Below are 99,930 nucleotides of genomic sequence, written 5' to 3'. Positions count from 1 at the left end.
TGATGCTCGTCTACCTGCAGAACGCCTGGAAACAGCATCTGGCCGCAGGCGAGCCGGACAATGAAGAGACGCTACTGGCCGCCATTCGCGAGGGCGCCGTCATGCGCGTGCGGCCGAAGGCCATGACCGTGGCCGTGGTCATGGCGGGTCTGCTTCCCATTCTGGTTGGGCACGGCACCGGCTCGGAGGTCATGACCCGCATCGCGGCTCCCATGGTCGGCGGCATGGTCACAGCCCCGCTATTGAGCATGCTGGTCATCCCCGCAGCCTGGTACTTGATCCATCGCCGGCGCCCAGCAGATGGGCGCTACGCCAAAAACCACAACCCCACCGCAATCGAAGCCTCCTAACCGTTCTCTAGAAAGACAGACCCATGAAAGCAAATCACACCCTTGCCGTAGCTCTCACTCTGGCAGCGCTCACGGCAGTCCACGCCCAGGACATGAAAATGCCAATGAAGCCTGCAGCAGGTGCATCTGCTGCCACCATGCCCCTCGTGGATGGCGAAGTCCGCAAGATCGACACCCAAAAGAACCTCATCGTCCTGCGTCACGGAGATATTCCGAATCTGGATATGCCCGCCATGACCATGGGCTTTGAGGTGGCCGACAAGAAGATGCTCGACGGCCTGAAGGTTGGCGACAAGGTGAAGTTTCAAGCCGAGGCCATCAAAGGTAAGGCCATCGTGACGGAAATAAAACCAGGCCGCTAATTAAAAAATAGACTGCCCTACCCATGACAGTCTATTTTTTTAAAAAAGCCTCGTTTAAACCACAAGACATAGCAGCTACAAAGCACTGCTACAAATTGGAAGAATGGCGCAATACTGGCTGATTTGCTGGCTGTCCAGCGGGTAGTGCTTGTGCCAAGGGCCCAACGAATTTCGAAAGCTCAATCGCCTAGAAAGTGCAACGATGCTAACAACTCAGCCTCGACGCTACAAAACTACCAACGCACGTATCGCTCGTATTTCGAGCTGCGTGGATGATGCTGATCCGCCATGGCCCGAATATCCTCGTGCAAGATAGAGACATAGTGAGCAGTCGTCTCTTGACGCTCATGACCCAGCAGTAACTGGATAGTGTGCAGAGTCGCTTTTCCCTGGTACAGATGTGACGCAAAGGCGTGTCGCAATGCGTGGGGTGTCAACCGAAGGCCGCATTCGCGACCGTAACGGCTGACCATTCTGCGCAACTGGTAGTAGCGGTAGTCTGGATAGCGTCCGCTACTAACAAACAGTTTGGATGTGGATCTTTTGCCATGGCCTCCGGCTGCGAGGATCACTTGTCGGGCCGTTTTGTATTGTGCAATCCAATACATGGCATGTTCTCCAACGACAACCAAGCGCTCTTTGCTCCCCTTCCCCCATATCTGCATGGGCTTGCCGCTGGCGGGGACCTGATCGAGCGTAATGTTCAGCAGCTCTCCTGCACGAAGCCCAGATCCATAAAGGAGCTCCAAAGCTGCGCGATCTCGCATGCCTTTGGCAGTTTTCGTGTCCGGTAGCTCCATCAGCTTAGCGATCGCGTTACTGGATGGTGGGCGACGTGGGCGACGCAAGCCCCCGCGTAGTGGTAGCAGTGCGCGGTGAACGCCAAGGTCCACGATGCCGGACTCTTTCGCCCAGCGGTACAACCGCTGCAGCATCCATTGTTTGAGACGCAGTGCCGAAACAGATCTGGTGTCTTTCCAGCTAAGTAGGAATACCTGCAGGTCGTCGACCGAAGCATGTTCCCACGAGCGACCGGTCGCTTCCAACAGCCATGCGTTGAAAGCTCGCAACTGGATCTGGAGGACCTGAAGAGTGCTTTCTGCAAGGCCCTCTTGAAAAAATAGATCGGTTAAAAAATCTCCAAAACGGAAATCCCAGCCGGCGGGAACATCCATCGTGCCGGCAACAAGCAAATTATTCATTCATCTACCCGTGTGAATGCCCGCACGAAGAAGCCGCCTCATCGGCGCCTTCTTTGGCTGGCGAGACACACACCTCGACAGTTAACAATATAGATCAATTCGGAATTGATGTGTCAAGCGGAAACCGTGATGTATGTAACGCACGGTTTCCACTGGAGGCAACGCCGACCGCTCCCTAAAGTGCGGTCCATGCAAAAGCAATCACATATCAAAGCAATGCCTCGCGTAGTGAGAGGCAGGCTTGCCGCAGCCGCGGCTTTGTTCGTTGGCCTGACCGCTGGAGCAATAGCTGCAGACGTATCAGAGAAGGTTGCGGCGCAGATCAAGGCAGGCGTCAACGCAAACACGAACGGAGCGGTGCGTGTAGAGCAAATCAATACAACGCCGCTCACCAACATTTATGAGGTGATTTCCGAAGGGGAGATATTCTATGTTAATGAAACTGGTCGTTACAGTTTTGTGGGCGGCTCGTTGATGGATTTGAAGAGCAAAACAGACCTGACCGCCTTGCAACAAGACAAGAGGATGGTCATTCCATTCAACAAGCTTCCCCTGCAGCACGCGATTAAGGAAGTGCACGGAGATGGAAGCCGTGTGATGGCGCTCTTCGAAGACCCGTTCTGCCCCATCTGCCGAGTCTTCACAAAGTTCGTCGACCAGATCGACGACGTGACGATCTATCGCTTCATCTTCCCTATCACTGATCGGCGAAGTCAATCTCTTGCACGGATGGCCTGGTGCTCACGCGACCGTGCCGGCGTGTGGAAAGCAATCATGGACGGCGCACGGCCGCAATTGCCCGAGTCGTGCAACACCGATGGTTTGGTCGAGATCCTCAAGCTCGGTGAGCGCTATGGCATGAACAACACGCCCACCGTGGTGCTGGCAAGCGGCAAGCGCTTGGTTGGCGCCACACCGCCCGAGCAATTCATGGAGGAGTTGGAGCGTGGCGGTCGTTTGAAGGCGGACCAACGATGATCGCGCCCGCCTCCGTTCGCCCCCTCATTTCTGCCTTATTCCCTGCGCTTGCCATTGCCATGGCGACAAGCTCTCACGCTCAGTCCTGGGAGACCATGCGAGAAGTCGTCTTCGACAGCTCGGTGTTTTCGTCCACGGGTACAGCGGAGGACCGGGAGATCCTCAAGACTGTTTGGGCAACAGAGCTTTCCGCTCCACGACCGGGCAGCGCAGGAAAGCGCATGCCTGCGTTCGCGCTGCTGGGTGACACCGCAACCGCTGAGGGCAAAGTCATCTTCAGCATGTTCGCCGCTGCGGGCAACACACTTTGCCTGGATGCACCAAATGGCGCGGCAGCCATGGACATCTACAGCGTCTGCACCATGCGTGTCATCGCTTGGCCGCCTCGGCCTGGACTGCGCGCCTTTGAACTCCCAGGCTACTGCATGTTGTACGCCAATACCGACCGATCGCAGAACCGCGTTGAGTACCGCATAGAGCAGACCCAGCCAGCCCTGACGATTCGATTCCGGGCATGGCAGTTCGGCAAAGTCATTCCTGCATGCAATCGCGCTATGCGCCTGAGCTAGACATGAGCAGCCGCTTTTTCCCGCGACTATCCAAGCTAGTGTGGCTATTGCCTGCCGTGGCATTGGCAGCCATCGTCAGCTCTGCAGACATTACCCAAGCCATTCAAAACTCGCCAAATGCGAGTGCCTGGCTAAAGCAGAACGCGCAGGCTGTGGCCAACCTTGCGATCAACGTTGAATCGGGCGGCAACACCAGCGCGTTCAACGGCAGCTGCTGCTATGGCGTCCTGCAGATGAATAGGACAAACATCGCCAAGTATGCAGGAGTGACACCTGAACAGTATCGCCAACTGCCCCTGCAGGCCCAGATCGATGCTTGGTCCCAACTGACCGCCGACGCCATGCGTTCCGGCGTGGTCCGCCAATTGATCGGCTTGGGCACTTTTGATGGGCGCGCCGTCGACGGGAATCTGGTGCTCGCTTGCGTGCAGCTTGGGATCGGCAACTGCCAGCGAATGATTAACTCAGGGTCTTGCCGTGGCTTTGCTGACAGCAATGGCACATCTATATGCGACATGGCCGACAGGATGGCCAATGGACGACCTACCAACCCAGGCAACACCCACCCGCCCGGAAACGGCTCTGGAAGCACGGGTGGCAACGGTGGCACCGGGTTGGGGGGTAACAGCTGCCCGCGAGACGCCACCGGTGCATGCATGGAAGTCTCGGCAGCAATGCAGCAAGGCTTCCTGCAGGGCTCCGGGATGCAGATGCCCAGCCTCAAGCAAATGCTGCTTGCAGGAAGCGGCGCGTTTTTCTTTCTTGTCACAGCCAGTGCCTTCAGCGGCCTTTACGGTCGCTACACCTCGGGACGCATTGCCACGAGCGAGCTTGTGCACTATCTCGTGAAAGGCACAACAACCCTGCTCATTGGGCTGTTGGCCCTCTCGATGCTGTGAGGCGCGGATGTTTAGCCTAGCCCACATCACCCGCAATCTGCTATTAGCAGCGCTCGTCGCCGCACCTGGCCTGTCCCTGGCCCAGGTGCCGCCGAAAAAGCTCCCGACCTACGACTGCCTTCGCGGAAATTCCAGGTCTGCCCACTGTGAGCAACTGCTCCGCAACTATTGGCAGCACGAGCCGGCCATTCGCGCGATCGCTGTTCATTACGGACTGGAACCTGCGCTGCTAATGGCTCTCGTGGCTATCGAGAGCCAATTCAACTCGCGTGCGAGATCGCCTGCAGGTGCGCTCGGTCTCACTCAGGTCATGCCAGATACGGCCCATGGCGAAGGCTTGCAGGACCCAAAGGTGAACTTGTATCAGCCCGAGCTTGGGCTGGCCACCGGCGCAGCTTACCTGCGAAAGATGTGGTTCGAGTTTAGAGACTGGGAGCTGGCACTCGCCGCATACAACGCCGGCCCTGGCGCCGTGCGTAAGCACAAAGGCATTCCGCCGTACCGCGAAACACAAGCCTACGTCCCCATGGTTCTCGCTTTGTACCGCGAGTTTGCCTGGGCTGACGCCATGGCCCGAGCAAGCAAATGAGGAACGCAATGAAATTTCATCACCTAGGACGATGCGTGGCAGCTGTCGCTGTTGCGCTTACTGCCTGGCCGACCATGGCACAGGAAGCTGAAGGCACCAGCGCCAAATCAACGCTCCTGCAATCAGAAATCGAAGTCACATGGCAGGACAAGGCGCAAGGCCTGGCTCAACTCTTGGCAGATCGGCTGGGCGTTCCCTTCAGCAGCCCAGTACCACTGGACACTCAGGTGTCCGTCAAACAGGCAGGTGGCTCCACGGTCGCCAATCTGATCTCGACGGTCAACAGCCAACTCCCTCCAGGGATCAAGCTTCAGCTCACCGAAACTGCTGCCGGCACCAAGCTGGAAGCAGTAGCAGCGAGCGCACCGACTACAGCGGTGGCCACTGCAGTGGTGCAGGGAAGCGCACCATCGCGCGCGCAGATTGAGGGACTGTTCACAACCAGCGCAGTTCCAGGCTCGGGCTCGTGGGTGGACCAGGCGCGCCAACACTGGAAAGCCTCCTTCACTGATGGCTCTGGACAGCCTGCACGTCGCTGGGAGCTCAAGCTCCAGGACGTAACGCTGAACAAGGCCTTCACACGCTGGGCCGCAGAAGCCGGCTATCGCGTGCGCTGGGATGCGCGCAAGCATGTCGTGATCGGAAGCCCTGAGACCTATGAAATGCCATTCGAGCAGGCCGTGACCGCCGCCCTGTCGTCACCAGGCATTCAAGCGAGCGAATACCCGCTCGATGTCTGCTTCTACCCAAACAACCCGCCCTTGGCCCGAATCACTCGCCGTGGCGAGCAAGACAAGGAATGCACCCAATGATTCTGGCCAACCTAAAGCACAGCGCCGTACCCTCTGCCCTCGTTTCTGCCCTGCTGCTCGCAGGATGTGTCTCGCCTGCAGTCACCCAGCAAGTTCGTGGCCACATTGACAGCTCCGTGCAGGCCGCAAGTGTCATGAATCGGAGCCTGCGCGTAGAAGAGTCCACACAGGGTCACAAGGCTGCCACAAACGCAGCAGCCGCCCGTCAGCTCTCGCCCATCGTTGCGCGCCGCGCGTCGCGTCCATGGATCGGCTCCGAGATGATCGAGATCAGTTCCGAAGACTCCCTTCCCGCCATCTTCGATGAAACCTTCAAGCTCATCAGCTTTGAAGACAAAAGCACTGGCGGCAAGGTCAGCCTTGCGGTTTGGGCCGAACGCATGTCTCGCATAACTGGCGTTCCGTTTCGCATCAAGCAGGACGTATTCAGCGCCGCGTCATCAGCAGTCGCCTCTAGCCCAAGCGCCGCCCAGCCGGCCAAGCCCACGACCGCGACAGTTGCAGGGATGAGCATGCCTGCACCTCTGGCCGCTGCTGGCCAGCCCAGCGTCGAGGTCATACGCCCTGGTCCAAACCTCATGCTCGACACGTTCGAGATGGACTGGAAGAACAACACGCCGCGCGGCATCACTGAGTTCGTGACAGCCAGGCTGGGACTGTCCTATGCGTATCGCGATGGCGTGATCATTATTGAGCGCTACGTCACAGAAACCTTCGAGATCGCCGCTCTTGAAGGAAGCAAGGACTTTGCTATGAATTTGCAAGGTGGCTCAACCTCGGGCGCAAGCAGCACCACCGGCGCCACCGGCAATTCCCAATCAAATTTCCGCATCGACGAAGCTGGATCACTGGACATCTTCAATTCATTCATGAATAGCCTGCAGCAGATGGTGGCTGCAGTCCCCGGATCATCCATCGCTATCAACCAGGGTACCGGTAGGTTCGCGGTGACGACGACCAAGGAAGCCATGCAGCGCATCCGCCAAGTGGTCAAGTCCGAGAACGAGTCGCTGACACGCCAAGTCCGCATACAGATGGATATCTACTCCATCACGACAAAGGACGGAGACGAGAAGGGAGTGAACTGGGGCGTGGTGCTCAATTCGCTTACCTCCAAGTGGGGCGCGACCATTGACTCGCCCACTTCGCTAGTCGGCGATACGGCTGGCCAGATCGGGTTGACGATCCTGTCTCTGGCGAACGGAGGCAGCCCAAGCAGCGGCACGGTGGGCCGCTGGGGTGGCACACAAGCTGCGATCCAGGCGCTGAACGAGTACGGCACCAACATCCAGCATCGCCCCATAGAGATGCAGGCGATGAACCGCCAATGGGCACGCAAGACCAACCTCAACGACCGCTCTTACGTGTCTGAGACGCTGCCATCGACATCTACTGCAGCCGGATCGGGCTCGGTGGGCATGAAGACTGCCAATGTCACTACGGGCGATCGCTTCATGATCCAACCCGCGATCTTGGACAACGGCTCAGTGCAGTTGAGATTCGGCATCAGCATGACCAACCTGGTGGCGATGACTGAGACGACCTCGGGCCAGGGTACTTCGATCTCAAGGGTTCAAAACCCCGAAAGGTCAGGCATCGACGATCAATCGACGGTCATGCTCAAAGCTGGCCAAGTCATGGTCCTCACCGGCATGGCCCGCTACAAAGCCAAAGACAACCGCCGCCGTCTGGCTGAAGGTTGGAGTTTGCTCGCTGGCGGCTCTGACGCGCAAAGCCTGGAACGTGAGGAATTCCTCGTTGTGGTTCGTCCTGTGCTCATGAACTGAGGCAACCATGAGTGCATACCTCATCGAACGGCGCTATGTGATCGGCGTGACTTGGCAGCAGACTGTCCAAGCCGTGAATCTCAAGAAGCACGCACAACAACTTGCCCGCAAGGGGAAGGCGGACTACTACTGCACGGTAGCTCCAGCCACCGTGGGCACCGCGAAACTCAAAGTCTCCAACCAGGGGGAAAAGCTCATCGCCTTGGCAACCGGCGTGGCCGCCTTCGCCAATGGCCATGTGTTTGCAGCCATCAGGCTCCCACAAGGGATCTGGATTTGCGCCGCAATCGACGGAGCACCAGCGACAGGCTTCGATGCGCTGGTGACGGACGAAGAAGCGGCTCGCGCGCGGCTGGCTGCATTTGAGCGCTTGGCCACCTCGTCCATCTCACTGTTCACGAGTGAGCCAGATTTACTTTACCCTGCCCCACAGGTTCAACCCGTAACGCTGAGCCAGGTCATCAGCGCAGCAGCCAGTAATGAGGCCAGCGAGCCCTTGGCCAAGGTCGGCACCAGCATCCCTCCAGCTGTGCTCTACACCGTCGCCGGCGCGATCCTTTTGCTCGGGGGAATACGTGCTTGGGACTATTGGCAACTGGAGCAAAGACGCCAAGCAGAGCTCTTGGCCAACGCCAATGAGCTGGACCCCAAGACAGCATGGACTCAAGCCTTCCAAGCATATGCACAGGAGAAGTCTACCTATGGGCATGAAGCGCTACGCGCACTGCGCGAAGCCACCGAAAAACTACCCACCAGCATCGCCGGGTGGCGCCTAAAGGAGACGGACTGTAAACCAAGCGCTGGAAGCACTTGGGGTTGCACCCTGAAATTCGACCGCACCGCAGATGTGGGTCTAGACCCTACCAACGAAGACTTCGAGCGTTTGCGCCCCCGCGAGTGGACCGTCCGCTATTCCACAGTGGATGAAATAGAGGCTGTCATGCAAGTGTCAGCGCCTGCACGTCACCTCAACTTCGATGAGCTGACCCCGCTGGCCATCCAGCAAGTACGTGGACTCAGTTCCTTGCAACTGATCTTGCGCGCTTTCAGCGGAAAAACCATCGGGCAATTCCAGCCTGAAGCAGTTCCAGCACCGCTCAACAAGGTAGGAGAGCCTGTGTCCATGCCTTCAGAGCTAGGGCTGGCCATCTACAAAGCTGCGTTGACCAACCTTAGCGGCCCCCTGCTCAGTGTGGACCTGCTGATCGCTCCAGAGGTTCCGGTGGCGTGGACCTCTTTCAAGGTTGACTTTGCCCGACTGCCCAACGACTGGCAGGCCAACGGCGAAGCGTCTCTCAAGAAAAGCCTCATGACGGCCACATTGGCCGGAGAAATCTATGCAAAGAACTAAGCCCGCCGTTGCAGCCGCGCTGATTGGCTTCGCTATGCAAGCTGCCGCCCAGGATCTCGCTGCGGCCGCATCGCAGCCACAGCCAGGCTATGGCTTTGCTCCAACCGTGAAGAAGCTCATGCAACTCGAAGCCGATAAAGCCGTTGAGGCTGCGCTCGGCCAAACGGGCGGCTCCGCTCCATCGGCCGCGGCTCCACAAGCAGCCGCACCAACTGTGCAGCCAACCGTAGAAACACCGCCGGAGCCTCGCCCACTTCTTACCCTCAATGGCATCTATGGACGCATAGGCCGCTGGACGGCCGAGGTCACTATCGACGGTCGCATCTACGCATTTACGCCTGCTGAGATGAAGGCCGGCTACACAGCGAAGCGCATTGATGCACGGTGCATCGAACTGCAGCACAGCAAGTTCCCGCAAAAGCTCTGCAGCGACCGCTGAGGAACCAAAGATGCAGTGGCCATTCTTCTCACGTCAACGTTCAACAGTCCCAGCTCCGCCGACTGCGACCACTTTCGTCCTCAGTCAACGTGTCATAAAGACCGAGACCGAGCTGCTCAAGGAAGTGAGCTTCCATCGCCCACTTGGGAAGGACAAGGACATCAACCTGGCGGGAAGTCTGGCCCAGCACATCTGTCCTCTCGAAACACGAAAAGACAGCAAGCAGTTCATTCTGCTCGTGAGCAACCGCCACCGAAGCTCGCAAGAACTACGGGCTACGACCGAGCTCCTCCTGTCCAAAAACTACCGTCTCGCACCAGGTGCCAACGTCTATTTGGTCGAGAGCGAGACCATCATCCATGCCGTCTCGCGTGGCCACATCGACGGGACCCAGGGGGAGCGCCTTCGCAATATTCTGGGCGACAGAGCAAAAGCGGGCTACTACCAGTCGTTCGAGGAACTGGTGCGTTACGGCGTAACCAACCGCGCCTCTGACATTCACCTAAACATCTTCACTGCCCAAACACGCAGCGAGGTCCGGTTCACGATCGAGGGCAAGTACGTGGCCCCACCACGCTTCCACTTGCCAACTGCAACGCTTCTGTCCATCGCTGGAGTCGCGTACCAAACTGCCAAGGGCGTCAAAGACCCCGTTTTCAATGGCACTGTCGAATCCCAGTGCCGGATCTTCATCGACCTGGCCGAGCTCGGACAGTTCATGCTGCGCTGGGCGTCGATGGCCTGTGACGAAGGCCCGCAGATCACCATGCGGATCACGCCAATCAATGCCAAGAAAGAACCGCTGACGCTGGAGCAACTTGGCTATCTCCCCACACAGATCGCCATGCTGATGCGGGCCATGCGATCCGAGGGCGGTGCAATCGTCCTTTCGGGGGTCGTTGACTCGGGCAAATCGACAACGATATCGACACTACTTAGTGGAGTTCCAAGCACGCGCAAAGTGATGACAGTGGAAGACCCGCGAGAAAACATCTTGCCTGGCAGTCACTTCCACCAGAACACAGTGAGTCGCGACCTTGAAAGCGATGAAGACCCTTTCAAGCCAAAGAAGAGAACACTAAAGCGAACCGCTCTTAACGAGCTATTCATCGGTGAGATTCGTGACCAGCAAACTGCTGCCCTGCTCCAAGATGCTATCGAATCGGGCACGAACTGCTATACGACTGTCCACGCTCGTAATTGCATGGGTATACCAGCACGCTTGATATCGCCAGGTATTGGCATTGACATCGATGTCGTTTCCACCCCTGGAAACCTCAAGCTATTGGGATATCAGGCACTACTTCCGAAAAACTGCCCTGGCTGCAAGCTAAAGGCCACAAAGCTCCTACAAGGTGAAGACGCAATAGAGTGGGAGGATTACTTCTCACGCATCAAACGTCTTTACGACATCGATCCAGAAAAGATATATGTCAGAAACCCCGATGGATGCGATAAATGCCGGCGTGATGGCTTGCCTGAACTGAATGGCCTACTTGGCCGCACCGTCGTCACTGAGTTGGTTGAGCCTGACGACTATTTCCTGGAATGTATCCGCGACTCCAAAACAATTGAACTGAGCCGGTATCTGGCGTCATTGCGCACCTCACGATATGACGATCCAGATATGACAGGAAAATCTGCAATGGACTGCGCCATATACAAAATGAGCAAAGGTGAAATAGACCCTAGAGAGATCGAGCCTCGATTTATGTCATTCGTCACCGTAGAAAGACGCCGTGAAATGGCTGCAGCTCACACAAAGAATATTCAATCAATTAAGAAGCTGCAGGCTGTGTGATGCGATCCATAATTGTTTTTTTCTCGCCACTGAAACGCGCAGCACGCCAATTTAGAAAGCATCGGGCCGACTACTATGAGTATCTCGCTGACGTGCTTTCAGATTCCAATGGGCGAATCCTTATGCACGATATATTCGTAAAGGATGCTCAACGCTACGCACCAAAGAACCGTTGGCAGAAGCTCCGCCCCCATCCACGAGCAGTGCTTTCCGAATACTGGGCAAGCAAGTTTCTGGACACTGGCGCAGACATCGGCGCAACTTGGCGAGGCACGCTTCCCGAAGCAGACATGCTGATTATTGCTTCAGCAGCTAACCACGGAGGCACTGGATCAGTACCGGACGCATTGAAAGAGGCTGCGCGCTTGGTCAGAGTGGTTGATGAGGCGCGAAGCCTGTTTCTCTCCATCATTGCTGTAGCAATATTCGCAATTATTGTTGTCCTTGCAACTCTCACAAGCGTGCCAGCTTTTGTGTGGCCGCAAATCAAGGCCACCTTCGACTTTGTACCTGAAACACTTTATGGTCCGCATGCATTAGATCTGGATCATTTTTCCAAGGTCTTTGCCTCATATATCATTCCACTAGCAATAGGAATACTAATACTTTGCATAGCATTTAGTTGGTCTTTGACACGTTGGAGCGGTCGCTCTCGTCAATGGGCGGAAAAAATAATTATCTACCGTGTCTACAGGAACTATCGCGGTGCGATGTTTCTTTCGACCCTATCCACTCTGGTGAAGCGCGGCTCTGGTCTAAACCTACGAGAAGGCATAAAGGCAATCTCATTGCAGGCGGAGCCATGGCTGCAATGGTACTGCCAACGCATTCAAGAAAATATCGAACTCGGCTTTGTGGACGGTAGGCTTTTCGATGTAGGTCTAATGGAGCCGGATGCTCTATATTACTTGTTCGATATTTCTGAAGCAAAGTCTTTAGAAGCCGGCCTTCAATTAACCGGTCGTCGCACAGAACGCGATATGGGAAAGAGCATCAAAAAGCGTGCATTCATCCTCAGATGGGGCATTCTTTTTGTATCGTTAGCAATAGTCGGTTGGGTTGTTTTCAACACATTTTCTGCCATTCAAGAAATGACAGATGCCGCAAAAATGGTTTTCCTGTAAGTCTATTTCAACCTGCTTTATCAAGGAGCAAAAAACTATGCAAAGCTTTATTAATCAATCTCGTCGCCTGCGCAAGTCATTTCGACGTAAAGGAAAAGAAGACGGCTTCACGCTGATCGAATTGATGGTCGTTGCCGGCATTATCGTGATCCTCGCAGTGCTGGCGTTTCCCGCACTGCAAGGCCTATATCGAGAATACCGTGCGCCGTACTTTGCGCGAGACCTTGCCAAGGCCGTGGCGTCGATCCAGGGTGCAGCAAACACCGTGGCCACCGCGACGCCATATACAGGCGTGACAACGGCCACGCTGGCCAGCGCACTGAAAGACTCTGCCTTCAGCGTTTCCGGCGCTACTGCCACCCACTCCATACAAGCAACCGGATTGAACCCCCAGGCAATTGCCGTAACCGGCACGCCTGGCGCCAACCTGCTGGTCACGGTCTCAAAGGTTCATGAGAAGGCCTGCATGCCGATGATTACGCAGATGGTGCGAGCAGCAGAGAGCATCAAGGTCGGAACAGTCGTCGTAAAGGCCGCTGGTGGCCAACCTGCTATCGCGACGCTGCAAAGCAGCTGCGCGGTGCCGGCGGGCGTCGACATTGAATACACCTTCCAATAACTTCCCCGCACGCCGTGCCGCATCTGGCACGGCCAAAGGACACTATGCTGCGCAAGCGCCCTCATCGTAAACAGCAGGCTGGCTTCCTCCTGCTTGAGCTCATCGCTGTGCTTGGCTTGACCGCTGTTCTCGGCGTCTATGCATCCAAGGAGGCAATCGACAAGATCAACAGCGGCCGCGCAGAAGCTACTGGCGTCTACCTCTCGACGCTCAAGGATGGAATGGACAAGTTCCTGAACCTCAATGCCCAGGCCCTTGCCATGGGATCGGTTGTGGCCGGCTTCTCCGATCCGCTCGCTCCCACGATCGACGAGCTGCGCACTGCCAAGTATTTGCCTGCCTCATTTCCTCTCATCGACCCAATGAGACGCCGGCAACTTCTCACGGTAGATCGATCTGGCTGCCCCGGATCGGCATGCTCGCTGACCGCATATTCGTATAGCCACCTACCACTGACCGCCAGTTGCAATGGATATGCAGCCGATGGGGGCTGCGCGGCCGCCACGGGCTCCGTTTGGCATGTGCAAGCTGAAGAGATCAGATCCGCTAGCCAGGGGTATGGCACTACGGTGACCTTGCTTGCGCCGAGCCGCCTGCGTGGGAGCAGCTGTGACTATCCGGCTCCAGTGGGCGCAGGCCCAGCCACTTATGGCGTTTGCACGACCAGGACCGCAGCGATCTATTCTCAATTTGTACGCATCCGAGACGACCGAGATCCCGATCTGCAAGGCGACTTGAGTGTGGTGGGGAAAGTGAAGGCAGGTTCGCTCGTGTCTCAGTCGTTGTCAATCAGCAATGGGCCAACCGAGAGCACCAACATCAACAGCAGCGGCGACCTGACGGTTAAGAACGGCTCTGGCATCCCTACAGCTGGCATATCGATGAGCGACGGTTCTGGTCGAACGTACGGCCAAGTCATCAAGCCAACAAGCATTCAAATCAAGGGCAACTGGTGCGCAGGAACAAACCAGCAAGGCGATATTGCTCAGGATTCGACCGGCCAGGGACTTGTCATGTGCATCGGAGGCTATTGGAAAGGAATCTCCCCACAAAAAGATGCTGTAGCTGGAGGATGGTGTCCGCAGAATGGAGGAGTTGCATGGAATGCACAGGATATTGCCCTCTATTGCTCTGGAAACCAATGGGTACCGCTAGCAGATCGATTTGGAAAGAAGATATTTGTTGACTCTTACTCCGCGAGCAATGGGACCTGGGTATCTAAGCCAGCCTGCGTTTCTGGAACTGCGGGATCGATGGTTATCCTCACTCCCAAGAATCAAAGCACTGATGCCGTCAAGTTGAATCACTATGCCACTGACTACGGCTGGGCGTGGTTAATCTCGGTAGTAGATAACCTTGGTTCGCCAGCTACCGGCGAAGCAATTGCTCAGACTTATTGTATTTACTAAAGAGGCGCACATGAAACGCATACTCGTCGCGTTGGTCACTTTGGCGGCTTATTCGTCAAGCGTGATCGCCCAAAACTACGATTCCACCGGGACAAACCGCCTTTACGTTCCAACCCCTCCAACACCTCAAACAGTCGTCCCTGTCCCTGTCCCTGGCTATGGCGGCGCTCCTGAGGGGGCAGTGGTTACCATACATTCCTCAAAGACAGGCGCTGTCACAACCTTCTATGCTTGCGTGGTCAGGGCTGGGGCTAGCGGTGGACGCCCGCCGCTAACTAATGGCACCTCATGTCCTACCAACACCATTCCGATAGTTACGGCATCAGGCGTTTATCACGATGGCGGTGGCAACGATGGGGGCTGAGCCGCAGGAATAAAAAAAGGCCTGAAATTCAGGCCTTTTTTGCTTTAATACTGAGTACCAGTTCTGTAGCTAAACGACTTAGCGAAGTGCTTGCCGTTCACTGTCCCGGTGATTTCAACCTGGTAGGCGGTATTACTTTGCAGAGGCGCGTCCGGGACGATGAACACCTCATTCTCTTTAACCAAGCGCTGCGGGTCGTTGGAGCTCGTCAAGGTTTGCGCCTGGACAGAGCTACCGCTGCTGGTCACCTTATAGCTGCTAAGTGCAATCTTTTGCTGGGCTGGAGCTGCGACATAGATCGGCATGCCCATGGGCGCTGCGTTGAAGTCTCGGGCCGGGAATGGGCTAGGAGACTCGCCAATGAAAGCCGGCGCAACATCAGCTACGCCCTCGCAAGGGAACGTGCGAACGTCAGAGCCTGCGTATGCCACAGGCTGAGAACCCTGCGGCGTTCCAAAATTCACAACGGCAGCAGAGTAAAAGTTCGTCGTTCCAGGCACGGCTGAGATGTTTTCGCTAATCGAGAATCCTATGCCCATGTCGCTGTGCTCTCCCAAAGCTCCCTGCAGGTGGTAGACCGTCGCAAAAAGCTGTTTGATGTTGTCCAGGCCAGAGGGCTCGTCAGCGCTAAACCCGCCCGCCCCGGCAAACAAAGTTCCACCGCTGACAGCAGAAGCTATCTCAATCGCTCCCATGGTTTCAAATCCCGCCTTCGCGATGCGCTCGCTAAGAGTCGCAGCATAGTAATCCGGATTTCCAGCGTATTCAACATGGCCTAGCGTCTTATTTACTTGAAGATATTTGGCATGCCGCCCGGCTGACTCGTCCAGTTCCGCACGCTGCTTTACCGAGTTGAAGCCGCACATCGTACGATTCTTGTTAGTGAAGTCGTAAATGTCGGCCCGGTTCTTGTCTGCATAGCTGCTTGGCACGATGTTTACAGGGAAGTTCTCCTTCGGAGTCTCCGGGACGCTTCCACCGTTAGATGGTGTGTCATTACCACCGCCACCACCACCGCCGCAAGCAACTAGCGCGCAGGCAATTGCAACAATCGAGAGAGTGCTGGAAATCTTCATCTGGAACCTCTATTTCAAATATGAAAGCTGCGCTCGATCGACTGAAAAATCGAGTGCGAAAAATTGAATGGAAATTTGGAAGAGACGCGACAGTCTGTATGGACTGTGCTTGGTAACGATATGGCGTTATTTCATTGGTACTCCGCGTGGGACATATCTTGTGGGCTTCTCACAAGGGGTGACGCGAAGATTTCCAACGAAGCCTTGTGTAACTTTGCGTTACAATTGTATGTCTGTCAAGTGCCTCCAAAATAAAAAAAATGACCACAAGCTGTGAAAACAGCTTGTGGTCAAAATGGGCTACATCGTCAAAAGGTCTCTCGCGAGAGCCATCTCAATGCTTTCGCCCTCGTTGTCGTTGAGAACGTCCAGTCCACTTTCAGGCATATCGCCAGAGGTGGACTGCGATACCGCGATTTTCTTGGCCATGAGTCGCAGGCATTCCATTTGTGAAGTGCCGGCGTAGCCAAGGAAGATCACGCGAACATCATGCTTCTGACCAATGCGCCAGGAGCGCCTGGCAGCCTGAAGCATCGTGTAGACGTTGAATCCCGATTGCATGAAAGCGATCGTTGGGAACTCAAGCAAATCCAGGCCAGTCTTCACCAGCTCGGGATTGGTGATGAGCACATCGATGCCTCGCTCTACCTGGTCCGCAACCCAGTCTTCCCGCTTGGCCGCATCTACGCTGGCACGCAGCACAGCTACCTTGAACCCCCTGGCTTCGAGCAGCATGCGCAACCGGGCCGTGGTGTCGCGGGTGCCTGAATAGATTGAATAGACCAGGACCTTGCGGCCGAGGGCTTTCTCATCCATGCAGAGCTCAATGAGCTTGGCCTCTTTCGGAGTGCATTCAACATCATCGAACAGAGCCGGCTGCATGTGCAGCAGCTCCTTGCTTCTTGGATGCCTCACCGTTTCCGAACGAAAGCAGCATTCTGGCCATGCAAGCAACACGTTCATGACCACACCCAACAGCGTGCTGTCCTTCATGGCCAAGGCCTGCTTCAGGATCTGCACCAGTTTCCTCGACATATCGGCGTATGCCTCAGCTTGGTCATCGCGCATTTGCACGTCAACAAAGGACTCGTCATACGCCGGCAGCACCTTCTGCCCAATGTCCCGCAGCTTTAGGAATACCGTAATGGGAAGCACGTAACGCAAGATACCCACGGGGCCGAACCCTGGAGCCTTGCTTGTGCGAACAGTCACGCCTTTCCCCTTGGCCGTGCGGTGGGAAGTAGTTGAGGTCTCTTTGTAGATGTCCTTGAGCACTCCATGCACGCGCATGAAGCCCATGGTCGCAGCAGCCATGGAGCCGGTCTTGGATGGCTTGAAGCCGTCCTCGATCAACACCCTGGGATTGACGCGCCAGAGCAGGTGAAAAAGATCATCCGCATAGCCGCCCATGAGTGTGCCCGTCAGCAGCAGCACTTTTTCGCACTGGCTGGCCAACACGCCCATTGCCTGCCCCTGGGCCGAGCCCTCGTTTTTGTACTCGTGTCCTTCATCGACCACCAGCAAACCAAAGTAGTTGGTCGGCAGATAGCGCTTGATGAACTCCGTGGGCTGATAGCCGCCCTGCCCGATTGAAAACTCGAACGTGGCCAGGCTTCGCTCCATGCGCTTTGCCTGCTTGTCGCTGAATACCAGCTCCCCGTTCTCGTCCATCAAGTTCAAGAACTCGTAGACGTTGTCCTCCAGCATCGCAGCCAGTGTTTTCTCTCCAAACTTGCTGAGCAGCCGCTTCGCAGAAACCGGGCCGATGGTTGGCATCTGCTGAAGTGCGTTGAGCACCAGGTCGGACATGGAGTCGATGGGCCGCCCATTTCGAATCAGCGTCCACAGAGTCGAGTTGCAGTGTTCGCACTTTCGCCGGCGGTCACTGAGGACCTGCTTGGCCAAGGGCACGGACATGGGCAAGGTCACGTCGTCATCGCCCTTCGATTCGAGCGGCCGCATGCAGCAAGGGCAGCATGCAGCCACGAAGCGCTGGCCACCAACGAGGATGGTGCGCTCGATAAAGGACGGACGCCAATGAAACCCCATACGCATCCGCACACGGCCCAGCACGAAGAACTCCGGCTGGCTCGTTGTGATGCCCAAGCGGGCACGCATCTGCAGCAGCTTGCGCAGTGTGTCCGGGCCATTCAAGATCCAGACCCGAGCGCCGGGTACCGTGTCAAGAATCTCGCGCCGCCACTTGTAGACAAGGTGCGGAGGTGAGATCACAAGCGTGCGCGGATTGCGTCGCTGCAACTGCTGAAGCAGCACAGACACGCAGATGGCCATCATGGTCTTGCCCGTGCCCATCTCCGCGTTCAAGACCGCAGCTGGCTCGCCTCGATCAGCCAGAAGCTTTACGATGGCCTGAACCGCTTCGGCTTGCTCTTTGAATGGCTTACGCTTCAAATGGTCGAGGATCTGCTGGCGGGCCAGCCAGGCCTCGGACAGTTGATCGCGCTGCGGTAGATAGACAGGCGGGTTCTGTGACCGAACCTGATCGAGCAGCCCTTGGCCAAACTCGCGTATGAAATCTCCAAGGGGCAGGGTTTCATCAATCACTTCGGCCAGAAAATCTGCGCCCTCGATCTTGCCGAGTTCATCAGAGACTTCCTGTACGGCCGGCGCGGCCTCGGCCGCAGTAGTGGATGCCTCTGTCACAGCGTGCTCAGCAATTGCGAAATCGTTCATTGTTTGCTCCAAAAAAATGAGCGCACACCCCACAAAGGAGTGCGCGCTCAACGGTTAGGTGAATGAAGGTACGAAAGGCCTCTTGCGAGGCCTTGACGGATTTAAGGAAGGAGAACGCGGTTGCGTACGCCCTCGCTCACATGCCGAATGAAGTGATCAGAAATACTTACACGCAGCGCGCGAAGATTTCCGATCCGAGGATAGAGGCCACCCCCGAGCTCGTGGACAGCGCCCTTCTCTCGACACCAGGCAATCAAGGGTGCTTGCCAGTGATCGAGCAGCGCAATGGGAGCCAAGTTTTTCACCAGGGCCCACACCTTCTCCTCGATGCCGGCGTCGACGTTGGACACGACCCAGCCAATGCGGTTGGGCTTGTCGATCTCCTGTAAGCGTTTGTCGTAGACGAACAGATGGTTCAAAGGTCCAAAGAGGTTCTGACGCGGCAGACGGCCAGTGAACTTTCCCAGGCGCTCCGCAGATCCAGCCTGGACATGGTTTCGCGTTCCTTCAGGGCTCACCAACGTGAAATCCGTGATTCCGTGCTCAGTCCTGCCCAGCTCCATAGCCGCGATGAACTGCATGGCAGAAGCATCGCGCCCATAGAGCGAGAGAAACATGAGCTCGCCCTCATCGTTACGCAGGCAAGCGTCTGCCCATAGATCCGCGAAGCCCTCAATTCGGTGAAGCGCTCTTTGCATGAAATGCTCCTTTTATGGAGCAGCCCACAAGGGGCGTGCCCCGTGTGGGTGGATGAAAGACTATGGATTCGGTATCCAGAGCCAGGCGGCGACGTAGGTACCGTCTTCCGCCGGCGCTACCAGCGGCAAGGGATCGATGACGCATTGGTCATCGGCGTGGATCTCCCTGGCACGGGCGATCGCATCGGCGCACTCAGCGCGATTCAGGTCCTGGTTGTTGAGAAGCCTGCCGAGCTGCGTGACAGCACCGGCAAGGTCGCCCGACTCCCAGCAGTCAACGACATCCCGCGCTGTTTCTTCCAGCTCATGCATGGGCAGCGGCCTTTCGTTTTTCCAAGGCGTCGTAGTGCATTTCGACCTGCAGTTTGAGGTCCTCGATCTGCGTCAACGCCTGCGTATGCTGTTCGCGGACAACCTTCTCAGTCACACGCTTAGGCTTTGAAGCCACGAGCGTCTTGCTGAAATCGCCATCGCCGCCGAAACCCATTACAAAGCGCTTGAAGCCTCCCTCCACCAATGACACAGAGGCCGATGTGACGAGGGAGCTATTTAACTTACGTGTTAAGACAGTGAGCACACGCCGGTCGCCGAGATCAATCTCAGTGTTCCCGCGGTGGCCATCACGGATGTTGTTAGAGAAAGATGTGTTCATGGATCGCTCCTGGTTGAAGTGGATAGAGCGAGCCCCTCCCCTGCGGGAAAGGCCCGCACGGGTGGTTGAAGAAATGCCAAGGCCTCTCGACCTGGTGCGCTTTCGTGGCTCAGCGCGCCTTAAAACCGTTTCTGATAGGTCAAACGGCTTTCCGCAGCTCACCCTATAGGTAGGCTGGGGAAAACCGGCTGTAGCCGGTTCTCATGGGTTTAATGGGTCCTATCAGAATCCATCACTGATGCATGGCTTGCTGCTGGAAGCAAGCAGGCCAAGCGCCAGTGACAGATCGAAGGCAACCAGGTTGCGAAAAGTCCGGTCAGATTCCGTCATGCGCTCCCCGAGATGGAGCATGACGTTCTCAAGACTTGCAGATGCATCACACGCCTTGTTGAGCGCATCCAAGATCAGGGGGATCTTGGCGGGCAGCTCTGCGAGTGCGGTGGCCATAGGCGCGTCCAGCAATGTCAGCCCCTGTTGATCGAGGCTGAGGATGTGTTCCAGTAGCTGGACGGTATTCATTGAGCTCGCCATTCGGATGGAAGCATCAACTTTGTCACCGACCAGTCAGCACTTGTCAGGACCCATACATACTCGCTGTTGACGAGGAATGCAGATAGTCGCTGGCCACGCGCCGCTTCCAAGTCGCGCGCAAGCATGACCATCTTCGTGTTGGCCAGCTCGCCTGGATCGCCACAGATGTGCCGCTGCAGGAGCTCGTGGGGATTGATGGTCCCCTGGCAAATTAGGTTGTCTATGCCCAGCGTTGCTACGCATCGGCCCGGTCGAAACAGCGGTGTGTCATAGCGCTGCGATGGTTGTGCTGGCTTCACAGCATTTCTCAAGATCATCTCCAATCAAGTGAATGAACGAGGACGACCTTCTCTGGGAAAGTGTCCCCAGGGGGTTGCGGTTCGCTGACCGAGGCCAGCAGTGGTTAAGGAAAAACTATGCGATGTTGACGATCCGACCCAGCCGGTGGTCGGCTGTGAACTCGATGGCATTGATGACGGGGACGAATCGGTCCAGCATCACCGTGGTTTGCGACGCTTGACCTTTCTCGTCAAAGTCAACGGACACCTTGCGATCCTTGCGTTTGTAGGTATCCCCCTTTATCAAGAGCGTTCTGCCGCCGGCACCGTGGATCATTCCGACCACCTGGCCAGCCGCAAGGGCAAGCGCAAGGTGCCATGGCGTCAGATCGCGCAACGGCGGTCGACAAGCGCCGCCGACCTGGCTGAACTGCGATGAAAGCCCGCTCCATAGCAGACTCGATTCATACTTGTCCAGCTCGTCGCCGAGCTGCTCGGCATCGATCTGCACAGCGTGGAAGTCGAACTCCTGATCGACCTGCAGCGCAGGAATGACATATGGCTCCAACTCCCAGGAGTCTGGAATGACAGGGGCGCCCTCTTCCGAGGCCTGGGCCTCAGTCAGTGGCTGCAGGCCCGCCTTGGTGGCATGGGTTGCCCGGCAGCGCTTGCCAATCACAATGCATTGTCGAAACTGCTGCACTGGCGCCATGAAGATCCGCAGATCCTCAAAGTTGCGCACCAGGTAGCTGCGTATTTCGTCGTCGAGCGCGTAGTGCGGAATGATGTAGACAAGCACTCCGCCATAGGCGAGATATGACACGGTTTTGCGAAGAAAGGTTCGCTCCAGGCGCTCGGCCTTATCAGCCTCCGCCAACAGCGAGCGCTGGGCTGATTGATCCGCTACGCCGAAGCCATAAGGCGGATTTAGAAACAGCAGGCCCATGCTTCTCGGCTTGAGCACGACATCGTGCACGTCCGAATGAATCACACGGTCGAGGATTCCCTTTGCATGACGCGCTCTGTCACGGTCGAGCTCGATGCCGAAGGCCTCGGCACCGCCGATTCGCCCTCGATCGACGGTCAGTAGCTGTCGTAAATCGGCGAGCGCGCTGCCCTCGCCGCAGCAAGGGTCAAACATGCGTATGCCCCCCTTGTCGGGCATCTGCAGCAGGTTTGAGATCCGGCGTATGGATTCCTCGTCCGTGGGGTAGTAGCCGTTTTTGACATAGTTGTGCGCCAGGCGCGAGAACATTAAGGCCATGGGCAGCTCCAGAAATAGAAAAGCCAGTCTCCTTCTGGAGAGCTGGCTTGGTTAAAGAGGTGGTACTTCAGTACCGCTTAGAACGGGATCTCGTCTGGATCAAGCCCCACGCCGGTAAGCTCTTGAACCTTTCCGTAGATGTCGAGGCGCGGCAAAGCGCGCTTCAGGGCTTCTCGGTAGAGAGGGTTAGAGCGTGCATGCACCGCGATGACGGACGCTGCCGACTGCTGAGCGGGTAAGTCTTGAATGCGACGAAATGCCACGGTATCGGCAAGCGCCATTACGTCTTCTACGTCTGGCGACTGCAGCTCGTCAATCTCAGCACGCATCTCTAGGCGACGCATGATATGAAAGAGCGCCTCATGATCGAACAGCCTCTGCACGGTCGACAGCATGCTGCCGCCTTCATGCATCCATATGCCATTGACATACCGGATCTGCTCCACGGTGCGGTCCATGAGACGACACTGGAAGGCTGTCAAGCCCAGCTCAGTTGCCTTCGCAATAGCGTCCTTCGCGATATAGAGCCGGTAATTGACCTCCATATGCGTGTCGTAGACCTCGTAGCGATGCGCGGGCTCATTCTGAGTCCACAGGAGAAGCTCTTTGAACGCAGCTTCATTTGCACTAATGGACATAGAGTCCTCCAAACAAGGCTCAGGGAACTCCAGCCCATAGGGACCAAAGCCCCATAGGGAAAGAAAATGCCAGCCCTGATTTCTCAGGGACTGGCACGGGTTTAAAGGTGGTCCTTCTGGGACCAGTGACCCTTCGCCCAGGCCTTTTCAGCCTTGGCTTGGGTATTCCAAGTCTCCAGAGATTCACGGGTGAACGGGCCACGATCGGTACAAGTACCGAGGTAGAAGCCGCCTCCACTACGCAGAACCTGCATCGGCAGAACCTCGCCACATTGAGCAGCGAGAACGCCGTAAGTCACACCAGTAGTTGCTTGCGATTGAACGATTTGCGTCATGTCTTTTCTCCTGATAAGGGGGGAAAGGACGAGCGCGCCCGAATGGGACACGGCCCATCCGGCGTTGAGAGAGGTTGAAAACGTGAGACACTTTCCAGATGACTGAAAAGCGTCCCCAGTTGAGAGTGATAACAGGGACTCCTCGTCATGAGGAGCCTCTGGACCTAGTGCATCTTTTCGAGGAAATGGATGCGCGTGATGCGCTACCTATTCTTAGAAAGAGGATGCGTCAGCAGACGGCGGCGGCAAATTCCGCTCTTTCAATAGTTGAACCAAGCTCGACGGCATGCCGTCAAGCAGCTCCGGCTTTTGATAGCAGGAACTGATCAGCGTCACGATCGAACAAACCTGCCCTGGTGCAACCTGCTCGCGCAGTCGCATCAGTGCTTCGTAGTCCTGCTCGGTACACATCGCCACGAACTTGCGATAGGCGTCATGCATTTGCATGCGCTGGTCCTCAGACCAAGCAATGAGCTTAAGGCTGGAAGGTGTGCCCATGGAGACTCCTCCCGATAAGGAGCGGGCACGCCGGCCCTTGCGGACAGTTGTGCCCGCGAGGGTTATAGAAAAATGATGCCCAGGGCATTGCTGCCTGCACTTTTCAAGGGCTCAAAGTGCGCGAAACCATATTGATGGTCAGATGGTTTCCCAGAGAATCCGCGATTGCTGCAGACACTCTGGGAACCCATCGGGCTCCCGGCATTGCCAGATTACAGTACCCAGGCCGCCTATAGGCTGGCCGGCTGTCACAACGGGCTCAGACAGCCAAGGAACGGCGCGGTCACGAGGCCGGCTTGGCTTTCACCGGACACGCACTATCGCAAAGCCGCTGCGCATCAGGTCGCAGCCACCCTAATTCCACCTTCCCGCTGCCTGGCTACCAGGCAGTAGGCTGATCCATAGACGCGCGTTCACGCATATGGATCAGCCCGCTGATGCGGGCGATGGGCTTTACTTTGGATGCCAAGTTTGATCTTGGAATACAAATTTATAGGAGCCCAGTTGGCCGATGGCCTTGGTCTGCTCTCGCAACATCGAGCGATCGACAGTGGGATCGAGCTTCACTGGTTGAAGACCGCGGATCTGTTCCCAATATTCTCGGAGCACTTCAGGAAGATCGGGCGTATCGACCTGACCTACATCTTCAACTGAGGACGTTTGTGCAATTGCTTGGGTTGGTTGCCCAGTGTTCCGCTTTAATCTCTCAATGCGCTCTCGCATCTGGTCACCCAACCGTGTGGACCCCTCGGTCTTCGACTCGGTACTCGGCGCGGGCAACTGAGCTGACCACACGGGCGTTTGAGACGCCAGGGATGGCGATTCAAGTAGTGGGTCGGGCTCGGCCAATTCTGTCTCGACAGGAGCGTCGGAGGCGCTATCGAGCTGCATGTCATGCAGCGTTGCTCTCATCTCCGTCACTGCTTTTCCATACGCGATGTACTGGTGCAGGAAGATTCGGCTGATCCAAACAGTACCGTGATACTCGCCTTCTTCGAACTGATCCAGGAGTGAATCCTTGACCTTGAGTTCGCAGCACTCGTGGAATAGCTCCCCGACGCAGAAATCGCCGTAGCGGCCCCCTCGAATTTGTTTGACACGCAACGTCACGTTTTCGAGCTTTATCAAGCTTTTGCTCCATCAGATTGCGGAGCACCAGTCCAACGCGGGGCCAGGCCCGCGTGGGTGAAAGAAAAACACTCCACACGCATATGCCTGTGGAGTGCTGTTTGGAATCTCCAAAGGACTTCCGATCCTTTGGGAATGAGACAGAACACACCGGTTCGAGGTGTGCGTCAACGAGTGAAGTGTGTACGGTCTATAAGTGCCTCGGCCCGTAGGGCGCGCAAGTTTCAGAGGCTCACCTGCTTCGCTAGTTGCCTAGCATCCGGTTTGAGTGATACCGGCAAACACTTGGAAAGGCTGAGAGCATAGCGCAATTCCAGGGTATTCGGGCCACAAATCACGCCCTGAATTGCTTTCGCAATTCAGGGGTGGGTGGCTACTGCTGATTACGCGTAATCATGTTCGCGTCGATCAGCATATCCGCCTTGCCGTTGATGGCCAGGCATACTGCCGTACCCGCCTGAGCGAGCTGGCTGGCGCGTAGGCGCCGAAGGTGTATGGCCCTGCGGAGCAGGAGCACGATACTGAGGTTGCTGACGTGGAGCTGGAGCCGGTGCACGTTCCTGCGATGCAGGTCCGTGCGGTTGCTCATCCTGGCCACCCTGTTCAGAGTTACCAGCACGATCATCGTGGAACGCCTCATCGCCTTGCGGTTGACTGCCCAGATGACCAGCCTCCACATTCGACTCGGCACGTTGATACACGAGCTGACCATCAACCTTCACCGAGTTGATAAGAATCAGACGGCCTTTGATGAGGCCGGCGTGTTCCTTCTGCCCGGTGGGGCGTCCGCCTTGATCTCGCACATCTCGCTCGTAAGAGTGAGCGTAGAGGTCAGCAATACGGAAAGAGATCAGCACCTTGCGGCGCTCATCAACTTCCTTTTGCAGACTATCGATCAGGTCAATGGCCTCGGCAGAGGACACGCGCAGATCGAAATATGTGTAGTCGGGAGAATCCGTTGCCCCACGCAGCGCACTGATGGCGCAAGCGAGAAACGGTTCAGCCTTACGACCACGACCAGTGGGCGTTACCCAACGAACACGGTTCAAATACCCAATGCCGTTAGCGTGCAGGTTGAAAAACTCACGTTGAGCAGGTGCTTGTTGTTGCTGCATGATGACTCCAAATTTCCAATGTTTGGACGGAGCACAGCCGCACCTGACCGCAAGGTCTGGATGGGGCGATGATCCCCATCCGGGTTGCGAGGTAATGCTTTGACCAATCCTTGGGGGATCGGCTGACGACTCTCAAAAGCTCAGTCGTCTATGTGTGCCAAAAGGCGTTCACGGGCAGGAGAATAAACGGTAGATTTCTGCCCGTCAAACAGTGTTGACAGTTGGCGCGGCGAGTTTGCGGGTGGTGGCCTTAATTGACCATCATTCCGATAGGTGATGACCGGCCTGCTTGTACTGACCACCGGCAGCAATCGACCCGCAGCGGTCGTTCATACGTATGAAAAGCGGACGCTCAACTGAGGATTCACATTTTTAGTCGATTGCACATTGCTCATAAGTTGGCGGCGAACCACGGGCCACAGCCATTCACATGTCGTTGGAGAACTTGGCACCTAGACGTACAAGTGATGATCGCTCTTTGAGCATTGCTGGGACGACTCTACATAGGGTCGGTGTTTGGTAGAGCCCGATGGTGCCTTAGATATTGAGATACTTGTGTAGGGAGTCCATGATTTGCTCAGAATCAGGGCCAACACCGCGGAGGGTTGCTGAAGCGAAGTTTCGCTGCTTCGGCAAACCCACGAAGAAGATGCCAGGGTTTGAAGTAGAAACCCCTTGATGTTGCTTGACGCCTTGCTGTGGGTCCAGGATATCCAGTGGCTCGAACGGCTTGATATTTGGACGAAAACCTGTCGCGAAGATGATGCTGTCAATTTGATCTTCTGCTCCACTTGGCCAGACTACGCCGCTGGACGTTACTCGCTCAAACATTGAATTGTGCGCAAACAGACCAGACTTGAGCGCATTTCGGTAAGTGCCGTCATCAAGTACCGGTGTACTTTGATCATTGAGCCAGCGTGTTCTTTCTAGGCCCGTCCATTTGAGCCAAGAATGGAAGTCGACTCCCAGAATCCGTTGTGGAAAGAACCGAACCTTTTCACGCGTGGCCAATGTTACTTTGGCTACTTGCGCAAGTTCGTAGGCGATTTGCAGCGCAGAGTTTGCGGCTCCAACGACTACAACCTTCTTCCCGACAAAAGGCTTCACATTTCGATAGGACGAACTGTGAATCTTCGTTCCCTCAAAGTTGTGTAGACCGGCAATGTTGGGAATGAAGGGGCGACTAAATGCCCCAGTCGCCACAACAATTGCTCTCGAAGAAAACTCCATTCCATTTTCTGAGAGAAGTCTAAATCCACCGTTGTCCCGGTACACACGCACGATGCGAATGTTCGGCTGCACAGGCAGTTCGAAATGCTTGCTGTATTGCTCCAAGTACTTCACTACTTCGTCACGTCGAGGGTACGCTGAGGGTGCCCCAGGAAAAGACATTCCAGGAAGAGACGAGTACGAAGCAGGAGAAAACAGGGTGAGACTGTCGTAGTAGTGGCGCCAGTTTCCCCCTGGTTTATCCTGCTCGTCCAATATCGTAAAGTCCAAGCCCCGTTGCTTCAGGTGCCAGCCGCATGCAAGGCCTGCTTGGCCACCTCCAACGACGATTACATCGCGCCTTTTACTTAAATTGTTCATTTGTGCGCACATATACACATTTCATTGAAAAAAAATGGACACGGTCTACAGTGAGTTGGCGGGACAGCACTGCGCCGCTATGCCTTGAGTATGTTTAAGAATGCCTTCCAGGCGCGCAATGATGGCTGGACCATCCACCTCATAGAACATTTGGCGACCAACTTTAGTGGCACGCACGATCCGTGCATCCAGCAAGACTTGCAGGTGGCGAGACACAACGGATCGCTCTTGAGGAAGGTCAGCTGCAATCGCGGTCACATCCGCTCTGCCCAATTGCATGACACGCTTGAGCACAGCGACTCGTGCAGGTTCACACAACGCACGAAAAAAGTTGCTGTCTAGCGAGGCAATTGCGGCCTCAATCGCCTGGGTACGAATTGAAACTTCGGAGGACATAGTGGCAATCATATGTGCATAGGTTTGCACATGTAAAGGTTGCCCCCACCCGAGTATGTCCCCAGAGAGCATGGACAAACAACCTTCTACGAGAGGTACTGCTCAACTTCCACGGCGGTGCTACGTGCCGTTCGCATGACACCAATGAGCGTGGCCGACGCAGGCCCGGTCCACTCCCCGTAGCCCACCAGCCATAAACCTGGGACGCCACGCACCTGGGTGCCGTCTACCGCGACTCTGGATTCGTTGACAACGCCAAGAGTCTCCAGAGGCTGCAACGCAGGCCTGAAGCCGGTACACCAGATGATCGCGTCGAAGGGCTTGGTGCTTCCGTCGCCCCATTGAGCCCCGTCCGCCGTGAGCTTCTCAAATGAGCCGACAGAATGCAGCACGCCGCGCTGGCGTGCGTCAAGGACGGGGGGAACCATCACGATATCGCCAAAGCCACCTGGCAGGTTCTCTGGATCTTTACCCTCCTGCAGAGCCTGCCAGCGTGCAGTGGCCCTCTCGAAGAGTACTCGCCCATCGACCTCGTCCGGTAAAAAGGCTGGTGGCTCCAGCGTGACCCAGGTCGTGGACTGCGCAACAAGCGAGACCTCTGCCAGTATCTGTGCGCCGGAGTTTCCTCCGCCGACCACCATCACCCTCTTACCTTTAAAGGGCTCAGGTGATACGTACTGAGCTGAGTGCAACTGTTGCCCCTTGAAGGACGTCAAACCCTCAACGTTGGGAACAAATGGGTTGCGCCATGTTCCCGTGGCAAATACAACGGCACGCGACTGCCAGCTTCTTGCTCCAGCATTGACCTGGAAGCCTTGCTCAGTGGATTCAATGCCTGTGACGCGAACTGGCCTCTCGATCTTGAGTTCGTAGCGTTCTTCGTACTTGCGAAGATAGTCGACCACATGGTCACGGCTTGGATACTGCTCACCTGAAGCAGGCATCGGCCATCCCGCAATGGAACTCCACGAGGCGGGAGAAAAAAGCCTCAACGAGTCCCATCCATGCTGCCAAGCCCCGCCTCCGGCTTCTTCGGCATCCAGCAGCAGGACCGACAGATTGGTGCGACGCAAGAAATACGCCACCGATAGGCCTGCTTGACCTGCCCCAACGATGATCACATCGTGAAACGACATTGTTGACCTCCTTTTTGCCTTTATTACTGTGGACTCACACGCATGGACCACAGAGCCGCAAATGCACTGATTGCCAGCAGAGAGGACAGCCACAGAGCCTGGCTGCCCCAGCTTGCGACAGCCAGCCCGAAAAGAAACGGTGACCCGGCTTGCACGATGCGTGCAGGCACCATGAGCCAGCCTTGACGCTGGCCATATCCTTGAGAGCCAAACACCTTGAGTGGCAGCGTGCCTATGGCAATCGTCAAGATGCCGTTACCCAGACCATGCAGGATGGCAAAAATGCTGGCTGCTGGTGCACCGGCAAGGCCCAGACAGACGGCAGCCAGCGGATGGGCAAGGATGGCCAAGCGAGCAGAAAGCAACGGGTGTGCTTTCTTGAGAAAGCTGTATTCCACCAGCCGACCTGCAACCTGGGCAGGCCCGACCAATGCAGCGGCAGCAATCGAAGCAGCCAAAGTTGCACCGCTGGCCTGAAGAATCTGAGGCAGGTGAGAAGCCATGGCAGTGCTGATGAACCAGGACGCCGCAAAAACGTAGGCCATCAGATAGGCCGTGCGCTTAAGACTGATGACCACGTTGTTTCCGCCCTGGGACACAGCTCCAAGCGGCTTTTGCTCTTCGATCACTTCCCTCGGGGTGGGCTTGGCACGCGACAACAAGGCATTGAGTGGAAGGCCCAGCAGCAGGTGCAAGGCGGCCCAGAACATGCATACGACGCGCCAGTCGTACAGGCCTTCCAGATAGCTGGAAAGCGGCCAGCCTACGGTGCTGGCAAAGCCAGCAAAAAGCGTGATTCCGGTAATGGCTGGGCGTGCATCCTGACCATACAGGTGCACCACACTGGCAAACGCGGCTTCGTAGAGGCCGCTACCCATTGCCACGCCCATGAACGCCCACGCCACGAAGATATGCAGTGTCTGCGTGGCCTGGCTCAACATCAGCAAGCCACAGGCAAAAACCAGATTGCTGGCGAGAAGCACCGACCTTCCGCCAAAGCGATCAATCAACCGGCCCGCGATGGGTCCTACCGCTGCAGCCACAAGCAAGGCTGCCGAGAACGCGCCGAACACCAGAGAGTACGAGGTGCTTGTCGACTGACTGATTGGCGTGGCCAGCACCGCAAGCAAGTAGTACGACGAGGCCCAGGACAGGGTCTGGGCAATCCCGAGCATGACTGTGACTTGCGTGCGGTTCAGTGCCATCTGTATCGATTAAATGCTGCGTTGATTGACCCGTTTAGACAGTTCTTCAGCGCTTTCACGGCGCTCGCTGTAGCGATCCACCAGGTAGTCCGAACAGTCTCGCGTCAACAGCGTGAACTTGACCAGCTCTTCCATCACATCCACCACTCGCTCGTAGTATGAAGAAGGCTTCATCCGGCCAGCCTCATCGAATTCGGCAAATGCCTTGGCCACGGAGGACTGATTGGGGATGGTGATCATGCGCATCCAGCGACCCAGCACACGCATCTGGTTGACCGCATTGAAGGACTGCGAGCCCCCCGAGACTTGCATCACTGCCAGTGTCTTGCCCTGCGTCGGTCGCACGGCACCAGCGGACAAAGGAATCCAGTCTATCTGCGCTTTGAGGATGCTAGTCATCGCACCATGACGCTCAGGAGACGTCCAGACCATACCCTCGGACCATACAGCCAGCTCACGCAGTTCCTTGACCTTCGGGTGATCGTCGGGGGCACCATCGGGCTGCGGCAGGCCACGCGGATCGAAAATCCTGGTCTCGGCACCCATCTTGCGCAGCAGGCGCGCCGCCTCTTCGGTCAGCAGTCGGCTGTAGGAGCGGTCACGAACCGAGCCATACAGCAGCAGAATGCGCGGCGCGTGCGCAGCACGTTGTGCGGGCAACAGGCCTTCCAGGCTGGGCTTTTCAAAAACTTGTTCGTCGAGGTTCGGTAGATCAGAGCTTGCCAATTCGATTTCCTTTCGAGTCAATGACGGCTTCCCCGTCTTCTTTGGAGAATGCAGCCTGTTGCGGCTGCGGCAGGATGTCCAGCACGGCCTCCGAGGGTCGGCACAAGCGGGTCCCCAGAGGGGTGACCACTATCGGACGATTGATCAGAATGGGGTGCTGGAGCATGAAATCAATCAATTGCTCATCCGTCCATTTGGGCTCGCCCAAGCCGAGCTCGTCATACGGCGTGCCTTTTTGGCGCAACACATCGCGCACTGGCATGCCCATGGCTTGGATCAGGCCCACCAGGGTGGCGCGATCAGGGGGTGTCTTGAGGTACTCAATGATCTTGGGCTCTTCCCCGCTGTTGCGGATCAGGGCGAGAACATTGCGGGAGGTACCGCAAGCAGGGTTGTGGTAGATCGTGATGTCGCTCATAGCGCTAGATTCCCGTTGCAAAGGTTCATGACGCCACGCTGAGCCGCAAAGCCAGCGCTGCGAGGGTAATGAGCAGCACGGGCATGGTCAGCACCGCACCGACTTTGAAGTAGTAGCCCCAGCCAATCGTTGTGCCTTTCTTGGCGAGCACATGCAGCCACAAGAGCGTGGCCAGGCTGCCAATCGGCGTGATCTTGGGACCCAGATCGCAGCCAATCACATTGGCGTACACCATGGCTTCCTTGACTGCCCCTGTGGCCGTGGATGCATCGATGGACAAGGCTCCGATCAAGACTGTGGGCATGTTGTTCATGATGGAAGACAGCACCGCAGACAGCACGCCTGTGCCCAGTGAAGCGGTCCACACGCCACCGGCTGCAAACTGGTTCAGCAACATGGCGATGTAATCCGTAAGGCCCGCGTTGCGCAGCCCATAGACCACCAGGTACATCCCCAGTGAGAACACCACGATCTGCCACGGAGCACCATGAAGTACTTTCCTGGTGCTGATGACATGACCACGCGCAGCCACAGCCAGCAAGATCGCAGCCCCCACGGCAGCCACGGCGCTGACAGGGACGCCCAGGGGCTCCAGCGCGAAGAAGCCGACCAGCAGCAAGACCAGCACTACCCAGCCAGCCTGGAAGGTGGCCAGATCCTTGATCGCAGCCGATGGCGACTTGAGCTGGGCCACGTCGTAAGTGGCAGGAATATCGCGTCGGAAAAACAGCAGCAATACACCCAAGCTAGCCAGGACCGAGGCAATGTTGACGGGAACCATCACCGATGCGTAGTCATTGAAGCCGATCTTGAAGAAGTCGGCGGAGACGATATTCACCAGGTTGGAGACGATCAGCGGCAGGCTCGCCGTGTCGGCAATAAACCCGGCGGCCATGACAAACGCCAGTGTTGCAGCTGGAGAGAAGCCCAGCGCCACCAACATGGCCATCACGATGGGCGTGAGAATCAGCGCCGCTCCGTCATTCGCAAACAGGGCCGAAACGGCGGCACCCAGCAGCACGATGAAAGCAAACAGTTTGACTCCGCTGCCGCCACCCCAGCGGGCAAAGTGCAATGCAGCCCACTCGAAGAAACCAGCCTCATCGAGCAAAAGGCTGATGATGATGACGGCGACAAAGGTAGCCGTGGCATTCCAGACGATATGCCAGACCACTGGAATATCAGCTAAGTGCACGACTCCCAGCAGCAGCGCGATACCGGCCCCAATAGAGGCGCTCCAGCCAATGCCAAGGCCGCGCGGCTGCCAGATAACCAGCGTCAGAGTGAAGATGAAAATCAGGATGGCCGTCAACATGACGTATAGGTCCTAGAAAAAGCTATAAGTCGGCATCAGTCGCCCACCGCGTGCGGGCGTCAGTGAAGCCTGGTGCTGCAATCCAGACTCTGGGTCTGGATCGCAATTGCAGTAACGGGATTTAGTGCGAAGAGAGTTCACGCGCCGTGGACTGCAGTACTGCCTGCTCCAGCTTTTGCGCTGGCAGGTTCACCAATAGCTCCAGGCGACGACGAATCATGTGCATCGTCTGCCGGAAGGCTTCCAGCTTTGCTTCGTCAGAGGCCTCGCCTTCCGAGGGGTCCGGGTAGCCCCAATGTGCTGTGGCGGGATGACCAGGCCAAAACGGACACACTTCACCAGCGGCGTTGTCGCATACGGTGATGATCAGATCCATGTGCGGCGCACCAGGCACAGCAAATTCGTCCCAGCTCTTGCTGCGCAAGCCATCGACCGAGACACCGGCCTTTCGCAGCACCTGCAGCCCAAGCGGATTGGGTTGCTGATTCTCGCGGGGGCTGCTGCCCGCCGAATAGGCTTTAAAACGGCCTTGGCCCATATCGTTGAGCAAGGCCTCGGCCAAGATGCTGCGTGCCGAATTGTGAGTGCACAGGAACAGGACGTTCAGGGGAGCTTTGTTGTCAGACATGGTTTTAGCAGCGGGACTTAGGGATGGGAAAAGGTTGCAGCGACGCTCAGCACTCGCACGACGCAACGGCGTCATCGGTACAAACCGCGCCCTGGCAGCAGTTCTCTGTGAGATATGCCAACAGATCGTTCATCACGGGAAAGGCCGCGCGATAGAGCACGTTTCGGCCCTGCCGCTCCTGGGTGACCAGGTCGGCATGAAACAGCTCTTTCAAATGAAAGGACAGGGCGTTCGGCGCGATGCCGAGCTGCTCAGCTAAGGCACTAGGTGTCAGGCCTTCAGGTCCAGCCACAACAAGGGCGCGAAATACGCGCAATCGGGCCTCGTGGGCCAGTGCGGATAGTGAGCGGATGACGTTTGCTTCTTGCATAACTAGATAATACATCAAGTGTTGAATCAATGAATAAACATACGCAGATTGTGTTCACTGTTTTACGACAGCAGTCCGCAAATGACCGCTTATGGAGTACAACACCAAGTGACCGCTTCTGGCCGATCTGCGACTGTCGCTGAACTACCCTGAGCAGTCCTTCAGTGAAATAGCGAAAACAAAGCGTAGATTCCCGCCAGAAACCAGTTGAGTTGCTTCGCTGCGGCCGCACTCTCGGGCGGAATCGGGACAAGTTCCACCCGTCTCCACATCGCGATGTTAATGGGCACAGTGAGCGCAACTACGGCCACCAGCCCGACAGCCAGCGGGAGGTTCAGCAGGGCGGCAACCACAGAGAGCCCTGCGATTGAGAGAAGCGTTCCCATCCAGATGCCATTGGATGTACTGGAGAGGGCGTGGCTTAAGGCGCCGCACTGATCACATTTTGCGGGCCACCCTCGGCTTGACCATCGCTTTGCCATTTCCGAGATGCCCCGTGTTTGGCAGGTGGGACAAAGCATTTTCATCATGTTGAACGTCCATTTCTGACCGGTTGCACAGGCTCAGCTCGACCCAAAGCGGACGTTGTGGGACTTAGGCAGCGCGTCCCAAAGGGCTTCTTACGATAGGTGCCTCACGTACTGGGAGATTCAGGACTGCTGCAAGCAACCCTAGAGCGATGGACATGTACCACACGATGTCATAGCTGCCCGTTCGGTCATAAAGCAAACCGCCCAGCCATACCCCAAGAAACGATCCCACCTGGTGGCTGAAGAAAACAAATCCGCTGAGCATAGAGAGGTGGGCCACGCCGAAAATCTGTGCCACAGCGGCATTTGTCACGGGCACGGTCGATAACCAGAGCAGTCCCATCAGCGCAGAGAACAAGTAGACGGATGCGGGTGAAATAGGCGCCATCAAGAAGACCGAGATGCCTACGGCGCGGGCCAGATAAATGAAAGCCAGGATTTTTCGCTTGGATAGGTGTTGTCCCAAGGTGCCCGCAACGTAGGTGCCCACGATGTTGAACAGGCCGATCAAGGCTAATGCATAGCTGGCAACCTGAGGGGCGAGGCCGTGGTCCTTGAGGTAGGCCGGCATGTGCACACCGATAAATACCACTTGAAAGCCGCAGACAAAATACCCCGCCATCAGCAGCAAAAAGCTGGGATAGGAGAGTGCCTCGCTCATAGCCTGACCCAAGGATTGAGTCTTTTTGACAGGGCTGCCTTCAAAACCCGGCTCACGTAGACCTAATGACAATGGGATTATCAGCAGAGAGAGGGCAGCCAGAACCCACAGTGCTTGTTGCCATCCCATGCTCGAGATCAAGAAGCCCTCGATCGGCACCATGAGGAACTGGCCAAACGACCCCGCGGCTGCGGCCATGCCCATTGCCCATGAGCGCTTGCTGGGCTCTACCTGTCGGCCGATGACCCCGAAGACAACGGCATAGGTCGTACCAGCCTGGGCTGCTCCGATCAGCACGCCAGTGGTCAGTGCAAACAGCATGGGGGTAGGAGCCCAGGCCATGCCGGCCAAGCCCAGAGCGTACAAAGCGCTGCCCACGAACAGTACGCGCATAGAGCCAAAACGATCTGCTGCAATACCTGCAACGACGCCTATCACGCCCCAGGCGATGTTCTGCACCGCGATGGCAAACGCAAAGGTCTCGCGAGTCCATCCATGCTCCTGGGTGATAGGTTGAAGCCACAGGCCAAAACCATGTCGTATCCCCATGGAAAGAGTCACCACGAAGCCGCCGCACAAAAGGATTTGCAGCAGCGATAGCTGAGTACCGGAAGTATTCTTCATGGACATTTACGTGTGTTTATTGTTCATTGAAGCCAAGGCTGCGGTGGCGATCACTGCGTCTTCGATGTCCTTGATCCAGTCTGCATTACCCACAGCTTGATTCAACACCCGTGCGCCGACCATGGCAGCAAACAGCACCATGGCGTCGCGAGATGGCGATGTGGGGAGCGCATCATCTTCCTGAGGTGCTCCTTCTAGGAACTTGTCGAACAGCTCATGGATGCCTGCCTTATAGGCCTGAGTCGGGCCAGTAACTTCTGTGCTGGCGGTGGCCTGAGGGGCGAACGCCAGGATGGGACAGCGCCGCTCTGGATTGCGGTTGTTGAGGTAGCCGCGCACCAGCTCCAGATTTCGCCCCTTGGCGCTGGCATCTGCGTTCTTGTAGACCTTGTCCCATTTTGTCAGCGCTTGATCGAATGCCAGGTCACAGACCTCGGCAACCAAGGCATCCTTGGACTCGAAGTGCTTATAGAACCCTCCCACGGTCATACCGCAGGCCCCCATCACTTCTGACACAGAGACGTTTTCGACGCCATGTTGACGAAACAGCAGGTTGGCGTTTTCGACAATCTTTGCACGGTTCTCTAAGGCTTTCTCTTGCGTAGAGCGGCCCATGATTACTCCTCCCTCCTGAATACAACCACCTTGCTGACCAGTTTTTGCAGTGGCGCATCGTGCTGGTTCTTGGTGACGCTCTCCACCACAGCGATGGCACGGTCAGGCTTGGATCGCGAGATCACGATGTCTTTGATGGTGCTGGTCACATGTAGCACATCGCCAGGCCTTGTGGGCTGCGACCAACTTAGCTCGGCACCGGCACCGATCACTCCTTTGCCAAGCGGCAAGCTTTGAACAATCAGCCGCATAGTGATGGCCACTGTGTGCCAGCCGCTTGCAGCCAGGCCTTGGAAAAAGGAGTCTTTCGCAGCTTGCTCATCGAGGTGAAAGGGCTGCGGATCGAACTGGGTGGCAAAGTTCAAAATCTGCTGGGTATCCAGCGCGTGCTCGGAGCTCTCAAAAACATCGCCTACGGCCAAGTCTTCCAGGTACAGCAACTTTGCTGGCTGCGCGTCTTTCATCTGTCATCCTCCAAAAGTGATTCGGTGGTTGGTGCCTTATCAATTAGATTACAATCATTATCTTATTTACTCAACATAGCGTGTTCCCTAGTCCGTAGAAGTTCGTGCCTCAAGGCTGATGGCATCACTAGCTGGGCTGGATCAGCTCGACAAGGAGTGTTATGAGCACCAAAAGCGATGACTGGATTGAAGTGAAGCGTGACGCAGAGACTGGCATTGAAAGCATCCACGCCCACTTTCAAGGGCATGCCTACGATGCCCATGCTCATGATGAGCTTCTGGTTGGGATCACCCAACAAGGGGTGCAGCGGTTCCGGTGCAATCGATCCCTGCATACCAGCGTGCCAGGCAATGCCATGCTGATCGAGCCAGGGGCCGTGCACGATGGTCATGCTCCCGATGACATTGGTTTCACCTACGTAATGCTGTATCTGCCCACGCAATGCATTGGCACGCTGTTGAACAGACGCGGGTTGAATGGGCTCGCGGGTATCGAGCCAGTCTTCAAAAATACGCTCGAAGGTGATCCGCAATTACGGGATGCCATACAGCAAGCATTTGTCGCAGTGCATGGATCAGAGGGGCGACTGGCGCGAGACCAAGCCCTAGAGCAACTGCTGGATGTGTTGTCCGCTCACCTGCAAACAGACAAGTCCGTCGTATCCAATGAAAGCAGGACACGCATGGAGCGGGTGCGGGAGCATATGCACGCCAGTCTGGGGGAGGATCTCGGATTGGATGAGCTTGCCGAGTATGCAGGCGTAGACCGCTTCCGGCTGACGCGCCAGTTCAAGTATGCCTACGGGCAGTCGCCTCACGCGTATCTGGTGAATCTTAGGCTGCGCTCGGCGCGCGCCCTGCTGGCTGCCGGGCAAAGACCTGCGCAAGTGGCAATGCAGCTCGGGTTTGCCGACCAAAGCCATCTGGGCCGCTGGTTCCAGCGGGCGTATCGAATGTCCCCGGCGTCTTATCAGCACCAGTGCACAAACGTTCTATCTTGAGGCCGGGCGTTCTTGGATTATCGGCATCTTTCACCTGGAACTGTGTTGATGTTTGATACCAAAGTAGCTCTGATTGTCCGAAATGACCTCGCCGTCTGGCAGCGCTTGAATGTGGTGGCATTCTTAGCGAGCGGCATCGCAGCAGCGGCCCCGGAGGTTATGGGTGAGCCCTATGTCGATGCTAAAGGCCGTCGCTATGGCAACATGCTGGGGCAGCCCATGATGGTGTTTGAAGGCGATGTGACCGAATTGCAGGCAGCGCATCGCAAAGGCCTTGAGCGTGAGCTGACGATCATTCCTTTCGTCCATGCGATGTTTTCAACCGGAAACGATGAGGCAAATCGCCGAGTGTTTATGGAAGAAGATGCGGACAGCCTGAACTTAGTTGGCTTGGCTGTTCGAGGTTCTAAGAAAGCCGTTGATAAAGCCATCAAGGGGCTATCCTTGCACGCTTAAAGATTGGGTACACGAACCCAAATGGTGTTGCTAAGGCAGCCCTCAATGCAGCTGTCGCCATTCAATACCCAGAGTCCGCTTTTGGCCGAACTCAGTCGGTCACGACCACCAGCCCGGTCAGCCACAACCAGCACAGGCGGTCAGTTCGACCGGAATACGCAGCATATCGAGGTAACGCACCTTCTGCGCATCTTTCCGTGATCGAGGGACGGCCAAGGAAACTAGGACAGCAGGCCAGGCGCCACCAATGAAAAAAGCCCAGTCACAAGAACTTGTGAGCTGGGCTTGTTGGGTGTGGCAACTACATGCCAGGACTCAGAGAGTCGTTAGTGACTTGCTTAAGCAATTGCTCGTGACGCAGGGTCACGAAGTGTGGGCATGTCAATGTAACGATGTTGGTTTCAGCCTCGACGCCATCCCAACTATCGTTACACCAGGCACTGCTGTCGAAGTCCGACGCAAGATCTGGGGAGTAGATGCCATTGGTTTCATTGTAGAAAAAAACGACCTCTGGTTTTCCGTTGAACTCCGCTTTCAGGATCACATAGAGGCTATGTTTCTCCTCAATGCCGGTCATCAAAGGCGCATCAGCGAGTAATGATGACGCGGCTGCTATCCACCCCTTAAAGGTGCGGAGGTCGTGGCCAGCGATGGCAAGGGCGACCTGTTCAGCAGTCAGTGCGTAGCTCTGACGATCCGCAGCTGTGCACAGCTGCTGATTGTTAGTTGCGTTCATTTCCAACTCTCTAAATTGGAAAGGCGCGGCCCGACTGGGCGACAACGCCCGTCCGGGTTAAGAAATCGCAGGCCCTTGGCCAGCGCGAGGTTCAACTAGCTTGAGCTTTAGATGGCGATATCGGACGCAAAGCACACCTTCAGATACCCATCGGAATCCTGGTATCCCGGCCAGTCTTTACTGCAACTGCTCATATCACCTGGACGATAGTTGCAGTGGCCGCAAGATGCGCAAAGATCATCGTCGGCGATGCTTTTGACGCCAAATGACTGGACCTTGAGCAATGCACCGCTCGCCAAGGCATATGCCTGGTGAATAGGGATGCAGTTCTCGCCCTCCTCTGCTGTCACTTCACACGGCCCGAACACCTTCGCCGCGGAAAAGCCAGCCCAACTATCTCCAGCCCAAAAGCCCGTCTTATCTTGTACGAATTCGTGATCCGAGAAGACAACGAACAACTTGGATTCGAGCTGCAGAATTGGCGGCACAAAGCCCAGAATGCGGTTCAGAACCGATCCTATGCCTTCGCCAGGATGCTTTTGGAAAGCGCCCTTCAAGAGCCGCGCATGCATCGTGTCAAGACGCTTGAGCACATCCTGTTCATCGAGTACCGGCCATTCACCTTCTTGTGGCAAGACATCACAGAGCAGAGATGGCACATAGGCTTGATAGTCCTTGGATTGCAGCAAAGCATATGTGCCAAGATCTTCCTCGCTGTCAGTGAACCAAGCCCACACAGGGTTATCGGTTGGCAGCACGGACGGCATCTGTTGGCGAAAGCCCAGCTGTAGCAGTCGTCTGTCGGATTCCGTTTGCGTGTAAGGCTCGTGCTGGATGAAATCATTACTCCCATCGAACATTGCTTCGATAGCCAGGCGATCCATCATTTGGCGAGGGACTACCAAGCCATGCTCTGCAGTCACGGTGAGCAACCAGCCAGAGTCCTTCGACCCGAGCTCCACCAGTGAGGTGTAGTAAATGTCGCCTTCGGAATGAATATTGGCAAAGAATGAGCCTGTTGGGCGGTCGTAGCCGCATTCCAGAACCATTTCAATTCCGTTCACGTTCGTTTGATTAATTAAGTGCTTGGACATAGGATTCCTTTCGTTGAAAGCAGAAAGGGCACCGTCCCCCCCAGGGGCATGACGGTGCCCCAAGGGTAAAAAGAGAGTTAGAAGAAGATCACCCAGCGAATACGGGACAAATTACAGAACCCTGTCTTTCGCTGTGAGCGCTTTCTGGAGCATCGTGCGAAGATGATCCTGTTCCAGTACAACACGAGCCTTATATTTCTCTTTAGCAGATGGTTCCAAGGCATCGTTTGAAGCTAATGTCCAAATTGATGCAATCACCATTACCTGGTCCATCAACAATTCAATGCTCGGGTTTTTCTCTGTATGCACCATGGATTTGTAATTCCTTGGACGTTCAAAGGTGTTTTTGAGGCTCATATTCATCTCCAGTAGATAAGGAAGATGGACACTTGCCCCAGGGCATCTAGTGCCCATCAGGGATTTATAGGTTGAGACCCAACTTGCTCATTGCCGCAGACGCCGAAGCCTGCACATTTGCTTTTCGGTATGCCAGGTACGCATCAATGTCTTTGGTACCCACGTACACGGACTTTTGATTGCCCATCAACTCAGAATGGTCCCTGCGACAAGCGGAGGCGTAAACAAATGAATAGGCTACTGCCCGCATCCGTTCCTTCACGCTTTGTTTCTCATGAAAGGTCAGATATAGCGACAGGATAAATTCATTCGCTGGTACGTTGAGATACCGCTTATTCAAATGAAACCAATCACCAACGCAACTGCGCGTTTTGAAGTTGTCAGCCTCAAGCAATAACTCAAGCTCTAGCTGAAACTCCACTTCATCGCCATGCCAGCGTGCTTGCGCAAACGCATCGCATTCTTCATTCTGATCGGCAAGAACCGTCTTATCGTAGAACTCCTTATAGCTCTTAGCCCAATTTTCTAGCGGAACCAGCGACTCGGCGAGATCGCGCATCATCGTTGAGGCATCCTTCAATTGCTTCAATTGAGTTGGATTGAGGTTCTCGAAATTACTCTGAGCTTTCACCAATGAGGTGGCGGTTCGCTTCGCATGGGCAATCTGATGTTTGATCTTCGCAACGCCTCGGAGCTGAATTTCAAAGTACCAACGTTCAATGAGCTCCATATCCAATGACGCGCCACGCCTTGAAGCCTTCAATGGATGCAATTCGAGATAGCGTTCAAGGATTGATTTCTTATTCATACGGCCTCCAAATATTCGAACAAAGAAAAACCCACTACCCGACGAATTTCGGGTAATGGGTTGGTTAGAGCCTCTGCTTAGTTATCTGTGCCAGTTGCCTTGCGAGACAACGGGAGCATGATGACGTTGGCAGAAGGAGCCGGTGGCTTAGGCGATTTATGGGACTTTTGCAGCTTGTACTCATTGAGAGCCACACGGGTCCAACGAGCAAAGCAAACGCTAAGCGACCAAAGGGCACGAAGCAACTCCAAACACTTTCGCTTGATTCGCGCAGTAGCCTGACCCACGTCATGAGCCTTTGCATATCGAATCTGCGAGCGCTTGACCGTCTCTTCCGCCATCAGATAGGCACCTAGGAACTGAAGTTTCAGATCCGGGTACATATCCAACGTGTTGAGAAATATGCGTGCTACGACAGGGTCGTTGACGCGAGAGATCATCTTCACCAGCAGCTGGCGATCCACGTCAAAAGGCGAGGATGCCGGCTTCTTGGCAGAACGTTGAGATTGATGCATGTGTTGCTCCTAGATGTTGGGCAACACGGTCCCCGACGGGATTGTGTTATCCCGTGGGGTTGAAGAATGTCCTCGCCAGCGTGAGCTGATGCGCATCTCTCAAGGACTCAGATGCTACAAAGCTCCGAAGAGCCAATGTGCGTCGATTTTAGCGCCGAAACTGAGTGCAACGCAATCCTTGCTTCCAGCAAAGCAACCATCATTTCTTAAAATGCCTCATAATATGTTCTGTCATTTTAATGGAGCATATTGATGTCTAACTCTGCGGTGTCGTACAAGGATCTGCTGGCCCAACGCGCAACACTCGAAGCCCAGATTGAAGCAGCACGTAAAAGCGAAATCGGCACAGCCGTGCAACAGATTAAGGGTTTGATCGCGACATATGGATTGACCCAAGACGATATATTCCCCCAAGCGAAAGCAAAAGCAACTCGCGGCTCTGTTGACCCCAAGTATCGTGACCCTGAGACTGGTCAAACTTGGACAGGCCGTGGCAAGCCTCCTGTCTGGATCAAAGATAAGGATCGCTCGCAATTCGAAATCAAATGATTGCAGCAGGTTTGATATTAGATGGCCACTAAGTGGCCATTTTTTATGAGCACTTAAAATAGATCAGGCATATTCAAGTGCCAGCACTTCCTCGCGAGCTTCATCTGGCACAGTTTCTACAGCCGCTCGTTGTTGGACAGGCAATGCTTTCTTGGCTGCCTCCACCACTTCTATTTCTGTGGTGTGCTTGTTCTCCTGCAGCTGCAGCACGCCCTCATCGATAGTGCCCTGGATGATGGGCACCAGGACCAGCACATCGCGGATCTGACCCAAGCGGTAGGCCCGGTCCTCTGCCTGGCGCATCAAGGCTGGCGTCCACGGCATGGAGGCAAATGCCACGATGTTGGCAGCCGTCAGCGTGATGCCCACGCCCGCAGCCATGGTGGTGCCAATGAATACCTTGATGCTTGCGTCCCTCTGGAACGCATCTACCGCAGCCTGCCGACGCTTCAAGCTATCTGAGCCGACCAGCGAGACACAGCCTACGCCAAGGCTGGCCAGGGCCTGTTTAAGGGCCTCCACGGTGCTCATGTACTCGCAGAAGATGATGAGCTTGTCGTCCTCTCCCATTGCCTGCACGGTTTCGACCAGGTACGGAACCTTCAGACCTTCAAGGCATTTACGCAGGCGAACGATCTTGGGCATGGCCTGCAGGGTCATGTCGCCATAGATCTCCTTGTAGACATCGAGCCCCTCTGGCGACAGAGGCACAAACTGCCTCGCCTTGTCACCCAGATCCTTGAGCACGTCCTTGCTGCGACGGATCATCCAGCCCTGGATCGCTGCAGCCAGTGCTGCTCGCTTCTCAGGGCTACCCGCGTAGCTCTTGCGGAACTCAGCCAGCGTGAGACTACCGAGGCGATGGCCCGTGATGCGCAGCAGCGTATGCATCTCAATCTCGCGATTGAGCAACGGCGTGCCGGTGACGACAAAGCATCGCTCTATCCGTGCTGCCAGCAGGAACACATTGCGCGTGCGGCCGCTCTTGTATTCCTTCAGGTAGTGGGCTTCATCCACGGCCATCACCGCGAACTCCAGCTCACTCTCGCGCACTAGGCCGCCCATGCGTTCGTAGTTGCCGATCACCCAGTCACAGCCAGCCAGCGTCGAAATCCGGTCCTCACCGATCATCCCGACGCGAGCGTCTGGGTAGACCATCTTGATCTCTCGCTCCCAGTTCAAACGTAGGGATGCAGGGCATACGATCAGGACCCGGCCGCTGCCAGCAGCCATCCGGGATGCCACGACCGTCTGGCGGCTTTTGCCCAGGCCCATGTCATCGCCCATGCAGGCGCCCGATTGGCGCAGCATATGTGCGACGCCTTCGGCCTGGTAGTCGCGCAGCACGCCACAGGCGACCATGCTGGCCAGGGCCACCCGGTCATACGGCATGTCATCGACGTGGCCATGCTCAGTCGACAGGAAACCGGTGCCCTCTTCTTCACCAGGCCCGCCGCCCCCGCCCAGCGGTGGCGATGCAGCGGGCACGCTGATAGGCGAGCCTTCGTTGCCACTTGTGGTCAACTCTTCGATGACCACCGGCTGCTCATGGACGAATACGAACTCCGACGACACGCCGGCAATGCTGGCCAGCCGCTCCATGATGAGCTCAGGATCGGCTCTGACTTGCCACGCTGACGCATGCTTGTGGAAGTAGCCGCCCAACGAACGCATCGCCTTCACGCATAGCGGGTCGTAGGTAAAGCTAACCGCCCATGAACCGCGTGTTAGGTCTCCCTTCACCAGCGGGAAGATCTGAACATCGAGCAACTGCGAGAAGTAGTCGGGATCAGGAGCTGCGACAGCGGCGCGCAGTTGCACATCGAGCTGCTCTATATCCACGAAGTGCCCAGCAAACGCATGCTTAATCACATCGTCGGCATAACTGGAGTCGGTAGTTTGAAGCAGCCACATGCGCCGAGCTCCACTCCACCAAGCATCGTAGTTTGCAAGTGGACGGCTCACACCTGGAACTGCCAGGAGCTGCAGGCCGAGCCTGCGTCCATCCGAGACGGCTTTGATAAGGAGATCCGGCGGGCGGATCGTGACGGGCCTAGGCAACATCAAAGCCCCTCGCGAACAACTCTTGTTGCTGGTGACTCATAACCCCAACCTTCGGCCATCCATAGCGCCCATGTGAGCGTTGAATCAGAAACCTGCAGCCCCGATATAAGCGGATCAAAATCGCTGGAACACTTCAAGATAAAAGTGTCGTAGGACTTCCCGATCAGAGCGATATTTTTATTGAACACATCCTGGCAAGTATTGGCCCATGCCACAGGATCGAAATTCGTATCGACTGGATCGGGAACAACGAGCCCCAAAAATTGATATTTTTCTTGCACCATATTCTCCTGTGGACTCAATTGGCGACTGAGCATGCGCCACAGGAAAACCGATATTTATTCTGTCATCTGGTAGCTGAAGTTATGACGGACAAGCCATAACCGCACCACCGCATCAACGCGACTATCAAAGTCGCCAATCAACATAGAGTCCGACTGCGACGACTCATCGTATGTGACCGTGAGACGCGTGTGCCAGGTAGCATCAAACTGGAGCTTGCAATATCCCACGCATACATCCTTGCCATTGGAATCTCGCACGACTAAGAATGCGGGTGCATTTTCTTCATTCACCTTTTGCGATGGCGCAACCACCATGGTGAATCGACCATCGACAAGCAATGTGATGTCGTCCGAGGCCTGTTGATCGGGATGTAAAGTCAAGATGTGCTCCTTGGTTAAAAACGGTCTTTAAGCAGGCTGGCCTGCGTGGTAGGGTTCCTGCACTTCGCCTGAGGAGCCATCCGACTGCTCCGTGGACGAGCGGCGTGAAGCCTCGAACTCAATGGTCTTCACACGCGACAGCAGAAGTGCGACATCCTGGGCCTCGATCTTGAACACCATCACTTGGCCGCCAGTAGCCTCATCGCGCGCCATGTACTCAAGCTCTTCCCCCATCACTAGCACTCTGGCTCCCTTGCGCAGGAGCCGCGCGGCATCGCGAGCCTTCGCGCCGTAGATTTCCACCTCGCGCCAAAAACCGCCGACCTCTTCGATTCCGCCCTCCTCGGTGCGGCCGTATCGGCTGAACCGAACACGCATACTGGCGACATCAAACTCGCCGTTAGGCCCACCCTTGAGCGTCCTGAGACTAGGAGAGCTACCCAGGTTTCCCTTGCCGATAAACAATTGCGACATATCCAATTTCCTTGCAGTGCTGATTGAATGCCCGAGCTGCTGCACCAGGTCAGCCCAGGCACGGACTTAGAGGGTCGAAATCGGGGAGCGTGGATAAAGAAAGACAGGAGCCTTGTCCACGCTCACACGAATACGCTTGATATCGCCACGCGTCTGCTGGTGCTCCTCATTCAAGGCCACAGCGCGCTGGGACGCTGCCATGCACCATTGACGGAGTTCACTGGGCAGGCCTGACGCAAGCTCCTCCACCTCTTCAAAGCTCAAATGGCGGTTAGAGCCCATGCGTTGGCGCCAGCGCAGAAAGACATAGCCCGTTGTGCTTTTCTGGTGCACGACCAGATAGAAGCTCAGTCCTGGAACAGATTTCGACTTCTCGGACAAATCGCGCATCTGCTTCAGGATTGCGTCAATGCCGTCAAGCTTCTGGCGCAATCTGGACAGGGTGCCCCTACCCGTAAGGGCCTTTACGTCAGCTCGATCTTGACAGTCCTGATCCGCCAGGGCTTGACGACCCCAGAGCACGTTGTTGACGACTCGGCCACGACCGGTGTGCTGCGAAGCCCCTTTTATTTCCAGATCCCTTTTCACACCAATCCCTTTCAATATCAGTTCCAAACGACTGCGCGCGGTCTTAATCAGCGGTGGCTGTAGCTTCTGGGCCAGTAGATGCGGATGCATCGGAGCCACGCTCTTGCGCCTGCTGCAATTGGTCGCCAACTTGCTGCAGCAACGCACGTTCGGCTTCGCTGATGTTGATGAGTCGGCGCGAATGCGAAGGCTTCACCTCGGCCTTGTAAATCTGAGCTGGCACTGCACCAAACGTGCTCACCACAAACTGAATGCGCTTCGCCGCTTCCGGGTCTGCACTGAACCAGTCAGAACGGCTCAGCTCACGAATCTCTGGACGACCGAGCCATTTGTCGAATCGGGCGGTGCCGTAGAACACGCCAAGGATGGCGCGGCTCATTGCGCTCAGCACAGCACGCGCCTGCTCATCACTCAGCAAGTTCTTGCGCTGCAGCGTCTTCTGGATACGAACAAAGTAGTCGTAGTCCACGATCAACATGGAGATCGCATAGCCGTAAGGGCTGCGGAATCCGAGGTTCAGGGTCATAGGGCGAGCGGACTGAACGATGCTCAGGCTCAGGCCGCGCTTGCGCTGGCTCTCCAGCAGCTCCTCGGCTTTAGCGATTTGGGCGCGCAACGACTCTTGAACTCGCGAGATGCCGTACTCATGGCGTACCAGTGCCCAATCTGCATATGGGTTGTCACGGCTCGTCAGTACCCAAAGATTCCGCAGAGAGGAAGCAACGCGCTTGCCGCCAATGATCGCGTTCAAGCGCTTTTCAGGCTCCCCAGATCGCCCCTGAAAAAGTCGGTGGGCCTCGATGGTGTGAATCGTCATCTGGTCCACGCCTTCGTTCGTCAGCGGCCCGAGATCATCAATGCCTTGCGCTTCGGAGTTCGTCACCACCGCGTCCGCACCACGACGATCGCGTCGCTCCGCTTGCATCTTCTGGAATTGCTCTTTGCGATCTTCCAGCTCTACATAGCGATCAAACAAAGGATCGTCTTCAGACGCGCCAGCCTGGATGAATGCCGCCAAAGCAGCTTCTTCACCAGCAATTGAGTAGCCGTCACGAAATGGCGAATTCGGGTCGGTGGCGAATTTAATGCCTGGTGCACCTGCACCCAATACACCGGCCAGCATTACTGGCTGAAAGCCGGGGTCTGTTTTGATTCGATCAGTAGCCAAGGTCTTCTCCTTAAATTAAATACTTCGTCTATCCAGCGTCCGGGACTTCTCCCGACTTGCCGCCCTCGTCGGCACTGGCGTTCTCTATTGCCACTTGCGCAGCTTCTTTAGCGATGTCTTCATTCCAACCGTCGATAAATGGAAAGTGCTTCTTACTAACTGATGGCAGCCGCTCGGCAATGGGCTGTCTTAGCAAATCGAGTACCGCATCGCGATTCACGGTCACCAGCGTTTTCGTGTTCTTCTGCACGCGGACATTAATAAATCCGGTCTCTTGCAACCGCTGGAGAGTTCGTTTTACGGTGGGTAATGGAATGGTTCTGCACAGTTCGACTTCAGTGATCGACCCAGACGTAATGGCAATCTCTCCAATATCCCCCCGCTCTTTGAGTAAGACCCAAAGAACCGCAGCATCCGTGTAGCTTCTGAATTGCTGAACGAGCTGAATAAATAGATCGTTCCCTGATTTCTGATAGCTCATATTGCTTCTCTTGAAAATTGCTGTGGCTCATTTCGAGCTACATGGCACTAAGTGCCGCGTGGCTCATTTCGAGCTACATGGCACTAAGTGCCGTGTGGTTCATTTCGAGCTACTTGGCACTGAGTGCCATATGGCCCATCTCGGGTTATTCGGAAGTCAGCTCATTTCTTCGCCATTCCGACCTTCGCTGCCCGCTCATTGCGAAGAGCAAGCAACTTGGCACGCGCCGCTTCTTTGCCCAAAGGCCCATTGCCTTCGACCGCCACTCGCACTGGATTGGCGACGGCGTTGGCCGATCCTTCGTGAAAAGCTTTCAGCGATGCTTCTTTCTGGGCCTGTTGAGCATCGGCCTGTTTGGCTAACTCAATGCGCTCTGCAGCGATGACGGGGGCATACGCCCAGATGCATTCGCCGGCTCTATATTTCTTCACCACACTGTTTAGCCAGGCCACTGGCGACTTCACTTTATGAAATCGCCGGTTCGCACCTTCCATCTCGTCCAACGCTTGCTGTTGTTGCTCAAGGGGAAACTTGGCCAGCACCTTGGAGAGGGACGCGTGCAGTGACTTCTCAATCCAGGTGGGGAAGATGAGGCCAGAGGCAAGTCCGGCATTCAGCTTGTCCGAACTCGAAGACTTACCACCCTCACCTGCCTGAACGTCAGCCGTGCTGCTGGTGTTCACCGGCGAAGTAGTAGTGGATTGAATAGAAGTCCTTTGAATATTGATTGCGGGAAACGGCAGATCAAGCCTGCAGGTTTCGTCCAAAGAGTCAGGCTCTTGTTTGCAGGAAACGGCAAACGATTCCTTCGCTCCACCCTCGCTACCCTTATCACTAAAGCTCTTCGCTAACTCCTTGCTGGCATTGGAGATTTGCTCCGACTTGGCGGGCTGCTCACTGATCGAAGAAGTAGCTCCAGCTTGTCGGATTTCGACAGGTTTGTGAGGCACCAGATCGTCGTTCAAAAAAGACAGCAAGAGATCGCGCGGGCGGGGAGCAGGAGGGGTCGCGGATAGTCCGAGCGTCGCTTGCGAGAACGCGAATGAAAGCCCGGACAGGTCCAGCGTCTGGTTCGTGGCTGGAGCGCTATTTGACGGTGCAGCCTTCGTTGACGCCGCAGGAGTAGCCTTGTCCGCGTCAGCCTTGCGAGGCAAAGGCTTGATGCTTTGCCCACGCAGGCACAGCAGAATGGCGTCGAAGTTAATGCGGACCAAAGCTCCGCCGATGCCGACCTCGTTAATGAGTCCAGCCTTCTTCAGCCGCTCCCGAGCATTGCGCTGGACCTTCGGACCGAGCACAAGCGCTGTTGAGATTTCATCCTGGCTGACCGGGATAGCGCCATCGGTAAGCTGGGCTAGCTTCAGACACTCCCGGTGCCGCTGCAGCAGATAGGCCAAGTACAGCCCGCCTGCGATGCTTCCAGCCACATCAGCCAGGGGCTTGTAGTAGACCTTGCAGCCCTTGAACCAGCTACTTGCCAAGTCCCACGTAAGTTTCTGCCCCTTGCCGCGCATGGCCAATGCCTTGGCGAGTGCAGGTACGTTCAGGCGGTAGTTCAGCACCGCAGGACGCCCAACGAGCATCTCTTCGAGAACGCCCTCGCCCATCAGCAGCTCGCGCACACTGGCTTGCTCGGTGCGGGTCAGCCCAATGGCCGACTTCCACTGCTGCAAGGACATAAAGAACCAGCCACCGCGCTCGGGATGGTTGCGGAGACTGTGGCGCGTCCAGTAGAGCGCCATGCCCACGAAGATGGCGGCTTTGTGGCCGAATTTTTCAGCCAGCACCGGATGAAATGGAACGAAACCTCGATCGTCCAGATGCAGAAAAATTTGCTCGGCACCCTGGTGGATCGGCGCATCCTCCGGCAGTTCATAACGAACTGTTGGAATTGCTGCGAGTGAAAGAGAGCCGCGCACTGACAAGCTCCATCAGTGCGCAGCTGCGGCTACGGAGGTTGTCGCTGCACTGCGCATTGCGCTGGCCAAGGGCATGGCTTGCTGCTGCAAAAGCTCAAGCAAGCGCCGCTTCGAGATCCGATAGGTAATGATGCGGCCCTGACCTGCTTGCTCATGCAGGATGCCCAAGTCCACGAGGGTCTTGCGGCAGGTTTGCTGCTGTGCCCTCGTTATGCCGGTGTCCTTGGTGCAGCATGACGATGACATAAGGATTTCGAAAAAATCCTCCGACTCGCTGCGACGTTCCCGCTCCATCGCATAGGTAAGCCAGAGTGCGCTCAAGACGTTACCAGTGAGATCCACGAATGCGCGGTTGATGGTGATGGGCTCTTGGCCGATGAGTTCCAGAAACAGTGCGGACTTCAGAAATTCACTATCACTATTCGACAGCTGGGCGGATAAATTCTTGGTGTTCTTCATGTTCAAGCTATATCGATAATGGTTGTAAATAGAACGTCCTACGGCTGATTTATTTTCCAACCGGGAAAGCATTTCTCCTGGGAAGAGCCAGGCTATCCTCGTCTTCAAACTCTTTGAGTGTTGAATAAAGCGAGTCGATGGTGTACTCCGCAAAACGAGAATGCAGCTCGAAAATCCAATCACGTAGAGATTTCCCAGGCGCCGATTGGCTGGTAATTTCGGCCCAAGCTTGATGAATCTGATCCCGAACATCAAACTTCTTGGGTAATTTGGCCCTACCGCCGGTGACGCTTCCACCAACCAATTCACGCATCCTACGAATATCGTCTGCGGAGCGCTTAAAAAGCCGGGTAATCAGTGCACGCGATGCGCCATTACGCACAAAATATTCGCAAAGTGCATCGTCTTGCCGTTGTCGGTCCAGGCCTTCCAATTGCTGCCGGAGTTCGCCAGGAGAAAATACGAGTTTAACCCTCGTTAACTTAGTAGAAATATCCAGAATATCGCGAGTCTTGCGATGCCGAAGTTGGTCAATCAGTTCGGCATCGCAACCCATCTGCAATAACTGATCTATTCCAACCTCGGTTTCGATAGCACGAATTACCTCCGTCAGCAGCAGAAAATTTAACTGCGGATTCGTGTGAATATCGACGGGAACAATATGATCTGTCATTGCTTAACTAACGTGTTTATTCCGTAAATAACGGTTTATAGGCTTCGCGGCTATCCTCTTGCACGGCGATATTAAATTCAGCGAGTGTTTGCATCAGTGCAGACAAGCATCTAGCAACCGCCGCATTGCCGAAGAGATACCCATAATGGTCAGAAGTGACATAAAGCTGCCCGTTCTTCCCGCACAGAATTGCTCTATCTGTGCACTCCTGACGGAACGTATCAACGCCAGCCTGAATAGCCTTTACCCAGCGGCTTTCTGGGTCGCATTTCGAGAGTAGGTTTGCGTTGCACTGCCCGGTTTGCGTTGCAAGAAATGGCCAGAGATACACACGCAGAGTTTCGAGTTCTTCGGAGAGCTTTTGATCACCCAAATACGACATACGTTCTGGAATATCCACCAAGAACCCGTATGGCAATGCCGGCATTGGCTTCACGAAGTCCGACAACGGTACGACAGCATTCAGATCCACAAGATTCTGCGATAGCCGTGCGGAAAACGCTGCCAGCTTGTCTGCTGGGCCAGCACCCGCCCCTTGCCGATCGGCCTTTGTGGTGGCTCTTTTACTGCTAGGCGATGCAGCCGCCGACACGCCGCCAAGCATTCCCGACAGTGGCGCCTGCTTGGCTTGCTGTTGCACCTTCTTGTTCTCGCTCTCTATCGAGCGCATGTCCTCAACAGAAAGCTTCGGGTCCTGGAGATAGGACTGGACGACTGACTCGATATGGTCGGCGGCAATGCCAAAGTGCTTCGAGGATACAGACTGGATCTGGGTGAGCAGCGATTGAACATCCAACTTGACCTCTGTCCGGCTTGCAGGATCGGCCTCGGAGTTCGCTTGCTCCATGGCCTCAAGATCGGTCGCGTGCATCAAGAAGATTTCCTCGATGGAGTTTTTGACCTCATCACGCTTATCAAACTTAGATGCCATTTCGTGAAGTGCTGAAACGGTAGGACGAATATTTATATTCACGTCAGACGTTTGAAGCCAATTACCAATCAACGCGAGATTTTCGACAGCGAAGATGAAGTTTTGAACCATCCTCACGCCATAGCTCAATCCAACCTCTTTAAGTGCTTTATTAAGTTCGGTGGCGGAGAATGATTTAGCAGTCTCCTTCTCAATTTCACGCTTGTAATTCATCACGCCCTGAGCTCGCTCCCAGAACGAAATATCACTTCGATTGTCGTTTTCGCTCAAGTGCGCGGCAATGACAGCAGCCTCGCCAGGCCACTTTCGAGTAACGACATGGATGCGCCGCAGTTTCTCGACGCCTTCATTCACCAGCTCTTTTGCGATCTCCACACGAGTATTTCCGCCACCATATGGAAAATACTTCTCCGTAGGGTTTCGACGCGTAACCGAGAACATGTTGGTGATGCCATCGACCTTCATACTCGCTTTGATTTCCGCCCGCTGGGAATTAGCTTTCTTGCGAGGATTCAGCGAATATTCATCAATATCAAAAACATCCAAGACGATGATGGAGCCATCAATCTCATCCATCGGATCAAAACTGGTAGTTGATCTTTCAGAGTCTCGTTGAAGAGCTGCTTTAGCCGCCTCAAGACGTGCTTGATTTGGAGTGAGCTTTGGTTTATCTGGTGCAGTCATAGCTGACGTCCCTTGCTTATTTCCAGGGGACGTAGTTAGGTTTAGCGAGGCTGCCCGTTCGCGAGCAGTCATGGTTTCAGGTGTACGCATGCTTTCCTCCTAAAATTAATTGGAGGGTGCGTTCAGATCGAGATATTGGGGGTGGTTAGATGCGTACATCTCCGACACGCTGGGCACAATTTCCCAAAGAAGGGAATGAAGCGTGTTGGACGCTTTCACTGGATCAACCCAATGCACTGGAACTCCGGCACTGGCTGCTTTTTTCCAAGCCGTTGCATCGGGAACATCGGTATCCAGCATCGTGATTTTTCCGCTCAGCTCAATAAAGCTTTCGCGAATCATTGCGGACATTTCCTTGCTATCGCTTGTCTTCTGGCTTTTATTGAGAAATGCCTTCATCTGAGGCATCTTCAAGCCCATGCTAGACACGCTATCGTGGCGCTCAATGAGTGCCTTCACATTTGCGATGAACTCGCGAGCAGAGATCATGTCTGGCGTTGCAGGCACAAGAAGCAGATCAGCAGCAACCACAGCAGCATCTTGCAGATGACCCACAGCACCTTGGGTATCAATAATCACCACGTCATATGCGCTAGCGATTGCAGGGTGCTTCAAGGGGTTCTTGAAGCTGAACTGCATGCTCACTGGATTGCGATTGGCCATCCAGACCTGCAAAGACGAGTCCTTGGCGTCAGAGCGAACGATATGCAGGCAACCGCCCTCGCTCTTAGGTGCCTTCTCAAGCTTGCCTTGATAGGAAGTCGGTGGCAGTTGGCAATGCGAGATGCAGTCCGGGGTCAGTGCACCAGACTGCACCAACTGCGTGAGCCCAAAAGGTGCCGCATAGCGCAACTGGTAATAGCGTGAGAGCGACGGCTGAATATCGCCGTCGATCAGCAGCGTCCTAAAGCCGATGTCGTGCAGCAGGCCGCCCAGATTCGCAGCTGTAGTTGTCTTGCCGACTCCGCCCTTAGAGGCCAGAACAGTGATGATGAACATTGAAAGTCCTCGTTGAATGGTTGTTGATCCATTCAACGGGAGCTGAAGTTCGCTCGCGCATTGGTAGGCCGTTGCGACCCAAACTTAGGCCGCAGTGGCCCTCAGAAGCCACCCTCGATCGATGGTTATTTCGTAACTTTTTGTTGAATATCAGGCAAAAAGCCTTGACTTCCATCTAAAAAAAGTGTCAGAAAATATACATCGTATCTAATATAAAGAAGAAGCTCGGACTGAGGTGTCACGACCGTGATACCCGCCCCCAGTTTGCTCAGAACTTTCGTGCCATGTACCGAAGCATCGGCATGGATCTGCACGCTTGTGCGCAGTTTCTTCATGTGTCGACCAAGACTGTAGATAACTGGGAATCCGGCAAGCACGACATCCCAACCTACAGACTGCTGCGCCTGCTCAGTCGTATGAAGCGGTTGGCGCGTTATAGCGGCCAGGATGTTGGGCTGTCGCACTGCCTCTGCTTTATTCAGGGGTAATGCCTGCTGCCTTGATGACCTGCCCCCACTTGGTGGTTTCGGCGGCTTGGAATTGTGCCAACTCCGAGGCTGAGGTGGTCCAGGCTTCAGAGCCGGACATATTGAAGAAGGACTTGGCCGCAGCGCTGTTCACTGCCTTGGTCAGCAGTTGATTGAGCCTGGTCGCGACAGGTGCTGGTGTATTGGCAGGCGTGTAGGCTGCGAACCAGTAGCCCATGTCATAACCTTTGACACCGGCTTCCGCGATGGTCGGAACATCAGGCAACTGTGCGCTGCGCTTCTGGGTGGAATATCCCAATGGGCGCAACTTACCCGCCTTGATCTGAGGAACGCCCGTCGAGACGTCTGTAATCATCAGATTTATTTGTCCTCCAAGAAGGTCCGTGAGAGCAAGCGGATTGCTCTTGTAGGGAACGTGAAGGATATCGACGCCAGCGAGCTGCTTCAGCATTTCGCCAGCGACTCTGCTTGAAGAGCTGCCGCTGCCGAAACTCAGCTTGCCGGGATTGGCTTTGGCGTAGCCCAGCAGATCGCCTACGGACTGATAAGGCGAAGTCGCGGGAACGACCAGAACCTGCCCACCTTTGCCCAGACCTGTGATGGGGGTGAAATCCTTGACAGGGTCATAGGAGAGTTTCTTGTACAAATGCTCGTTGGCAGCATGCGTCGTATTGGTCGTGATGAGCACGGTGTAGCCATCAGGCGCGGCCTTGGCCACCGCTTGAGCCGCAATCATGCCACTGGCGCCGCCTTTGTTTTCCACCACGACCGGCTGCTTGGTTTGCTCGGAAACGGCTTGTCCCAAGGCGCGTGCAAGCTGGTCTGTGGCACTGCCAGCGGCAAACGGAACAACAAAGGTAATAGGCTTGTTTGGAAATTCGCCCTGTGCAAAGGCCAAGGGGCTGAGCGCCAGGCTTGCACCGCATGCAAGAACAGTGCGTCGTGTCGGAAATTTCATGGTTTGTCTCCTAGTGGTTGTTGTAGAGAATTCAGGCGCTCGGGCCGACGAGCAATGACTCGAGATGGCATGGAACCACGACAGGCATTTCAAGCACCCTGAAGCACAGCGTTTTTCCATGGCTGTCCAGGTTCAGCGAGTCATTGACTCCCCCATCCAGCACGTTGTCGAGCACCAAATTCATGGCGTGGAGCTTGGGTAGCAGGTATCGCCGGATATGGCTTGGCTTGCGGTCTGCAAACAGACGAATCACGGCTTGTTCGGTGACTTGTTCGCAGACCACTTCCCACAAATCCGGATGCCATGCAATGACGCTGATGTTGGAGCGGTTCCCTTTGTCACCCGTGCGTCCATGCGCAACTCGGTAAAGGGGAACGGTAAGGGTTGAGTTCATGGCTTACTCCTGATGAGGCTTGGTCCAGTGGAAGCCAGTCGTAATCTGTTGCTGGGGCACCAGGCACGACACCATTCCCAGGCGCTGGCGCATATGGGTGCGAACGCCCCCTCCTCCCGCCGGGCCGCAGCAATACAAGGCGTTTATTTCGCGTGGCAGACGCGCAGCGACTGCATGGTCGGCATGCTGCCAGGCCATGCGAAGCCGAACATCCCGGGATTCGCCGGCAATGCTTGTTTCAGTCAGCCAGTCGCTGCTGTCGTTTCCCCAGACGCTGGTTACGCCGATCAGGTCTGTTCTAAGGGGCGCAATATTCGCTAGGCGCCTGGATATGGTCTGGGCGGCCAAACGCGCACGTTCAGCAGCTCTTGGACCTGCGTAGGAGATCTCTCCCTCAGCAAACCACCCTGACTCAAAGCAGACATTGACTTTGAGCATCTCAGGCCTCGGGTGGCCGATGACACCTTCCAGGCGCACCCGGTCAGGTCCGACCGAAATCACTTCTGCCTGGGTGATGTCGGCAACAACGTCTGGCGTGAGGTAGCAGGCAGGGTCATGGATTTCGTAGAGCAGTTGCTCTTTGACCGTGGCTGCAGTGATGCAGCCCCCGGTCAGAGATGGCTTGAAGATCGTGCTGTTGCCCGCGCTGTCGATTTCGGCAATGGGATACCCCAGGCGGTCCATGTCCGGTACATCTTTGTACCCGGGGTCTGCGAAATAGCCGCCAGAGACCTGGGTTCCACATTCCAGCAGATGACCGGTCATCGTGGCTCGGGCCAGGCGATTCCAGTCATCCCAGGCCCAGCCGAAGTGGGCCATGGCAGGTCCCACAACAAGTGAGGGGTCGGAAACGCGGCCGCACACAACGATGTCTGCACCTGCCAGCAAGGCCTCGGCAATGGGTCGTGCACCTATATAGGCATTGGCGCTCACCAGTTGCTGTTCTGGCATGTCCGAGCCCAGAGCTTTTTCGAGCAGCTGGTAATGCGCGGGGCCGCTGAGGTCATCCCCATGAACCACCGCTATTTGGGGTGGGCGCGTTCCGAGTTCCTTGGCCAATACAGCGATGGCCCGGGCTGCGCCTTGTGGGTTGGCCGCACCAAAGTTGCTGACGATTCGAATGCCATGCGCGAGGCAGTCGGCGAGCACGGGCCGGAGAAACTCCACCATGAGAGGCTCATAGCCTGCATCGGGATTCTGACGACGAGCAAGCTGTGCCAGTGCCAGAGTGCGCTCGGCAAGCGTTTCAAAGATCAGAAAGGCAGGCTTGCTTTGCCGAACCAGCTCCTGCACGACGGGTTTCGCTGCATCAACTCGATCGCCGGAAAAGCCTGCCGCACATCCGATGAGCAATGACGTCGTTTCGTTTTGCACTCTTGTCATGAAACCTCCTGTTGCCCACTATAGAAAAACCGCTATAAGCTGTGAAATCGATTATTGAGATTAATTAATCGGCATTTCAAATGAATCTATCGTCGCGCGATGTGCAGGCATTCCTTGTACTCGCCAAACAAAAGAACTTCACCCAGGCCGCCAGCATGTGCCACCTGTCACAACCGGCTTTCAGTGCACTCATCCGCTCCTTGGAGCAAACGGTAGGGCTCAAGCTTTTCGACCGCAGCACAAGACACGTGGTGCTTACCCGTGAAGGGGAACGATTTCTGCAGTCTGCGGAGCGCCTCGCCGCAGAGTTCGCTGCCTGCGAAAGAGCGATGCGTGATACAGCACAACTGGCCCAGGGACATGTCTCAGTTGCATTGCTGCCATCCCTTGCCGCAGGCTGGCTTCCTGAAGTGCTGAAGGTGTACACGGCCCGGTATCCGGGAGTTCAGCTGGGTGTATTGGACGTGCTGTCCGAGCCATGCATTGCTGCCGTGGCCAATGGAGAGGCGGATTTTGCGCTGGCCGCCATACGCGTGGATACCCCCGACCTGAAGGCAGAGCCGTTTTGCAGTGACGGCTTCTATATGGTGTGCCCTAGCGACCATCCATTGGCGGACAGGGACGCGCTGTCGCTGGAGGATCTGACGCCCTGGCCGTTCATCCACCTGGCACGCCACAGCAGCGTTCGTCAGTATCTGGATGCCGCTTTTTTCCCTCGAAAGATGCAGACTTTCGTTGAAGTTGAGCAATTGGCCACCGTGATGGGGCTGGTGCAAGCCGGACTAGGCATCACCGTAGCCCCCGCGCTGAGTCTATTTCACTTTGATAAGCCCGGGCTGGTGGCGCGGCACCTGCCGCTGCCGGGTATGGACCGGCAGATCTATATGGTCCGGAAGCGAGAGCGCAGCCTTTCATTGGTTGCTGAAGCGCTCTATCAATTGATGCAGGACATGCCTCCTTCAAACACTTGACTTGGTGCTCTCCGTGAATCAGTCACCCAGCAGCTCTGTGCCTGTACATGCCCCCTCCCCATCTACCGTGACAGGGTTTTATCGAGCCAGTAGCCAACCCTGCAGCCAGTCCTTTGTCGAGGCCAAATACCCGGGCAATAACCACCACCGTGATCAAGCCGGACAAGGCCACCACGACGGCCATCATGATTTCCTTGACCGAATGACGCCCCAAAGAATTGAAGAACTGCGGGCCGCTTTCAAAGCCTACGGCGTATATGAACAAGGCGAAAAGCACAGCCTTGATGCCTGAATCGATCTGAATGCCGATCTGGCTGATCAAGACCACTGCCAATAACGAACCAGCCACACCACCTAATTGGAATGACCCGAAGCGGAACTTGCCGACCCAGTACCCCAGAGCCAGAGACGCGAAAAGTGCGGCCTCTGGTGATCGGTGAAAGATGCTTTTGAGTAAGTCCACGGCCACCTCTACTTCCGGATAAAAGGATCAAGCAACGGAAAGCCCGTCCAGACCCCTAAATGCAGGGGCTTGGAAATGCTTGAACTCAGGAGAAAGCGGTTTGCTATTAGGAAGCGTGGATCGAGATCGCCTATCTCAAAACTGATGCCACGTCCATTGGCTGGGTAGTTTCTTGTCTTCTTCTATTTCTATCCACTATTAAAGACAAAAGCGTGCCGAAATGTAGGACGTTACCGATTATTCTTTTCACAATACCCATGGCTCTCCAGTTACGGCTTGGCATTGACCGCCAATATTGACAAGCCACCGGCATCAACCGGCGGTCAAGCCTTTGGCGCCGAGACTGGATTGAGCTGGATCGCAGCCTGGGCGCCGGCTACCGGTTAGCGCAAGGTTCGTCGGTTTATGGAGCGCCGGGTTGCCGCCAGATTGCTTCGACGCGTCAAGGGTTGGGCCACATTGGGATCCGCTGCATTGGCTGCTGCCGCCAGTCTTTGTTGTGCCTCCAGCAGGCTCTTGAGATCGGCTGCACGCTCCTGCGCCAATGCTGCCGTGTTCTGGGTGGTCTGCAACTGGGCATGGAGATTCAGGATCTCCTGCTCGGATTGTTCAAAGCGAGTCTGCAGCTCTTGATAGCGGGACTCTGCCTTGCGTTCCTGATCCTGCAGGCTTTTTCGCGCTGCGGTGAGTTCCTGCCGCGCACGATCGACCTCGTTGAGCATATGGCGCTCGTTGCCCGCGTACTGTTCGGCCATGCGCTGGCGCTCGGCGGCGGCCGACTGAATTTCCTCGCTGTGCTTTTGCTGCTGCAATTCACGCTGGCGTACGGCATTGCTCAGCTCATCACGTAGCTCTTCCAGGCGCTGATCGCGCTCCTGTAGCGTCTGCTGCATTTCGTCAAGACGCCGGGCCAAGTCTTGGGCGTGATTTTGAGCTGCCTGCAGGGCTTGATTCAGCGCATCTTTTTGCGCTTCCATGGTGGCCTGGCGCTGCGCGAGTTGCTCCTGTTGCGCCACAAATGCCTGCTCTGCAGCTTTCAAAGCCTGTTCGCGAAGATCCAAAGCCTTGCTGGCTGCGGCTTTCGCCTCTTCCTGTGCCGCATTCCAGAGCTCCTCCGCTAGACGCTGAACAGGGTCCGGCACCGATTGCAACACGGAAGGATCCTGCTCTCCCGCCACGCCCAGACGACGGCCCAGCGTTGCAAACCAAGTCTCCAGCATGGGGCTGACCGTATTGGGAGAGCCTCGCCCTATCTGCTGACGCACCCGCTCTATGGTCGGACGCAGCCCCTGGGCTATCAAAGCATCCGCTGCAGCCCAGACATCGGACTCCTGAACACCTCTTGACGTAGTTTTGCTTGTATTCATATCTATTCTTCAAATAACTAACGATAAGTGATTGTTATCGCGATCTATATTTTATATACGTAATACACAATACATCTTATGTATTAAATATTACGTATGAAATTTTCATACAGATGACAACATACATTACCGCGTTTTCAGCATCTGAATTTGTGGATAGGAGGGCGTTTTCCATTGAGGGAGAGAAATTTCTTTGATTCGTCTACACACTCGCCGCCGTGTCACTGGTGCAGCTGCTTGCGACGATCCCGCGTCTCACCTTCGGCATGCCGTGCCAGGTCTTGTAAGCCGCTCTCGGAACTTGCCGCTCAAAGCCGCCCGGCTTCTACAGACTTCTTGACTGGCGCCAATCGACAGCGGTTGGAAGATGAAGTCAGGGCGAAAATAGCGCCATGGATTCAAGCAAGCCCTCGCCCTTCCCTGCTCCCGTGACTTTTGATGCCAACCGCCTGCAGATACAGGATGTCCCTGAGTCCGCTCTTGCCCCCAAAGCGCATGAAGCCATCAAGGAACTGATGCATGAAGGCGAATCCCGCAATACGCGCAGCAGCTATCAAAGCGCCATGCGTTACTGGGCGGCCTGGCATCTGCTGCGTCTGGGCCAGCCCATGCAACTGCCGCTGCAGGTTTCCACGGTGCTGCAATTCATCATCGACCATGCCCAGAGGCAGACCGGCGCGGGCTTGATCCATGAAATGCCGCCCGAAATCGATGAGGCCCTGGTTGCAGCCGGTTACAAGGGCAAAAAAGGGGCGCCTTCACACAGCACGCTGGTGCATCGCATGGCCGTGATGTCCAAGGCCCATCAGGTGCATGCCATGCCCAATCCCTGTCAGGACGGAGCGGTGAAGGAGCTGATGTCACGCACGCGCAAGGCCTATGCAAGGCGCGGCGAGTTGCCGCAGAAAAAAGAGGCGCTGACGCGCGATGTGCTGGAGGAGTTGCTGGCCAGCTGCGACGACAGCTTGCGCGGGCTGCGCGACCGGGCGCTGCTGCTGTTTGCCTGGGCCAGTGGCGGGCGTCGCCGCTCCGAAGTGGCTGGCGCCGATATACGTTTCCTGCGCACCGTAGCTAATGGGGAGTTCATCTACACCCTGAGCCATAGCAAGACCAACCAGAGCGGCACCGATACCCCCGAGAATCACAAGCCCGTTACCGGCCGTGCAGCCATTGCCTTGAGAGCATGGCTGGATGCGGCCGGCATAATCGAAGGTCCTATCTTCAGGCGCATCCGCAAGGGAGGCCATGTGGCAGAGCCACTGACTCCCGCTGCCGTGCGCAACATCGTCAAAGAACGCTGTGCGCTGGCCGGTGTGGAAGGAGACTTTTCGGCACACTCGCTGCGTTCGGGATTTGTGACCGAGGCCGGCAGACGCAATCTGCCGCTGGCTGACACCATGGCATTGACCGGGCACCATAGCGTGAACACCGTACTCGGTTACTTCCGTGCCGACTCGGCACTCAACAATCAGGCCGCGCGCATGCTGGACGAGGACTGATCAAGCCCCATCAGCTGCAGCGCTGTCTGATGAATGGCGGATTGCGGATCGGCCAGTTGCAGCGGCAAATCAAAGTGGTTGGTTGCCGGCGCCTCAACCCAATGCCCCGGCAGACAACGCGCCTGCCAGGCAGCCAGATATTCGCGCGACTGACGCTTGAATTCATGGCTTTCAAACTCGCCACAACTCACGCGCAGCTGGCACTGAGCATACGTACTCGCATCGGGAAGCAGAAAGCGCGGGCTGTTGCGTATGGCTGCAGCATCGTCCAGCTGCATCCAGTCGTTGATATGGGTTGTCAGCAGCGGCTGCAGGTCGAACAGACCGCTCAAGGTCAATACCGATCGAGGCACGGCCTGCGCTGGCAGGTCATAGTCTTGCAGCCACCCCTTGGCCAGCAACATGCCTGCCAGATGCCCTCCAGCCGAGCTTCCGCAGACACAGATATTGCGGGCATCACCGCCGTAGATGGCGATATTGCGCACCACCCAGGCATAGGCCTGGCGCATCTGATCGACGATATGGTCCAGTGTGACGGAGGGGGCCAGATCATAGTCAGGCACAACGACGATAGCTCCGTCTCGCGTCAGCGCGGGTGCCATGAATGCCGAATCATTCTTGCTCAAGGCCTTCCAGTAGCCGCCGTGGATGAAGATGAAAACAGGCGCAGCTTGTGCTTTCGCTGCCTGAGTTGCAGGCAGATAGATATCCAGAACATCCGTAGCCCTGGGGCTGTAGCGCTGATTGCGAACTGCGCCAGGCAATGCAAACGCAGCCTGGCTTTCCTGCGTGTAGCGCGCCAGATACGCAAGCGGGTCCTGCACGCTGGCGCGGGCGTTGTATTGGCGGTCGTAGTAAGCAGTCGTGAGGACGGTCGAGATGGAGGGCATTTTTCTGCGCGGCTTTGGGCTTCGGGCGGCGATCATTCGCAGCGCACAGCATAAGCCACGCTGGTAGCTCTCTGGAGCCTCGAAAGCGCCAGTTCTGCGAGTCTGCATCCTCCAATTAGACCTATGCGCCTGTCACTGAGACACATTAAATTACATTCATGCAACTGGAATCAGAGCGTTGGAGCAGGTGTTGAGAAAAGCAAAAATGGGGGCTGGCTGCGCAGCCATGATGTGGGGCCTCTGCGCCCAGGCCGGCGGCCTTGATAGAACGGGCCAGGACCTTGGACCTTTGTTTGAAAACGGTCGCTATCTTTCTGTCGAAACTTATAGGGTCCAGCCTCGAATTCAGGGCATGGATGCCCTGGGAAAGTCCACCGGTCAGGTCGCCGACGATTACACCCAATGGGGCTTTGCATACAAGCAGGATGTGAATCCACGCATCTCGGTGCTGCTCATGTTGAGCAAGCCTTTTGGCCTTGACATTGCTTACAGCCCTCTGCAATCGCCTCTTTTTGGCGGCACTCAGGCCCGCGTGAGCAGCCATGAGCTCATGGGGGCCATGCGCTACCGCTTGGATGAGCACTGGGCTGTTCATGGTGGGCTGCGCCTGCAGCGCACCGAAGGACATGTCGCTCTGGGGGGGATGGTGTTTGGAGCGCTCAATGGATACCGAGTGGATTTCAGACCCAGCACCGAGCCTGGCTACTTGCTGGGCATGAGCTATGAGCGCCCGGATATGGCCTTGCGCGTTGCTGCGACCTATTACTCAGCCATCAAGCACAAGATCGCTACCCGTGAAAACCTATGGCCGGGCGAAACAAGGACGGCATCGACTGCACCGCAAAGTTTCAACCTGGATATCCAGACAGGCATCGCGCCAGGTACCCTGCTCTTTGGACAGATTCGCTGGACCAACTGGTCGCAATTCAGGCTGTATCCGCAGACCCTGGCGGCGGTACTCCCAGGCCACAGCCTGGCAGACATGGAGGACACCACCACCTACACGCTGGGTCTTGGGCAGAGGCTGGCTGCGAACTGGTCAGGCTTTGTCGCCATAGCTTATGACAAGCGCAGCGACAAGGCCGCGCTGTCGCCATTGCGCCCCACCAATGGCCGTCTTGGCTACACGGTGGGGGTGAGCTATCAGCAAGGGCAGTTCAAGCTCACGCCCTGGCTGAGCTACCAGCGCCTGGGCTCGGTAGACATCTCCAGCGGCGGCACCACTCTGGCAAATTTTGATGCCGAGTCCGCCACGGCGTTCGGGATCAGGCTCGGCTATCAGTTCTAAGAACAATCGCAGCTATCACGCTGCTGCAATCTGGCAGCCGGCGCCCGGAACACTCAGCCCAGCGCTGCGATCACGTCGGCCGGAGCCTGCACCAGCTCGATCAGCACGCCCTCACCTGCAATCGGAAATTCGTCATTGCTCTTGGGATGCAGAAAAGTGATGTCATAGCCTGCCGCGCCCTTGCGGATACCGCCGGGAGCAAATCGCACGCCATTGGCCGTCAGCCATTCCACGGCCTTGGGCAGATCGTCGATCCACAGGCCGATATGGTTCAGCGGCGTGGCGTGCACGGCGGGCTTTTTCTCGATATCCATGGGCTGCATGATGTCCACTTCCACCTTCATCGCGCCCCGCCCCATGGCCAGGATGTCCTCGTCCACGTTTTCGCGCTCGCTCTGGAAGGTGCCGGTCTGCTCCAGACCCAGCATGTCCACCCACAGCTTTTTCATGCGCTGCTTGTCGGTGCCGCCGATGGCGACTTGCTGAATGCCCAGAACCTTGAAAGGACGATTGCTCATGAATGACTCCTTGATTGATAGCTTAAAGCGCAATACTGGTAAGCGCTAGAGCCGGTTTTTATTGAAATATCAGACCTCGCCCAGCAACCAGCTGCTGGCCATGGCAAAGTATTCGCGCAGCCAGGCATTGAAACGCGTGGCCAGAGGGGTTGGAGCCGCCACGGGATACACCTGAGGCAGATCCTGGCGCTTTGCAATGTCCATGGCGCGCATCAGATGAAAGTCGCTGCTTACCATGGCCATGGGTGCATCCGCAGCCACGCCGCGCTCGGCCAGCAAGGGCCGGCTGAGCTTGAGGTTCAGCTCGGTGCTGGTGCTGAGCTTTTCCAGCACCAGCCGCTGCGCAGCAATACCGTGATGCTGCTGCAGATAGCGGGCCATGACCTCGGCCTCCGACTCTTTTTCACCCCAATCGACACCGCCGCAAACGGCGACGAAGGCCTGGGGCTGCAGCTTGGCCAGTTGCGCCGCCTGTTCCAGTCGCGCGGCCAGCACCGGCCTTGGGTGGCCGTCGAGCGTGCCGCTGCCCAGCACCACGATGGATTGCACGGGCGGCACCTGCTGCGGCGCAAGGCCAAGGCCGGACAGGCGGCTCCAGAACCAGAAAAGACTGATCAGCCACAGCGCCAGAACGACCCAGCCCAGTGACCACAACCTTTGATTCAAGGGCCTGGACGCACGCCAATGCTGCACTGAGCGCCATTTCCAGCTCAGCCACAAGGCCGCGGCACCCAGCATGGCGGGCAACACCACGCCGACATTGAAGTGCCCCATGCCCATCAGTACCAGAGCATCGACAAGCAGCAGCATCCCCAACAGAGCCAGCAGCGCACGCGCCAATCTGGCAGGGCGGGAAATCGTTGCATCTGCTTTCAATGTCATAGCTGCTAGCTGAGTCTGGATAAAGGATAGAGCCGATCTTATTGAAAATTGGAAAGCCCGCAGAGCCAAAGCCGTGCGGGCTTTTGCTTCGGGGCCCTACGCTCAGACCATATCGGTTCCGAACAGAGGCCCCGAAAAGCTCTCATCACTCGAATTCCAGAATGATGTCATCCACCGCCAGCGAGTCGCCCTTGGCGGCGCTGATCTTGCTGACCACACCATCCTGGGCTGCGAACAGGATGTTCTCCATCTTCATGGCTTCGATGACGGCCAGCTTCTCGCCGGCTTGCACCTTCTGGCCGGGCTGCACTGCCACGTCGACCAGCAGGCCGGGCATGGGCGAGAGCAGGAATTTGGACAGGTCGGGCGGGGCCTTGTAAGGCATGAGCTTGTGCATCTCGGCGCCCTTTGGCGAGAGCACCAGCACATCGGCTTGCGTGCCGTTGTGGATGACACGCAGAGCCAGCGGGTTCTTGCCGTTGCCGCGCTCGATCTGGCAGGTGAACGCCTTGCCGTTGCAGACGCCGCGCACCACCAGATCGCGAATATCGGCATTGCTGCGGAATTCGTAGGTCTTGTCGTCGATCACGACCTTGCAGACGCGAGCCTGGGCATCGAAGTCGGTCACCTCGCCAGTCACATACTGGTTCTTGCCTTCAGCGCCCAGAACTACGGCGGTGTACTTCTCGCCCACCTGAACCTGGTGGCCCTGCATCTGGCCGGAGATGGTCGATGCACGCGCACGGTAGCGGCGATTGCGGAAAAGGGCCAGAGCCACCAGGAAGTCGGGGTCATCGTGGGGCACGTCCTCGGCATGGAAGCCGTCGGCATAGTGCTGGGCGATGAAGCCGGTGTTGAACTTGCCCGAGACAAAGTCCGGGTGTGCCAGCAGAGCTGCCTGGAACGGGATGTTGGAGCTGATGCCGCGGATGGCAAAGCCGTTGAGCGCTTCGCGGGCTTTGGCGATGGCGTCGTTGCGATCCTTGCCGTGCACGATGAGCTTGGCGATCATCGAGTCGTAGTACATGGGGATCTCGCCGCCGTCATAGACGCCGGTGTCCACACGCACGCCGTTCAGATGCTCGGTATCGGACTGCCACATGGTCTGCTCGGGCGGTGCAAAGCGCACCAGACGACCGGTCGAAGGCAGGAAATTGCGGAACGGGTCTTCGGCGTTGATACGGCACTCGATGGCCCAGCCGTCGCGCTTCACATCGGCCTGGGCAAAGGACAGTTTTTCACCGGCGGCCACACGAATCATCTGCTCGACGAGATCGAGGCCAGTGATGCATTCGGTCACCGGGTGCTCCACCTGCAGACGGGTATTCATCTCCAGGAAGTAGAAGTCCTGGTCCTTGCCGACCACGAACTCCACGGTGCCGGCGCTCTGGTACTTGACAGCCTTGGCCAGGGCCACGGCTTGCTCGCCCATGGCCTTGCGGGTTTCGTCACTGATGAAGGGCGAAGGCGCTTCCTCGATCACCTTCTGGTGACGACGCTGGATCGAGCATTCGCGCTCGTTCAGGTAAACCACATTGCCGTGGCTGTCGCCCAGAATCTGGATTTCGATATGGCGGGGCTCCTGCACGAACTTCTCGATGAAGATGCGGTCGTCGCCAAAGCTGTTGCGCGCTTCGTTCTGGCAAGAGGCAAAGCCTTCAAAAGCTTCCTTGTCGTTGAAGGCCACGCGCAAACCCTTGCCGCCACCACCGGCCGAGGCCTTGATCATCACCGGGTAGCCAATGCCCTTGGCGATTTCCACGGCCTGCTCGGGGCCCGCGATGGCGTCGTTGTAGCCGGGGATGGTGTTGACCTGGGCTTCGCCGGCCAGCTTCTTGGAAGCGATCTTGTCGCCCATGGCAGCAATGGAATGCGACTTGGGGCCGATGAAGGCAATGCCCTCTTCTTCGCAGCGCTTGGCAAAGCCCTCGTTTTCCGACAGGAAACCGTAGCCGGGGTGCACTGCCTGTGCGCCGGTCTGCTTGCAGGCTTCAATGATTTTCTCGCCCAGAAGATAGGACTCGCGGCTGGGTGCGGGGCCCAGGCGAACGGCCTCGTCGGCCAGCTTGACATGGCGCGCGTCCTTGTCGGCGTCGGAATAGACCGCCACGGTCTGGATGCCCATCTTGCGCGCGGTGGCGATGACTCGGCACGCGATCTCGCCACGGTTGGCGATCAGAATCTTGGTAAACATGGATATATCTCCTGGTTCTTCTTGTTCTTACAGAGGGATGTTCCCGTGCTTGCGCCAGGGGTTGTCCAGCTGCTTGTTCTTGAGCATCTCCAGCGAGCGGCAGATGCGCTTGCGTGTTTCATGCGGCTGGATCACATCGTCGATAAAGCCACGGGCGCCAGCCACAAAGGGGTTGGCGAAACGCTCCTTGTACTCCGCTTCGCGTGCAGCCAGCTTGACGGGATCGTTCTTGTCTTCGCGGAAGATGATCTCCACTGCGCCCTTGGCGCCCATCACGGCGATTTCGGCATGGGGCCAGGCCAGGTTCACGTCGCCGCGCAAATGCTTGGAGGCCATCACGTCGTAGGCGCCGCCATAGGCCTTGCGCGTGATGACGGTGATCTTCGGCACCGTGGCTTCGGCATACGCATACAGCAGCTTGGCGCCGTGCTTGATGATGCCGCCGTACTCCTGGGAAGTGCCGGGCATGAAACCGGGCACGTCCACAAAGGTGACGACGGGGATGTTGAAGGCATCGCAAAAGCGCACGAAGCGCGCGGCCTTGATGGAGGATTTGATGTCCAGACAGCCAGCCAGCACCAGGGGCTGATTGGCCACGACGCCCACGGTCTGGCCGGCCATGCGGGCAAAACCGATGATGATGTTCTTGGCGTACTCGGGCTGCAGCTCGAAGAAATCGCCATCGTCCACGGTCTTGAGAATCAGCTCCTTCATGTCGTAGGGCTTGTTGGCGTTTTCAGGCACCAGCGTATCCAGCGACATGTCGGCGCGGCCCACAGGGTCTGTGGTTTCGCGCACGGGAGCCTTTTCCTTGTTGTTCAAGGGCAGGTAGTTATAGAGGCGACGCAGCATCATCAGTGCTTCCACGTCGTTGTCGAAAGCCATGTCGGCTACGCCGCTCTTGGTGGTGTGGGTGATGGCTCCGCCCAGCTCTTCGGCCGTGACTTCCTCGTGGGTCACGGTCTTCACGACTTCGGGCCCGGTCACGAACATATAGGAGCTGTCCTTGACCATGAAGATGAAGTCGGTCATGGCCGGCGAGTACACGGCGCCGCCGGCGCTGGGGCCCATGATCATGGAGATCTGGGGCACCACGCCCGAGGCCAGCACATTCTTCTGGAACACATCGGCATAGCCGCCCAGAGAGGCAACGCCTTCCTGGATACGCGCACCACCCGAGTCGTTGAGGCCGATGACGGGAGCGCCGACCTTCATGGCCTGGTCCATCACCTTGCAGATCTTCTCGGCATGGGTTTCGGACAGCGCGCCGCCGAACACCGTGAAGTCCTGGCTGAACACAAAGACCAGACGACCGTTGATCATGCCGTAGCCGGTGACCACGCCGTCGCCGGGGATCTTGGTGTTTTCCATGCCGAAGTCCGTGCAGCGGTGCTCCACGAACATGTCCCATTCTTCAAAAGTGCCGTCGTCCAGCAGCAGCTCGATACGCTCGCGCGCCGTCAGCTTGCCTTTCTTGTGCTGCGCATCGATGCGCTTTTGTCCCCCACCCAACCGAGCGAGTTCTCGCTTGGCTTCCAGCTGCTTCAGGATATCGTCTTGCATGCTTGTCCTCTAACGTGATTTGGGTTGCTTGTCTCGCAATGGTGATGCTGCGATGCTATGGTAATAAGAGCTGCTAGCGCCTACTGCGTTTGGGCTAGAAGCAGATTTCTTGCTGCGGTACTGGCGGCGATGCGACCCGAGGCCACATCGTCCTGAAGGACAGGGAGCATGGCCTTGACCTGCGGATGCTGGCGAAACGCCTGCTTGAGGCCGAAATCGATGCGCTCCCACATCCATGCCAGGGCCTGCTTCTCGCGGCGCAGGGCCAGGCGGCCGTTGGCGGTTTGCAGCTCCCTGAAGCTGCTGACTGCAGCCCAGAAGCCCTCCACCCCCTGCCCCAGCAAGGCACTGATCTGCAGCACCCGCGGCTGCCACAGCGCGCCGGTGTTGGCGTGATCGGGGTTGCCGTGCATGCCCAGCAGGCGCAGGCTCGATGTGATCTGGGCCTGAGCACGTGTGGCGGCATGGGGGTCGATGTCGGCCTTGTTGATGACCACCAGGTCGGCCAGCTCCATCACGCCCTTTTTGATGGCCTGCAGGTCGTCACCCGCATTGGGCAGTTGCAGCACGCAGAACATGTCCGTCATGCCGTGCACGGCGATCTCGCTCTGGCCCACGCCCACGGTCTCGACGATGACCACGTCGTAACCGGCGGCTTCGCAGACCAGCATGGCCTCGCGCGTCTTTTCGGCCACACCGCCCAGCGTGCCGCTGCTGGGGCTGGGACGGATATAGGCCTCCAGCCGCATGGACAGTTGCTCCATGCGGGTCTTGTCGCCGAGGATGGAGCCGCCCGAGACGGTGCTGGACGGATCGATCGCCAGCACGGCCACACGCAGCCCCTTCTCTATCAGGAACAGGCCCAGGGCTTCGATGAAGGTGGATTTGCCGACGCCCGGCACGCCACTGATGCCAAGGCGAAATGCCTTGCCCGTGTGCGGCAACAGAGCGGTGAGCAGACCGTCAGCCTGTTCACGGTGGTCGGCCCGGGAGGATTCAAGCAAGGTAATGGCCTTGGCCATGGCCCGGCGCTGCACGGCGGGATTGCCGTGCAGGATGCCGTCTTGCATTTGCTCAGGGGTCACGTTGCGATCGCCTTTGCTATCGATGCTTGCCGGCCGATCAGAGACCGTTGGCCTTCTTGATCTGCTCCAGCACATCCTTGGCGCTGGCAGGAATGGGGGTGCCGGGGCCGTATACGCCCTTGACGCCCGCGTTGTAGAGGAAATCATAGTCCTGAGCGGGAATAACGCCGCCCACGAAGACGATGATGTCGTCCGCACCCTGCTTCTTGAGCTCGGCAATGATGGCCGGCACCAAGGTCTTGTGCCCGGCGGCCAGAGTGGAGACACCCACGGCGTGCACATCGTTCTCGATGGCCTGGCGAGCGCATTCTTCGGGTGTCTGGAACAGCGGCCCCATGTCCACGTCGAAACCCAGGTCGGCAAAAGCGGTTGCGACCACCTTGGCCCCGCGGTCGTGACCGTCCTGACCCAGCTTGGCAATCATCACGCGGGGACGGCGCCCCATGGCCTGCGAAGCGGTGTTGATTTCTTCCTTGAGCTTGTCCCAGCCTTCGGCCGAGTCATAAGCGGCAGCATACACACCGGTCACCTTCTGGGTATCGGCGCGGTGGCGGCCAAACGCCTTTTCCATCGCGTCGGAAACTTCACCTACAGTGGCACGCAGGCGCACGGCCTTGATGGACAGATCCAGCAGATTGCCCTCGCCGGACTCTGCCGCTGCCGTGATGGCGGCCAGCGCAGCTTCCACTTGGGCAGCATCGCGCTTAGTCTTGATATTCTTGAGCCGCGCAATCTGGCTGTCACGCACCTTGACATTGTCCACTTCCAGAATGTCGACCGGGTCTTCCTTGGCCAGCTTGTACTTGTTGACGCCGACGATGACTTCCTTGCCCGAGTCGATACGCGCCTGCTTCTCGGCGGCGGCAGCCTCGATCTTGAGCTTGGCCCAGCCGCTATCCACCGCTGCAGTCATGCCGCCCATGGCATCGACCTCCTCGATGATGGCCCAGGCCTTGTCGGCCATTTCCTGGGTCAGTTTTTCCATCATGTAGGAGCCGGCCCAGGGGTCGATCACATTGGTGATATGGGTCTCTTCCTGAATGATCAGCTGCGTGTTGCGGGCAATACGGGCAGAGAACTCCGTGGGCAGAGCAATGGCCTCGTCCAGCGCATTGGTGTGCAGGGACTGGGTGCCGCCAAACACGGCCGCCATGGCTTCGATGGTGGTGCGAACCACGTTGTTGTAAGGGTCCTGCTCGGTCAGCGACCAGCCCGAAGTCTGGCTATGGGTGCGCAGCATCAGGCTCTTGGGGTTCTTGGCGTCAAAGCCCTTCATGATGCGGCACCACAGCAGGCGCGCGGCACGCATTTTGGCCACTTCCAGGTAGAAATTCATGCCCACGGCCCAGAAGAAGGACAGACGGCCCGCAAAAGCGTCCACGTCCATGCCCTTGGCAATGGCTGTCTTCACATATTCCTTGCCGTCGGCCAGCGTGAAAGCCATTTCCAGCGCCTGGTTGGCGCCGGCTTCCTGCATGTGGTAGCCCGAGATCGAGATCGAGTTGAACTTTGGCATGTTCTGGCTCGTGTACTCGATGATGTCGCCAATGATCTTCATCGACGGCTTGGGCGGATAGATATAGGTGTTGCGCACCATGAACTCTTTCAGAATATCGTTCTGAATCGTTCCGGCGAGTTGATCCTGCGAGACACCCTGCTCTTCGGCGGCTACCACATAGCCGGCCAGCACGGGCAGCACGGCGCCGTTCATGGTCATGGAAACGGACACCTTGTCCAGGGGGATCTCGTTGAAGAGGATCTTCATGTCCTCGACGGAGTCAATCGCCACACCGGCCTTGCCCACATCCCCCGTCACGCGTGGATGGTCAGAGTCGTAGCCACGGTGCGTAGCCAGGTCAAAAGCGACGGAGACGCCTTGACCGCCGGCAGCCAGGGCCTTGCGATAGAAGGCATTGGATTCTTCGGCGGTGGAGAATCCGGCGTACTGGCGAATGGTCCAGGGCCGGCCTGCATACATGGTGGCCTGGGGGCCGCGGATATAAGGTGCAAATCCCGGCAGCGTGTTGGTAAAAGGCAGATCGGCAGTGTCTTCGGCCGTATAAAGCGGCTTGACGGTAATGCCGTCCGGCGTGACCCAGTTCAGGTTGTTGATGTCGCCACCGGGGGCCGCCTTGTTGGCGGCCTTGTTCCAGGCTTGCAGATCAGCGGGTGCAAATTCTTGTGGGTCCTGTGCCGGATTCTCTTGGCTCATGTTGTCTCTCGTATGCGGTGCGCGCAGTGAAGTTTGGAATTGCGGTGAACTACCTAGATGCGTCTAGTGTACATGATTCATAATTATGAATTCAAAATACTTGCAGCATATAATCTCGCGTAATGACAAGCAAAACACTTACTCCTCTTGCGCTATATGAGCAGGTCGCCGAGCAGTTGCGTCAACGCATCTTCCGGCGAGAGCTTGAGCCAGGAGCCTGGATCGACGAACTCAAGATTGCCGAGGAATACGGCATCAGCCGCACTCCCCTGCGCGAGGCACTGAAAGTACTGGCCGCTGAAGGCCTGGTGACGATGAAGCTGCGTCGAGGCGCTTACGTGACCGAGGTATCGCGCAAGGACATCTCCGACGTCTATCGATTGCTGAGTCTGCTGGAGGCAGATGCTGCGGCCGAGGTTGCCGGCAAGGCCACGGACGAGCAATTGCAGCGTCTGCAGCAAACCCACGAGGAGTTGAAGCGGAACACAGCCGACGCCGAGCGGTTTTTTGCGCTCAACGAGAGCTTTCACATGCAGATTCTCGATATTGCCGATAACCGCTGGCGTAACCAGCTTGTGGCCGATTTGCGCAAGGTCATGAAGCTGAACCGTCACAAATCGCTGTTCAAACAAGGCCGTATTGAAGACTCCCTGGCAGAGCACGAAGCCATCATGCAAGCACTGCTGAAGCGCGATCCGAAAATTGCCATGAGCGCAGTGCAGCAGCATTTCTCAAATGGACTCGACGCTGCGATCTAAAAGATCCATGTTCGATCCGTTCTAGTATTTATCCTACAAATTTGAAATATTGGATTACCCATTTCATGCGATGCTTGCCAGGTAACTGAATGTGCTTTCAGTGTTACAGGACCATGATTCATGCTGGCGCAATTTTTCTGGAGCCCGTCTGCCGACGCTCACGTGCTAAAGGGTGAATATGACCCCTTCCTTGTGACCTTATCACTGGCAGTTTGCTGGATTGCCTCTGGTCAAGCTTTGCGCCATGCTGCTTTTGCCAGACTGGCCACATCAAGGCAGTTGCGCAACTGGTCCATTGTGAGCGGGTCGCTGGCACTGGGCATAGGCATCTGGGCCATGCATTTCATCGGCATGCTTGCTTATTCGATGCATGCTGCAGTTCAGTATGATTTGCCGGTCACCGTCTTCTCCATCATTCCAGGTATCGCGGCATCAGCAGTGGCCCTTGCCTTGCTGGCTCACAATGAACTCAATCTCAGGCAATTGGCATTAGGTGGCTTGACGGTTGGTATCGGCATTGCTGCAATGCATTACAGCGGCATGGCAGCAATGCGCATGCCTGCCACGCACCAGTATTCACCACTCTGGTTTGCCATTTCTCTCATTGTTGGCGTAGCGCTGGCCACTTTGGCGCTCTGGATTCGTTTCGGGCTGGCACGCTTCAACCTCAAACAAGACCACTGGCGCAAAACACTGGCGGCCATCATCATGGGCGCCGCGATCTCAGGCATGCATTACACAGCCATGCTGGCGCTGCGAGTCACGGCCGAGCATGAAACGTATGACGCGGCATCATCGAACGATCGTTTGATTCTGGCGCTGACCATTGCCGTGATTACTCTGCTATTTGGCGGACTGATTGCACAGGCCAATGCCTTGATTCAGTACCGCAGTCGCTGGCAGAAAGTGGATATGAATGAAGCCCGACTGCAAGCTTTGGTGAATATGGCAGCAGATGGAATTATCTGCATCGATAATCGGGGATGCGTAACGGATTACAACCCAGCAGCTGAGGTCATATTCGGCTGGAGTCCAGATGAAGTATTGGGCCAGAACGTGAAAATGCTCATGCCCGCAGCGCTGTTCAACCAGCATGATCATTATCTGGAGCAGCATGAAGCCGGCCAGCGAAACAACGCGCCACCTCTGAAGAACAAAATTTCAGAGGTGCTTGGCCAGCACAAGGACGGTACGCTGATTCCCATGCGCCTGGCCTTGAGCCAAGCCGAGGCCCGGGGTCAGCGCATGTATATAGGCCTTCTGACCGATCTCTCAGACCGCAAGCGAACCGAACGACAACTACATATAGCTGCCACGGTATTCAATCATTCCTTCGAAGGCATGGTGGTCCTTGATGCGAACCGGAAAATTGTAGACATCAACCCGGCCTTTGCACGTATCAGCGGCTTGAACCGCCAGGCAGCGAAGAACAAGGAGTTCTCCAGTCTTTTCATTCACGACGATGACAACACGGTGGTCCAGTGGTCGCAGATCTGGACGGAAATCGGTAAAAAAGGGCACTGGCAAGGCCTTCGCGTGATGCACCATGACGGGAACCGCCATCAGATTTCCCTGACGGCAGTACGCGACGAGCAGCAGCGCCTGCACCATTACATCGCCGTCTGCTATCAAAGCATCGATATCCCGCTCGGAGCCACAATCTGAGTCCTATACCGGCCTGAATCTCTCTAGCGCTATCATTCACGTAGCGGGAAATTTCCCGCTTCCTGAAGGCAAGCGCATGAACCAAGCAAGTGAAACCGATGTACTGGGCCTCCAAGCAGAGAAACAGCATTTGACTATCGAGCAAGTGCAAACCTTGCCAGAGCTTCTGGCCATGCGCGTTCGCTGCACGCCATCGGCCGAGGCTTACAGAGAGTTTGATGAGAGCACAAATGCCTGGAAAAGCCTGAGCTGGGCCGAAACTGCCAAACGTGTCGCTCTGTGGAGCCGCGCCCTGTGCGCCTCGAATCTTCCTGTCGGTGCAAGGGTTGCAATCTTGCTGCCCAATGGCTTTGATGCAATGACCATCGACCAGGCCTGTCTGCGTTGTGGTTACGTGCCAGTTCCTCTGCATGCCATCGACAATGCCGGAAGCATTGCATACATCCTGGCCGACTCGGGTGCTTCCTTGCTGGTCGTGGCCGACGCCAAGGCCTGGCAGAGAATCTGTGCTACAGGTCAGGACCTGCCGGGACTCCAGGCCGTTATTCACGCACAGCAAGGCCGTCCGATCGATTCGTCGAACGCTTACGTCGTACCTGTCGAGCAAGCAGAGCAGGACTCAGTCAAGGTCTTGCAGCGTAAGCCGGTCATTGTTTTGTCTGCCTGGCTTCAGGCTGGTCAGCGGCATACCTCTGCCCTCCCCCTGCCACCAAATAAAACGGAGTTGGCGGGCATTGTCTACACCTCCGGAACGACGGGAAAGCCCAAGGGCGTCATGCTCACTCACGACAACGTGGTCAGTGATTTACACGCGGTGATGCAGCGTGTGAAGGCCTTCCCAGAGGACGTCTTTCTCTCGTTTCTGCCGCTCTCACACACTTTCGAGCGAACTGCGGGCTACTACCTGGCCGTTGCTACCGGTTCCTGCGTGGCATACGCACGCTCTGTTGCACAACTCGCACAGGATATGAAGCAGGTCAAGCCGACCGTACTGATCTCGGTGCCTCGCATCTATGAACGTGTTTATGCCAAGGTCCAAGAGTCGCTTGCTTCCAGCCCTTTCAAGCACAAGCTGTTCGACGCGGCAGTCAACAAAGGCTGGAAGAGCTTCTGCGCTCATCAAGGCATGCCCTTGGGCGAGCAACCGGAAGCCAAGGCGAGCTGGGCTTCTGCCTTGCCCGGCTGGCTTTTGCGCAAACTTGTCGCCCAGCCTCTACTTGCGCAGTTTGGAGGCCGACTTCGCGTCGCTGTGAGTGGCGGAGCCCCGCTGTCTCCGACAATTGCGCGCACTTTTCTGGGCCTGGGCCTGCCCATGGTGCAAGGCTATGGCATGACCGAAACCGCTCCTGTGGTCAGCGCCAACGGACTCGACGATAACTGGCCGGATACCGTTGGCCATGTACTACCGGGAATTGAGGTCCGAATTGGTGATGATCAGGAGTTGCAGGTGTCTGGCCCGGTAGTGATGCGCGGTTACTGGAATCGTCCGGAAGACACCGCCAAAGCCTTTACCGCCGATGGCTGGCTGAGAACCGGTGACCAGGCTTCAATCGAAAATGGCCGTATCCGAATCAAAGGTCGCATCAAGGAAATCATTGTTACATCGACGGGTGAGAAAGTGCCTCCCAATGATGTGGAGCAGGCCATCCTCGTCGATCCCCTGTTTGAGCAAGTGTTTGTAGTTGGCGAGGATCGTCCGTTCATCGCCTGTATCGCGGTTGTTGGCCAAGTGGAATGGGAAATGCTTGCCAGAAGTGTTGGACTGAACCCGAATGACGGATCCAGTCTGCAGCATGCAGCGGCAGAGAGAGAAGCGCTGGCCCGAATAGAGAGGCAGACACGCAGCTTCGCCCGTTATGCGGTGCCCAGAGCCATCCACCTGGTCAGGGATAGTTGGAACATTGACAACGGCCTGATGACCCCTACCCTCAAGCTCAAGCGAAAGAACCTGATGACCCACTACCAAGACGCTATCGAGCAGATGTACGTCAAGCCCATTGACAGCTGGAAGACAAAGACTCATTAATCGATCGAGAAGGGTTTAAGGAGCCCTTGTAAAACTCATGTAAGTTACATTAAATATGGTTAGTCAATTCAAATTCGGTTGCTAACTTCATACTCACCGACCTTCTCTCTTCTTCAGCCATTCGATAACGATGTCTGACACTGGCTTCTCATAGCCACGGTAATCATGCTTTGCTCCAGGAACCTCCACTTGCACAAAGTTCTCGGAAACGAGGGACTTGCGAAAAGATGCTGCTCTAGCATCCATTTCGTTGTCACCATACACATCGATAACTGGAAGCTTCACTTTTCGCAGATTTAGATTGGTGTTAACAGGTTCCTTGCCTCCCGCAGTCAATCCGACCCCGATGAAACCTACAACCGGCGCAGTGGGATTGTTTGCCAGAAAGCCAGTTGTCATGCGCCCTCCCATGCTGGGCCCCATCAAGTAGACGCGCTCCACTCCTTTCTGCATTTTCAGATATTCAATTGCAGATTGAATTCGCTGATAGGCCTCCGGAAACGAGGCGGCAAGCTCGGGCGAATCAGGCGAGTCTGCGCCAGGATCCGGCATCCGCAAAGAGAAGGTATGAAAGCCCAAGTCTTTGTGAATAGCACGCCTCAATGGCCCGACTACGTTACCGTCTGGAGAGTTCCCTCTACCGTGAGCCAGGACAACTCCCACCTTGGAGTCCTTTCCGTCAAGATACTCACCTTGGGGCATCTGCGCCGCAACCGGCGTCGCCAAGACGCAGCTGAAAACCCATATGAGTGATTTGAGCACTGACATCACAGATACTCCCTTGGTAAGAATTAGCTCTGGAGTGACGGACTTGCGCTTCAATAGCGTTAACTTGAGAGAATTGAACCCGCTCGCATACTCTTGGAAGTCATCAATAGAGGTTCACTACTGTCCTCCAAAAGCCAGCTTACATGACCGCCAGGAGTCTTCTACAGCTCTTGAACTGAGCAGCCCTCGAGAAATCAATCTAAGCAGCTCTAATTCGTCGTCTCACCTTGCAAGATCACCTCTCAAACGGCAAATGATCTACAGCCTCTGCAGCTCCTGCACCAGCTTGTGCATGCCATAGCGTGCCACGCCCCCAGGCAGGCCTGGCGCAACCAGACAATGTCATTGAGTACCTTGGACAAGCCTGTCCCCTCTTCGGTCCGCTAGCTGTGATCCGTCAAGAGGTTATTTGTAGATTTGAGCCTGGACATCGGAGCGATGTGACCGATGCCGCTGTGCGGCCTGTGCCAGTTGTCGTAGTGCTGCCAGCTCGCCAGAGCATGGGGCCGCTCAGCTGAGTTCTGGTACGTCCAGTCATAGGTCCACTCGCGTAGCGCTGACTGGATGAACCGCTCGGCCTTGCCGTTGGTCTGCGGCCGGTACGGTCTGGTGAATTTGTGCTGCACGCCCAAGGCTTTGCGGGCAGCAGCAAACTCCCTGGACCGGAAGGGTACACCGTTGTCAGTCAGCAGGCGTGATGCGTACGCCCAGCCCCGCGTAGTACGCCACCGCGTTGTGGACGGCTTCGTGCTTCTTCTCCTCGCTATGCATGGCGGTGAAGTCGATGCGCGCGTGGTCGTCGATGGCCACAAACAACCTCTCCCAGCCGGCACCCTCGACCAAGTCGCGCCGGTTTCCAGTCACTCGATGGCAAGGTCTGACGATGCTCCCGAGCTTCTTGGTGTCGATGCCCGCCTTCCTCATTGCCATGATGCAGATGGTCTGCACCCAGGATCTGTCGACAGACTCGCCCGAAGAGTTCCGCTACCTGCAAGAGCTGCAGAACCTGGCCGACCTGCACCTGGCAGGCATCCGGAACCAGGTGCAGGTCGAAATGAAGGCCGAGGCCGCCCAGCACACCGGTCAGGCACCGGCCAAGCAGGCATTGCCTGTGTCTGCTTATCGGCTGGGGTCCAACAAGAGCCAATGATCTATGGATGCGAGCAAGCTGGCTACCTACCTCGATCAAAAGAAGGTTCAGGCAGAACAGCAGCGGCGAGCTGTTCGGTGTTGACTTCGAAGCCTCGCATTCTTGAGCAGCTACAAACACCGCAGATTGATCTAAGCAATCACGCATGGCGGCAGCGAAGCCGTATAGCAACTTGCCAACGTTGCCTGCAGCTGCCGGGAAATGGGCCTGTCAATAGTGCCTGCACTTTTTACACAGGTACTAACCCCAGGAAATTCTCATGCAAAAGTAAAATAAACAAATTAATTGATGAAGATCGATAGTTTTTATTAGAATTTATTTTTTAGGAACTCTGTGAAATTCAATATAAGCAAGATTTTTTGCAAAATGGATATTAGGCGTTTGATCCTATTGCTCACGGTTGCCAGCGCATTTATCTCTTTAGTTAATACATTCTACGCAGCCTATACAGTTCAACGCCAGCAACTCATAGATGAAAATCTGAACGGGAATTTCGTCTACGCAACAAAACTGGCAAAGAGCACCGATGACTTTCTTAGGGCTGCTCAACAACAGCTCGCGGCAAGCTCGGTCTATTTATCAAAAAACTTCAATGACATCGAAGTATTAAAATCAGAGTCAGAAAGACTGAAAACTCAGACAGAAAGCTTCAACTCTATTCTTATAGTTGATGCTCGCTATAGTGTGCTAGCTTCTTCACCTGAAACGCTGAAACTCACGGGAAGAACTCTCGCAACACCAGGCATCGTTGAATCGATAAAAACGCAGAAACCGCTAATTAGTGACTCATATATCTCCACCATCGGAAATTTGCTGGTATTCATCTCTCATCCCATCCACGACCCATCTGGCAACTATTTAGGCATGGTTGGAGGAACGATCTACCTCAACCAACAGAGCATCCTCAACCATCTGCTTGGCACGCACTATCACAAAGATGGCTCATACCTGTATATTGTCGATCAGAACAAAAAGCTTGTCTATCATCCTGACCAAAATCGAGTAGGAACACTCGTGAGCGGCAATGAAGTCACCGAGAAAATTCATAATGGTGAGTCTGGCAGCCAGATCGTTAAGAATACTCGTGGGGTTGAGATGATTTCAGGCTATGCAATCATTCCCACTACGAACTGGGGAGTCGTTGCACAAAGACCCCTGTCGGCAACCCTTGCTCCATTGGACTCGCTGATGAAGCAAGTAATTCTTAAGACGCTACCTATAGCGGTAATTTCTGTATTTCTGATCTGTTGGTGCGCTAACAGAATTGCAAAACCGCTGCAATTACTGTCTGAAGGTGCAAAAAACATAGACCACCCGGAAACAGAGAAGAACATACAGAAAGTAAAATCGTGGTATATAGAGTCCTATGAGTTGAAAAAAGCCATGTTAATTGGCATTTCCTTGCTCAATAGAAACATACAAAAACTTCAGGATGATGTTAAGACTGATCCTTTGACCAAGCTTGGCAATCGTCGAAGCCTGGAAGCTGCATTGCAAAAGCTCGAAGCTTCCAGCCAGATTTTCTCAGTGGTATCTATCGACATCGACCACTTCAAGAAGGTCAACGACACCTTTGGGCATGATGCAGGTGACATCGTCTTGCGTGACCTGGCCAAGCAGATGAAATCTGTCTCACGCGCAGATGACTTACCTTGCCGTGTTGGCGGTGAAGAATTCTTAATCGTCTTGCCTCGAACCAGCGAAACGACCGCAGTTCAAGTCGCAGAGCGCTTGCGCAAGCAAGTGGAAGCAGCAGTGTTTGAAGGCGTTGGCCACATCACCATTTCCCTAGGTGTGGCAAGCTGGCCGAACAGCTCTTCCGACATCCCAACGGTTATCAAATACGCCGACGAGATGCTCTACAAGGCCAAGCGTGAAGGAAGAAACCGTGTGGCTGTCTATAGTCAATCAGAGACTGGAGAAATGCAGCCGGCTTAGTGGGAGTGCAGGTCTTTCTTGAACTGCACTCCGCTATGAGATAGCCGGCGCGGTCAAGCCCCCTTAAACAGCAACTAGATCTTGTTACCCATCAAGCAGACCTGTAGGCACTGCACCCTGCTGGCGCAGTGGTCAGTCAACTGCCTGCAGCTTCCTTCTTTTCTTCCAAGTCCAGCAAAAATAGCTCGCGTGCCGTGCTTGGAGATGATCTTGAGCCGCAGCAGAGCGTCCAGCTCCTGCACCAGCTTGTGCATGCCCTAGCGCGCCACGGCGCCCAGGCAGGCCTGGCGCAACCAGACGATATCGTTGAGCACTGTGGCCGGGCCCGCCACCTGGCGTACTCGATGAAGTCGACGGCTCGCAGGTGCCGGGGCTTGGCCTTCTGCAGCCGGGTGATGTCGGCCGTCTTGGACCGCCCCCATGCCAGGATGCCTTTTGCATCGCTGACATAATCCTGCAGTATCTGCTTGAGGGTGACGAGACCTTGAACAGGCAGGCCTGTCGCTTGGGCCTCCTCGATTTCTGCTTCACGTCTCCGCAACCATTTCTGGGCAAGAGCACGCCGGGTGAGCGCCTTGGACTCGGAAAGAGTCAGCTATCCGCCTTCCTTCAGACGGATATGAGCTGGAACGATATGACACCCTTGGCACTCTTTCGTTGGGTGATGGTTCCCATCAGTGCTCCATGAAATTCGTGGTGCACCAATGTAGCATTCAGCATCAAAAAACCCGGAAAAACGGGGTAAGACAGGGTCAATTTTCAGTGCACCACAAGGCACTTTTCATAGTATGAGCACCGAACAAACCATTAAAAAACAACTAGATAGCAGCATGTGGCGCATGTCGGTGGCGCCAATGATGGACTGGACAGACAAGCATTGCCGCTACTTCCACCGCCTGCTCAGCCAGCACACCCTGCTCTACACCGAAATGGTGACGACCGGAGCTCTGGTGCATGGCGACGTGGCTCGTCATCTGCGGTTTGAGGCCGAAGAGCACCCCGTGGCATTGCAATTGGGTGGCTCGGAGCCAGCAGATCTGGCGCACAGTGCACGCCTGGGCGAGCAATGGGGCTATGACGAGATCAATCTCAACTGCGGCTGCCCCAGCGAGCGCGTTCAGCGTGGGGCTTTCGGCGCCTGCCTGATGAACGAGGCCGCACTGGTAGCCGATTGCGTCAAGGCCATGGCCGATGTGGTGTCCGTGCCCGTCACTGTCAAGCACCGAATCGGCATCGACAAGATCGAAAGCTACGATTTTGTGCGCGACTTCGTCGGCACCGTTGCCGATGCAGGCTGCCAGGTGTTTGTGGTTCATGCCCGCAACGCCTGGCTCAAAGGCCTCTCCCCCAAGGAAAACCGTGAAATCCCGCCGCTGCGCTACGAAGTCGTCGCACAACTCAAGCGTGACTTTCCGGGCCTGACCATCGCTGTCAACGGCGGCATCAAGACCGATGACGTGGTACAGCAGCAATTGCAGCAGGTCGATGGCGTCATGGTGGGCCGCGAGGCCTACCACAACCCCTGGTGGATGGCGTCCTGGGATGCTCTTTACTATCAGGATGAGAGCAGGGAGCGTACGCGCGAGCAGATCGAAGAGCAGATGGTGCTGTATATGGAACGCGAAGCACGCGAGCATGGCACGCACTGGTATTCGATTGCCCGGCATATGCTGGGGCTGCGCAACGGCCTCGCCGGTGCGCGCCGCTGGCGCCAGGTCTGGAGCGATCACCGTCTCAAGACCCTGCCTGCGCACGAGGTCATGAAGCTGGCCCGCACCAAGCCGAACGAGATCCTGCCGGAACCCGCAGAGCAGATGCTTTGACGCTGCATGAAAAAGCTGGCTTCGGTCAGCTTTTTTACTTTCAAGCGCGGTCAAGTCCGGCATGCGTTGCGCAATCCCCGCAGTTGCGCGGTTTGAAGGGAATTCACTACTTCGCATGTCAAACTCTGCTGTTATATTGCACTGCAACATAACCCGCAGAAGTGCGTCCCATGCTCTATCAGATCTACGAAATGCAACGCGCAATGGTTGAGCCCTTTGCAGACTTTGCCCAGGCCGCCTCCAAGTTCTACAACAACCCCCACTCGGTCTTCAGCCAGGTGCCACTGGCCCAGCGCATGGCAGCGGGCTTCAACCTCATGTACCGCTTGGGCAAGGACTACGAAAAGCCCGAATTCGATCTGCATAACGTCGAAGTCAACGGCGTGGATGTCACCATCCGCGAGCGGGTGGAGGTCGACAAGCCGTTTTGTGAGCTGCGCCGCTTCAAGCGCTTTTCCGACGATCCAGAAACACTGGATCTCATGCTCAGCCAGCCCGTGGTGCTGATCGTTGCCCCCCTCTCGGGCCACTATGCCACCTTGCTGCGCGACACCGTGCAAAGCATGCTCGGAGGCCACAAGGTCTATATCACCGACTGGAAAAATGCCCGTACCGTGCCGCTGTCCGAGGGCGAGTTCCATCTGGACGACTATGTGAACTATGTGCAAGAGTTCATTCGCTATCTGCAAGGGCGCTATGGTCAGTGTCATGTGGTCAGCGTCTGCCAGCCCACGGTGCCCGTGCTGGCGGCCGTCTCGCTGATGGCCAGCCGTGGCGAGGTGACGCCGCTGTCCATGACCATGATGGGCGGCCCCATTGATGCGCGCCGCTCACCGACGGCCGTCAACAACCTGGCCGAAACCCGCAGCTACGAATGGTTCGAGAACAACGTCATCTACGAGGTACCGAACAATTACCCCGGTGCCGGCCGCCGCGTCTATCCCGGCTTTTTGCAGTACTCGGGCTTTGTGGCCATGAATCCTGACCGCCATGCCAACAGCCATTACGACTATTTCAAGGATCTGATCAAAGGTGACGAGGCCAGCGCCGAGCACCACCGCAAGTTCTATGACGAGTACAACGCCGTGCTGGACATGGATGCCGACTACTATCTGGAGACCATCGCCACCGTGTTTCAGGAGTACAAGCTGGTCAAGGGCACCTGGGAAGTCAAAAACGAGCAGGGCCAGCCCGAGCTGGTGCGTCCTCAGGATATCCGCCACACAGCCTTGCTGACCGTGGAAGGCGAGCTCGACGATATCTCGGGCGCAGGCCAGACCCGCGCCGCCCATGATCTGTGTGCCGGCATCGCTGCCGAGGCGCGCCAGCATATCGAAGTCCAAGGTGCAGGCCATTACGGCATCTTCAGCGGCAGCCGCTGGCGCAAGACCGTCTACCCGCAGGTGCGCGACTTCATCCTGTCCCACCAGCCCGCAAGCGCGACAGCCGCCAGCGCAGCAGGCCATCTGAGCAGCGTCAGTGACGACGGAGCCGAGCTGGAAAGCAACGAGGCCCATGCCGACAAGTCTGCCAAGACCCTGAAAACAGGTCAAAATAGCGCCCCTGCCCAGAAAGGACGCGGCCCCCACCGCGCCAGGGCGTAAAGGCTCGCCAGACCAGAATGAACTCATCCATGTCCGCAGCCTCTTCGCTTCAAGCACTGGCTGCGAACATCGATGCAGCCCTGCCCCAGACACAGTGCACGCGCTGCGGTTATCCCGATTGCGCGTCCTATGCCAAGGCCATTGCTAGCGGAGAAGCCGCCATCAATCAATGCCCACCCGGTGGCCAGGAAGGCGTGCGCCGCCTGGCGTCCATCACCGACAGGCCGGAGTTGCCGCTCAACGCCGCAAATGGCATCGAAACCCCGCGCACCCTGGCCCTGATCGACGAAGCCTGGTGCATAGGCTGCACGTTGTGCATCAAGGCCTGTCCCACCGACGCGATTCTGGGTGCCAACAAGCGCATGCACTCCGTGATTGCCGAGCATTGCACGGGCTGCGAGCTGTGCATTCCCGTCTGTCCGGTCGATTGCATAGAACTGGTCAATGCCAGTGCGGAGGCCACGGGCTGGTCAGCCTGGAGCGCTGCCCAGGCCGAGCATGCCCGCCACCGCTATGGCGTGCATCTGCAGCGCACGGGTCGCAAGGCCAATGCGCCGGTGCGCACCACGGCACAGCCTCCCGCGGCAGAAGCCGGTGCTCAGGCCGTCACGACGGCAGCGCCAGCACCCGACAAAAAGGCTGCGATTGCCGCTATTCTGGCCAAGGCCAAGGCTCAGCGCGCCCAGAATTGATACCGAATAAGCCGCTATCGCTCATGCAAAAAGCGCCAGCAGCTCTTGATTCAATAGCATCTCTTGGGCTGCAAAGCTCTCTCGGGGTCTCACTAGGCGCTGACCAGGCTTTTGTAGACGCCGCAGCCCCAGTACAGGCCTGCATGCTTGCAGACATAGGACATCTTGGTCTGCACCTGCTGGTTGCTGGGGTTGATGTAGTCATACTCGACCCAACCCGGGCGCAACTCGGCCTGAGCCATGATGTCAGCCATCAGGCTGTCGCCGTCGATGCCGGGCACATCCTGCACGCGCAGCCCCACCTTGGCGGGATTGCCGCCGAAGGCACGGTACTCCCCTTCCGAGGACAGAGCGAACACATACATGTCGCGGTCGTGGAATGGCTGCTCAGGATCGGTCACGGTCTGCAGCAGGCTGGCGACACTGGACGAGCTTTTGGCTTGCCGCATGGTTGCCTGCACCAGGGCCACGGCCTCCTCGGCCGTTCCCTGCTGCAATCTGAAGCGCGACACGGCGTCCGACAGGTGCTGGGCACGCAGCTGCAGCTCGCGGGCCTGCTGCAGCGCCTGACCGACCATCTGGGCATTGTGCTGGGTGATTTCATCGATCTGGTGCACGGCATTGCTGATTTCCTGAAGCCCCGTGCTCTGGCTGCTGGCCGAGTCCGAGAGCGTCCCCATATGACTGACCACATCATGGATGGCCCTCGTCACCCCTTGAGTCTGCTCGACGGCGTTGCGCAGCAGCTGCGTGCTCTGGCTCACCTGCTGCACTGTCTCGCCGATCAGCTGGCGTATCTCCTTGGCAGCTTCGGCGCTGCGCTGCGCCAGCGTACGCACCTCGCTGGCCACGACGGCAAAGCCGCGCCCCTGCTCACCGGCCCTGGCGGCCTCCACGGCCGCATTGAGGGCCAGAATATTGGTCTGAAAGGCAATGCCGTCTATCACCCCAATGATTTCCCGCATGCGCCCGGCATTGCGCTCGATCAGCTCCACCGACTGCACAGCATGCTGCATGGCTTGGGCGCCCTGATCGGCGGCCGAGCGCACGCCGTCGGCACGACCATGGGCTGCCTTGCTCACCTCGGCGCTGTGCTGAACCGCTGCGCTGAGCTGCTCGACACTGACCACCGTCTGCGCGAGATTGCTCGCCTGCATCTCGGTTCGTTCAGACAGGGCCTGATGGTCCTTGACCATGCCCTGTCCAGCCTGGGCCACCAGGGCCGCGTTGCTGCGCACATCGGCCACCATGGCCGACAACGCATGCACCATGGACTCGGTCAGGCCCGATGTCGCCGCAGCCGCTTGCGCCCCTTTGGCTGCGCTCATACTCAGGTCGCCATGGGCGACTTTTTCCAGCGCCAGCTGCATGTCCTGCCACTGCTGCTGCCAGCTCTTGTGAAGAGCACCGACCCACAACAGCACTCCCATGATCCACAGCAGCAACCAGCCCAGCTGCCATGTTCCGCTCAGGCCCAGCACGGGCAAAACAGGCCCGGCCAGCAGCCATGGCAACCCCAAGCACAGCCATCCGGAATTCCTCATTCGTACGCGGTTTTTTTTGTCGGGCAAGATGCGCTTTTGCATTGCCTGTCTCCATTCGTTTTTTGTGGTCGACTTCGTTTGCTGAGCTTGCAGCCTGCTCACGGTAGCCCTTTGCTCTGTCATCCAGCTTACGTAACAAATTGCAATTTACGGTGCCTGCAAACCCGCAAAATCGAAACCATGAGCACTGTTTTCTCATGCGAAAATGGCATCAGCCCATAATGTCTCACTATGAATCCCCTGCTCTCGCGCTTACAGCCTTATCCGTTTGAACGCCTTCGCCAACTGTTTGCCTCTGCCCAGCCGCCAGAGGGCCTGCGCCCCATCAGCCTGGGCATCGGAGAGCCGCGCCACGCCACGCCGGCGTTCATTGAAAAAGCACTGAGCAGCGAACTCCAGGGCCTGTCCGTTTACCCCGCCACCGCCGGTCTGCCAGCGCTGCGCCAGGCCTGTGCGCAATGGGCCAACCGGCGCTATGGCGTAGAACTCGATGCAGCGACCCAGGTTCTGCCCGTCAATGGCTCGCGTGAAGCCCTGTTTGCCTTTACCCAGGTGGTGGTGGACAGCACCCGAGCCGGTGCGCGCGTCATCTGCCCCAATCCCTTCTATCAAATCTACGAAGGTGCAACGCTGCTAGCCGGGGCCACACCCTATTACGCCGCCAGTGATGCCGCGCGCAACTTCGCCGTGAACTGGGATGCCGTGCCCGAGGAGGTATGGCAGAACACGCAGATGATTTTTGTCTGCTCTCCCGGCAACCCCACGGGCGCCGTGATGCCACTGGGCGAATGGGAGAAGCTGTTCGCCCTGTCCGACAAGCATGGCTTTGTGATTGCCAGCGACGAGTGCTACAGCGAGATCTACTTCCAGGAGGAAGCTCCGCTGGGCGGCCTGGAAGCGGCACAAAAGCTCGGTCGCCATGATTTCAAGAATCTGGTGATGTTCACCAGCCTGTCCAAGCGCAGCAATGTGCCCGGACTGCGCAGCGGCTTTGTGGCAGGCGACGCGGCCCTGCTCAAGTCCTTCCTGCTCTACCGCACCTATCACGGCGGCGCCATGAGCCCCGTGGTCCAGACGGCATCGATTGCCGCCTGGGGTGACGAGGCCCATGTGCAGGAAAATCGCCGTCTCTACCGCGAGAAGTTTGCCCAGGTCACGCCCGTGCTGTCCAGGGTCATGGATGTGAAGCTGCCCGATGCCAGCTTCTATCTCTGGGCCGGCATTCCGCCGCAACTGGGTATGGATGATGCACAATTCGCCAGAGAGCTGTATATTCATACAGGCGTGACGGTTTTACCGGGAAGCTATCTGGCACGTGAGGCCCATGGCTTCAACCCCGGAGCCAACCGCATTCGCATGGCTCTGGTGGCCGAGACGGCAGAATGCCTTGAAGCCGCTCAGCGCATTGCCCGGTTCATCGAGTCGCGCATACGCTGATTTCCACCCCAGGGCCTGCCCGGTGCAGGCCTTTATGACTCAACGATTCACCTCAACTTTCGATCTTTGACCGAAAACATCATGACGCAACAACTGCAATCCATCATCGACAACGCCTGGGACAACCGTGCCACTATTTCGCCTTCCGCCGCCCCCAAGGAAGTGGTGGATGCCGTGGAGCACGTGATTGCCGAACTCAATGACGGCAAGCTGCGCGTGGCCAGCCGCGAAGGCGTGGGCCAGTGGACCGTGCACCAGTGGATCAAGAAGGCCGTGCTGCTGTCCTTCCGTCTCAAGGACAATGCGCTGATCAACGGCGGCGCCCTGAACTTCTTCGACAAGGTACCCACCAAGTTCGAAGGCATGAGCGAGGCTGAGATCGCCGCCACCGGCGTGCGCGTGGTGCCTCCTGCCGTGGCTCGTCGCGGCTCCTTCATCGCCAAGGGCGCCATCCTGATGCCTTCCTATGTGAACATCGGCGCCTATGTGGACGAAGGCACCATGGTCGACACCTGGGCCACCGTGGGCTCCTGCGCTCAAGTCGGCAAGAACGTGCACCTGTCCGGCGGCGTGGGCCTGGGCGGCGTGCTCGAGCCCCTGCAAGCCAACCCCACCATCATCGAAGACAACTGCTTCATCGGCGCCCGCTCCGAAGTCGTCGAAGGCGTGATCGTGGAAGAAAACTCCGTTCTCGGCATGGGCGTGTACATCGGCCAGTCCACCCCTCTGTTCAACCGCGAAACCGGCGAAATCACCTACGGCCGCGTGCCCAGCGGATCGGTGGTGGTCAGCGGCAACATCCCCAAGCAGACCAAGGATGGCAAGGACTACTCCATGTATGCCGCCATCATCGTCAAGCGCGTGGATGCACAGACCCGCTCCAAGACCAGCATCAACGACCTGCTGCGCGACTGATGGGAGCCTGGCCACGCCTGCTCTGCCTTGATGCAGACACCGCCATGGCCGCCCCCGCTCACAAGCCTGCCCGCTCCCAAGCGTGCAGGCTTTTTTCATGCTGGAAATCAGCTTTGCGCATCACGCGCGACCTGCACCGAGTTGACACACGCTAACATGCGTGCATAGAGAGGCTGAGCGAAAAAGGATGAAGAAAAAATGAGCACCATGGAAAAAATTCTGCGTCTGATGTCCGAGAAAAAGGCCTCGGACGTCTATCTCTCCGCCCGTGCGCCGGCGCTGATCAAGATCAACGGTATCTGCATCCCCATCAACAATCAGGAGTTGCCGGTCGAAGCTCCGCTGGCCTTGCTCTCCGAAGTCGTCAAGCCGGAAGCCATAGAGGAGCTCAAGCAGACGGGCGAGCTGAACATGGCCATTCCCATGAGCGGCATAGGGCGTTTTCGTATCAGCGCCATGCGCCAGCGTGGCTCCTACGCAGTTGTCGTGCGCTTCATCTCGCAGCAGGTGCCCTCGCGTGACAGCCTTAACCTGCCGTCCATTGTCAGCGAACTAGTCATGGAAAAGCGCGGCCTGGTGCTTGTCGTTGGCGCCACGGGCTCGGGCAAGAGCACGACACTGGCGACCATGATCGACGAGCGCAACGAAACGCTCACTGGCCATATCCTCACGGTGGAAGACCCCGTCGAATACCAGTTTCGCAACAAGAAATCCATCGTCAACCAGCGTGAGGTCGGCACCGATACCAGTACCCTTGCAACCGCACTCAAGAATGCGCTACGTCAGGCACCCGATGTGATTCTGATCGGCGAAATCCGCGACCGCGAGACCATGTCGGCCGCACTGGCCTATGCCCAGTCCGGCCATCTGTGCCTGGCAACCCTGCATGCCAACAACAGCTATCACACGCTCAACCGCATCCTGTCCTTCTTCCCCGAGGAGGTACGCCCCAGCATGTTGGGCGAGCTGGCCGCCTCGCTCAAGGCCGTGATCTCTCAGCGCCTGGTCCGTACCGTTACCGGCACGCGCGTGCCGGCCGTGGAAGTCATGCTCAACACCAAGCTCATCAGCGACATGATCGTCAAGGGCGACTTCGGTGGCGTGAAGGAGGCCATGGAAAAATCCATGGCCGAAGGCTCGCAGACCTTCGAGGACGCACTGGCGGCCCTGGTGCGCAGTGGCACAATTGAGCGCAGTGAAGCGCTGGCCTATGCCGACTCGCCCACCAATCTGATGTGGCGCATGGATAATGACGTCAGCCACGCGGCCACTGCTGCCAACGCCCCGGCCGTCACCGATGTGATTCTGCCCGGCGATGACGATATGCCGTCTTTCACGGAAATCACCCTGGATGTCAGAACCGCCTGAAGCCGCCAGCCAAGGCGGCATAGGCATTGTTTTAGTTTGAAGCCCCCTCCATGTCCCGGACACTGCAATTGACCGAGCAGCTCATCAGCCTGCCCTCCGTCACCCCCGAAGATGCTGGCTGCCTTGAGCTGCTCGCCGATGCCCTGACACCCATGGGTTTTACCTGCGAACGCCTGGATAGCGGCCCCGCAGACTTCCGCGTACAAAACCTGTGGGCAAAGCGCGCTCCTGCGATTGCTCAGTCTACGCAAGGCGCTATCAATTCAGATAGGAGTGTGCTGGTCTTTGCCGGCCATACCGATGTGGTGCCACCGGGACCGCTCAAGGAATGGACCAGCCCGCCTTTCGTACCCATGCACCGCGACGGCAAGCTCTACGGCCGTGGTGCCAGCGATATGAAGACCTCCATCGCCGCCTTTGTCGTGGCGCTGGAAGAGTTTTTGCAGACCACACCCGAGCCTGCCTTCGACATCGCCCTGCTGCTGACCAGCGACGAGGAAGGTCCCTCGGTCGACGGCACCAAGGTCGTGGTTGAAGAGCTGCGCCAGCGCGGCGAGCGCCTGGACTGGTGCATCGTGGGCGAGCCCACCTCGGTCAAGCAGACCGGCGACATGATCAAGAACGGCCGCCGCGGCACCATGAGCGGCAAGCTCACCGTCAACGGTGTGCAAGGCCATATCGCCTACCCGCAACTGGCACGCAACCCCATTCACGAGGCCTTGCCCGCACTCGCAGAGCTCGCGGCCACGGTCTGGGACCGCGGCAATGCGTTCTTCCCGCCCACAAGCTGGCAGATCAGCAATATTCATGGCGGTACGGGCGCCAGCAACGTCATTCCCGGCCATGTGGTGATCGACTTCAATTTCCGGTTCTGCACCGAGTCCAGTTCCGACTCCCTGCAAAAGCGCGTGCATGAAATCCTGGACCGCCATGGCGTCGAATACTCGCTGGTCTGGACCGTGGGCGGACAGCCTTTTCTGACCACACCGGGCACCCTGGTGCAGGCCGTGCAGGCCGCCATCAAGGATGAAACCGGACTGGATACCGAGCTGTCCACCACAGGCGGCACCAGCGATGGCCGCTTCATTGCCCAGATCTGCCCTCAGGTCATAGAAATGGGCCCGCCCAATGCCAGCATCCACAAGATCGACGAACACATCGCCGTGGCCGATATCGAGCCGCTGAAGAACATCTACCGCAAGACTCTGGAACAACTCCAGCGCCAGCAGACCACACCCCAGACCGCATGAGCAACACCAGCATCCTCCTGATCTCGGGCAACACCGTTGCCGAACTGATTGCCAGCGGCGCTCGGGCTCTCACAGCTGCCGGCGTGGCTTTTGGCCATGGCACGGCCACGGCCGAGGACGAAGCGGCCTGGCTGGTGCTCTGGAAGCTGGGCCTGCCACTGGACAGCGAACTCACACCCGGCGCTCCGGAATCTGTAGCACATCATCCTGTATCTCTTGACGCACAAGCGCAGATAGCTACTCTTTTTGAAGAGCGCATACGCAGCCGCAAGCCCGCAGCCTATCTGACGAACGAGGCCTGGCTTGTGGGCGTGCCCTTCTACATCGACGAGCGCTCCATCGTGCCGCGCAGCTTCATCGCCGAGCTGCTGGCCGATGGCAGCATCGACGGCTGGCTGTCCGACAAGACCGTGCAGGTGCTCGACCTATGCACCGGCAACGGCTCCCTGGCCTGCCTTGCCGCCATGGCCTATCCTGAAGTCCGGGTGACCGGTGCCGATATATCGACCGATGCCCTGGCCGTCGCCCGTATCAATGTGGACAAGCATGGGCTGCAAGATCGCGTGACGCTGCTGGAAAGCAACGGTATAAGCCAGGTGCCCGGCCCCTGGGATCTGGTGCTGTGCAACCCGCCCTACGTGAACTCCGACAGCATGGGCAAGCTGCCTGCCGAGTACCAGGCCGAGCCCGAGCTGGCCCTGGCCGGCGGCGCCGACGGCATGGACTTCATCCGCCGACTGCTCGAGGACCTGCCCGCGCGCCTGAACAAGGACGCCGTGGTGGTGCTGGAGATCGGCAATGAAAAGCCGTATTTTGATGCCGCCTTCCCCGACCTGCCCGTGTTCTGGCTCGACACCAGCTCGGGTGACGAGCAGGTGCTGCTGATTACCGAAGAGGCGCTGCGCCACTGGTCCGAGGGCAATACCGCCGCCTTGCAGCTGTAAGTTCTTCGTCCCGCATCCAAGGCACAGGCTTCTCAAAGCCTTGTGCCTTTTTCTCTATGCAGGCCTTTGAACAAGCGCTCAAGCACGCTTTACCGCACTCGGATAGCGAGAACCGCCACCCGCAATCTGCAGGCCATCGCGCCTGCCTGCAAAGAAGCGGGCATTGAACTGCGCAGGCCCCGGATCCTCTTCCATCTCGAAGCCCGCCGTGCCCAGCAGTTCCGCCTTGCGCTGCGGCGTGCTGGATGCATGCAAGACTCAGTACGACATCATGCGTGTTGCCAGCTTGGAGATGGGTGTGCGCACCATGCCCTCCACGCGTGCTGGCAGCAGCATGGGCTTGAGCAGCATGCGCACGGCCAGATCGGCAGGCAGGCGACGGCTGACCAGCTCGTAAATGCGCTGGGCCATGTCTTCGAAGCGAGTGCTGCTATCGGAGAAATAAGGACCCTTGTGCGCCCAGACATGACGCAGCGCGATATCCGAATCGCTCTCTCGCAACTCCTTGAGGCGGCCATACAGTGCCTTGGCAATGCGCGTGCGGCCCACAGGCGACTGCCGCTGTAGCTCCTTGAAGTACTTGAGGAAATGCTTGAAGTGGTTGACCTCATCGTTGCGGATATTGCCCAGCAACTCGCTCAGAACCGGCTCGTCGCTGAGTTCGCGCAAGGTGTGATAGTAGGCCGTGGTGCCGGTCTCCACCACGCAGCGCGCCACCATTTCCAGGCGAGGGTCGGAGTAGAGCTCCTCCATGGTGCACAGCTGCGAATATTCGGCGAAAAAGCTGTCGTAGGCTTGCTGCCAGGGAAACTCCGGCCACACGGCTTCCACATAGGCCCGTAGTGCGCGTCCGTGCTGCAGTTCTTCGGACTCCCATTGATCCTTGAGCCAGACCGCGATCTCGGGCCAGGCAGCGTAATGCTCGGCCAGGTTGGCCGCATAGGTATCCGAGCCGGTTTCGATGAACGAGGCGCTCATCAGCAAGAAGAACAGATCCTGGTTGTGCTCTATGGCACTGCGATCGATGGCAGAGAAGTCAATGTCTTCAATGCGCCAGTGGGCAGAGCCATTTCTGCTCGGGGTGGTTGAATGTGAAGAGAGGGACAGGTTTTGCTGCATCAGTTGTAGGACCGACATACTTAATCTGTCGGACTTCAGACTTAGAGATATGCCATCTTGTCGACATTTGGCCCTTACGCCATGTCAGATTACACCGACATTACAGGAGACTAACAATTCTTCAAATAGCCTTCTACAGGCTTTCATACCGGCTTTCAAGCTGATTTTTCGAGTTGCAATCATGGATCTGCGTGCGCTTCGCTACTTCATCACCGTGCTGGAGGCCGGCTCGATCTCGCGGGCGGCCCATTCGCTCTATGTGGCACAGCCGGCACTGACGGCGCAGATCAAGAAGCTGGAGTCAGAGCTCGGTGTCCAGTTGCTGGAGCGTACCCATGCGGGAGTCACGGCCACGCCCGCAGGTACCCAGCTATATGAGGATGCACGCCGCCTGCTCTGCGATGCCGACGCCATGTGCGAACGCCTGCAGCGCCTGCCCATGGGGCCGGAAGGCTCGGTCAGCATTGCCATGCCGTTCTTGCTGACCGGACTGCTTATGGGGCCGGTGATTGCCGGTTTGCGCCGGAGCCACCCGCGCATACGGGTGTTTGTGCTCGATGACTCCAGTCTGATGGTGCAAAAAGCCATGCTTGAGCGTCGCGCCGATCTGGGCGTTCTGGTAGACACTGCCAGTCTGCAAGGCCTGAAGGTGCAGACCATGGCCACCGAGCCCATCTATTTCTGCGGCCATGACGCACAGGGCGAGGTCGCGCCCCTGCTCTATAGGCACAGCACGGCGGAAAACACTCCCTGCCTGGACTTTGCCCATGCCGCAGCACAGCCACTGGTGCTGCAGTCACGGCGCTTTTCAATACGCCAGACAGTGGAGCAGGCCGCCAGCGATCTGCAGCTCGGTCTGAACATCGTGCACGAACATGACTCGGCCCGTGTCATTCGCTCGCTCTATCAATGCGGCGGGGGCTTTACCTTCAGCCCCGCCTGCTCGGTGGCCGAGAACCCGCAGTCCCAGAACGCCGGCAGCGCCTGGATCGTCGCCAGAGTCTGCAACCCCGATCTGCAACGACGCTACTACCTGGCGCGCCAACCCGGCCGCGCCCACGATGCTGCGATACAGGTGGTTCAGGACGCCCTTCTGATGCAGGTACAGGCCATGATCGGCGAGGGCCGCTGGCCAGCCCGCTGGGACTACGCTGAGGCATAGAGCACAGCCAAGCAGGGTGAACACGGCAAATGCAGCTGCCAACTGTCAGCTGTGCCCCTGGTACGGGACAAACCCGCAGCGCAGCACCCTGCAACCAGGCATGTAGCGCACAAGTCGTTGATTTTCCAAGCCATCAAAAATATTGATGCCAATGGATAAACAAACGGTATTTCCTTGATCTCCTTCGTTTTGGGACAGTCCGAGCAGATGCCGCACATCGGTGCGGCGCAGCTTCATCAAGGACTTGCCCATGACCACTGCTTTGCCCGCGGCCCATATGCCGAGTGCCCCTATATCCAATGTCGGTGCACTCGTTGCGCGCTGCTGCCATCTGTACGCCGACCACCTTGCGGTGACCAGCGCCAGCAAGAACCTCAGCTATGCCGCGCTGGAGCAGCGCAGCAACCGCCTTGCCAATGCCTTGCTGGCTCAGGGTCTGCAGCGTGGCGACCGTGTGGGCATCTATCTGCCCAATTGCACCGAAATCGTCGAAATCGAGCTGGCCTGCTACAAGGCCGGTCTGATCAAGGCGCCGTTCAACGCCCGCCTGTCGCCCCGTGAGGTGATCGAGATAGCCGACAACAGCGATGCAGCCCTCATCGTCACAACGGCGGAACGTGCCGAGAGCTTCCGCGCACAGCTACGCAACCCGCAGGTTCGCTTGATGCTGCTCGGCGACAATGAAAACAATAGCTATGAGCGATTGCTGGAAAAGGCTTCAGATCAGTTTTCAGCAGTATCCGTGCATGAACACGAAGTGGCCGTGTTGCATTACACCTCTGGCTCTTCGGGCACGCTCAAGGCCGCCATGCAGACCTTCGGCAACCGCCTGGCCCAGCTACGCAAGTTCCTGATGCGCGGCGAAGGGATGCAGCCTGGTCATACCCTGGGTCTGGTGGGCCCTGTCACCCATGCCTCAGGCATGCAGCTGATGCCCGCTCTTTGCACAGGCGCCACCATCCATCTGTTCAGCGGCTTCGAGCCTGCGCGCTTTCTGCAGGACATGCGCAGCCTGCGCGTGACACACACCTTCATGGTGCCGACCATGATCAATATGCTGCTGGCAGAAACCGCAGGCTGCTACCGTCCCCTACCCGATCTGCTGCGCCTGGGCTATGGCGCCGCCCCCATGGCACCGGCCCGCATTCTGCAGGCCATGGATGTGTTCGGGCCTGTTCTCAGCCAGGGCTATGGCGCGGGCGAAACCACTTCGGGCGTCTGCGCGCTCACCGTGCAGGACCATCTTTATGCCCGCGCTGCCAGGCCCGAGCTGCTGTCCTCCTGCGGACGGCCTTTTCTCGAGTCATGCGTGGAAGTGGTGGATGACGAAGGCCAGCGCCTGCCCCTGGGTGAGGTGGGCGAGATCGTGGTCAGCGGCGCCGACGTGTTTGCCGGTTACTGGCGGGCCCCCGAGCTGACGGCCGAGGTGCTCAAGCACGGCCGCTATCACACCGGCGACCTGGCGCGTGTGGACGAGCAAGGCTTTGTCTACATCGTGGACCGCAAGAAAGACATGGTGATTTCAGGTGGCTTCAACGTCTATCCGTCCGAAGTGGAGGCCGTGCTCCATGAGCATGCGGCGGTGCAAGACGCCTGTGTGTTTGCCATACCCGACGACAAATGGGGCGAAGTCGTGGCTGCCCACATCGTGCTCAGGCAGGGGCAGACACCTGGTGACGCGGGCATCAACGAGGCCATCGACCGCTTCTGCGCCGAGCGCCTGGGCGGTTTCAAGCGCCCGCGCCATATCGAGTTTGTGCAGCAGCTGCCCAAGAACCCGAATGGCAAGGTCATGCGCAAGACCGTGCAAGCGCCCTACTGGTCCAATCACAGCCGAAAGGTGAACTGAGATGAATGCCAAAGATCCGATGCAGGCCGTATCCCCGAGCCCTGCCTTGCTTGCCATGCCGTTCGAGGGCTCGCCGCGCGCGGCCGAGCTGATTGCAGCCCTGCTGGATTTCCTGCAAGGCGAGCTGGCAGAGCTGGCCCAAAAACACAGCATCAGCCATGACAACAGCGCCAGCAAGGAGTTGCTACGACAGGTCTGGAAGCGTTCGCGCGAGCTGGGCTTCTACGGCATGACGCTGCCCAGCGCCATGGGCGGCGAAGAGCTCTCGGTGCTGGACCAGGTGCTGATCAAGGAAGCCATCTATGCCAGCGGCTCAGCGTTCGCCCCCCATGTACTGGGCGAGCTCAGCGGCCCGCCGCGTATCGGCTCCCTGGTGCGCAAGGCCACTCCTTTTCAGATGGAGCAATTCATCTTGCCCGTGGCGCGCGCCGAAAAAGCCATCTGCTTTGCCCTGACCGAATCCCAGGCGGGATCCGATGCAGGCGCTGTGCAAACCAGGGCTGTGTGCGAAGGAGAGCACTATGTGCTGACCGGCCGCAAGCGCTTTATCTCCGGATCGCCGTTTGCCGACTTTGCCGTGCTCATGGCCTCCACCGCCCCCGAGGGTAGCGTCGAACGGGAGATCAGCGCCTTCTTTGTCGACCTGGCCGCACCCGGCGTGGAAGTGGTCAGTGGCTACAAGACCATGGCCGGGCAGTCGCACACCGGCGATATTCATCTGAACTCCGTGCGCGTGCCCGTGGCGCAGCTGATTGGCGAGCCAGGCCGCGGCCTGGGCCTTGCGCTGGGGCGCATTACCGTCAACCGCCTGCTGCACTGCCCCGCCATGCTGGGCCTGGCGCAGTGCGCGCTACGCGATGCGCGCGACTATGCGCTGAGCCGCCAGCAGTTTGGCCGCAGCATTGCCCAGTTCCAGTCCATACAGCACATGCTTGCCGATATGGCCACCGACTGGATGGCCGCCCGCGCGCTGATGATCCATACCGCCCGCGCGCTGGATGCGGGCATTGATGCACGCGCCCAGGCCTCGATGAGCAAGCTGTTTTGCTCGGAAAAAGCCTTTGCCATCGCCGATCGCGCCGTGCAGATCCACGGCGGCGAAGGCATTGTCCAGGGCCGCCGCGTCGAGTTTCTGTTCCGCATGCTGCGCATGTACCGTGTGCTCACCGGCACCAGCGAGATCCAGCGCAACACCATTGCCAAGGAACTGCTCACGCCCTGACGGGACATAACCAGGCAGCTATAAAAGCAGGAGACAAAATGAGCAAGCAATCCTTGAACCCCTCTGTCAGCAACAGCGAGCGCCGCCAGTGGCTGCGCATGGCTGGCGCCAGTCTGGGCGCCGCAGGCCTGGGTGCTGTGGGCCTGCCCGCCCAGGCCCAGAGCTGGCCCATCCGCCCCATCAAATGGGTGGTTCCCTATATGGCAGGTACCGGTCCGGACAATGCCGCGCGTATCGTCTCCGAGGCGTTGGGCCAGCAACTGGGCCAGCCCGTGGTGATCGAAAACCGGCCCGGCGCAGGCGGCAATATCGGTGCGCGCCAGGTCGCTCGCGCTGCTGCAGACGGCTACACCCTGCTGTATTCAGGCTCGCCCATGGCAGCCGCCATGCGCATGTACAAAAACCCGGGCTTTGAGGTATTCAAGGATTTCAGGCATGTAATGGGCATGTCCCGCTCGGACATTCTGCTCGTGGTCCACCCCGGCTCCGGACTGCGCAGCCTGGCCGACCTGATCGCCGCCAGCAAATCCCGCGATATCGACTACGCCTCTGGCGGCGTGGGCACGCCGTCGCACCTGGGCGTGGAGCTGCTGCTCTCGGCGCTGCAGATCCAGGCCACGCATGTGCCTTACAAGGGGGCATCCGATCTGGTTAACGCAGTGCTCGGCCAGCAGGTGGTGTTTGCGGCACCTATCTTTTCCGTCGCCTACCCCCATGTGCAGGCCGGCAGGCTGATCCCGCTGGCAGTCGCCGGCGAGCAACGCAATGACAAGCTGCCCCAGGTCCCCACGCTCGAGGAAACCGGCGTGAAGAACGTGCATCTGAGCTCCTGGGGCGGCCTGTCCGTGCCCAGGGACACACCACAAGCCGTCACTACCAGGCTGCGCAATGCCATGGCTGCCGTGCTGAGCCAGCCCAAGGTGCGCCAGATGCTGGAGATGGACGGCGGCAAGGTGCAGATTCTGGACTCCGCTGCCTACACCCAGGCGTTCGAGCATGAGCTGAAATTCACCGAAACCATGATGAAGCGCATAGGCCTTCAAGCGGTGTGAGAATTCCGACAGAGCCGACATGAACGGAGCACGCTGCCGCCTGCTCAATCCCGCAAGCTCCTGGGTCTGCGGGCATTCGCGGATAATCGGCCCCAGTCATGATCAGTCTCAAGAACATCACGCTGCGCCGCGGCACCAAAGTCCTGCTCGACCAAGTCAGCACCACCATCAACCCGGGAGAGTCCGTCGGCCTTGTCGGCCGTAACGGTGCAGGCAAGTCCAGCCTGTTCGCCCTGCTCAATGGCAGCATCAGCGAAGACGGCGGTGATTTTTTCATCCCTCCTCAGTGGCGCATGGCACAGGTAGCCCAGCACATGCCGGAAACCGACGAATCAGCCACCCGGTTTGTTCTGGATGGCGACACGCGCCTGGCCGAGCTGAACGCCCAGTTGGCTGCCGCCGAAGCCTCCGGCGATGGTATGGAGATCGCCCAGGCCTATGTGGATCTGGCCGATGCCGGTGCACATGATGCTGAATCACGCGCGCAAGCCCTGATTCTGGGTCTTGGCTTCAAGGTCTCCGAGCTGGATCACCCGGTCAACAGCTTCTCGGGCGGCTGGCGCATGCGTCTGCAGCTGGCCCGTGCACTGATGGCCCCCAGCGACCTGCTGCTGCTGGACGAACCCACCAACCACCTGGACCTGGATGCCCTGGTCTGGCTGGAAGCCTGGCTCAAGCGCTATAGCGGCACGATGATCGTCATCAGCCACGACCGCGAATTCCTGGACGCCATCACCAACGTCACACTGCAGATTCAGGGCGGGCAGATCAACCGCTACGGCGGCAATTACTCGCGCTTTGAAGAACTGCGTGCCCAGCAGCTGGAGCTGCAGGCGGCCAGCTTTGCCAAGCAGCAGGAAAAAATGGCCCATCTGCAGAAGTTCATTGACCGCTTCAAGGCCAAGGCCAGCAAGGCCAAGCAGGCACAAAGCCGGGTCAAGCAGCTCGAGCGCATGGAAAAGGTCGGGCCGGTACTGGCCGAAGCCGAGTTCACCTTTGAATTCAAGGAACCCGCCAATCTGCCCAACCCCATGCTGGCGATTACCGATGCCAGCTTCGGCTATGAGGACGAAGACGGCAGGCAGACCACCATCCTGCGGGGCGTCAACCGCTCCGTGCTGGCAGGCCAGCGCATCGGTATTCTCGGGGCCAACGGCCAGGGCAAGTCGACCCTGGTCAAGACCATCGCCCGCGAGATGAAGGCGCTGGCCGGCACCGTCACCGAAGGCAAGGGTCTCAATATCGGCTACTTTGCCCAACAGGAACTCGACGTGCTGCGTCCCGGCGAGAACCCGCTGGAGCATATGACCCGTCTGGCCAGGGAACTCGGCGCTGCCGCACCCGCCGCCAGCCGTGAACAGGACTTGCGCAACTGGCTGGGCACCTTCAACTTCAGCGGCGACATGGTCAAGCAGTCTGTGGGCAGCATGAGCGGTGGCGAAAAAGCCCGTCTGGTACTGGCCATGATCGTCTGGCAACGCCCCAATCTGCTGCTGCTGGACGAGCCTACCAACCACCTGGATCTGGCCACGCGCGAAGCGCTGGCCATGGCGCTCAACGACTTCGACGGCACCGTGATGCTGGTCTCCCACGACCGTCACCTGCTTCGCGCCGTATGTGAAGACTTCTGGATGGTTGGCCGCGGCGTTGTCGGCCCGTTCGACGGCGACCTGGACGACTACCAGCGTTATCTGCTCGAAGAGTCCAAGCGCTTGCGCGAAGAAGCACGTAATGCCGAACAGCAGGCCAACAGCGCGCCAGCGGTGCAAACTCCGGTAGAGCTCAAGCCAAATACGCCTGAAGCCCCTTCTACAAAAGCGCTGGACGCTCTGAAAACAGAATCATTCACTGACGTGGGTGACCCCAAGGAAGCCCGTCGCCTGGCTGCTGCAGCTCGCCAGCAACTGGCCGAAAAGACCAAGCCTTTCAAGAAAGAGCTGGAACAGATCGACAAGACGCTGCCCAAGCTCAATGCCCAGCGCGGCGCGCTGGAAGAAAAGCTGGCCACGCCTGGCCTGTCCGGTGGCGATATCGTGGAAGCGGGCAAGCAGCTGAGTGCCGTCAACGCTGAAATCGATCAACTGGAAGAGCGCTGGCTGGAGCTATCGGAGCAGATCGAAGCCCTGGCCACCGAAACCTGCTAAGCCCAGGAAAAGCCCTGCCATTGACCAGCTTTGGCAGGGCGCTATTCATTTTGAACAGTTGCCGCAGCTGCTGACAACATCAGTAAACGTGAGTTGCATTTTCTTGCGCTGTTGATTCAGCTTCTTGTCAACCTGCAGTTCAGGCCAGGCGTTGAACCACTCAAAGGAGTGAACTGCAATGACCACCACTGTTACCGACACCGCCAAAGCCCAGCCCGCACAGGCGGCAGCAGCTATGTCTCTGATGGCTTGGCCCTGGGACGAACGTGATCGCAAGCGTGCCCCCGCATTTGCAGCCTGATTATCACTGGATAAAAGAACAGGTAAAAATTTCCAAAAAGCTGTCAACGAGCTGAATCCGTCAGACGTTAAACAGACATACAGGAGAGATTCCCATGCAAACCACGAACATCATGTCCATCTGGCCCGAAGACGAACGCGATCGCAAGCGCTAAGCGCTCGCCGCGCAACACTGTGCAGACCA

General features: G+C 57.2%; 99 protein-coding genes and 2 pseudogenes. 39 read left to right on the top strand and 62 right to left on the bottom strand.

Going from position 1 to position 99,930, the window contains the following annotated elements; all coding sequences use genetic code 11:
* On the top strand, window positions 1-350 hold a 350-nt coding region (locus EIC84_RS21575), incomplete at its 5' end, for an efflux RND transporter permease subunit (protein WP_134737340.1).
* A 23-nt stretch (window positions 351-373) separates the two neighbouring features.
* The gene (locus EIC84_RS21570; RefSeq protein ID WP_034362026.1) at window positions 374-712 is read left to right on the top strand and encodes a copper-binding protein; all 339 of its coding nucleotides are present in this window, start codon (window positions 374-376) and stop codon (window positions 710-712) included.
* 233 nt (window positions 713-945) lie between these two features.
* Here the strand turns inward: EIC84_RS21570 and EIC84_RS21565 are convergent, their stop codons facing one another.
* Entirely contained in the window at window positions 946-1,914 is a 969-nt protein-coding gene (locus EIC84_RS21565; RefSeq protein WP_237704446.1) for a tyrosine-type recombinase/integrase, read from the bottom strand.
* A 216-nt stretch (window positions 1,915-2,130) separates the two neighbouring features.
* Here EIC84_RS21565 and EIC84_RS21560 point away from each other — a divergent pair, with 216 nt between their 5' ends.
* The 12 genes from EIC84_RS21560 to EIC84_RS21505 all read left to right on the top strand — a co-directional run bounded on the left by EIC84_RS21560 (window position 2,131) and on the right by EIC84_RS21505 (window position 14,291).
* On the top strand, window positions 2,131-2,892 hold the full coding sequence (locus EIC84_RS21560; protein WP_034362023.1) for a DsbC family protein: 762 nt from the start codon (window positions 2,131-2,133) through the stop codon (window positions 2,890-2,892).
* Window positions 2,889-3,461 (top strand): hypothetical protein, encoded by a 573-nt coding sequence (locus EIC84_RS21555; protein ID WP_003065176.1) that lies wholly within the window; start codon window positions 2,889-2,891, stop codon window positions 3,459-3,461. The genes EIC84_RS21560 and EIC84_RS21555 overlap by 4 nt, the downstream gene beginning before the upstream one ends.
* Before the next feature lie 2 nt (window positions 3,462-3,463).
* Window positions 3,464-4,360: a hypothetical protein gene (locus EIC84_RS21550; RefSeq protein WP_237704445.1), complete on the top strand. Its 897-nt coding sequence runs from the start codon at window positions 3,464-3,466 to the stop codon at window positions 4,358-4,360.
* Between the two features lie 7 nt (window positions 4,361-4,367).
* On the top strand, window positions 4,368-4,949 hold the full coding sequence (locus EIC84_RS21545) for a lytic transglycosylase domain-containing protein (RefSeq protein WP_003065172.1): 582 nt from the start codon (window positions 4,368-4,370) through the stop codon (window positions 4,947-4,949).
* A 35-nt stretch (window positions 4,950-4,984) separates the two neighbouring features.
* Window positions 4,985-5,761, top strand: coding sequence for a TcpQ domain-containing protein (locus EIC84_RS21540; RefSeq protein WP_003065170.1), 777 nt, complete (start codon window positions 4,985-4,987; stop codon window positions 5,759-5,761).
* Window positions 5,758-7,548: a hypothetical protein gene (locus tag EIC84_RS21535; RefSeq protein WP_003065168.1), complete on the top strand. Its 1,791-nt coding sequence runs from the start codon at window positions 5,758-5,760 to the stop codon at window positions 7,546-7,548. Before EIC84_RS21540 ends, EIC84_RS21535 begins: the two co-directional genes overlap by 4 nt.
* A gap of 7 nt (window positions 7,549-7,555) precedes the next feature.
* A complete protein-coding gene (gene pilO2, locus EIC84_RS21530; protein ID WP_003065165.1) occupies window positions 7,556-8,899 on the top strand; it encodes a type 4b pilus protein PilO2 in 1,344 nt (447 codons plus the stop codon).
* Window positions 8,900-8,933: 34 nt separating this feature from the next.
* Entirely contained in the window at window positions 8,934-9,338 is a 405-nt protein-coding gene (locus EIC84_RS21525; RefSeq protein WP_237704444.1) for a hypothetical protein, read from the top strand.
* A gap of 10 nt (window positions 9,339-9,348) precedes the next feature.
* On the top strand, window positions 9,349-11,139 hold the full coding sequence (locus tag EIC84_RS21520) for an ATPase, T2SS/T4P/T4SS family (RefSeq protein WP_003065162.1): 1,791 nt from the start codon (window positions 9,349-9,351) through the stop codon (window positions 11,137-11,139).
* A 122-nt stretch (window positions 11,140-11,261) separates the two neighbouring features.
* The gene (locus tag EIC84_RS21515) at window positions 11,262-12,263 is read left to right on the top strand and encodes a general secretion pathway protein (protein WP_237704443.1); all 1,002 of its coding nucleotides are present in this window, start codon (window positions 11,262-11,264) and stop codon (window positions 12,261-12,263) included.
* The gene (locus tag EIC84_RS21510; protein ID WP_237704442.1) at window positions 12,238-12,882 is read left to right on the top strand and encodes a prepilin-type N-terminal cleavage/methylation domain-containing protein; all 645 of its coding nucleotides are present in this window, start codon (window positions 12,238-12,240) and stop codon (window positions 12,880-12,882) included. The genes EIC84_RS21515 and EIC84_RS21510 overlap by 26 nt, the downstream gene beginning before the upstream one ends.
* A gap of 44 nt (window positions 12,883-12,926) precedes the next feature.
* The gene (locus EIC84_RS21505; protein WP_003065155.1) at window positions 12,927-14,291 is read left to right on the top strand and encodes a type II secretion system protein; all 1,365 of its coding nucleotides are present in this window, start codon (window positions 12,927-12,929) and stop codon (window positions 14,289-14,291) included.
* A gap of 408 nt (window positions 14,292-14,699) precedes the next feature.
* On the opposite strand, the gene EIC84_RS21500 is transcribed toward EIC84_RS21505, so the two are convergent.
* The 24 genes from EIC84_RS21500 to EIC84_RS21380 all read right to left on the bottom strand — a co-directional run bounded on the left by EIC84_RS21500 (window position 14,700) and on the right by EIC84_RS21380 (window position 36,240).
* Window positions 14,700-15,731: a CAP domain-containing protein gene (locus EIC84_RS21500; protein ID WP_034362020.1), complete on the bottom strand. Its 1,032-nt coding sequence runs from the start codon at window positions 15,729-15,731 to the stop codon at window positions 14,700-14,702.
* 300 nt (window positions 15,732-16,031) lie between these two features.
* Window positions 16,032-18,425, bottom strand: a complete 2,394-nt coding sequence (locus EIC84_RS21495; RefSeq protein WP_003065152.1) for a DEAD/DEAH box helicase — start codon at window positions 18,423-18,425, stop codon at window positions 16,032-16,034.
* 101 nt (window positions 18,426-18,526) lie between these two features.
* Window positions 18,527-19,123 (bottom strand): hypothetical protein, encoded by a 597-nt coding sequence (locus EIC84_RS21490; RefSeq protein WP_003065150.1) that lies wholly within the window; start codon window positions 19,121-19,123, stop codon window positions 18,527-18,529.
* Window positions 19,124-19,183: 60 nt separating this feature from the next.
* Window positions 19,184-19,435, bottom strand: coding sequence for a hypothetical protein (locus EIC84_RS21485; protein WP_003065148.1), 252 nt, complete (start codon window positions 19,433-19,435; stop codon window positions 19,184-19,186).
* Window positions 19,428-19,775 carry a hypothetical protein gene (locus EIC84_RS21480; protein WP_003054992.1) on the bottom strand — a complete coding sequence of 116 codons (348 nt, stop codon included), beginning with the start codon at window positions 19,773-19,775 and terminating at the stop codon, window positions 19,428-19,430. Before EIC84_RS21480 ends, EIC84_RS21485 begins: the two co-directional genes overlap by 8 nt.
* 222 nt (window positions 19,776-19,997) lie before the next feature.
* A complete protein-coding gene (locus tag EIC84_RS21475; protein ID WP_003065145.1) occupies window positions 19,998-20,294 on the bottom strand; it encodes a hypothetical protein in 297 nt (98 codons plus the stop codon).
* A gap of 426 nt (window positions 20,295-20,720) precedes the next feature.
* Entirely contained in the window at window positions 20,721-21,848 is a 1,128-nt protein-coding gene (locus EIC84_RS21470; protein WP_034362016.1) for a DUF6094 domain-containing protein, read from the bottom strand.
* 77 nt (window positions 21,849-21,925) lie between these two features.
* Window positions 21,926-22,486, bottom strand: a complete 561-nt coding sequence (locus tag EIC84_RS21465) for a hypothetical protein (protein WP_003065138.1) — start codon at window positions 22,484-22,486, stop codon at window positions 21,926-21,928.
* A 101-nt stretch (window positions 22,487-22,587) separates the two neighbouring features.
* Window positions 22,588-22,821: a hypothetical protein gene (locus EIC84_RS21460; RefSeq protein WP_003065136.1), complete on the bottom strand. Its 234-nt coding sequence runs from the start codon at window positions 22,819-22,821 to the stop codon at window positions 22,588-22,590.
* A 213-nt stretch (window positions 22,822-23,034) separates the two neighbouring features.
* Window positions 23,035-23,319 (bottom strand): hypothetical protein, encoded by a 285-nt coding sequence (locus EIC84_RS21455; protein WP_003054979.1) that lies wholly within the window; start codon window positions 23,317-23,319, stop codon window positions 23,035-23,037.
* A gap of 453 nt (window positions 23,320-23,772) precedes the next feature.
* The gene (locus EIC84_RS21450) at window positions 23,773-24,447 is read right to left on the bottom strand and encodes a DUF3275 family protein (protein WP_003065134.1); all 675 of its coding nucleotides are present in this window, start codon (window positions 24,445-24,447) and stop codon (window positions 23,773-23,775) included.
* Between the two features lie 383 nt (window positions 24,448-24,830).
* Window positions 24,831-25,562 carry a DUF3577 domain-containing protein gene (locus EIC84_RS21445; protein WP_003065132.1) on the bottom strand — a complete coding sequence of 244 codons (732 nt, stop codon included), beginning with the start codon at window positions 25,560-25,562 and terminating at the stop codon, window positions 24,831-24,833.
* A gap of 537 nt (window positions 25,563-26,099) precedes the next feature.
* Entirely contained in the window at window positions 26,100-27,152 is a 1,053-nt protein-coding gene (locus tag EIC84_RS21440) for an FAD-dependent oxidoreductase (protein ID WP_034362009.1), read from the bottom strand.
* A gap of 45 nt (window positions 27,153-27,197) precedes the next feature.
* Window positions 27,198-27,548 (bottom strand): helix-turn-helix transcriptional regulator, encoded by a 351-nt coding sequence (locus tag EIC84_RS21435; protein ID WP_080554136.1) that lies wholly within the window; start codon window positions 27,546-27,548, stop codon window positions 27,198-27,200.
* A gap of 86 nt (window positions 27,549-27,634) precedes the next feature.
* Window positions 27,635-28,684 carry an ArsO family NAD(P)H-dependent flavin-containing monooxygenase gene (locus tag EIC84_RS21430; protein WP_003065126.1) on the bottom strand — a complete coding sequence of 350 codons (1,050 nt, stop codon included), beginning with the start codon at window positions 28,682-28,684 and terminating at the stop codon, window positions 27,635-27,637.
* Window positions 28,685-28,707: 23 nt separating this feature from the next.
* Window positions 28,708-29,889 (bottom strand): MFS transporter, encoded by a 1,182-nt coding sequence (locus EIC84_RS21425; protein ID WP_003065124.1) that lies wholly within the window; start codon window positions 29,887-29,889, stop codon window positions 28,708-28,710.
* A 9-nt stretch (window positions 29,890-29,898) separates the two neighbouring features.
* Window positions 29,899-30,615: an arsenical resistance protein ArsH gene (arsH, locus tag EIC84_RS21420; RefSeq protein ID WP_003065121.1), complete on the bottom strand. Its 717-nt coding sequence runs from the start codon at window positions 30,613-30,615 to the stop codon at window positions 29,899-29,901.
* Window positions 30,602-31,033, bottom strand: coding sequence for an arsenate reductase (glutaredoxin) (arsC, locus tag EIC84_RS21415; protein WP_003065119.1), 432 nt, complete (start codon window positions 31,031-31,033; stop codon window positions 30,602-30,604). The genes arsH and arsC overlap by 14 nt, the downstream gene beginning before the upstream one ends.
* 25 nt (window positions 31,034-31,058) lie before the next feature.
* The gene (locus tag EIC84_RS21410) at window positions 31,059-32,348 is read right to left on the bottom strand and encodes an arsenic transporter (protein ID WP_003065117.1); all 1,290 of its coding nucleotides are present in this window, start codon (window positions 32,346-32,348) and stop codon (window positions 31,059-31,061) included.
* Window positions 32,349-32,469: 121 nt separating this feature from the next.
* Window positions 32,470-32,976 (bottom strand): arsenate reductase ArsC, encoded by a 507-nt coding sequence (locus tag EIC84_RS21405; RefSeq protein WP_003065113.1) that lies wholly within the window; start codon window positions 32,974-32,976, stop codon window positions 32,470-32,472.
* Window positions 32,977-33,022: 46 nt separating this feature from the next.
* A complete protein-coding gene (locus EIC84_RS21400; RefSeq protein WP_034362041.1) occupies window positions 33,023-33,346 on the bottom strand; it encodes a helix-turn-helix transcriptional regulator in 324 nt (107 codons plus the stop codon).
* A 594-nt stretch (window positions 33,347-33,940) separates the two neighbouring features.
* A complete protein-coding gene (locus EIC84_RS21390) occupies window positions 33,941-35,167 on the bottom strand; it encodes an MFS transporter (protein WP_003065103.1) in 1,227 nt (408 codons plus the stop codon).
* Window positions 35,168-35,776: a TetR/AcrR family transcriptional regulator gene (locus EIC84_RS21385; RefSeq protein WP_003065101.1), complete on the bottom strand. Its 609-nt coding sequence runs from the start codon at window positions 35,774-35,776 to the stop codon at window positions 35,168-35,170.
* 2 nt (window positions 35,777-35,778) lie between these two features.
* Window positions 35,779-36,240, bottom strand: coding sequence for a MaoC family dehydratase (locus EIC84_RS21380; protein WP_003065099.1), 462 nt, complete (start codon window positions 36,238-36,240; stop codon window positions 35,779-35,781).
* Window positions 36,241-36,401: 161 nt separating this feature from the next.
* On the opposite strand from EIC84_RS21380, the gene EIC84_RS21375 reads away from it, so the two are divergent.
* Complete coding sequence (locus EIC84_RS21375) at window positions 36,402-37,241, top strand: AraC family transcriptional regulator (RefSeq protein ID WP_003065097.1); 840 nt, start codon at window positions 36,402-36,404, stop codon at window positions 37,239-37,241.
* 48 nt (window positions 37,242-37,289) lie between these two features.
* Window positions 37,290-37,697: a DUF2000 domain-containing protein gene (locus tag EIC84_RS21370; protein WP_003065092.1), complete on the top strand. Its 408-nt coding sequence runs from the start codon at window positions 37,290-37,292 to the stop codon at window positions 37,695-37,697.
* 301 nt (window positions 37,698-37,998) lie between these two features.
* Here EIC84_RS21370 and EIC84_RS21365 read toward each other — a convergent pair whose 3' ends face one another.
* The 5 genes from EIC84_RS21365 to EIC84_RS21345 form a co-directional block, all read right to left on the bottom strand.
* Window positions 37,999-38,433 (bottom strand): hypothetical protein, encoded by a 435-nt coding sequence (locus EIC84_RS21365; protein WP_003065089.1) that lies wholly within the window; start codon window positions 38,431-38,433, stop codon window positions 37,999-38,001.
* A gap of 107 nt (window positions 38,434-38,540) precedes the next feature.
* A complete protein-coding gene (locus tag EIC84_RS21360) occupies window positions 38,541-39,527 on the bottom strand; it encodes a hypothetical protein (protein WP_003065086.1) in 987 nt (328 codons plus the stop codon).
* A 111-nt stretch (window positions 39,528-39,638) separates the two neighbouring features.
* Window positions 39,639-39,884: a hypothetical protein gene (locus EIC84_RS21355; protein ID WP_003065085.1), complete on the bottom strand. Its 246-nt coding sequence runs from the start codon at window positions 39,882-39,884 to the stop codon at window positions 39,639-39,641.
* Window positions 39,885-39,948: 64 nt separating this feature from the next.
* A complete protein-coding gene (locus tag EIC84_RS21350; RefSeq protein ID WP_003065083.1) occupies window positions 39,949-40,692 on the bottom strand; it encodes a hypothetical protein in 744 nt (247 codons plus the stop codon).
* 77 nt (window positions 40,693-40,769) lie between these two features.
* On the bottom strand, window positions 40,770-41,207 hold the full coding sequence (locus tag EIC84_RS21345; protein WP_003054965.1) for a hypothetical protein: 438 nt from the start codon (window positions 41,205-41,207) through the stop codon (window positions 40,770-40,772).
* Window positions 41,208-41,459: 252 nt separating this feature from the next.
* Here EIC84_RS21345 and EIC84_RS21340 point away from each other — a divergent pair, with 252 nt between their 5' ends.
* Window positions 41,460-41,756, top strand: a complete 297-nt coding sequence (locus EIC84_RS21340) for an H-NS family nucleoid-associated regulatory protein (RefSeq protein WP_003065080.1) — start codon at window positions 41,460-41,462, stop codon at window positions 41,754-41,756.
* A gap of 63 nt (window positions 41,757-41,819) precedes the next feature.
* Here EIC84_RS21340 and EIC84_RS21335 read toward each other — a convergent pair whose 3' ends face one another.
* The 16 genes from EIC84_RS21335 to EIC84_RS21260 all read right to left on the bottom strand — a co-directional run bounded on the left by EIC84_RS21335 (window position 41,820) and on the right by EIC84_RS21260 (window position 56,084).
* Entirely contained in the window at window positions 41,820-43,670 is a 1,851-nt protein-coding gene (locus tag EIC84_RS21335) for a DEAD/DEAH box helicase (RefSeq protein ID WP_003065077.1), read from the bottom strand.
* Window positions 43,671-43,819: 149 nt separating this feature from the next.
* Complete coding sequence (locus EIC84_RS21330; protein WP_003065071.1) at window positions 43,820-44,104, bottom strand: hypothetical protein; 285 nt, start codon at window positions 44,102-44,104, stop codon at window positions 43,820-43,822.
* Window positions 44,105-44,158: 54 nt separating this feature from the next.
* Window positions 44,159-44,485, bottom strand: coding sequence for a hypothetical protein (locus tag EIC84_RS21325; RefSeq protein WP_003065068.1), 327 nt, complete (start codon window positions 44,483-44,485; stop codon window positions 44,159-44,161).
* Between the two features lie 27 nt (window positions 44,486-44,512).
* Window positions 44,513-44,959: a single-stranded DNA-binding protein gene (locus EIC84_RS21320; RefSeq protein WP_003054955.1), complete on the bottom strand. Its 447-nt coding sequence runs from the start codon at window positions 44,957-44,959 to the stop codon at window positions 44,513-44,515.
* A 66-nt stretch (window positions 44,960-45,025) separates the two neighbouring features.
* Window positions 45,026-45,574 (bottom strand): hypothetical protein, encoded by a 549-nt coding sequence (locus tag EIC84_RS21315; RefSeq protein WP_003065065.1) that lies wholly within the window; start codon window positions 45,572-45,574, stop codon window positions 45,026-45,028.
* Window positions 45,575-45,590: 16 nt separating this feature from the next.
* Window positions 45,591-46,715 (bottom strand): PFL_4669 family integrating conjugative element protein, encoded by a 1,125-nt coding sequence (locus tag EIC84_RS21310; RefSeq protein WP_034362003.1) that lies wholly within the window; start codon window positions 46,713-46,715, stop codon window positions 45,591-45,593.
* Between the two features lie 28 nt (window positions 46,716-46,743).
* Complete coding sequence (locus EIC84_RS21305; RefSeq protein ID WP_003054949.1) at window positions 46,744-47,196, bottom strand: hypothetical protein; 453 nt, start codon at window positions 47,194-47,196, stop codon at window positions 46,744-46,746.
* A 161-nt stretch (window positions 47,197-47,357) separates the two neighbouring features.
* A complete protein-coding gene (locus EIC84_RS21300) occupies window positions 47,358-49,115 on the bottom strand; it encodes a hypothetical protein (protein WP_003065061.1) in 1,758 nt (585 codons plus the stop codon).
* A 12-nt stretch (window positions 49,116-49,127) separates the two neighbouring features.
* Window positions 49,128-49,574 carry a hypothetical protein gene (locus EIC84_RS21295; RefSeq protein WP_003054945.1) on the bottom strand — a complete coding sequence of 149 codons (447 nt, stop codon included), beginning with the start codon at window positions 49,572-49,574 and terminating at the stop codon, window positions 49,128-49,130.
* 49 nt (window positions 49,575-49,623) lie between these two features.
* A complete protein-coding gene (locus tag EIC84_RS21290) occupies window positions 49,624-50,247 on the bottom strand; it encodes an STY4526/YPO1902 family pathogenicity island replication protein (RefSeq protein ID WP_003054944.1) in 624 nt (207 codons plus the stop codon).
* 16 nt (window positions 50,248-50,263) lie between these two features.
* Window positions 50,264-51,952 (bottom strand): hypothetical protein, encoded by a 1,689-nt coding sequence (locus EIC84_RS21285; RefSeq protein WP_237704441.1) that lies wholly within the window; start codon window positions 51,950-51,952, stop codon window positions 50,264-50,266.
* 15 nt (window positions 51,953-51,967) lie between these two features.
* Complete coding sequence (locus EIC84_RS21280; protein ID WP_003054942.1) at window positions 51,968-52,861, bottom strand: ParA family protein; 894 nt, start codon at window positions 52,859-52,861, stop codon at window positions 51,968-51,970.
* 125 nt (window positions 52,862-52,986) lie between these two features.
* On the bottom strand, window positions 52,987-53,325 hold the full coding sequence (locus tag EIC84_RS21275; protein ID WP_003065059.1) for a hypothetical protein: 339 nt from the start codon (window positions 53,323-53,325) through the stop codon (window positions 52,987-52,989).
* Between the two features lie 10 nt (window positions 53,326-53,335).
* Window positions 53,336-54,307: a tripartite tricarboxylate transporter substrate binding protein gene (locus tag EIC84_RS21270; protein ID WP_003065057.1), complete on the bottom strand. Its 972-nt coding sequence runs from the start codon at window positions 54,305-54,307 to the stop codon at window positions 53,336-53,338.
* 31 nt (window positions 54,308-54,338) lie between these two features.
* The gene (locus tag EIC84_RS21265) at window positions 54,339-54,701 is read right to left on the bottom strand and encodes a hypothetical protein (RefSeq protein ID WP_003065056.1); all 363 of its coding nucleotides are present in this window, start codon (window positions 54,699-54,701) and stop codon (window positions 54,339-54,341) included.
* A 3-nt stretch (window positions 54,702-54,704) separates the two neighbouring features.
* Window positions 54,705-56,084: an acyclic terpene utilization AtuA family protein gene (locus EIC84_RS21260; protein ID WP_034362001.1), complete on the bottom strand. Its 1,380-nt coding sequence runs from the start codon at window positions 56,082-56,084 to the stop codon at window positions 54,705-54,707.
* An 80-nt stretch (window positions 56,085-56,164) separates the two neighbouring features.
* On the opposite strand from EIC84_RS21260, the gene EIC84_RS21255 reads away from it, so the two are divergent.
* A complete protein-coding gene (locus tag EIC84_RS21255; protein WP_003065051.1) occupies window positions 56,165-57,055 on the top strand; it encodes a LysR family transcriptional regulator in 891 nt (296 codons plus the stop codon).
* Between the two features lie 79 nt (window positions 57,056-57,134).
* Here EIC84_RS21255 and EIC84_RS21250 read toward each other — a convergent pair.
* Window positions 57,135-57,518: pseudogene (locus EIC84_RS21250) on the bottom strand (aspartate-alanine antiporter); the annotation flags it as partial.
* Window positions 57,519-57,901: 383 nt separating this feature from the next.
* A complete protein-coding gene (locus tag EIC84_RS21245; protein WP_034361999.1) occupies window positions 57,902-58,885 on the bottom strand; it encodes a DNA-binding protein in 984 nt (327 codons plus the stop codon).
* Between the two features lie 392 nt (window positions 58,886-59,277).
* Between EIC84_RS21245 and EIC84_RS21240 the strand changes: the two genes are divergently transcribed.
* On the top strand, window positions 59,278-60,384 hold the full coding sequence (locus tag EIC84_RS21240) for a site-specific integrase (RefSeq protein ID WP_003065046.1): 1,107 nt from the start codon (window positions 59,278-59,280) through the stop codon (window positions 60,382-60,384).
* On the opposite strand, the gene EIC84_RS21235 is transcribed toward EIC84_RS21240, so the two are convergent.
* Entirely contained in the window at window positions 60,354-61,274 is a 921-nt protein-coding gene (locus tag EIC84_RS21235) for an alpha/beta hydrolase (protein ID WP_003065043.1), read from the bottom strand. The genes EIC84_RS21240 and EIC84_RS21235 overlap by 31 nt on opposite strands.
* Window positions 61,275-61,626: 352 nt before the next feature.
* On the opposite strand from EIC84_RS21235, the gene EIC84_RS21230 reads away from it, so the two are divergent.
* Window positions 61,627-62,562 carry an OmpP1/FadL family transporter gene (locus EIC84_RS21230; RefSeq protein ID WP_003065041.1) on the top strand — a complete coding sequence of 312 codons (936 nt, stop codon included), beginning with the start codon at window positions 61,627-61,629 and terminating at the stop codon, window positions 62,560-62,562.
* Between the two features lie 53 nt (window positions 62,563-62,615).
* Here EIC84_RS21230 and EIC84_RS21225 read toward each other — a convergent pair whose 3' ends face one another.
* The 6 genes from EIC84_RS21225 to scpA form a co-directional block, all read right to left on the bottom strand.
* Complete coding sequence (locus EIC84_RS21225) at window positions 62,616-63,080, bottom strand: VOC family protein (RefSeq protein WP_003054918.1); 465 nt, start codon at window positions 63,078-63,080, stop codon at window positions 62,616-62,618.
* A 69-nt stretch (window positions 63,081-63,149) separates the two neighbouring features.
* On the bottom strand, window positions 63,150-63,962 hold the full coding sequence (locus EIC84_RS21220; protein ID WP_034361997.1) for a YdcF family protein: 813 nt from the start codon (window positions 63,960-63,962) through the stop codon (window positions 63,150-63,152).
* A 145-nt stretch (window positions 63,963-64,107) separates the two neighbouring features.
* A complete protein-coding gene (locus EIC84_RS21215; RefSeq protein ID WP_003065038.1) occupies window positions 64,108-66,156 on the bottom strand; it encodes an acetyl/propionyl/methylcrotonyl-CoA carboxylase subunit alpha in 2,049 nt (682 codons plus the stop codon).
* A gap of 27 nt (window positions 66,157-66,183) precedes the next feature.
* A complete protein-coding gene (locus EIC84_RS21210; RefSeq protein WP_003065036.1) occupies window positions 66,184-67,719 on the bottom strand; it encodes an acyl-CoA carboxylase subunit beta in 1,536 nt (511 codons plus the stop codon).
* Window positions 67,720-67,799: 80 nt separating this feature from the next.
* Window positions 67,800-68,804: a methylmalonyl Co-A mutase-associated GTPase MeaB gene (gene meaB / locus EIC84_RS21205; RefSeq protein WP_003065034.1), complete on the bottom strand. Its 1,005-nt coding sequence runs from the start codon at window positions 68,802-68,804 to the stop codon at window positions 67,800-67,802.
* A gap of 37 nt (window positions 68,805-68,841) precedes the next feature.
* Window positions 68,842-71,016 carry a methylmalonyl-CoA mutase gene (gene scpA / locus EIC84_RS21200; RefSeq protein ID WP_003065032.1) on the bottom strand — a complete coding sequence of 725 codons (2,175 nt, stop codon included), beginning with the start codon at window positions 71,014-71,016 and terminating at the stop codon, window positions 68,842-68,844.
* Between the two features lie 122 nt (window positions 71,017-71,138).
* Here scpA and EIC84_RS21195 point away from each other — a divergent pair, with 122 nt between their 5' ends.
* The 3 genes from EIC84_RS21195 to EIC84_RS21185 all read left to right on the top strand — a co-directional run bounded on the left by EIC84_RS21195 (window position 71,139) and on the right by EIC84_RS21185 (window position 75,465).
* Window positions 71,139-71,774: a GntR family transcriptional regulator gene (locus EIC84_RS21195; protein ID WP_003065031.1), complete on the top strand. Its 636-nt coding sequence runs from the start codon at window positions 71,139-71,141 to the stop codon at window positions 71,772-71,774.
* Between the two features lie 120 nt (window positions 71,775-71,894).
* Window positions 71,895-73,439, top strand: a complete 1,545-nt coding sequence (locus EIC84_RS21190) for an MHYT domain-containing protein (RefSeq protein WP_003065028.1) — start codon at window positions 71,895-71,897, stop codon at window positions 73,437-73,439.
* A gap of 76 nt (window positions 73,440-73,515) precedes the next feature.
* Window positions 73,516-75,465, top strand: a complete 1,950-nt coding sequence (locus tag EIC84_RS21185) for a long-chain fatty acid--CoA ligase (RefSeq protein ID WP_003065026.1) — start codon at window positions 73,516-73,518, stop codon at window positions 75,463-75,465.
* A 93-nt stretch (window positions 75,466-75,558) separates the two neighbouring features.
* On the opposite strand, the gene EIC84_RS21180 is transcribed toward EIC84_RS21185, so the two are convergent.
* Window positions 75,559-76,233, bottom strand: a complete 675-nt coding sequence (locus EIC84_RS21180; RefSeq protein ID WP_003065023.1) for an alpha/beta family hydrolase — start codon at window positions 76,231-76,233, stop codon at window positions 75,559-75,561.
* Between the two features lie 383 nt (window positions 76,234-76,616).
* A pseudogene (locus EIC84_RS21175) lies at window positions 76,617-77,142 on the bottom strand (integrase core domain-containing protein); the annotation flags it as partial.
* Between EIC84_RS21175 and EIC84_RS21170 the strand changes: the two are divergent.
* Together EIC84_RS21170 and EIC84_RS21165 are read left to right on the top strand one after the other, a co-directional pair.
* Window positions 77,141-77,383 carry a hypothetical protein gene (locus EIC84_RS21170; RefSeq protein ID WP_003065021.1) on the top strand — a complete coding sequence of 81 codons (243 nt, stop codon included), beginning with the start codon at window positions 77,141-77,143 and terminating at the stop codon, window positions 77,381-77,383. The pseudogene EIC84_RS21175 and the gene EIC84_RS21170 overlap by 2 nt on opposite strands.
* A gap of 333 nt (window positions 77,384-77,716) precedes the next feature.
* Window positions 77,717-79,321, top strand: a complete 1,605-nt coding sequence (locus tag EIC84_RS21165) for a sensor domain-containing diguanylate cyclase (RefSeq protein WP_003065020.1) — start codon at window positions 77,717-77,719, stop codon at window positions 79,319-79,321.
* A 257-nt stretch (window positions 79,322-79,578) separates the two neighbouring features.
* Here EIC84_RS21165 and EIC84_RS26060 read toward each other — a convergent pair whose 3' ends face one another.
* Window positions 79,579-79,743 (bottom strand): hypothetical protein, encoded by a 165-nt coding sequence (locus EIC84_RS26060; RefSeq protein ID WP_160162811.1) that lies wholly within the window; start codon window positions 79,741-79,743, stop codon window positions 79,579-79,581.
* Window positions 79,744-80,109: 366 nt separating this feature from the next.
* Here EIC84_RS26060 and dusA point away from each other — a divergent pair, with 366 nt between their 5' ends.
* The 3 genes from dusA (at window position 80,110) to EIC84_RS21150 (ending at window position 83,440) form a co-directional block, all read left to right on the top strand.
* The gene (dusA, locus tag EIC84_RS21160) at window positions 80,110-81,144 is read left to right on the top strand and encodes a tRNA dihydrouridine(20/20a) synthase DusA (protein WP_080554132.1); all 1,035 of its coding nucleotides are present in this window, start codon (window positions 80,110-80,112) and stop codon (window positions 81,142-81,144) included.
* 170 nt (window positions 81,145-81,314) lie between these two features.
* Window positions 81,315-82,748, top strand: coding sequence for a polyhydroxyalkanoate depolymerase (locus tag EIC84_RS21155; protein WP_003065012.1), 1,434 nt, complete (start codon window positions 81,315-81,317; stop codon window positions 82,746-82,748).
* Between the two features lie 29 nt (window positions 82,749-82,777).
* Entirely contained in the window at window positions 82,778-83,440 is a 663-nt protein-coding gene (locus EIC84_RS21150) for an RnfABCDGE type electron transport complex subunit B (protein ID WP_003065010.1), read from the top strand.
* Window positions 83,441-83,532: 92 nt separating this feature from the next.
* On the opposite strand, the gene EIC84_RS21145 is transcribed toward EIC84_RS21150, so the two are convergent.
* On the bottom strand, window positions 83,533-85,026 hold the full coding sequence (locus EIC84_RS21145) for a methyl-accepting chemotaxis protein (protein WP_003065008.1): 1,494 nt from the start codon (window positions 85,024-85,026) through the stop codon (window positions 83,533-83,535).
* A gap of 189 nt (window positions 85,027-85,215) precedes the next feature.
* On the opposite strand from EIC84_RS21145, the gene dapC reads away from it, so the two are divergent.
* From dapC to prmB, 5 genes are all read left to right on the top strand, one after another.
* Window positions 85,216-86,421, top strand: a complete 1,206-nt coding sequence (gene dapC / locus EIC84_RS21140; RefSeq protein ID WP_003065006.1) for a succinyldiaminopimelate transaminase — start codon at window positions 85,216-85,218, stop codon at window positions 86,419-86,421.
* 81 nt (window positions 86,422-86,502) lie between these two features.
* Complete coding sequence (dapD, locus tag EIC84_RS21135) at window positions 86,503-87,336, top strand: 2,3,4,5-tetrahydropyridine-2,6-dicarboxylate N-succinyltransferase (protein ID WP_003065004.1); 834 nt, start codon at window positions 86,503-86,505, stop codon at window positions 87,334-87,336.
* A gap of 198 nt (window positions 87,337-87,534) precedes the next feature.
* Complete coding sequence (locus EIC84_RS21130) at window positions 87,535-88,704, top strand: PilT/PilU family type 4a pilus ATPase (protein ID WP_003065002.1); 1,170 nt, start codon at window positions 87,535-87,537, stop codon at window positions 88,702-88,704.
* A 50-nt stretch (window positions 88,705-88,754) separates the two neighbouring features.
* Entirely contained in the window at window positions 88,755-89,954 is a 1,200-nt protein-coding gene (dapE, locus tag EIC84_RS21125) for a succinyl-diaminopimelate desuccinylase (protein ID WP_003065000.1), read from the top strand.
* Window positions 89,951-90,898, top strand: coding sequence for a 50S ribosomal protein L3 N(5)-glutamine methyltransferase (prmB, locus tag EIC84_RS21120; protein ID WP_003064999.1), 948 nt, complete (start codon window positions 89,951-89,953; stop codon window positions 90,896-90,898). Before dapE ends, prmB begins: the two co-directional genes overlap by 4 nt.
* 78 nt (window positions 90,899-90,976) lie before the next feature.
* On the opposite strand, the gene EIC84_RS26055 is transcribed toward prmB, so the two are convergent.
* Window positions 90,977-91,153, bottom strand: a complete 177-nt coding sequence (locus tag EIC84_RS26055) for a hypothetical protein (protein ID WP_003064997.1) — start codon at window positions 91,151-91,153, stop codon at window positions 90,977-90,979.
* Window positions 91,154-91,156: 3 nt separating this feature from the next.
* On the bottom strand, window positions 91,157-92,017 hold the full coding sequence (locus EIC84_RS21115; protein ID WP_034361984.1) for a ferritin-like domain-containing protein: 861 nt from the start codon (window positions 92,015-92,017) through the stop codon (window positions 91,157-91,159).
* Between the two features lie 181 nt (window positions 92,018-92,198).
* On the opposite strand from EIC84_RS21115, the gene EIC84_RS21110 reads away from it, so the two are divergent.
* Window positions 92,199-93,179 (top strand): LysR family transcriptional regulator, encoded by a 981-nt coding sequence (locus EIC84_RS21110; RefSeq protein ID WP_003064993.1) that lies wholly within the window; start codon window positions 92,199-92,201, stop codon window positions 93,177-93,179.
* Between the two features lie 45 nt (window positions 93,180-93,224).
* Here the strand turns inward: EIC84_RS21110 and EIC84_RS21105 are convergent, their stop codons facing one another.
* Window positions 93,225-93,431: a hypothetical protein gene (locus tag EIC84_RS21105; protein ID WP_131361316.1), complete on the bottom strand. Its 207-nt coding sequence runs from the start codon at window positions 93,429-93,431 to the stop codon at window positions 93,225-93,227.
* Here EIC84_RS21105 and EIC84_RS21100 point away from each other — a divergent pair.
* The 5 genes from EIC84_RS21100 to EIC84_RS26550 all read left to right on the top strand — a co-directional run bounded on the left by EIC84_RS21100 (window position 93,430) and on the right by EIC84_RS26550 (window position 99,747).
* Window positions 93,430-95,028, top strand: coding sequence for a class I adenylate-forming enzyme family protein (locus EIC84_RS21100; RefSeq protein WP_034362036.1), 1,599 nt, complete (start codon window positions 93,430-93,432; stop codon window positions 95,026-95,028). The two genes, EIC84_RS21105 and EIC84_RS21100, sit on opposite strands and share 2 nt — an antisense overlap.
* 1 nt (window position 95,029) lies before the next feature.
* Entirely contained in the window at window positions 95,030-96,250 is a 1,221-nt protein-coding gene (locus EIC84_RS21095; RefSeq protein ID WP_003064989.1) for an acyl-CoA dehydrogenase family protein, read from the top strand.
* A 38-nt stretch (window positions 96,251-96,288) separates the two neighbouring features.
* Window positions 96,289-97,302: a tripartite tricarboxylate transporter substrate binding protein gene (locus EIC84_RS21090; RefSeq protein WP_003064986.1), complete on the top strand. Its 1,014-nt coding sequence runs from the start codon at window positions 96,289-96,291 to the stop codon at window positions 97,300-97,302.
* A gap of 98 nt (window positions 97,303-97,400) precedes the next feature.
* On the top strand, window positions 97,401-99,446 hold the full coding sequence (locus EIC84_RS21085) for an ABC-F family ATP-binding cassette domain-containing protein (protein WP_003064984.1): 2,046 nt from the start codon (window positions 97,401-97,403) through the stop codon (window positions 99,444-99,446).
* A gap of 178 nt (window positions 99,447-99,624) precedes the next feature.
* The gene (locus tag EIC84_RS26550) at window positions 99,625-99,747 is read left to right on the top strand and encodes a hypothetical protein (protein ID WP_003064982.1); all 123 of its coding nucleotides are present in this window, start codon (window positions 99,625-99,627) and stop codon (window positions 99,745-99,747) included.
* The last annotated feature ends 183 nt before the right edge of the window (window positions 99,748-99,930 follow it).

The sequence above is a fragment of the Comamonas sp. A23 genome (assembly GCF_004522605.1).
In the GTDB taxonomy this organism is placed as follows: domain Bacteria; phylum Pseudomonadota; class Gammaproteobacteria; order Burkholderiales; family Burkholderiaceae_C; genus Comamonas; species Comamonas thiooxydans.
The sequence above is the reverse complement of the archived record's forward strand: the minus strand, read 5'-3'. Positions and strand labels throughout refer to the sequence as shown.

Bases quoted from the DNA above. Each gene is read 5' to 3' on its own strand.
- EIC84_RS21195 (WP_003065031.1), top strand. From the start codon at position 71,139: ATGACAAGCAAAACACTTACTCCTCTTGCGCTATATGAGCAGGTCGCC.
- EIC84_RS26550 (WP_003064982.1), top strand. From the start codon at position 99,625: ATGACCACCACTGTTACCGACACCGCCAAAGCCCAGCCCGCACAGGCG.
- EIC84_RS21155 (WP_003065012.1), top strand. From the start codon at position 81,315: ATGCTCTATCAGATCTACGAAATGCAACGCGCAATGGTTGAGCCCTTT.
- arsC (WP_003065119.1), bottom strand. From the start codon at position 31,033: ATGAGCGACATCACGATCTACCACAACCCTGCTTGCGGTACCTCCCGC.
- EIC84_RS21095 (WP_003064989.1), top strand. From the start codon at position 95,030: ATGAATGCCAAAGATCCGATGCAGGCCGTATCCCCGAGCCCTGCCTTG.
- EIC84_RS21520 (WP_003065162.1), top strand. From the start codon at position 9,349: ATGCAGTGGCCATTCTTCTCACGTCAACGTTCAACAGTCCCAGCTCCG.
- EIC84_RS21375 (WP_003065097.1), top strand. From the start codon at position 36,402: ATGAGCACCAAAAGCGATGACTGGATTGAAGTGAAGCGTGACGCAGAG.
- EIC84_RS21290 (WP_003054944.1), bottom strand. From the start codon at position 50,247: ATGACAGATCATATTGTTCCCGTCGATATTCACACGAATCCGCAGTTA.
- EIC84_RS21230 (WP_003065041.1), top strand. From the start codon at position 61,627: ATGGATGCCCTGGGAAAGTCCACCGGTCAGGTCGCCGACGATTACACC.
- EIC84_RS21305 (WP_003054949.1), bottom strand. From the start codon at position 47,196: ATGAGCTATCAGAAATCAGGGAACGATCTATTTATTCAGCTCGTTCAG.
- EIC84_RS21525 (WP_237704444.1), top strand. From the start codon at position 8,934: ATGCAAGCTGCCGCCCAGGATCTCGCTGCGGCCGCATCGCAGCCACAG.
- EIC84_RS21320 (WP_003054955.1), bottom strand. From the start codon at position 44,959: ATGTCGCAATTGTTTATCGGCAAGGGAAACCTGGGTAGCTCTCCTAGT.
- EIC84_RS21210 (WP_003065036.1), bottom strand. From the start codon at position 67,719: ATGCAAGACGATATCCTGAAGCAGCTGGAAGCCAAGCGAGAACTCGCT.
- EIC84_RS21085 (WP_003064984.1), top strand. From the start codon at position 97,401: ATGATCAGTCTCAAGAACATCACGCTGCGCCGCGGCACCAAAGTCCTG.
- EIC84_RS21355 (WP_003065085.1), bottom strand. From the start codon at position 39,884: ATGAGCCTCAAAAACACCTTTGAACGTCCAAGGAATTACAAATCCATG.
- EIC84_RS21350 (WP_003065083.1), bottom strand. From the start codon at position 40,692: ATGAATAAGAAATCAATCCTTGAACGCTATCTCGAATTGCATCCATTG.
- EIC84_RS21185 (WP_003065026.1), top strand. From the start codon at position 73,516: ATGAACCAAGCAAGTGAAACCGATGTACTGGGCCTCCAAGCAGAGAAA.
- EIC84_RS21240 (WP_003065046.1), top strand. From the start codon at position 59,278: ATGGATTCAAGCAAGCCCTCGCCCTTCCCTGCTCCCGTGACTTTTGAT.
- scpA (WP_003065032.1), bottom strand. From the start codon at position 71,016: ATGAGCCAAGAGAATCCGGCACAGGACCCACAAGAATTTGCACCCGCT.
- EIC84_RS21245 (WP_034361999.1), bottom strand. From the start codon at position 58,885: ATGAATACAAGCAAAACTACGTCAAGAGGTGTTCAGGAGTCCGATGTC.
- EIC84_RS21260 (WP_034362001.1), bottom strand. From the start codon at position 56,084: ATGACAAGAGTGCAAAACGAAACGACGTCATTGCTCATCGGATGTGCG.
- EIC84_RS21270 (WP_003065057.1), bottom strand. From the start codon at position 54,307: ATGAAATTTCCGACACGACGCACTGTTCTTGCATGCGGTGCAAGCCTG.
- EIC84_RS21335 (WP_003065077.1), bottom strand. From the start codon at position 43,670: ATGTGGCTGCTTCAAACTACCGACTCCAGTTATGCCGACGATGTGATT.
- EIC84_RS21490 (WP_003065150.1), bottom strand. From the start codon at position 19,123: ATGCAAAGAGCGCTTCACCGAATTGAGGGCTTCGCGGATCTATGGGCA.
- EIC84_RS21105 (WP_131361316.1), bottom strand. From the start codon at position 93,431: ATGGGCAAGTCCTTGATGAAGCTGCGCCGCACCGATGTGCGGCATCTG.
- EIC84_RS21380 (WP_003065099.1), bottom strand. From the start codon at position 36,240: ATGAAAGACGCGCAGCCAGCAAAGTTGCTGTACCTGGAAGACTTGGCC.
- EIC84_RS21440 (WP_034362009.1), bottom strand. From the start codon at position 27,152: ATGAACAATTTAAGTAAAAGGCGCGATGTAATCGTCGTTGGAGGTGGC.
- EIC84_RS21340 (WP_003065080.1), top strand. From the start codon at position 41,460: ATGTCTAACTCTGCGGTGTCGTACAAGGATCTGCTGGCCCAACGCGCA.
- EIC84_RS21510 (WP_237704442.1), top strand. From the start codon at position 12,238: ATGCCGCAAAAATGGTTTTCCTGTAAGTCTATTTCAACCTGCTTTATC.
- EIC84_RS21455 (WP_003054979.1), bottom strand. From the start codon at position 23,319: ATGGGCACACCTTCCAGCCTTAAGCTCATTGCTTGGTCTGAGGACCAG.
- EIC84_RS21370 (WP_003065092.1), top strand. From the start codon at position 37,290: ATGTTTGATACCAAAGTAGCTCTGATTGTCCGAAATGACCTCGCCGTC.
- EIC84_RS21475 (WP_003065145.1), bottom strand. From the start codon at position 20,294: ATGAATACCGTCCAGCTACTGGAACACATCCTCAGCCTCGATCAACAG.
- EIC84_RS21495 (WP_003065152.1), bottom strand. From the start codon at position 18,425: ATGAACGATTTCGCAATTGCTGAGCACGCTGTGACAGAGGCATCCACT.
- EIC84_RS21435 (WP_080554136.1), bottom strand. From the start codon at position 27,548: ATGTCCTCCGAAGTTTCAATTCGTACCCAGGCGATTGAGGCCGCAATT.
- EIC84_RS21480 (WP_003054992.1), bottom strand. From the start codon at position 19,775: ATGAACACATCTTTCTCTAACAACATCCGTGATGGCCACCGCGGGAAC.
- EIC84_RS21280 (WP_003054942.1), bottom strand. From the start codon at position 52,861: ATGTTCATCATCACTGTTCTGGCCTCTAAGGGCGGAGTCGGCAAGACA.
- EIC84_RS21150 (WP_003065010.1), top strand. From the start codon at position 82,778: ATGTCCGCAGCCTCTTCGCTTCAAGCACTGGCTGCGAACATCGATGCA.
- EIC84_RS21170 (WP_003065021.1), top strand. From the start codon at position 77,141: ATGCCCGCCTTCCTCATTGCCATGATGCAGATGGTCTGCACCCAGGAT.
- EIC84_RS21295 (WP_003054945.1), bottom strand. From the start codon at position 49,574: ATGAAGAACACCAAGAATTTATCCGCCCAGCTGTCGAATAGTGATAGT.
- EIC84_RS26060 (WP_160162811.1), bottom strand. From the start codon at position 79,743: ATGGGGGCGGTCCAAGACGGCCGACATCACCCGGCTGCAGAAGGCCAA.
- EIC84_RS21410 (WP_003065117.1), bottom strand. From the start codon at position 32,348: ATGTTGACGGCCATCCTGATTTTCATCTTCACTCTGACGCTGGTTATC.
- EIC84_RS21145 (WP_003065008.1), bottom strand. From the start codon at position 85,026: ATGCAAAAGCGCATCTTGCCCGACAAAAAAAACCGCGTACGAATGAGG.
- EIC84_RS21535 (WP_003065168.1), top strand. From the start codon at position 5,758: ATGATTCTGGCCAACCTAAAGCACAGCGCCGTACCCTCTGCCCTCGTT.
- EIC84_RS21500 (WP_034362020.1), bottom strand. From the start codon at position 15,731: ATGAAGATTTCCAGCACTCTCTCGATTGTTGCAATTGCCTGCGCGCTA.
- EIC84_RS21180 (WP_003065023.1), bottom strand. From the start codon at position 76,233: ATGTCAGTGCTCAAATCACTCATATGGGTTTTCAGCTGCGTCTTGGCG.
- EIC84_RS21405 (WP_003065113.1), bottom strand. From the start codon at position 32,976: ATGTCTGACAACAAAGCTCCCCTGAACGTCCTGTTCCTGTGCACTCAC.
- EIC84_RS21110 (WP_003064993.1), top strand. From the start codon at position 92,199: ATGGATCTGCGTGCGCTTCGCTACTTCATCACCGTGCTGGAGGCCGGC.
- EIC84_RS21130 (WP_003065002.1), top strand. From the start codon at position 87,535: ATGAGCACCATGGAAAAAATTCTGCGTCTGATGTCCGAGAAAAAGGCC.
- EIC84_RS21445 (WP_003065132.1), bottom strand. From the start codon at position 25,562: ATGCAGCAACAACAAGCACCTGCTCAACGTGAGTTTTTCAACCTGCAC.
- EIC84_RS21565 (WP_237704446.1), bottom strand. From the start codon at position 1,914: ATGAATAATTTGCTTGTTGCCGGCACGATGGATGTTCCCGCCGGCTGG.
- prmB (WP_003064999.1), top strand. From the start codon at position 89,951: ATGAGCAACACCAGCATCCTCCTGATCTCGGGCAACACCGTTGCCGAA.
- pilO2 (WP_003065165.1), top strand. From the start codon at position 7,556: ATGAGTGCATACCTCATCGAACGGCGCTATGTGATCGGCGTGACTTGG.
- EIC84_RS21550 (WP_237704445.1), top strand. From the start codon at position 3,464: ATGAGCAGCCGCTTTTTCCCGCGACTATCCAAGCTAGTGTGGCTATTG.
- EIC84_RS21560 (WP_034362023.1), top strand. From the start codon at position 2,131: ATGCCTCGCGTAGTGAGAGGCAGGCTTGCCGCAGCCGCGGCTTTGTTC.
- EIC84_RS21330 (WP_003065071.1), bottom strand. From the start codon at position 44,104: ATGGTGCAAGAAAAATATCAATTTTTGGGGCTCGTTGTTCCCGATCCA.
- EIC84_RS21220 (WP_034361997.1), bottom strand. From the start codon at position 63,962: ATGACATTGAAAGCAGATGCAACGATTTCCCGCCCTGCCAGATTGGCG.
- EIC84_RS21090 (WP_003064986.1), top strand. From the start codon at position 96,289: ATGAGCAAGCAATCCTTGAACCCCTCTGTCAGCAACAGCGAGCGCCGC.
- EIC84_RS21515 (WP_237704443.1), top strand. From the start codon at position 11,262: ATGCACGATATATTCGTAAAGGATGCTCAACGCTACGCACCAAAGAAC.
- EIC84_RS21470 (WP_034362016.1), bottom strand. From the start codon at position 21,848: ATGGCCTTAATGTTCTCGCGCCTGGCGCACAACTATGTCAAAAACGGC.
- EIC84_RS21215 (WP_003065038.1), bottom strand. From the start codon at position 66,156: ATGTTTACCAAGATTCTGATCGCCAACCGTGGCGAGATCGCGTGCCGA.
- dapC (WP_003065006.1), top strand. From the start codon at position 85,216: ATGAATCCCCTGCTCTCGCGCTTACAGCCTTATCCGTTTGAACGCCTT.
- EIC84_RS21465 (WP_003065138.1), bottom strand. From the start codon at position 22,486: ATGTCCATTAGTGCAAATGAAGCTGCGTTCAAAGAGCTTCTCCTGTGG.
- EIC84_RS21485 (WP_003065148.1), bottom strand. From the start codon at position 19,435: ATGCATGAGCTGGAAGAAACAGCGCGGGATGTCGTTGACTGCTGGGAG.
- EIC84_RS21235 (WP_003065043.1), bottom strand. From the start codon at position 61,274: ATGCCCTCCATCTCGACCGTCCTCACGACTGCTTACTACGACCGCCAA.
- EIC84_RS21225 (WP_003054918.1), bottom strand. From the start codon at position 63,080: ATGAGCAATCGTCCTTTCAAGGTTCTGGGCATTCAGCAAGTCGCCATC.
- EIC84_RS21365 (WP_003065089.1), bottom strand. From the start codon at position 38,433: ATGAACGCAACTAACAATCAGCAGCTGTGCACAGCTGCGGATCGTCAG.
- EIC84_RS21265 (WP_003065056.1), bottom strand. From the start codon at position 54,701: ATGAACTCAACCCTTACCGTTCCCCTTTACCGAGTTGCGCATGGACGC.
- EIC84_RS21545 (WP_003065172.1), top strand. From the start codon at position 4,368: ATGTTTAGCCTAGCCCACATCACCCGCAATCTGCTATTAGCAGCGCTC.
- EIC84_RS21400 (WP_034362041.1), bottom strand. From the start codon at position 33,346: ATGCAAGAAGCAAACGTCATCCGCTCACTATCCGCACTGGCCCACGAG.
- EIC84_RS21430 (WP_003065126.1), bottom strand. From the start codon at position 28,684: ATGTCGTTTCACGATGTGATCATCGTTGGGGCAGGTCAAGCAGGCCTA.
- EIC84_RS21385 (WP_003065101.1), bottom strand. From the start codon at position 35,776: ATGGGCCGCTCTACGCAAGAGAAAGCCTTAGAGAACCGTGCAAAGATT.
- EIC84_RS21190 (WP_003065028.1), top strand. From the start codon at position 71,895: ATGCTGGCGCAATTTTTCTGGAGCCCGTCTGCCGACGCTCACGTGCTA.
- EIC84_RS21460 (WP_003065136.1), bottom strand. From the start codon at position 22,821: ATGACGCAAATCGTTCAATCGCAAGCAACTACTGGTGTGACTTACGGC.
- EIC84_RS21505 (WP_003065155.1), top strand. From the start codon at position 12,927: ATGCTGCGCAAGCGCCCTCATCGTAAACAGCAGGCTGGCTTCCTCCTG.
- EIC84_RS21115 (WP_034361984.1), bottom strand. From the start codon at position 92,017: ATGCAGCAAAACCTGTCCCTCTCTTCACATTCAACCACCCCGAGCAGA.
- EIC84_RS21425 (WP_003065124.1), bottom strand. From the start codon at position 29,889: ATGGCACTGAACCGCACGCAAGTCACAGTCATGCTCGGGATTGCCCAG.
- dapD (WP_003065004.1), top strand. From the start codon at position 86,503: ATGACGCAACAACTGCAATCCATCATCGACAACGCCTGGGACAACCGT.
- EIC84_RS21345 (WP_003054965.1), bottom strand. From the start codon at position 41,207: ATGCATCAATCTCAACGTTCTGCCAAGAAGCCGGCATCCTCGCCTTTT.
- EIC84_RS21360 (WP_003065086.1), bottom strand. From the start codon at position 39,527: ATGTCCAAGCACTTAATTAATCAAACGAACGTGAACGGAATTGAAATG.
- EIC84_RS21255 (WP_003065051.1), top strand. From the start codon at position 56,165: ATGAATCTATCGTCGCGCGATGTGCAGGCATTCCTTGTACTCGCCAAA.
- EIC84_RS21285 (WP_237704441.1), bottom strand. From the start codon at position 51,952: ATGCGTACACCTGAAACCATGACTGCTCGCGAACGGGCAGCCTCGCTA.
- dusA (WP_080554132.1), top strand. From the start codon at position 80,110: ATGAGCACCGAACAAACCATTAAAAAACAACTAGATAGCAGCATGTGG.
- EIC84_RS21100 (WP_034362036.1), top strand. From the start codon at position 93,430: ATGACCACTGCTTTGCCCGCGGCCCATATGCCGAGTGCCCCTATATCC.
- EIC84_RS21555 (WP_003065176.1), top strand. From the start codon at position 2,889: ATGATCGCGCCCGCCTCCGTTCGCCCCCTCATTTCTGCCTTATTCCCT.
- dapE (WP_003065000.1), top strand. From the start codon at position 88,755: ATGTCCCGGACACTGCAATTGACCGAGCAGCTCATCAGCCTGCCCTCC.
- EIC84_RS21570 (WP_034362026.1), top strand. From the start codon at position 374: ATGAAAGCAAATCACACCCTTGCCGTAGCTCTCACTCTGGCAGCGCTC.
- EIC84_RS21390 (WP_003065103.1), bottom strand. From the start codon at position 35,167: ATGTCCATGAAGAATACTTCCGGTACTCAGCTATCGCTGCTGCAAATC.